82 protein-coding genes (1 of these 82 only partly in view) are annotated in these 83,941 nt (G+C 38.1%); 41 read left to right on the top strand and 41 right to left on the bottom strand.

Annotation, left to right across the window (positions count from 1 at the left end):
* Positions 1-168, top strand: the 3' end of a protein-coding gene (locus EHQ47_RS17990) for a PH domain-containing protein (RefSeq protein ID WP_135747209.1). The gene continues 258 nt to the left of window position 1, outside the view; the window shows 168 of its 426 coding nt (coding positions 259-426); its start codon lies off the left edge, out of view; the stop codon is at positions 166-168.
* A 298-nt stretch (positions 169-466) separates the two neighbouring features.
* Positions 467-601 (top strand): type II toxin-antitoxin system HicA family toxin, encoded by a 135-nt coding sequence (locus EHQ47_RS17995; RefSeq protein ID WP_244290407.1) that lies wholly within the window; start codon positions 467-469, stop codon positions 599-601.
* A gap of 3 nt (positions 602-604) precedes the next feature.
* Here EHQ47_RS17995 and EHQ47_RS18000 read toward each other — a convergent pair whose 3' ends face one another.
* The 5 genes from EHQ47_RS18000 to trxA form a co-directional block, all read right to left on the bottom strand.
* Positions 605-1,282 (bottom strand): M15 family metallopeptidase, encoded by a 678-nt coding sequence (locus tag EHQ47_RS18000; RefSeq protein WP_135747211.1) that lies wholly within the window; start codon positions 1,280-1,282, stop codon positions 605-607.
* A 346-nt stretch (positions 1,283-1,628) separates the two neighbouring features.
* Positions 1,629-2,501, bottom strand: a complete 873-nt coding sequence (locus EHQ47_RS18005; RefSeq protein ID WP_135749934.1) for a VanW family protein — start codon at positions 2,499-2,501, stop codon at positions 1,629-1,631.
* Positions 2,491-3,849, bottom strand: a complete 1,359-nt coding sequence (locus tag EHQ47_RS18010; RefSeq protein WP_135748169.1) for a hypothetical protein — start codon at positions 3,847-3,849, stop codon at positions 2,491-2,493. Before EHQ47_RS18010 ends, EHQ47_RS18005 begins: the two co-directional genes overlap by 11 nt.
* 6 nt (positions 3,850-3,855) lie before the next feature.
* The gene (locus tag EHQ47_RS18015) at positions 3,856-5,148 is read right to left on the bottom strand and encodes a discoidin domain-containing protein (RefSeq protein ID WP_135777746.1); all 1,293 of its coding nucleotides are present in this window, start codon (positions 5,146-5,148) and stop codon (positions 3,856-3,858) included.
* 71 nt (positions 5,149-5,219) lie between these two features.
* Entirely contained in the window at positions 5,220-5,534 is a 315-nt protein-coding gene (gene trxA, locus EHQ47_RS18020; protein WP_135695237.1) for a thioredoxin, read from the bottom strand.
* A gap of 197 nt (positions 5,535-5,731) precedes the next feature.
* On the opposite strand from trxA, the gene EHQ47_RS18025 reads away from it, so the two are divergent.
* Entirely contained in the window at positions 5,732-6,298 is a 567-nt protein-coding gene (locus tag EHQ47_RS18025; RefSeq protein ID WP_135747762.1) for a Crp/Fnr family transcriptional regulator, read from the top strand.
* Here EHQ47_RS18025 and EHQ47_RS18030 read toward each other — a convergent pair.
* Together EHQ47_RS18030 and EHQ47_RS18035 are read right to left on the bottom strand one after the other, a co-directional pair.
* On the bottom strand, positions 6,267-7,181 hold the full coding sequence (locus EHQ47_RS18030) for a type 1 glutamine amidotransferase domain-containing protein (RefSeq protein WP_135747763.1): 915 nt from the start codon (positions 7,179-7,181) through the stop codon (positions 6,267-6,269). The genes EHQ47_RS18025 and EHQ47_RS18030 overlap by 32 nt on opposite strands.
* Before the next feature lie 179 nt (positions 7,182-7,360).
* On the bottom strand, positions 7,361-8,392 hold the full coding sequence (locus tag EHQ47_RS18035; RefSeq protein WP_135777747.1) for an MBL fold metallo-hydrolase: 1,032 nt from the start codon (positions 8,390-8,392) through the stop codon (positions 7,361-7,363).
* 283 nt (positions 8,393-8,675) lie between these two features.
* Between EHQ47_RS18035 and EHQ47_RS18040 the strand changes: the two genes are divergently transcribed.
* The gene (locus EHQ47_RS18040) at positions 8,676-9,728 is read left to right on the top strand and encodes an SDR family oxidoreductase (RefSeq protein WP_135777748.1); all 1,053 of its coding nucleotides are present in this window, start codon (positions 8,676-8,678) and stop codon (positions 9,726-9,728) included.
* 199 nt (positions 9,729-9,927) lie between these two features.
* Positions 9,928-10,527, top strand: a complete 600-nt coding sequence (locus tag EHQ47_RS18050) for a DUF4269 domain-containing protein (protein ID WP_135777750.1) — start codon at positions 9,928-9,930, stop codon at positions 10,525-10,527.
* Here EHQ47_RS18050 and EHQ47_RS18055 read toward each other — a convergent pair.
* Positions 10,509-11,114, bottom strand: coding sequence for an alpha-ketoglutarate-dependent dioxygenase AlkB family protein (locus tag EHQ47_RS18055; protein ID WP_135747768.1), 606 nt, complete (start codon positions 11,112-11,114; stop codon positions 10,509-10,511). The genes EHQ47_RS18050 and EHQ47_RS18055 overlap by 19 nt on opposite strands.
* Before the next feature lie 148 nt (positions 11,115-11,262).
* On the opposite strand from EHQ47_RS18055, the gene EHQ47_RS18060 reads away from it, so the two are divergent.
* The 3 genes from EHQ47_RS18060 to EHQ47_RS18070 all read left to right on the top strand — a co-directional run bounded on the left by EHQ47_RS18060 (position 11,263) and on the right by EHQ47_RS18070 (position 13,290).
* On the top strand, positions 11,263-11,499 hold the full coding sequence (locus tag EHQ47_RS18060) for a hypothetical protein (protein ID WP_135634064.1): 237 nt from the start codon (positions 11,263-11,265) through the stop codon (positions 11,497-11,499).
* Positions 11,499-12,641, top strand: a complete 1,143-nt coding sequence (locus tag EHQ47_RS18065; protein ID WP_135777751.1) for a suppressor of fused domain protein — start codon at positions 11,499-11,501, stop codon at positions 12,639-12,641. The genes EHQ47_RS18060 and EHQ47_RS18065 overlap by 1 nt, the downstream gene beginning before the upstream one ends.
* A gap of 67 nt (positions 12,642-12,708) precedes the next feature.
* Positions 12,709-13,290 carry a hypothetical protein gene (locus EHQ47_RS18070; protein ID WP_004786087.1) on the top strand — a complete coding sequence of 194 codons (582 nt, stop codon included), beginning with the start codon at positions 12,709-12,711 and terminating at the stop codon, positions 13,288-13,290.
* Positions 13,291-13,624: 334 nt separating this feature from the next.
* Here EHQ47_RS18070 and EHQ47_RS18075 read toward each other — a convergent pair whose 3' ends face one another.
* On the bottom strand, positions 13,625-14,644 hold the full coding sequence (locus tag EHQ47_RS18075) for a synaptic vesicle VAT-1 family membrane protein (RefSeq protein ID WP_135777752.1): 1,020 nt from the start codon (positions 14,642-14,644) through the stop codon (positions 13,625-13,627).
* A 47-nt stretch (positions 14,645-14,691) separates the two neighbouring features.
* Here EHQ47_RS18075 and gcvT point away from each other — a divergent pair, with 47 nt between their 5' ends.
* Genes gcvT through EHQ47_RS18095 form a run of 4 tightly spaced genes read left to right on the top strand, consistent with a single transcriptional unit; the run spans position 14,692 to position 19,543 of the window.
* Complete coding sequence (gene gcvT, locus EHQ47_RS18080; RefSeq protein ID WP_135777753.1) at positions 14,692-15,834, top strand: glycine cleavage system aminomethyltransferase GcvT; 1,143 nt, start codon at positions 14,692-14,694, stop codon at positions 15,832-15,834.
* Positions 15,835-15,862: 28 nt separating this feature from the next.
* On the top strand, positions 15,863-16,255 hold the full coding sequence (gene gcvH, locus EHQ47_RS18085) for a glycine cleavage system protein GcvH (protein ID WP_135747772.1): 393 nt from the start codon (positions 15,863-15,865) through the stop codon (positions 16,253-16,255).
* Positions 16,256-16,271: 16 nt separating this feature from the next.
* Positions 16,272-19,184, top strand: coding sequence for an aminomethyl-transferring glycine dehydrogenase (gcvP, locus tag EHQ47_RS18090; RefSeq protein WP_135777754.1), 2,913 nt, complete (start codon positions 16,272-16,274; stop codon positions 19,182-19,184).
* 23 nt (positions 19,185-19,207) lie between these two features.
* A complete protein-coding gene (locus EHQ47_RS18095) occupies positions 19,208-19,543 on the top strand; it encodes a (2Fe-2S) ferredoxin domain-containing protein (RefSeq protein ID WP_135777755.1) in 336 nt (111 codons plus the stop codon).
* A 100-nt stretch (positions 19,544-19,643) separates the two neighbouring features.
* Here the strand turns inward: EHQ47_RS18095 and EHQ47_RS18100 are convergent, their stop codons facing one another.
* The gene (locus EHQ47_RS18100) at positions 19,644-20,258 is read right to left on the bottom strand and encodes a hypothetical protein (RefSeq protein ID WP_135777756.1); all 615 of its coding nucleotides are present in this window, start codon (positions 20,256-20,258) and stop codon (positions 19,644-19,646) included.
* Positions 20,259-20,935: 677 nt separating this feature from the next.
* Between EHQ47_RS18100 and EHQ47_RS18105 the strand changes: the two genes are divergently transcribed.
* A complete protein-coding gene (locus EHQ47_RS18105; RefSeq protein WP_135747311.1) occupies positions 20,936-21,715 on the top strand; it encodes a c-type cytochrome in 780 nt (259 codons plus the stop codon).
* 24 nt (positions 21,716-21,739) lie between these two features.
* Here the strand turns inward: EHQ47_RS18105 and EHQ47_RS18110 are convergent, their stop codons facing one another.
* From EHQ47_RS18110 to EHQ47_RS18130, 5 genes are all read right to left on the bottom strand, one after another.
* Positions 21,740-24,190 (bottom strand): C1 family peptidase, encoded by a 2,451-nt coding sequence (locus EHQ47_RS18110; protein WP_135777757.1) that lies wholly within the window; start codon positions 24,188-24,190, stop codon positions 21,740-21,742.
* Positions 24,187-24,786 carry a permease gene (locus EHQ47_RS18115; protein WP_244290401.1) on the bottom strand — a complete coding sequence of 200 codons (600 nt, stop codon included), beginning with the start codon at positions 24,784-24,786 and terminating at the stop codon, positions 24,187-24,189. Before EHQ47_RS18115 ends, EHQ47_RS18110 begins: the two co-directional genes overlap by 4 nt.
* A 101-nt stretch (positions 24,787-24,887) precedes the next feature.
* On the bottom strand, positions 24,888-26,588 hold the full coding sequence (locus EHQ47_RS18120) for a hypothetical protein (RefSeq protein ID WP_135777758.1): 1,701 nt from the start codon (positions 26,586-26,588) through the stop codon (positions 24,888-24,890).
* Between the two features lie 38 nt (positions 26,589-26,626).
* The gene (locus EHQ47_RS18125) at positions 26,627-30,001 is read right to left on the bottom strand and encodes a methylmalonyl-CoA mutase family protein (protein WP_135747305.1); all 3,375 of its coding nucleotides are present in this window, start codon (positions 29,999-30,001) and stop codon (positions 26,627-26,629) included.
* Between the two features lie 103 nt (positions 30,002-30,104).
* Positions 30,105-30,926 carry a lysophospholipid acyltransferase family protein gene (locus EHQ47_RS18130; RefSeq protein ID WP_208727464.1) on the bottom strand — a complete coding sequence of 274 codons (822 nt, stop codon included), beginning with the start codon at positions 30,924-30,926 and terminating at the stop codon, positions 30,105-30,107.
* A gap of 71 nt (positions 30,927-30,997) precedes the next feature.
* On the opposite strand from EHQ47_RS18130, the gene EHQ47_RS18135 reads away from it, so the two are divergent.
* Both EHQ47_RS18135 and EHQ47_RS18140 read left to right on the top strand, forming a co-directional pair.
* Positions 30,998-32,008, top strand: a complete 1,011-nt coding sequence (locus EHQ47_RS18135; protein ID WP_244290402.1) for a phosphatase PAP2 family protein — start codon at positions 30,998-31,000, stop codon at positions 32,006-32,008.
* Positions 32,009-32,011: 3 nt separating this feature from the next.
* Positions 32,012-33,289, top strand: a complete 1,278-nt coding sequence (locus EHQ47_RS18140) for an oligosaccharide flippase family protein (RefSeq protein WP_135777761.1) — start codon at positions 32,012-32,014, stop codon at positions 33,287-33,289.
* Here the strand turns inward: EHQ47_RS18140 and EHQ47_RS18145 are convergent.
* Complete coding sequence (locus EHQ47_RS18145) at positions 33,267-33,893, bottom strand: hypothetical protein (RefSeq protein WP_135747301.1); 627 nt, start codon at positions 33,891-33,893, stop codon at positions 33,267-33,269. The genes EHQ47_RS18140 and EHQ47_RS18145 overlap by 23 nt on opposite strands.
* A gap of 82 nt (positions 33,894-33,975) precedes the next feature.
* Between EHQ47_RS18145 and EHQ47_RS18150 the strand changes: the two genes are divergently transcribed.
* On the top strand, positions 33,976-35,322 hold the full coding sequence (locus tag EHQ47_RS18150; protein WP_135777780.1) for a hypothetical protein: 1,347 nt from the start codon (positions 33,976-33,978) through the stop codon (positions 35,320-35,322).
* Here the strand turns inward: EHQ47_RS18150 and EHQ47_RS18155 are convergent.
* From EHQ47_RS18155 to EHQ47_RS18170, 4 genes are all read right to left on the bottom strand, one after another.
* Positions 35,319-36,215 (bottom strand): ATP-binding response regulator, encoded by an 897-nt coding sequence (locus tag EHQ47_RS18155; protein WP_135747300.1) that lies wholly within the window; start codon positions 36,213-36,215, stop codon positions 35,319-35,321. The two genes, EHQ47_RS18150 and EHQ47_RS18155, sit on opposite strands and share 4 nt — an antisense overlap.
* Before the next feature lie 63 nt (positions 36,216-36,278).
* Positions 36,279-37,643, bottom strand: coding sequence for a PDZ domain-containing protein (locus EHQ47_RS18160; RefSeq protein ID WP_135777762.1), 1,365 nt, complete (start codon positions 37,641-37,643; stop codon positions 36,279-36,281).
* Positions 37,630-39,087 carry a S1C family serine protease gene (locus EHQ47_RS18165; protein ID WP_135747298.1) on the bottom strand — a complete coding sequence of 486 codons (1,458 nt, stop codon included), beginning with the start codon at positions 39,085-39,087 and terminating at the stop codon, positions 37,630-37,632. The genes EHQ47_RS18160 and EHQ47_RS18165 overlap by 14 nt, the downstream gene beginning before the upstream one ends.
* A complete protein-coding gene (locus tag EHQ47_RS18170) occupies positions 39,080-39,937 on the bottom strand; it encodes an LIC11113 family protein (RefSeq protein WP_244290405.1) in 858 nt (285 codons plus the stop codon). Before EHQ47_RS18170 ends, EHQ47_RS18165 begins: the two co-directional genes overlap by 8 nt.
* A gap of 184 nt (positions 39,938-40,121) precedes the next feature.
* Between EHQ47_RS18170 and EHQ47_RS18175 the strand changes: the two genes are divergently transcribed.
* Genes EHQ47_RS18175 through EHQ47_RS18185 form a run of 3 tightly spaced genes read left to right on the top strand, consistent with a single transcriptional unit; the run spans position 40,122 to position 44,112 of the window.
* Complete coding sequence (locus EHQ47_RS18175) at positions 40,122-40,970, top strand: sulfurtransferase (protein WP_135747297.1); 849 nt, start codon at positions 40,122-40,124, stop codon at positions 40,968-40,970.
* Positions 40,971-41,029: 59 nt separating this feature from the next.
* Complete coding sequence (locus tag EHQ47_RS18180; RefSeq protein ID WP_135747296.1) at positions 41,030-43,264, top strand: alpha-glucosidase; 2,235 nt, start codon at positions 41,030-41,032, stop codon at positions 43,262-43,264.
* Positions 43,265-43,284: 20 nt separating this feature from the next.
* Entirely contained in the window at positions 43,285-44,112 is an 828-nt protein-coding gene (locus EHQ47_RS18185; RefSeq protein WP_135747295.1) for a metallophosphoesterase, read from the top strand.
* Between the two features lie 10 nt (positions 44,113-44,122).
* Here the strand turns inward: EHQ47_RS18185 and EHQ47_RS18190 are convergent, their stop codons facing one another.
* Genes EHQ47_RS18190 through flgN form a run of 7 tightly spaced genes read right to left on the bottom strand, consistent with a single transcriptional unit; the run spans position 44,123 to position 49,722 of the window.
* The gene (locus EHQ47_RS18190) at positions 44,123-44,527 is read right to left on the bottom strand and encodes an OsmC family protein (RefSeq protein WP_135747294.1); all 405 of its coding nucleotides are present in this window, start codon (positions 44,525-44,527) and stop codon (positions 44,123-44,125) included.
* Positions 44,524-45,198, bottom strand: coding sequence for a lysophospholipid acyltransferase family protein (locus EHQ47_RS18195; RefSeq protein WP_135747293.1), 675 nt, complete (start codon positions 45,196-45,198; stop codon positions 44,524-44,526). The genes EHQ47_RS18190 and EHQ47_RS18195 overlap by 4 nt, the downstream gene beginning before the upstream one ends.
* Before the next feature lie 60 nt (positions 45,199-45,258).
* Positions 45,259-45,498, bottom strand: a complete 240-nt coding sequence (gene csrA / locus EHQ47_RS18200) for a carbon storage regulator CsrA (protein ID WP_012390131.1) — start codon at positions 45,496-45,498, stop codon at positions 45,259-45,261.
* Positions 45,499-45,501: 3 nt separating this feature from the next.
* Positions 45,502-45,963 (bottom strand): flagellar assembly protein FliW, encoded by a 462-nt coding sequence (gene fliW, locus EHQ47_RS18205; RefSeq protein WP_208727465.1) that lies wholly within the window; start codon positions 45,961-45,963, stop codon positions 45,502-45,504.
* Positions 45,964-46,015: 52 nt separating this feature from the next.
* On the bottom strand, positions 46,016-47,281 hold the full coding sequence (locus tag EHQ47_RS18210) for a flagellar hook-associated protein 3 (RefSeq protein ID WP_231292547.1): 1,266 nt from the start codon (positions 47,279-47,281) through the stop codon (positions 46,016-46,018).
* A gap of 5 nt (positions 47,282-47,286) precedes the next feature.
* On the bottom strand, positions 47,287-49,200 hold the full coding sequence (gene flgK / locus EHQ47_RS18215) for a flagellar hook-associated protein FlgK (RefSeq protein WP_135747291.1): 1,914 nt from the start codon (positions 49,198-49,200) through the stop codon (positions 47,287-47,289).
* Positions 49,201-49,209: 9 nt separating this feature from the next.
* Positions 49,210-49,722 carry a flagellar export chaperone FlgN gene (gene flgN / locus EHQ47_RS18220; RefSeq protein ID WP_135747290.1) on the bottom strand — a complete coding sequence of 171 codons (513 nt, stop codon included), beginning with the start codon at positions 49,720-49,722 and terminating at the stop codon, positions 49,210-49,212.
* A gap of 86 nt (positions 49,723-49,808) precedes the next feature.
* Here flgN and EHQ47_RS18225 point away from each other — a divergent pair, with 86 nt between their 5' ends.
* Positions 49,809-49,985 (top strand): DUF1289 domain-containing protein, encoded by a 177-nt coding sequence (locus EHQ47_RS18225; protein ID WP_135695299.1) that lies wholly within the window; start codon positions 49,809-49,811, stop codon positions 49,983-49,985.
* A 5-nt stretch (positions 49,986-49,990) separates the two neighbouring features.
* Here EHQ47_RS18225 and EHQ47_RS18230 read toward each other — a convergent pair whose 3' ends face one another.
* Positions 49,991-50,278, bottom strand: a complete 288-nt coding sequence (locus tag EHQ47_RS18230; RefSeq protein WP_004784148.1) for an LIC10235 family protein — start codon at positions 50,276-50,278, stop codon at positions 49,991-49,993.
* A 214-nt stretch (positions 50,279-50,492) separates the two neighbouring features.
* On the opposite strand from EHQ47_RS18230, the gene EHQ47_RS18235 reads away from it, so the two are divergent.
* Both EHQ47_RS18235 and EHQ47_RS18240 read left to right on the top strand, forming a co-directional pair.
* Positions 50,493-50,828 (top strand): Mpo1-like protein, encoded by a 336-nt coding sequence (locus EHQ47_RS18235; RefSeq protein ID WP_135695301.1) that lies wholly within the window; start codon positions 50,493-50,495, stop codon positions 50,826-50,828.
* Between the two features lies 1 nt (position 50,829).
* The gene (locus EHQ47_RS18240; RefSeq protein WP_135747289.1) at positions 50,830-51,420 is read left to right on the top strand and encodes a hypothetical protein; all 591 of its coding nucleotides are present in this window, start codon (positions 50,830-50,832) and stop codon (positions 51,418-51,420) included.
* Here EHQ47_RS18240 and aat read toward each other — a convergent pair.
* Both aat and EHQ47_RS18250 read right to left on the bottom strand, forming a co-directional pair.
* Positions 51,398-52,063 (bottom strand): leucyl/phenylalanyl-tRNA--protein transferase, encoded by a 666-nt coding sequence (gene aat, locus EHQ47_RS18245; protein WP_135747288.1) that lies wholly within the window; start codon positions 52,061-52,063, stop codon positions 51,398-51,400. The two genes, EHQ47_RS18240 and aat, sit on opposite strands and share 23 nt — an antisense overlap.
* Complete coding sequence (locus tag EHQ47_RS18250) at positions 52,060-52,791, bottom strand: hypothetical protein (protein ID WP_135777764.1); 732 nt, start codon at positions 52,789-52,791, stop codon at positions 52,060-52,062. Before EHQ47_RS18250 ends, aat begins: the two co-directional genes overlap by 4 nt.
* Positions 52,792-52,803: 12 nt before the next feature.
* On the opposite strand from EHQ47_RS18250, the gene EHQ47_RS18255 reads away from it, so the two are divergent.
* From EHQ47_RS18255 to EHQ47_RS18315, 13 genes are all read left to right on the top strand, one after another.
* Positions 52,804-53,976 (top strand): PDC sensor domain-containing protein, encoded by a 1,173-nt coding sequence (locus EHQ47_RS18255; RefSeq protein ID WP_135777765.1) that lies wholly within the window; start codon positions 52,804-52,806, stop codon positions 53,974-53,976.
* Complete coding sequence (locus EHQ47_RS18260; RefSeq protein WP_135695312.1) at positions 53,973-54,347, top strand: hypothetical protein; 375 nt, start codon at positions 53,973-53,975, stop codon at positions 54,345-54,347. Before EHQ47_RS18255 ends, EHQ47_RS18260 begins: the two co-directional genes overlap by 4 nt.
* Before the next feature lie 80 nt (positions 54,348-54,427).
* Positions 54,428-54,916, top strand: a complete 489-nt coding sequence (locus tag EHQ47_RS18265) for an RNA polymerase sigma factor (protein ID WP_279638209.1) — start codon at positions 54,428-54,430, stop codon at positions 54,914-54,916.
* The gene (locus EHQ47_RS18270) at positions 54,900-55,259 is read left to right on the top strand and encodes a hypothetical protein (protein ID WP_135777766.1); all 360 of its coding nucleotides are present in this window, start codon (positions 54,900-54,902) and stop codon (positions 55,257-55,259) included. The genes EHQ47_RS18265 and EHQ47_RS18270 overlap by 17 nt, the downstream gene beginning before the upstream one ends.
* A 7-nt stretch (positions 55,260-55,266) precedes the next feature.
* Positions 55,267-55,647, top strand: coding sequence for a hypothetical protein (locus EHQ47_RS18275; RefSeq protein ID WP_135747283.1), 381 nt, complete (start codon positions 55,267-55,269; stop codon positions 55,645-55,647).
* A gap of 71 nt (positions 55,648-55,718) precedes the next feature.
* Positions 55,719-56,393: a response regulator gene (locus EHQ47_RS18280; RefSeq protein WP_135747282.1), complete on the top strand. Its 675-nt coding sequence runs from the start codon at positions 55,719-55,721 to the stop codon at positions 56,391-56,393.
* Positions 56,386-57,750, top strand: a complete 1,365-nt coding sequence (locus EHQ47_RS18285; RefSeq protein ID WP_135695322.1) for a HAMP domain-containing sensor histidine kinase — start codon at positions 56,386-56,388, stop codon at positions 57,748-57,750. Before EHQ47_RS18280 ends, EHQ47_RS18285 begins: the two co-directional genes overlap by 8 nt.
* A gap of 52 nt (positions 57,751-57,802) precedes the next feature.
* Entirely contained in the window at positions 57,803-58,957 is a 1,155-nt protein-coding gene (argJ, locus tag EHQ47_RS18290) for a bifunctional glutamate N-acetyltransferase/amino-acid acetyltransferase ArgJ (protein WP_135777767.1), read from the top strand.
* On the top strand, positions 58,954-60,222 hold the full coding sequence (locus EHQ47_RS18295; RefSeq protein ID WP_135777768.1) for a hypothetical protein: 1,269 nt from the start codon (positions 58,954-58,956) through the stop codon (positions 60,220-60,222). The genes argJ and EHQ47_RS18295 overlap by 4 nt, the downstream gene beginning before the upstream one ends.
* Entirely contained in the window at positions 60,219-62,588 is a 2,370-nt protein-coding gene (locus tag EHQ47_RS18300) for a PP2C family protein-serine/threonine phosphatase (RefSeq protein ID WP_135777769.1), read from the top strand. Before EHQ47_RS18295 ends, EHQ47_RS18300 begins: the two co-directional genes overlap by 4 nt.
* An 18-nt stretch (positions 62,589-62,606) precedes the next feature.
* Positions 62,607-63,485, top strand: a complete 879-nt coding sequence (locus tag EHQ47_RS18305; RefSeq protein WP_244290406.1) for a M50 family metallopeptidase — start codon at positions 62,607-62,609, stop codon at positions 63,483-63,485.
* Between the two features lie 57 nt (positions 63,486-63,542).
* Positions 63,543-64,475, top strand: coding sequence for a UDP-glucuronic acid decarboxylase family protein (locus EHQ47_RS18310; RefSeq protein WP_135777770.1), 933 nt, complete (start codon positions 63,543-63,545; stop codon positions 64,473-64,475).
* Position 64,476: 1 nt separating this feature from the next.
* Positions 64,477-65,604, top strand: coding sequence for a Re/Si-specific NAD(P)(+) transhydrogenase subunit alpha (locus tag EHQ47_RS18315; protein ID WP_135777771.1), 1,128 nt, complete (start codon positions 64,477-64,479; stop codon positions 65,602-65,604).
* A gap of 63 nt (positions 65,605-65,667) precedes the next feature.
* Here EHQ47_RS18315 and EHQ47_RS18320 read toward each other — a convergent pair whose 3' ends face one another.
* The 5 genes from EHQ47_RS18320 to EHQ47_RS18340 are packed head-to-tail and all read right to left on the bottom strand — an operon-like array spanning position 65,668 to position 71,583.
* The gene (locus EHQ47_RS18320) at positions 65,668-66,576 is read right to left on the bottom strand and encodes a lysophospholipid acyltransferase family protein (RefSeq protein ID WP_135777772.1); all 909 of its coding nucleotides are present in this window, start codon (positions 66,574-66,576) and stop codon (positions 65,668-65,670) included.
* Positions 66,573-67,106 carry a phosphatase PAP2 family protein gene (locus tag EHQ47_RS18325; RefSeq protein WP_135695338.1) on the bottom strand — a complete coding sequence of 178 codons (534 nt, stop codon included), beginning with the start codon at positions 67,104-67,106 and terminating at the stop codon, positions 66,573-66,575. The genes EHQ47_RS18320 and EHQ47_RS18325 overlap by 4 nt, the downstream gene beginning before the upstream one ends.
* Positions 67,103-68,416, bottom strand: coding sequence for a histidine--tRNA ligase (gene hisS / locus EHQ47_RS18330; RefSeq protein WP_135748925.1), 1,314 nt, complete (start codon positions 68,414-68,416; stop codon positions 67,103-67,105). The genes EHQ47_RS18325 and hisS overlap by 4 nt, the downstream gene beginning before the upstream one ends.
* Before the next feature lie 27 nt (positions 68,417-68,443).
* The gene (locus tag EHQ47_RS18335) at positions 68,444-69,568 is read right to left on the bottom strand and encodes a DUF1577 domain-containing protein (RefSeq protein ID WP_135748924.1); all 1,125 of its coding nucleotides are present in this window, start codon (positions 69,566-69,568) and stop codon (positions 68,444-68,446) included.
* A 2-nt stretch (positions 69,569-69,570) separates the two neighbouring features.
* Positions 69,571-71,583 carry an OmpA family protein gene (locus EHQ47_RS18340; protein ID WP_135777773.1) on the bottom strand — a complete coding sequence of 671 codons (2,013 nt, stop codon included), beginning with the start codon at positions 71,581-71,583 and terminating at the stop codon, positions 69,571-69,573.
* A 94-nt stretch (positions 71,584-71,677) separates the two neighbouring features.
* On the opposite strand from EHQ47_RS18340, the gene folP reads away from it, so the two are divergent.
* The gene (folP, locus tag EHQ47_RS18345) at positions 71,678-72,493 is read left to right on the top strand and encodes a dihydropteroate synthase (RefSeq protein WP_135777774.1); all 816 of its coding nucleotides are present in this window, start codon (positions 71,678-71,680) and stop codon (positions 72,491-72,493) included.
* Between the two features lie 31 nt (positions 72,494-72,524).
* Here the strand turns inward: folP and EHQ47_RS18350 are convergent, their stop codons facing one another.
* Together EHQ47_RS18350 and EHQ47_RS18355 are read right to left on the bottom strand one after the other, a co-directional pair.
* Positions 72,525-73,448 (bottom strand): tetratricopeptide repeat protein, encoded by a 924-nt coding sequence (locus EHQ47_RS18350; protein WP_135777775.1) that lies wholly within the window; start codon positions 73,446-73,448, stop codon positions 72,525-72,527.
* A 1-nt stretch (position 73,449) separates the two neighbouring features.
* Positions 73,450-74,355, bottom strand: a complete 906-nt coding sequence (locus EHQ47_RS18355; RefSeq protein ID WP_135777776.1) for a tetratricopeptide repeat protein — start codon at positions 74,353-74,355, stop codon at positions 73,450-73,452.
* 108 nt (positions 74,356-74,463) lie between these two features.
* On the opposite strand from EHQ47_RS18355, the gene mpl36 reads away from it, so the two are divergent.
* Together mpl36 and EHQ47_RS18365 are read left to right on the top strand one after the other, a co-directional pair.
* Positions 74,464-75,348: an RlpA family plasminogen-binding lipoprotein MPL36 gene (gene mpl36 / locus EHQ47_RS18360; protein ID WP_135748919.1), complete on the top strand. Its 885-nt coding sequence runs from the start codon at positions 74,464-74,466 to the stop codon at positions 75,346-75,348.
* Between the two features lie 124 nt (positions 75,349-75,472).
* The gene (locus EHQ47_RS18365; protein ID WP_135777777.1) at positions 75,473-78,700 is read left to right on the top strand and encodes a SpoIIE family protein phosphatase; all 3,228 of its coding nucleotides are present in this window, start codon (positions 75,473-75,475) and stop codon (positions 78,698-78,700) included.
* Here the strand turns inward: EHQ47_RS18365 and EHQ47_RS18370 are convergent.
* On the bottom strand, positions 78,693-80,129 hold the full coding sequence (locus EHQ47_RS18370) for a methyl-accepting chemotaxis protein (RefSeq protein ID WP_135748917.1): 1,437 nt from the start codon (positions 80,127-80,129) through the stop codon (positions 78,693-78,695). The genes EHQ47_RS18365 and EHQ47_RS18370 overlap by 8 nt on opposite strands.
* A 139-nt stretch (positions 80,130-80,268) precedes the next feature.
* Here EHQ47_RS18370 and EHQ47_RS18375 point away from each other — a divergent pair, with 139 nt between their 5' ends.
* On the top strand, positions 80,269-80,793 hold the full coding sequence (locus EHQ47_RS18375) for a DUF2147 domain-containing protein (protein WP_004785397.1): 525 nt from the start codon (positions 80,269-80,271) through the stop codon (positions 80,791-80,793).
* A 76-nt stretch (positions 80,794-80,869) separates the two neighbouring features.
* On the opposite strand, the gene dcd is transcribed toward EHQ47_RS18375, so the two are convergent.
* Together dcd and EHQ47_RS18385 are read right to left on the bottom strand one after the other, a co-directional pair.
* Positions 80,870-81,394 (bottom strand): dCTP deaminase, encoded by a 525-nt coding sequence (gene dcd / locus EHQ47_RS18380; RefSeq protein WP_135695358.1) that lies wholly within the window; start codon positions 81,392-81,394, stop codon positions 80,870-80,872.
* Between the two features lie 3 nt (positions 81,395-81,397).
* Positions 81,398-82,171: an enoyl-CoA hydratase-related protein gene (locus EHQ47_RS18385; protein WP_135748916.1), complete on the bottom strand. Its 774-nt coding sequence runs from the start codon at positions 82,169-82,171 to the stop codon at positions 81,398-81,400.
* Positions 82,172-82,240: 69 nt separating this feature from the next.
* On the opposite strand from EHQ47_RS18385, the gene EHQ47_RS18390 reads away from it, so the two are divergent.
* Positions 82,241-82,933 carry an LIC10067 family putative lipoprotein gene (locus EHQ47_RS18390; protein WP_135748915.1) on the top strand — a complete coding sequence of 231 codons (693 nt, stop codon included), beginning with the start codon at positions 82,241-82,243 and terminating at the stop codon, positions 82,931-82,933.
* Positions 82,934-83,083: 150 nt separating this feature from the next.
* Here EHQ47_RS18390 and EHQ47_RS18395 read toward each other — a convergent pair whose 3' ends face one another.
* Complete coding sequence (locus EHQ47_RS18395; protein ID WP_004784589.1) at positions 83,084-83,434, bottom strand: VOC family protein; 351 nt, start codon at positions 83,432-83,434, stop codon at positions 83,084-83,086.
* Positions 83,435-83,533: 99 nt separating this feature from the next.
* On the opposite strand from EHQ47_RS18395, the gene EHQ47_RS18400 reads away from it, so the two are divergent.
* Positions 83,534-83,941, top strand: a 408-nt coding sequence (locus EHQ47_RS18400; RefSeq protein ID WP_135769622.1) for a hypothetical protein, incomplete at its 3' end; no start/stop codon positions are given.

The raw sequence follows: 83,941 nt of genomic DNA on the forward strand, positions 1-83,941 counted from the left end.
TTTGACCACCATCCATTAGAGTTTTCGGCCATCAAAAAAATATCCACCAAACTCGGTTGGTTCTTTGGTCAAATCCAATGGGAGTTAGAAGGAAACAGGATCAAAATGTTTCAAATAGGAAAAAAGGATTATCAATTCTTTCTACCTTGTTTGAAGAATTTTTTATAGAATTCGATCAGAAATCTAAATTCGCATAACTAAAACATTGCGATAAATAACTTTAATCATTAATCATCAGCGAAAACTACTTCCCCCAAAATATTAATTTTGCCTATTTCTTTGGGCGCCTCGAATCACATAACAAACGAATATTTTATCTTGTAACGACCGCGCTTTTCGTTCCAATCCTTCGGATTTCCACTCCAATCGCTGGCGCAGGAATGGTGTCTAAGTTTGCTCAAATGTTAAGGACCAAGATCAAAAATTTCAACCTACTGAGTAGATGCAAAAAAAGGTTAGAGAAATCATGGGAGTCCTTTTTCAAGATGGATGGTATGTTTTTTCTCAAAAAGGAAGCCACAGGCAACTGAAACACCTGGAGAAAATAGGACGTGTCACTGTACCAAATCCCAAAACAAATGTTATCGGGGTAGAAATCTAACCCCTACTCCAATTCCTCAAAAGGAATGTCCAAAACTTCAAACCCAAAACAGTCCAAAAAATCATAATGCCACCATTCGGTTTTGTTCACACGAAATCCATATTTACTGAGTACTTGAATCAACGTGGTTCGGTTTTTTAAAATCTCTGGATCGGAAACTGGTGCTTCAGCCCAAGCTTCTTTTCGAAAGGAATCATATTCCGTTGGCATCGGAAGTTCCCGTTTTGTTTTTGTATCCACCAAAGTTAAGTCAATCGCACAACCTTTGTTATGTCTTGATCCGTTTTTTGGTGAAGCCACATACCTTGTATCTCCGACAATTTCAAAAAATTTGACTGTTGCTCTGTATGGCCTGTATGCATCAAAAATTTTAATCGAGTATCCAAGTTGTGAAAATTCAAGGTTGGCTTTTCTTAGTGCTTCTGCTACTGGTTTTCTAGCAAAGGCTTTGGCTTCCTTATAGATAACTTGTTTGGTAAAATTATCCGGAGTTGCGTATTTGATATCCAAAAGGATTTCTGGAATTATTTTTTCTAAGTTTAGAAGTTCTTTGTTTGGAGTGTTTTGAATCGAAAGTTCATAACCCTTGCGACCCAAAACATTGAGTTTGTTTTGACTTGGTTGAGAAACCAAAGATAAAAAAGGAAATCCCAAACAAAAAGCTAATATGATTAATTTCATTCATTTTCCCCTATTTCAGTTTCTAACTTTCGCATAACGAATCCTAACTCTAAAAATTACCTTGGCAATGTTGCATTTTTTAATTAAAAATATGTTGTTCCAGAACATTTAGCGCCCCTTTCAAAAACACAGTTGTTCCGTTGTAAGTCACAATTCATATAAGTTATACTATTGTTAATGCAGGACTGATAAACGAAAACATCACAAACGATTATAGTGATAGCAGGGTTACAAAAATTTTCTCTCTCTTTCGTTTCTTTGGATTTTCCAAATATTTCTTCTTTTTCACTTTGGCAATTTAGAAAAAGAAAAATCATTATTAATAATATATACCTTAGGTTTATTTTCATTTAAAACTTGTTCCCTTTGATTCCAAAAGGGGTTCATACATCATCCAAGCCGTGTTTTCTGTAACCAACTCATCTTTCAAAATTTCTTTTTTATCTTTAGAAATCTTTTTTCTCCGAATCACATTCCTTCGTGTATATCCACCCCAAGGTTCTGCATGAAAGCCATGATAAGACTCATACACTTTGTAAAAAAAAGGAAAATCCCAGTCGGAAAGCCATTCCCCTTTTAACAAGTCATCCTCAATCCAAAGATGCAAAACAAAGTGTTGATTGGTTGTATTTTTGATTTGTAGATCAATATAATTATAAGACAAAGTGGCCCCTGATCCAAAGGGAAGAGTTCTTTCTGAATCGGGAAAAATATCAAAACTATGGCGCCATCTCTCTTTTACTTCTAGTGGACTGTGCAAAGTCATCCAATAGATTAGGTTGGCCATTTGGCATAGTCCACCACCCGTTCGTTCGATAAAACTTCCGTTGCGCAATTGCATTCCAGGCAAATACCCTTTTTTTTTGGTTGGTTTGCCCACCAAATACCAAAACGAAAATACTTGGTTGGGTGCCAGGAGAATTCCATCTAACTTTGAAATGGCGATATTTAGATTTACCCTTTTATTCTCTTGGAGATACATAGGTACATCTTTCAGTTTGCGGTAAATGGGAGACGAATGTTTAAAAATAGAAACGGGAAAACGTTTCTGAATTTCCTGAAGTGAAATTTTTTTCGTAGCAAAAGACTTTCGTTCCAAAAACCAAACCCAGTAACGTTTCCACTGGAAATAAATTTTTCCAAAAAACAAACGTAAGGTTCCGCGATGCACTTTCTCATTCATCCCAAGGATCGGTTTTTTTCTGAATCTAAAGCCCATTGGAGTGTTTTCTCTTAATAAAATCGGGTCGTTCTTTGTAAGGATTTTTCCAAGAGTTGGCAATGGATAGAAGTTTCGAATTTCTTTTTTCCAACCATGTCCGGTAACGTTTCCAGTCCTTTTCTAAAACGAGTTGATATTCACCCAAAGGTTGGATGGAGGAAAAAAATGGGATTTTGTTTTCGTCTTTACTAGCGAGTAAATTCTCATATCGAATTCCATATACAGCTCGATAAATTTCTGTACCTTGGGGTAATTCAGAAATTGCTTTTGTATCTGGCTCGAAAGAAAGACAATCTTTACGAAACTGAAAATGATAGTATTCACAAAAACCGTGGTGTGCAATAAGCAAACCATTGTTTGGTACTGAAGCCATTGATTCTCCCGGAATCCACATCTGTTCATAGGAATATCGAAATGAAGTTGGATTTGTAAACATGGTAAAAATCCAAAGTCCGGTACTGACCGTCCAAACCAAAATCTGAAATACATTCCACTGAATAAAAATTTGAGTGAGAAGAATCAAACTCAAAAGAATTCGGTATTGTATATCAGCAAAGTGGAAGATCGGAAGTATAAGTAAAAACCCAAAAAAGGCGAAAGCCCTTCGCATTTTTTTAAACCTGAGTTCTGATCTTCCAAATACCAAAAAACCCCAGTCCCAAAGAATCCCAAGACCAGCTAATGCAAACGCTGCGGACAAAGGAAACATTGCTTTATCACTATAAAACCTTCCACTTGGATCTTCGGGGAGAAAAAAAGGAAGAAGGCAAACAAAACAAAAAAACACTGGATAGAATTTTTCTGGAATCTGGTATAAAACAAGAACACCCAAACCAAGAAGAGCCACCATAGGATGAAACCAAAAAGCAAATATAAAAAACAGCCCAGAGGAAAACCATCGCCGTCGGAATCGAAACAATGAAGAAGAAGGAAAAGAAAATGAAGGTTTTAGCGATGTCGATAATGATGTTGTTGCGAATAATGATGAGATTGTTCTGATAGGAAAAGAGAATCCAAAACTAAGAATCAAAAAACCCAAGGCCCAACTTTGTTTGGGATATAAAAAACCCAAAACAAAAACCAAAATACTCGGGATAAAATTGATTCTTTGGTATGGGATTTCGATTACAGAAAAAATCAAATACCTGGCGAAAAAGAGAGAAGTGATAAGCCAAACAGATGTTAGTATCTGGAAAAATAATAGAGTTTCATCGCTAACCCCGAATATCCGAAACAAAAAAGCAACAATATGGAATACAGGTGAATTGTCTGGTGAATGCAATTTCCCCGATTCTAAAAGGGAAATTGCTTGGACACCGTACCAATAAATATCCTTGCCGAACAATTGGATTTAATCTGCGATTTGGACTTTTTTGCCAATCATCTGCAATCCTCTTGCCGACTTTTTAACTGTGAGTGTATCACCAAAGATAACTGTCGATTTTTCTTCTGTGGTTTCTGCATAAGGACTATTGGAATCTAAACTTTGTGTGACAACCTTATGGTCCCGTCCAAAAATTTTGATTTTAGCTTCCGTAGGTGAAGCATCAAGTAATACCCAATTTCCATCTAATACTCGTTTTTCGGACACATTATCTTTCCAAATCACAAAAGAACCATTAGAACGAAATACATAATCCAAACGACCGTCCGATACATCCCCAAAAACTGCTTTGTTCACAAATCCAGAAAGGATGGTATTTTTAGTTTTCGAAAGAACTGACTTTTTAAACTCATCCGCATTTTTATCAACGACGGTGAATCGTTTTCCTTTTTCACCAAGTAAGATAATTTCGGCAATGACTGTGTCTTTCCAGGTTTTTCCGGGGCGAACTTTTTGGATTTCAAACTTGAACTTTTTCCCCGAAAGTGGTTTTGGAAAAAAAATCCTTTGCCCCCCTTGTTTGTCTGCCACTTTGATCACAAACGAATCGCTGTCATTGGAAACTAACAATTCAGTCACAGAACCATTTTTGTGAAATAAGGCATCTAATCGCTGGTAACCGTTAAAAATTTCTATTCCGGATAAATCTATTTCATCCTCTAATTCAATCTGAAACGACTCACCTTCTCCATTTTCTTTTGCACCTTCCACCCAAGCAAAATCGATACTTCCATCAAACAAACTATAGGCGGGATAATTCGGAAGTGTGCTACTAGCAGTAACTTGGCCCGTAATCGGTTCAGGATACAATACATCTAATTTTTTTCCATTTTGGAAAAAGGAAACAGTTTTGATTCCATTGCCAGAGTCTGGTAATAAGTAAATGACATGAACCCCGTTTGATCTTATTTTTTGGGGAGTTTCTTTCGTGCAGTCAAAATTTGTCGCATAACTGCCGTCCTTATAAAAGGCAACATATCCTTTTTTTTCTTGGCATTCGATAGAAATTTCATTAAAAAAAGCGCGGCCGTCTGTTTTTCCAGATTGGTTCCATTTGGCACCATTGGAGAAAAAAATCGTGATTCCATCGAGGCTAGATTCTGGTTTCCAATGTTTGCCAGAGATGAATACATTGATAGGGCTTGTGCCATCAGCAGAAGATGCGGCTTGGATTCTTTCTATAACAATGGAATTTTCAATCGGACTATTTTTACAAAATAGAACAAGAAAAACCAAAAGTGTTAGGATTATTTTTTTCAAAGGTTGTACCTCGGCAGATACAAAGAATCCAAAACGCTTTCGGCTTAGACAAGTAAAAAATTGACCTGATCTTAGATCATTCCGCCAAATACTTTTTTGATTTCCTCACTTCGCATAGCGCCTGAAATGCGATGAATCTCTTTTCCATTTTTGAACAAAATCATTGTAGGGATTCCCGTGATACCATATCTTCCCGCAATGTCTTGTTTTTCATCCGTGTTGATTTTGATCACCGAAACTTTCCCCTTCCAGTCTTTTGCCAATTTTTCCAATTCTGGAGCAACCATTTGACATGGACCACACCATGGAGCCCAAAAATCCACAAGGATCGGTTTGTCATGTGTTTGTACCAACTCTTCAAAACTTTTAGGTAAATTTTCCGACATAAATTTCACTCCTATGGTTTAGACGCATATACCCTACCAGGTATACAGGAATTGTTGAAATTTTTTACTTAACCCTGACTATTTTTAGAATTGAATCGAAGAACTTTGGAGTCCATTTTTGTATTCTTACAAAAATACTAAATATAAAGAATCAGTAGACAGACTCTTAAAAACAACGATCTTAAAACTCAGATCCAATGAAAGTTGTCTTACCCAAACCCGTAGGTTCTGAAGAAATCCGTCAGTTTTTTATGACTCACGGTAAACCAATCAAACTAAAGAAAAAAGAATATTATGCTAAAAAGGGAATTCCTTTATTTAGCGTTGGTTTGGTTGTAAGCGGTGGATTCAAACTCATTTATAAAAATGGAAAAAAGGAATGGATCAAATCCTTTATCTTCGAAGATGGAATTCTAGGAAGTTTACCAAGTGTCTTGGAAAACCAACCCATTCCCTATTCCATCATTGCAATTGAACCTAGTGAAGTGATTGTATTAACGACAAACGAATTCAAATCCAAAATGGAAAAAGAAAATGGTTATCAAAATTTTCTCATCCAATTCCTTTCGAAATTGTATTTAAAAAAGGAAGAACGTGTTGCCGATTTTTTACTCCTTGAACCTGAAAAAAGATACAAAAAGTTCATTCAGGAATATTCTCATGTTTTGGATCGAATTTCCCAAATAGACCAAGCTGCCTATTTGGGAATTACAAACGTAGCACTCAGTCGGATCAAAAAGAGAATTTTTTTAAAGAATCCTTAAGTGCATCTAAATACAGTTTGGTGAACTCTTCTCCCGAGAAGGGATTTTGTGAAGTAACTAAGTTTCTATCTCTTGTGGCATAGCCACTTGCCGGAAAAATAGAAGATTCATATATCATTCCGCGTTCTTTTAATAAATCCGAAATTTTTCTAACTTTAGGTTTTCCTTTCATCACAAATGTTTCGATAAACCATTCTTCTATTTTTGTAACAGAATTCACACGATAACCCTGGAACAAAAATCCTTCTCCCTTAGAATCGGAAGGAAGTGTGAGTAACAAAGCCGGTGCATGGCAAACGAGACCAATCGTTTTTTCCTGTTCTTGAAATCTTGAAAGTAAAATGGGAAGATTTGTATCATACAACAAGTCAGTCATCAGTCCCTGTCCTCCAGGAATGAGTAACCCGATATAACTTTGATAGTTTTTAATGGCTATTTCGAGTGTCATTGGGTTTTGGAAAGAAGAGAGTGAAGTTAAAAAACGAATGGCTTCTTCTTTTTCTTCTGTAGAGTTCCAATATTTATCTTTTAAACTTTCTGGATCAAGTGTAACCTTTTTGCCATTTGGTGTGGCAAACTCCAAATCAAAACCGGATTGGTTCAAATGAATGGCAGGATGGGCGAGTTCGTTTATAAAAACTCCTGTAGGGTGTTTTTGATTTTCATCTAACAAAAGTGTATTTGCAGCACTCATCACAATTAAAACTTTTGGTTTTGGTTCTGACTTTGCAAAAAGAGAAAATTGAAATGCTACCATAAAAATCATCAATACCATTGGCATTCGGATCATTTCAAAAAACGTAAAACGACTGGGTTGGTTTCGTTTTAAAATCTGGTAAGAGGAAAGTAAAAAATAGTTTTGGTTTGAAATTGGATTCGGCATGGGTATGACTCTCAAAAGTTAGATTTGGTGAGTCCACTACCTAAATGACAGGGACTCATCTAATAGAGATCAAAAATGAATAATTTATTTTTAACTTAAGTTAAAAACTTACAAAATAAGATCTCGCAAACAATCAGATGTACGATGTTTTGAATCAAATAAGGAATCAACTTTTGTATCTAAAACAGATCGATGGTTTCAAAACCTTGTAAAAGCTTAACTTCTATTTTTTCTTTTTCTGTTCTTTTTAAAATCGATTTCATATTGGCATCAAAATCATCACCCAACTGAAGATTGGGTTCCAGTGGTTCCGAGAGTGGTTTGAAAAAATTATCCCAATGTATGGGAATCATCAGTTTAGGTTTTAGCGTTTGGACATTTTGTTTGTAAAACTCATCTTGGAATAAAACCGGTTGCAAAGAAAGTTGAGCGATCCCTAAAAATAAAATATCTGCTTGTAACTTATCCAAGGCTCCTTCTACAAAGTTTGTACTACTTTTGATGAATATTTTATTTTTCCCATGTTGGATGAAAAAATCAAAAGTTCCACCTTCAATATAATCAAAAGCTTTTACAGGTTGGACGAGAGGAGTTTCAATGTTTGGATGGTTTGGATCTGTTGCATTTGTTTTTCCAAAAATACGGAAAGGTGGAGTGTGTTTGGATTCTAATACGGTAACTGTAAACTTTCCGATGGCGATTGGTTTTCCTGTGACAAACTTTTGCATTTGATCAGTCGGTAACCCAGCTCCAGTTCCTACATTGAGAGTAGAGGAAGAACCGAATAATTTAGCTTTTGTTAGTTTTGCGACAAGTGGTGCATCCATGACGTGATCATAATGAGAATGACAGACAAAAATGGCACCAAGTCGATTGATCTTTGCTCTTTCGATGACAGACAAAACAGTCTTAGGATCAGATTCAATTTTGGAAAAGGCAGTTTTCCATAAGGATGGTCTAGAAAAAAATCCATCGGTTAAAATTTGAGTTTCACCATCATCTAACAGAATTGAGGAGGTTCCTAAGAACGTGGCACGGACTTTTCCTTTTGGAATGGGATTTGTTTTACTGTCATGAGGAAAGTAAGAATCATAATGGTTTAGATTTCCAGAAGGACGAAAGACACAATGTGAAGAAAAAAGAATGAGTGATACAAAAAATGGGAATAAAAAAAATCTTTGGGGATGAAATGAATTGGTTCGGTCTAGCATAACCACCAAAATGAAAAACTAAAAAATCATTATGGCAAACCATTTCTAGTTTTGAACACGATTGGATCGCAAACGAGAGGGATTTGGAGGACTTGGTCTCTGGTGGGCACAAAGTGCACATCCAGAGACGGGAGCGAACGCGGACTCCGGAAAAGCCCGGGCCCACAGGGCCTCGCCCAAAAAAGAACAAAAGAAAATGAAGTGTTCTTGGTTCGATAAAATTTGGATTTGGATTCGCTGGATTTGTTTGCGATAGAGATCGGAACTTAGTCTAAAATTCAATATGAAATCGATCAACCCAGAATTGCCAATCGTTGTTACAGGAGGATCGGGATACATCGCATCTTGGATCGTCAAATATTTGTTAGAAGATGGGAAACAAGTGAGAGCAACAGTTCGAAGTTTGAAAGACACTTCGAAAATTGAACATCTGTTAGAGTTAAAAGAAAAGTTTAAAGACAAACTAAGTTTGTTTGAAGCAGATCTTATGGTAGATGGAAGTTTTGACAAATCGATTGAAGGTGTCGAACTTGTAATCCATACAGCCTCTCCATTTTTTGTTGCAGGTGTTAAAAATGCACAAAAACAATTGATTGATCCTGCTTTACAAGGTACAAAAAATGTTCTGGAATCTTGTAATCGTATTTCATCTGTTAAGCGAGTTGTTTTAACATCAAGTGTTGCTTCCATTTTTGGCGACAATATTGATTCGTTACAAGTTCCGAACCAAACTTTTACTGAAGAACATTGGAATACAACAAGTAACCTCACTCACCAACCATATGCTTATTCTAAAACTTTGGCCGAAAAAGAAGCTTGGGAAATTCAAAAAAAACAAACACGTTGGGATTTAGTTGTAATCAATCCATCTTTTGTAATGGGACCTTCTCTTTCTAAACGTTTGGATGGAACCAGTGTTGAGTTTATGAAAAATATGTTGAAAGGTGTTTTTCGCACAGGTGTTCCCGATACAAAAATGGGATTTGTTGATGTGAGAGATGTTGCAAAGGCACATATTTTAGCAGGTTTTACTCCTAATGCGAAAGGAAGGCATATTACGTCAGCAGAAGTAATGCCTATGTTAGGTGTTGCAAAAATCATCAAAGAAAACTTTGGAAACAAATATTCTCTTCCTACGGGAAATCTTCCGAAGGCTCTTGTTTATGTGATTGGTCCTTTTTTTGGATTATCTTGGGGTTATACAAAAAATAATATTGGCCAACCGTTAAACTTAAATAATGAGTATAGCAAAATTGATTTAGGAATCACCTATCGCCCGTTAAAAGATACTTTTATCGACCACGTAAACCAAATGGAAAGTTCAGGATTGTTATAAGTTTTTTTTCGTGATTTGTTTGTATGGAGTAGGGTTTGGTGAAACTACGAAGTTTTCTTAAGATTTTTTGGTGAGATTGAATTCCCAAGAGACAAGAGTTTGAATTTATGGTAGGAGTTGGGCCGTGAATCAACTCCCACAAGCCCGCCTCCACCACCCATTCAGGGTGGGGGCCGAGACCGAGTGCACGAGACATAATATGCAAGCCCTGTTTTCCAATCCCTTCCAACAATTTGAATTTCTCCAATCGGGAACACCCAAACAACAGGAACTTGCCAGGGATTTAGAAGATTGGAAAATTCTAAAATCCTTACATGGTTTCAAACCTACTTTGGCCGGAACCATCCCTTTGGATATTGATACCGATTCCAGTGATGTGGATATCTTAGTAAAATTCAATATCCCTGCTCATTTACAAAAGATTTGTTATGCTAAGTTTCGCAATTTATCAAATTATAGTTTTTCTGAAAAAACAATCGCACTCCGAGCCACTTTGATTTGTCGATTTGAAACAAAAAAGTTCCGTTATGAAATTTTTGGACAATCGGTGGAACCAACTGATCAGTATGCTTGGATTCATATGATGGTGGAAAATCGATTTTTAACTTTGGCAGATCCAACATTCCGAGAAGAAATACGTAGTTTAAAAAAACAAGGGATCAAAACAGAACCAGCGTTTTGTAAAGTATTGGATTTAAAAGGTGATCCTTATAAAACACTTGTCCAATGGAATCAAAAATCGGACGAAGAGTTTCGAGACTTACTCTTACAAAGAGGATATCAAATCATTCCAAATTGACGAAAGGTTAAATTGATCCTTGGTCGTTTGACCTTCATCGCTTTGGGAAGGGAATGTAACCAATGCCTTTGAATCACATCTTTCATCAAAAGTAAACTTCCATGTTCCAATGACAACTCTACTTGTTCATTGGTTTTTTTATGTTTAAAACGAAAGAGCCGTTCGGCTCCCAGACTGACAGAAGCTATCGTAGAGTTAGGACGTAACGAAGTTTCATCATCACTATGCCAAGCCATTCCTTCATTCCCATCATGGTATAAGTTTAAAAGACAAGAATTGAATTTTTCATGAGAAGCCAATTCCACTTTGGCTTTTAATTCGATGAGTTCCGGCGACCAAGGAAGGGCAGTTTTTGCGGTTCCTGAATAACGATAAGAAAAACCTTTTTCTGCATACCAAGCCACACTCCGTTTGGTAGTAATGTGTTTTCCATAGAGAATGGCCTCGTCCGGTTTCCAAACAATCCCTTCCATAAGAGAAAGATAAACCCGATCGGATTCATCCGTGGGGAGAAAATGCGGGATATAGAGTAAAACCCCGTCATAAGGTAAAAGATTTTCCGATTCAGATTTGTGAAACAAGTGCATGGATTTCGAAATGGATTGCCTGAAAAAAGTAAGTCACTGTAATTTTTCACCCACTTGCCAAAGAAATCCAATGAAAATCGACACCGGCTGTCGAAACAGTCTAAAATTTTAGTTGGTTTCCCTCCGAGACCAAAGAATCTATACACGTATGACCCCAACTCGCACGATCCAATCTTTCATCGACGCAAAAAAGGAAAACCATTCTCCTTCGGAAGAAGTCTGGAACTCACTCAAAAGTTATAGGAAGTGGAATGAACCAGAACTCATCGGTCTAAGAAATGCCTCTGGATATTATCCAGATATTTATTTTGAAGAAGGAATGGATGAAACCATATCCAAATTACTAGCAAAATTTAAAGAGAGAGTTGTTCCGCATAAATTTTAATGAATCCCATTACCCCAAAAGTTTTATACCAAGAAGCAAATCCTTACGGTTCTTTTACTGCCTTTTTAGAAGATGATGGAAGAACCATTTACCTTTACTTACAATCACATAACAACCCTGAGTGGCCCATGAAAACACTTTGGGTGCGGAATTTAATTGATGCACCTGAGGCTCGTGTGGATGAAGATTTTGATGCGGGCCTTGCTCCAGTATTGACCAAATCAGAAATTACAGATCCCAATGCACAAAGTTCACTCACGGAAGACCAAATCCATTTCATTTGGTCAGAAGAAGGTGATGGTGTTGCTTTGTTTGTAGAAGAAGAACTACAAGCGTATCTTCCTTCTTGGTCAGGGATCAAAGGGATTCATGGATATGCGAAGTTTGCAAAAGAAGAAGCTCCTACTGCTTCTCCTCTCGGTGATCCAGAAAATGGAGTGATTGCTGAACGAGTGAGGACCAATCGAAAATTTTGGGAATCTGTTGCAAAAAAAGATCATTGGAAGAAAGCACAAAAACTACGATTGGATTTTTTAGAATCAAAACTTGGAAAACATGAAAAGTATTGGTCTGCTGATGGAGGAAAGTATCCTTCTCTAGGAATCGCATCATTTTTACCCAAAGAATTTCCTGGGATCAAAATCTTTTCCACGATTGGGATGAGTGTACAAAACCAACCTTCTATCGAACTCTATCATAAAGATTATGAAAACTTTTCTCGTATCGAACTTGTTTTTGCCATCCAACTTTTAAAAGACTCAGAAGATAAATCAGAAACTTGGATCCAACATGTCCTGGGTGAGATGGTAAAGTTTCCTTGGAACACAGGAATTTGGTTTGGTCATTCTCATACCATTCAAAATCCAAGAAAAGATCCCGACCAACTTTATCTAGACTTCAACTGGTTCGTTCTACGCAACGTCACAGACGAAATAGAACAAGGCTCTAATGAATCTCTACCAAACCTACATGGACTCATTACTGAGAATGGAAAACGCGCTAATTTTCTCTTATTAACTCCCATTGCAACTGAAGAACGAATTTGTTTTATGCGAGAAGGTTCTGCAAAATTTTGGGAAACCTGGAAGAAAGAAGGTTATAGTTTCTTTCACGACAGCGAACGAAGGATGTTAGAATTCTAATTTTCTAGATCTTTATTGTAAAAAAATCCGATTCAAACTCTAAAATCTGTCCGTTACTTTAAATGATATGGCAGAGACGTATACAAAGTACTTCAATTTAGAGTTTGAACCCTTTTCTTTAGAACGAATCCTCGAAGAAAAACAAGATTCTTCCGGATTTTTCCTCTCTACCGTATTCCAAAAGCGGTTTTCGGAAGAAGTGAACCTCAAACGCCACGAAGACCAGAAACTTTGGATTCAAACAAAGAATTTGCGCTATGTTGTTTTAGATGGGATTCAGAAAATTTCTGATGAAAATGGACGATTGGAACCAACCAATATCCTCTACTTACTTGTATTTTTTGATTTTAATTCCATCACAGAGTATGGTTTCGAAGATGTTTGCAATGTGCTGATGAAACGTTATGACCTCCCTTCTCTTATCTTAAAAATGCCAGATACAGACCATTTAGAGATCTGGGGTAAGGATCATTCACGCAAAAGTTATAAAAATGTTGTGCATCCGAACATTGAATCACTGATGAAAGCTCTCTTTGATTCGATCAATAAGAAGGATCATTTTCAATTCATTGGTATGGAAAGAAGCAATTCGGATAAAAAATCGGGATTTTTGATGAGTCGGAGGGGTTTTACGAGGGCAATTGCCTAGATTTTTATAGAATCTACACCCTATAAATGAAAAAACCCGCAGGTCTTGCGGGTTTACACAAATCTTACTTCGATATATCAAAGTAAGAATTAAATCTAAGTTATTTCTTAGATTTTTTCTTTGCAGCTTTTTTCTTAGCGGCTTTCTTTTTTGCGGCTTTCTTTTTAGCAACCATTGTGATCGTCCTTATCTTTTGATTTCAAACCACGGCTGTCCTTGGCAAACAGAGAGTGAATTGATACGACATAATTAAATCATATCATTTTAAATGTAAAGAAATTTTATTTTTTGCATGAATTTTTATTCAAAATAAAAAAACAGACTAATACACATTCTACGGAACTTTGATAACGATCTTACCAATTGTTTGTCCTGATTGAAATGTACGGAGTGCATCGTGTATCGAATCAAAGCTAAACTCATGCCCAATGGTTTGTTTTGGTAGTGATAACATCATTAAATCGGAAAAATGTTTTCGAAGTTCATCAATTTCATTCCACAACCATATTAAATTGAATCCCATCACCGATTTATTGTCTGAAATCATGGATAATGGATCAATTTTTGGTCTTCTGAGGTAAGAATAGGCGATCGAAAACCAATTTCGGAATGAATGTGATGGTGTGAAGTTCGCACTACCATAGGTAATAAGCCTTCCCATTGGTGCTAAGAGATCATAACTGTCCTGAAAATAACGACCACCTAAACATTCTAAAACGATTTTTAATGGCTGATCTGATAATATTTTCTGCATCTCTTGTTTAAAATTAGGAGATCTAATGAGAAAATAATCATAACCAACCTCTTTTAAGATCGAAAACTTAACGGAATCACCTACAAGACCGATGGTGATTGCTTTTTTTTTCTTTGCAATGTGACCTGCCATGATCCCAACACCACCAGCTGCACTATGAATCAGAACATGATCACCTTCTTTCACTTGTCCTAATGGAACCAGTGCATAGTATGCAGTGAGTGCTTGTACAGCGAATGCTGCTCCATCTTGCATTGACCAATCTTTTGGAAGTGCAAAAACAGTTTTTTCAGAAATGTTCAGATGAGTTGTGTATGCACCAAACCGAGTCACACCAAACACGGAGTCACCGACTTCAAAATTCTTCACTTTTTCGCCTATTTTCACGATTTTTCCAGCAAATTCCAAACCGGGGATGAAACTTCCTTTGGGTGTTGCTGAATACAAACCATAAATCGAAAAAACATCAGCGAAGTTAAGTCCAATGGCTTTTACTTCAATGGTCACTTCATCACCTTCGGGTGGCCTTAAAGGTTCGTTTTTACGATGAAGGTTGTCGATAGATCCGGTTTTTTCGATGCGATAGACTTCTCTTAACATAATATCTTAAAAAAAATTCAATTCCATAACGATGAAACCATTTTTCAATGGTTTTAGAGTCTGATCGAGAGAAAGCCGTGGAACTAAAACAAACACCTTTACACACAATTCATAAAGAAATGGGAGCCAAGATGGTTCCTTTTGGCGGATGGGACATGCCTGTGCAATATACAGGAATCATCCAAGAACATTTGGCCACAAGATCGGCTGCGGGACTCTTTGATGTATCCCATATGGGTGAAATTTTTGTCACCGGAAATGAAACAGATGTTCTATCTTTCTTAGAATCAGTCACTTGCAACACCATCTCAGGGATGAAAGCAGGCCAAGTGCAATACAATGCAGTGGTAAATGAAGCTGGTGGGCTTGTGGATGATATCACTGTTTATAAATTCAGTGAATCAAAGTATATGATTTGTTCTAATGCTTCCAACTATCCTGCAGTAACAAAACATTTAGAAACATATAAAAAAGGGAACGTTACTGTTGTTGATGATAGCAAAAACTGGCATCAAATTGCATTACAAGGCCCAAAAGCAGATGAAATTTTTTCTAAGTACCTTGGTAAGGACTTAAGTTCCATCCTTTATTATCATTTTGAAGAAATGAATTGGAAAGGAGAAACCATCATCGTATCACGCACTGGTTATACGGGAGAAGATGGATTTGAAATTTATACTTCAAATGAACTTGGTGTCACTCTCTGGAAAGAATTATTAGAAATTGGTAAAGAATTTGGTTTGGTTCCCGTAGGTCTTGGCGCACGTGACACTCTAAGACTGGAAGCAAAATACCCACTATACGGTCATGAACTGAATGCAGAATGGACCCCTGTAGAATCAGGAATCAACTTTATTGTCAAAGAAAAACTATCCCCTTACTTAGGATATACTCGAATCATGGCTGACAAAAAGAACGGCCCCAAACGGAAAGTTGTGGGGATTCGCCTGATGGAACCGGGGGTTTTACGAGAAAATTTCCCCATTTTCTCTAGTGAAGGGAAAGAAATTGGCAAATCTACCTCAGGAACTCACTCACCTAGCCGGAAAGAATCCCTAGGACTTGCCATTCTCGACACTGAATTCGCAAAAAACCAGATGGAAGTATTTGTGGAGATTCGTGGACAAAAGAAATTGGCTAAAGTGGAGACTGGTGCTTTCATCCAAGGCAGTGTTCGAAACAATCGCTAACCGAAAGTAAAAAAGAAGAGGAAAAATCATGGCAGATACACAAGCAAAAGACGGATATTATTATACGGAAAAACATGAATGGGTCAGAGTCGAAGGTGACGTAGCTCTCATCGGAATCACTGACTTTGCACAAAATGCACTAGGTGATATTGTATTTATCGACCTTCCGAAACCTGGAAAACAAATCAAAGCAAAAGACAGTCTTGGAACCATTGAATCTGTAAAGGCAGCCGAAGATTTATATTCACCAATTTCTGGTGAAGTTGTGGAAACAAATGCAAGTCTTGGTTCCAATCCAGCAGCAGTAAATGCCGAACCTTTTGATACTTGGATGGTAAAATTAAAAAACATCCAAACATCCGAACTCGGAAATCTTTTATCCGCAGCACAATACAAAGAATACGTATCTAAATTAGATTAATAGGAGTTTTTCTAAAGTGAGTTCCCAAAAGCCTACATCACCTCTCCAATCCCCTTACGAAGAAACATTAGAACCAAGTGATACCTTCCTCCGTCGCCATGTCGGTGTGACAGAAGAAACGGTTTCTTCGATGCTTAACACTATCGGTTATAAGGCTTTGGATGATCTCATTAATGATGCGGTTCCGGCAAACATTCGTTTAAAGAAGGAACTCAACTTACCAAATCCGATTGGCGAATATGCTCTCCAAAGAGAACTAAAGAAAATTGTTTCTAAAAACAAAATCTACAGATCTTATTTGGGACTTGGTTATTACTCTTGTATCACACCTGCCGTAATCCAAAGAAATATTTTGGAAAACCCAGGTTGGTATACGGCGTACACTCCGTACCAAGCTGAAATTGCACAAGGACGTATGGAAGCTCTCATCAACTTCCAAACCATGATCACTGATTTAACAGGGATGGAAATTGCCAATGCTTCTCTTCTGGATGAAGGAACAGCGGCAGCAGAAGCAATGAATATGCTTTTCTCTTTAAAAGAGGATTCACAAGGAAAATCATTCTTTGTATCACAATCAGTTCATCCACAAACTTTAGATGTGATCCGCACTCGTGCGATTCCACTGGGAATCAATATTGTTGTCGGATCTTTTAAAAAGATGGTTCCTTCCAATGATTTTTTTGGAGCGATTGTACAATACCCATCCACCGATGGAACTATTTTTGACTTTAGTGAATTTATCGAAAGCCTACACAAAGTAGGAGCCAAAACCGTTGTAGCTGCAGATCTTTTAGCACTTACGATTTTAAAAGCACCTGGTGAAATGAATGCAGATGTGGTTGTAGGTACCACTCAACGATTTGGATTGCCACTTGGATTTGGTGGACCACATGCGGGTTACTTTGCGACCAAAGAAGAATACAAACGAAACATGCCAGGTCGCCTCATCGGTGTTTCCAAAGACTCTCAAGGAAAACCTGGTTACCGCCTAAGCCTCCAAACACGAGAACAACACATTCGTCGCGACAAAGCAACATCTAACATTTGTACAGCGCAAGTATTACTCGCAGTATTATCTTCGATGTATGCTGTTTACCATGGCCCAAAAGGTTTAAAACAAATTGCATCGCGAGTCCACCGAATGACAACCATCCTTGCCACTGGACTTGAAAAACTCGGATACAAAATCATTTCCAATCCATACTTTGATACCATTCGTGTGGAACTCTCTAAAATTTCCTCTGCAGAGATCATTCATTATGCAGAAGAAAGAGAAATCAATATCAGACAGGTTTCTGGTCATGTGGTCAGTATCTCATTAGATGAAACTACGAATCTAAAAGACATCAAAGATCTTTTAGAAATTTTTAATGAAAACAAGTCGTTACATTTCCAATTGGAAGACTTAACCTCAAAAGAAGAATGGAAAATACCTGAACTATTAGAGAGAAAGTCAACCTACCTTACCCATCCTGTCTTCAATAGTTTCCATACAGAAACTGAAATGCTCAGATATATCCGTAGATTGGAATCCAAAGATTTATCACTCACCACTTCAATGATTGCACTTGGGTCTTGCACCATGAAACTCAATGCATCGACAGAAATGTATCCTGTGACTTGGCCTGAACTATCCAATATCCATCCTTTTGTTCCTGAAAATCAAACCGAAGGGTATAGAACTCTTTTTAGCCAATTAGAAAAATGGCTTTGTGAAATCACAGGTTTTGCCGAGGTATCGCTCCAACCTAACGCTGGTTCACAAGGAGAATATGCAGGTTTACTTGCCATTCGCAATTTCCACCAAAGTCGTAACGATATGCATAGAGACATTTGTCTCATTCCTATCTCGGCACATGGAACCAATCCCGCATCCGCAGTGATGGCAGGATTCAAAGTGGTTCCCGTGAATTGTGATTCCAATGGAAACATTGATGTGGAAGACCTAAAGAAAAAAGCACTCGAATATAAAAACAGCTTAGGTGCCCTTATGGTAACCTATCCATCCACTCATGGTGTGTTCGAAGCCTCCATCAAAGAAATTTGCCAAACAATTCATGACCATGGTGGGCAAGTGTATATGGATGGAGCCAATATGAATGCACAAGTTGGTCTCACAAGACCTGCTGATATTGGTGCCGACGTTTGCCATTTAAACCTTCATAAAACTTTTTGTATCCCTCACGGTGGTGGTGGGCCAGGTGTTGGACCTATCGGTGTTGCCGAACACTTAGCACCTTTTCTACCTGGGCATAGCCTTGTTGAAAATGGATCGAATAACAGCCAGTGGGCGGTCTCTGCTGCTCCTTGGGGATCGGCATCTATCATTGTGATCTCTTGGGCATACATTGCTATGCTTGGATTTGAAGGATTACAATTTGCAACAAAGATTGCCATTCTCAATGCAAACTATATCGCTAAAAAATTAGAATCTTCATTTCCAGTTTTATATCGCGGAAACAAGGGCCTTGTGGCTCACGAATGTATTTTGGACATGCGTGGATTCAAAAAAACAAGTGCGGTGGAAGTAGAAGACATCGCCAAACGTCTGATCGACTATGGGTTTCATTCACCAACCATGTCTTTTCCAGTTCCCGGTACGCTTATGGTCGAACCTACTGAATCGGAATCCAAAGAAGAACTCGATAGATTCATTGATTCTATGTTGGCCATTGCAGGAGAAATTAAAGACATTGAGTCGGGAGTTCTTTCTAAAGAAGACAACCCTCTTAAAAATTCTCCTCACACGGCAGATATGGTCATCAGCGATTCCTGGAACCATACGTATCCAAGAGAACGAGCGGCATACCCATTACCGTGGTTACGCACACGTAAATTCTGGCCAAGTGTCGGTCGGGTGGACAATGTGTATGGAGATCGTAATTTAGTTTGTTCTTGTATACCGATGGAAGATTACGCCGTTTAGGAAATTAAGGAACAGAACAACCTATGTTTTACGAAAAACATATTTTTGTTTGCGAAAACCAAAGGGCACCCGGCGAACGGGTGTCTTGTGGAAACCAAGGCTCCATCGAATTACTAAAACTTCTCAAACAAAAAGCGGCCAAAGCGGGAATCGAATATAAGTTCCGAGTCCAAAAATCTGGCTGTTTGGATCGTTGTGAACTTGGACCTATCCAAGTTTCTTACCCGGAAGGCAAGTGGTTTGCTATGAAAACCGAAGCCGATGTGGAAACAATTTTAGAATTTTATCTCAAAACCAACCAACCAGAAAAATACAATCACCTAATTGTTGCAGACGATGCTGTATCGAAAGAGAAATAGGATAAATAGATTCTGGTTTAGGATTATTTTATCTTATTTTTACTGAACAAAATCAATTTCCATTCCTACAACAAAATGGAAATTGATTTTCTGTTTATAATCATTCCGTTGGATAAAGTTTATCTCTATAGATATCATTCACAAAATTATCTGGAACATTTTGATTTGTAATATAATTCAATCTCCTGAATGGCATTACAAATAGAAGTAATCCTTGTCTAACTTCAATGACATCGTTTTCATATGTATATCTCTTAATTTCTTTTCCCTGATTGAATGCAACGAATTCAGTTTTTCCGCTTATCTCTCCGAAAACGGGAAACATTGTACCAGAAAGGACAAAGAGAGTGGAAGTCAGATAGAGAGAAACATTTGATTGCACTCTACTAGTTACTTCAATTTTGACTAAATTTTTACTTTTAATTTTACTTATATCATCAAGACCATCAACAAAAACAGTAAATCTGTTTATACAATTACAACCAGCAATGATATTTGTAAATGCTTGTTTATTCGCCTGATGAACTGCATAACTAACTTCCGAACGTTCATTAAATGCATTGTAGTGGTTATAATATAGTATGAAATCTACGTTCGCAATTTTTTTATCAATTTTTGCAGGATTATACGCAGGGTAGTCATTTTTTAAGTAAGTAATACACTGACTAAAAAAACTCACAAGAAAGACTAAAGCAATAATTTTGAAAAAATTCATTTCGTACCTTTGGTTTTTTTAATTAAAAAGACTAACAAAAATAAGAAGAGTCAAGACCTAAATTCAGAAATTCCAGAGTATTCCAATGATCGGACTTGATTACTCAAAATTTTTTCCCTCTCAAATCTAACGAGGCTTAAGAAAGAACATTTAACTTGTGTAAGCAAACGTAAGGGAGAGGGATTATCTGCTGATGCAAACTGATTTTCTATTGTTAAGTGAATTTTGAAATTCATTAATAGGAACTATCCTTACTAAATATTCATTTATATTAGAAATTCAGGAAAAATATTGAATATAACTCGATCAACAATTTGTTTCTAAACCATTAAACTATTTAAAAAGGAAAAAAAAATCCTTTTCCAAACTATGAACTTTCCCTAAAAAATTTTTATCAACAAGGAGATTGATTCGCAAGAATCGAGACTTTGTGATAAAAGGAATGCATTGGGAGGCGGGTCTAGTTCCCCACCCTCAATCGGGCGGGGATACATATATCCAATCTGTACCACTACCCCCAAAAACCCTACCAATTACCCTTGACCAAAAACATCTCCCCTAGTCTCTTTGCTCCACCTATGAAAAAAATATCGCGTATCCTCACGATCACCTTTCTATCCTTAGTGGGCATCCTTCTAGTGTTAGTCACGACGATTTATGCATTGAGTTCTTCTCGTATGAACAAAACGTACGCAGTGAAGTTTATTCCCATTCCCAAATTTTCCAAATCCGTTGACATCGTTGAAGGAAAACGCCTCTACCAATCCAGAGGTTGCGGGGACTGCCATGACGTTGATGGAAGTGGAAAAACCTTCATAGAGAATCCCGCCATCGGAACTCTCTCTGGATCTAACCTAACAGCCGGTAAAGGAGGAATCTTATCTGATAGAACTGATGAAGAACTTGCAATTGCGATTCGCCACGGTGTTGGAAAAAATGGAAGGGCATTAATCTTTATGCCTTCTACTGACTTCCAAGGTATGACCAATGAAGATGTTGGAAAGTTAATCTCATTTTTGCGTTCTTTGCCTGGGATCGATAAAGTCCAAGGAGAACTCAAACCTGGACCGTTAGGCAGATTTTTATTTTTAATTGGGGAGATTCCGGTTTTTGTATCAGCTGAAATCATTAATCATGAAATCACTCACCTGACAAACATTACACCTTCTGTTTCCATAGAGTATGGAAAGTATGTTGCATCAACTTGTACAGGCTGCCACGGATTTAGTTTAAAAGGTGGGCCCATCCAAGGAGCACCACCAGAGTGGCCACCTGCCCAGAATATTAGCAAAAGCGGGATCAACCATTATACGGAAGCAAACTTTATCAAAACCATCAGAACTGGAAAACGTCCCGATGGTTCAGAAATGAAATTTCCAATGCCTTGGAAAAGTTTAGGCCAACTAACAGATACTGAACTCAAAGCACTATGGATGTATTTACAAACGATTGAATAGTGTATCAAACTTGTTGATATAAGATCACTTCTCTTTGGTAAAACTCAGTTCTAAACCGTTTTCAAAGTCTTTGACTGATTGGAACTGAGCCAAAGAGTTTCCCTCCAAAGATTTTGAAATTTCAAACAAAAATCCATTTGCCTTTAGAGTTTGACTTCCAGGAATCCAAGTTCCTGTGAACTGACGAACGTCCTTATCATTTAACTTTAATTTAGCGATAAAATCTTGTCCATTCCCTGTGATTTCGATTCCAACCACTTGGGGGCCAGATTTTGGATTCCAATACATGGAAGACCAAGTGCCGACAAAGGAAGAAGGTAATTCTTCTAAGGAAATTGTCCTTTTTTTCACTTGGGCTTTGGGCTCATTCCAAAACACAGAAACATAATTAGAATCTTTTGATTCAGATCCGAATTCTGATTTGGAACGAACTGAGTATAAAAATAAATCACCAGAGTTTCCCGGAAAAGTTTCGCTATAAGAATTCTTTTTACCTTCTACGGAGGATACAAATTCAAGTTTTCCAACCTTTCCTGTCCCTTTCAAGTGTTTACGATAAATATAATATTCGAAACTATCTTTTACAGAATCCCACTTTAATGTAACAACGTTATCTTTACCAACCGAATTGGAAGTTAATTGTTTTGGAGGATTGAGAGTCGCACCACCTGCTCTTTTCATTAGGTTAGGATCGGTTTTTCCAATGACAACTTCACTTGGCTCTGCATAACCAAAATCATTTGCAGAAATGATTGTATATAAATATTGGTCTCCATTTTGAATCGATTGGTCAGTGTCTGTATATGTTGTTCCTGAGATTTCAAACTGACCGGAAGGTTCTGCTCTTTCATCAAATCTATATAAATAATAAATTTTGGCTCCTGGCGCCGCATTCCAGGTTAAAATAATTTTATTTGAAAAATCACCATTTGTTGCTGTCAAATGAGACACTTGATTGGGTAATGAAGTTTGATCTGCAACATCAACCACTGCTGTCTCACTCCAATCCCCAGATGTTTTGGATTGGACGAGAGCACTCACACGATAAAAATTTGATTCACCAATTTTGGGTGACGAATCGATGAAGTTAGAAGTTTTGCTTGTCCCAATATTTTTCCATTTTAAAGATGAATCTGCTCGCGCGATTGTATAACCACTTGCCCCATCCAATTCAGACCAACTTAATTCTACATTTGGCAAAGATCCACTTACATAAACCAGACCAGATAGACCAACAACTTGCCCTAAACTCCCATTTGGATTTGTTTCTGCAAAAGTAAAACCTTCCACTACCGAGGAAACTTCCGAAACTTCTTCTGCACCTATTGAAATGATTCTATACGCATAAGTAGAATTAGGTGAAACTGTCAAATCAGTAAAACTTGGTTTATCAGAATAAGCAAGATCGTAAAATTCAGATTCATCTTTTCTTTGAATTAAATAAGCAACCGCTAGATCTTGATTTTTCCATGTTAAAATGATTTTTGAATCAAATTCTCCTTTTGAAACTTTGATTTCGTTCGGTGGAAGAATCGGTTTCTTTGTTGGAACCGTATTTAGGTTTGGTGTACTTTGTGTTGCAGGTTCATCTATGATTGCATAAGTTTCTTGCCCAACTTTGGCAAGCATAGAATAAGAAACCCAACCAAATCCTTTATCACCCCAATTAGTTCCCCAAGAATTTTGTAATTTAAACGCACCTTTCTTTCCAGACTTGGATTTTTTTTGATCATCATAGCCGACTATCGTCATGGCGTGTCCACCGTAACTCTGTCCTCCATTTTCATCATAAATAGCGGAACCTTTTAATTTATAGAAAGCGTCATCAATGATCATTCCAACCATCACAACATTCTTGCCAGCTAATACTCGTTTAATTTCATCTGGATTTTTAAAGTTAAGCCTGGAGAAGGATTTAATTTTATATTTTAGTGCTTCCTGTTTTGAAGACTGTGAAGGTTGGGTGAGGTAATCTTTATCAGAATAAGGCATACTACTCCAAGGAGCGACACCACTAGTCTTTAAAAATTCCATTGTTTTATAATAATATAAACCTTTGTCTTCTCCACCATTCTGTTGGTTGTAAATAAAAGCTGGTGAAAAAACAAAATTTCCTTTCCCACCAACAAATGGTGGATCGTATTCGGAAGTCTGTCCTTTGTTTTTTAATAGATATGATTTGATTGCGTAACCTGTTGCCCATGCCACACAACTATTTTGCCTTCCTTGGTTTCCCACAGGAGGCATCTGTGAAGATAAATCGGTGGATTTTGGTAATTCTTCAAAGGAATTAAAATCTCTTTTGAGAGGAATACTATCTTGGATTTCCTTAGAACTAGGAATGTATCCACAAGAAAAAGTTCCTGGTTTGCATCCGGGAGAACGAACACTACTGGGATCAAACTCTTCTGCAAAGATTGCAGTTGTGATTACAAGGCAAAGCCCTATCATTTTCCAATTTTGTTTTAGATTCATGGTTTCATCCTTTCAATAATTTGTATGATACTATTTTTTTCTTTCCAATCGGGAAGGTTGCGCTCTTCCAATTGATAATAAAACTTTGATTTGGTGGAGCCAAAAACAAATGATACGTAGTTATAACTGACACCTGTCATTTGTTCCTTGGGAACATCTTCCATCGGTAGTTGGTAAATTTTGTACCGAAACAGTGAATCCATCCATTTCCGATATGATTGCGGCGAAATTTCCTTTGATTCATTTAAAACCAATTTCCCTTTCTCTACCACTCGACGACTTAGAATGACTTTATTCTCTTTTGTTACTAATTGAAATTGTTTTGCAAATCGAAACTCAGGTGAGACAGCACCAGAACTTTCTTCCCAAATTAGTTCCATTGGTTTCCAAAGTCCTTTTTGGTTTTTAAGCTGCAAAGATTCCGTTTTGTTACCTTTTGATTTTGGCTTAGTTTTTATTTTTGATTTATCCTTTCGTTCTGAAAATGAAACTTTGGACTGAATTCGATCTGCTTTTTCGTTTGGTTCTGCAATCGTTTTCTCACCAGTCAAAATAAGAAAAACTAAGACCAGAAATATATTTACAAAAAAATTCAAAGTGGATCGATCCCATCTTGTTTTCAAAAGAAAACAAGACTTTTTTGATGATAAAACAGTGTTCGAAAGTTTAAAAAAATGAGCCTCTGTAAGATCAAAAATTAGCTACTGCCAATTTCTGCTTTTAACCATTTTTTCTCACCGATTGACTTCTTCATATTTTCAATGAGTGCGACAGTAATGTTCGTATTGAGTTTTACCATATCGGGATCTTGTGCAAAAACAATCATTTCATCGATAAGATAATCAATTAAATTCTCAATCGACTTTCTCCCTGAAGGATCCGTTGCCATCGCCACCGTTGCTTGTGAAATTGTAGAATAAATCGTTAAACTAATTTGTTTGGTAAGATTCGCTTGCATCTCTTTAGGTAATAGCGAAATAGGTTTCATATTCGCAGAAACTCGCTCCGAAATTTCGGTTACCAAATTTTGGATTAACGCTTGTAAATTGGGATTCTGTGCCGACTTGGCAATATTTTTAATCGCTACTTTTTTTAGTTCATCGCGGTTTTGATCAATCGCATTAACAAGTTGGTCGAGTGAGTTCCCAGACTTCACTTCATTTTGAGTTTCTGTAAGGATCTGAATCGTAACAATATCAGAAATCTCTTCTTTGATGATATTGGAATAATATCGCAATGTTTTACTAATCAAATCGTTTCCTAAAATACGAGTGAACTGATTGGTTTGTAACATCAGATAAATTTTATAAACCCGAACCAAACGGAAAAAACGGAATGTTGCGAGGGGAATGAGTCCCAATACATCATACCAATGATAAATGGGATACAAAAACCAAGCAATATAAGTTCTATTTTTAATCGCTAAAAGCCAACTTAGAATAAATTCAGCCAAAAAGAAAAATAAAAACGGAGCATCTAACAGTAAATAGTTGTTGACTGGACTTCCATCCGATGCGATGGCTCGGTAGTAGTTCAAAGCAAAATACTCTCTAAAATGAGAATTAAAAAAATCAATTTTTTGTTCGAGAGACCTGTTTTGGTCTCTCCAAAACCAAGCAAACGCTACAACCGTGGATGGAATACGATCTCTGTTTAAAACAGGATCCAGTTCTTGTCTTAATTTGATATCGCGGGCTTTTGTTTTGTGAGTTTGGTATTCATTTTTGATAGTAGTTTGAATTTCGGTTAAAAATTTCGTTTGCCCAGACATAGCAAAAGGATTGGTTTCTACAATCTCTAACATCCGTTTGTCCATCTTTTGAAAAATGGATAAAATTTCTTTAGATTCATTTGTTTCAACACTCAAACGATTGATAAAAGCATATTTTTCAGAAAGTTCACCAAGAGTTGTGATTTCATCTGTTTCTTCTAAAACGCTAAAAAAGTCGTTTAACTGAACCAAAGTCTCTTCCACTTTTTTTCTGCGGACTTGGACATCTTCAATTTGAATGGCCGACTCAAAGTTAGCATACAAGGAATCAAACTTTTCATTTGATACTTGCGATTTTAAAGATGTTAGAGTTTTATAAATTTCTTCTCTTGTGATTTTTCTTTGGTTTTCTCGAAAATCATCATCACGTAGTTGGGTTAAATATTTTAAATCATCCACCAAATCAGTGTAAGCGGTGGTGGTTCTGTGAGCTTCAATTCCTAAAATTGGTTTGTCATAAAGTTCCAAAATTTCCGGAAACTTATGAAAGTAAAACGGCCGTAAACTTAAATAACTTAGATCAAAAATGATAAGTGCTAAGTTCCCAAGGACAACAAAAACCATTGTTATGTCCCAGAGTAATGGAATTCCTAGTTTGTGTTTTTTGATCAAATCCCAAGAAATCATAAATTCACCAAGGGTAGGTGTACTACCCTTTCCTTTGTTTACATGTTGCGGCGGTACTGACCTCCCACTTCATACAAAGCATGAGAGATTTGCCCTAAGGACGCCACTTTCACTGTTTCCAGTAACTCTTGAAAGATATTTTCTTTCGCACGAGCCACTTGTTTTAATTTTGTAATGGCAATCTCTGTTTTGCCTTCATTTCGTTTTTGAAACGCCTTCAAATTTCCAATTTGTTGCTGTTTCTCCTCATCTGTCGAACGAATCACTTCACCTGGGATGACGGTTGGCGATCCATTTCGATTGAGAAATGTATTCACACCAATGATTGGATATTCACCTGTATGTTTTAAGGTTTCATAATGGAGGGACTCTTCTTGGATTTTATTCCTTTGATACATCCTCTCCATCGCACCAAGCACCCCACCCCTTTCTGTGAGTCTGTTGAATTCGGTTAAGATCGCTTCTTCTACAAGGTTCGTTAGTTCTTCAATGATAAAGGCACCCTGTAACGGATTTTCATTTTTGGCAAGGCCAAGTTCCCGATTGATGATGAGCTGGATGGCAACGGCTCTTCGCACCGATTCTTCTGTTGGAGTTGTGATGGCTTCATCATAAGCATTGGTATGAAGCGAATTACAATTGTCATAAATTGCATATAACGCTTGTAATGTGGTTCGTATATCATTAAAGTCAATTTCTTGAGAGTGTAAAGACCTACCCGATGTTTGGATATGATACTTTAACATTTGGGAACGTTCATTCGCACGATACTTGAATTTCATGGCTTTGGCCCAAATCCTACGCGCCACACGTCCAATTACCGAATACTCAGGATCAATCCCATTGGAAAAAAAGAAGGAAAGGTTAGGTGCAAATTCGTTGATGTCCATCCCTCGGCTTAGGTAGTATTCTACATAAGTAAATCCATTGGCTAACGTAAAAGCAACTTGGGTGATAGGATTGGCACCTGCCTCTGCGATATGGTATCCACTAATTGAAACAGAATAAAAATTCCGAACTGCATTTTGGATGAAATGGTGTTGGATGTCTCCCATCATCTTTAAGGCAAATTCTGTAGAGAAAATACACGTATTCTGAGCTTGGTCTTCTTTTAAGATGTCTGCTTGTACTGTCCCTCGCACTTGAGAAAGGGCTTCTTTTTTAAGTTTAGCATACACATCTTTAGGTAAAACTTCATCACCCGTCACACCAAGGAGCATTAACCCCAAACCATCGTTAGTTTCTGGGAGTTGTCCCCCAAAACTCGGAACCACTTGTCCTTTGGCCGCATAGATTTTTTGAATTTGGGATTTAACTTCTTCTGTTTTGCCTTCGGAACGAATGTATTTTTCACAAGCTTGGTCAATGGCTGCGTTTAGAAAAAAAGCAAGAACCATTGGTGCAGGTCCATTAATGGTCATAGATACAGAAGTGGAAGGATCACAAAGATCAAAACCGGAATACAGTTTTTTGGCATCATCCAGAGTGGCAACATTCACGCCAGAATTTCCAATCTTTCCATAAATATCAGGACGAATGTCTGGATCTTCCCCGTATAATGTCACTGAGTCAAAAGCAGTTGACAGACGTTTGGCGGGCATTCCCGAACTCAAATAATGAAAACGACGATTCGTTCTTTCGGGTCCACCTTCTCCTGCAAACATACGAGTTGGGTCTTCCCCACTTCGTTTGTAAGGATACACCCCCGCCGTATAAGGGAAAAAACCTGGAAAGTTTTCTTGGTAAGACCAATGTAAAATATCACCCCAATCCACAAAACGAGGAGTGGCAATTTTTGGAATTTTTAAGTGACTTAAGGATACAGTATAGTTATCAACTTTGATTTCTTTTCCACGAACAAAATAAGAATATTGTTCCTTACGAAACGATTCTATTTTTTCCGACCATGTATCCAAAATGTTTCGTGAATCAAGTGACAAAGAATCCCATAACAATTGGTATTCGGATTCTAAGTCAGTTGTTGGTTTTCCTTTTTTGGATAAAACAGAAATGGCACCTTTCAGTTGGTAGGCGGATCTTGCGATTTCTGCTTCTTTCGAAATCCAATCAGCATTTCGATCAATTTCTTCTTTGATTTCTGTGAGATACCTTACACGATCAGGCGGAAGCACAACGGAGGCTTCGTTTCCTTTTTGATTTTTGGAACTGTTTGTTTTCCAATCTAATTGACACTTTTCAATGACAACTCCAATCAAATGGGCATAAAGTTCATCCGTTCCTGCATCTTGGAACTGCGATGCAATGGTTCCATACACGGGCATCACATCGACTGGATCATTGAATAAATTACGAGACCTTTGGTATTGTTTTTTAACATCACGAAGGGCATCAAGGGCCCCACGTTTGTCAAATTTGTTGATGGAAATCACATCTGCATAATCGATCATATCGATTTTTTCTAATTGTGTAGCGGCACCATATTCTGGTGTCATCACGTATAACGAAACATCGGCAACTTCTGTAATTTCGGAATCACTTTGTCCAATCCCTGCAGTTTCAACAATGATAAGATCATACCCAGCAGACTTTAAAATTTGAATGGCACCTTTCACACTGCGATTGAGGGCAATGTTCGCTTCTCTCGTCGCAAACGATCTCATATACACTCTTTCGTTAAAGATGGAATTCATTCGAATCCGGTCTCCAAGAAGAGCACCGCCTGTTTTTCGTTTGGATGGATCCACAGAAAGAATCGCTATGGTTTGGTTAGGAAAATCATGTAAATACCGACGAACGAGTTCATCAGTTAAAGAAGATTTACCGGCACCACCAGTTCCTGTGATCCCAAGTACCGGAATGTTTTTTTTCGGTGGAGGAAATTCTAAATTGATGGAATAATTTGTTTTTTCTTGTAAAAGCGAAAATTCCATCTGGGTGATGGCTTGTCCCAGTGCTAAATAATTTTTCTTTTGGATTTGTGACGCCAAATCTCCGTTAAACGAAAGTGGAGTAGGAAAATCAGATTGTTTGACCACATCATTGATCATCCCTTGCAAACCAAGGGTCCTCCCTTCATCAGGAGAATAAATATGAGCCACACCGTATTTATGTAAAACTTCAATTTCAGTTGGAAGGATGGTTCCACCTCCGCCACCAAACACGCGAATATGACCTGCTCCTTCTTTTTTCAGAAGATCAATCATGTATTGGAAATATTCCACATGACCACCTTGGTAACTGGTGATAGCAATTCCTTGTACATCTTCTTGGATGGCACATTGGACAATCTCTTGTACACTTCGATTGTGGCCCAAGTGGATCACTTCCACCCCACTTTGTTGCAAAATCCTCCGCATGATATTGATGGAGGCATCGTGGCCATCAAAGAGGGAAGCCGCCGTCACAAAGCGAATTTTGTTTTGGGGGGTGTAAGTTAGGATTTCGGTGGTCATAGAGAACAACGTTCTAAAAGGATTGTTATGGATTCAATAGCAAAATGCGACAGGAATGACATAGCTTTGGAAACTATGTCATAATTTTCCCGAAAGGTCGAGACTAAAGTATGGATTCCGCCTGTTTCATCAGCTCCCGCACACGATTTTCCAAAATTTCTGTCAGCTCTTTGGCCGCTTTTTTCTCAGGACCCGTTGGGAACTCAGAAGGAAGAATGGGTTTTCCAATCTGGTAGCGAATTTTCGTTTTAAAAGCATCACCTGTGAGGAAAGCCTTCGGTTTCGACATGTTGGTTGCCCCAACGATTCCAGATGGGATGATGGGAACTCCCGCACGGATGGCAAGTTTTGCCGCCATCGCCCGAAAGGATTGTAATTCCCCTGTTTCCGAACGAGAACCTTCTGGGTAGATGGAAAGAAGTTCGCCTTCCTTCATCAGATCCACCATATAGGTTTCTAGTTTTTCATAATAATCCATGGCGGCCCGTTTGTCCATTTCTGAATCTTTTGCGGCATTGCGAATGATGGGCATACTCCCCCAATTGATCAGGTTTTTTTTCACCACACTGCCAAGAGAATTCACCAAAACCTCGATGACTGGTTTGGTGAGGCTCAAAGGCGGGTAATGGAAAGGAGAGTTTTTGTGGTTGATAATGGCCATAATCTCTTCCTGCGGGTGGAAAAGTTCATATTTACCCAAATAGACAATCTTTCGGTCGGCAAAGGCGCCTTGGACCGGAATGTCCAAATAATCGGTATGGTTGGAGATGATGAGAGCCCCACCGGATTCGGGTATATTTTCGGATCCTGCCACTTTGACATCGTAAATGAGCTCCAGGAGGTTACGGAGGATGGTTTTGGGAACTTCCCGGGGAATGACAAAGAGACTTTCTAAAATATCAGCGGGGTTTTGGTTAGAATCCATAGAAACATCACATATTTCAAAATAAAACTTTATGAAATCAAGTTGGATTTTCATCTTAGATGGAAATTCCTATGAAAGAACTCCTCCTAACACAGAGCTCCCTTTGGTTTTCCTCCGTTCCCCTGGATTCTCTCCATGTTTGGGATCAGAACCTCGGCGGGATCTTCCTGCTCATTTCTACCATCTGCCATTTTCTGGGAGGGAGTAGTTTTTTTCTCGGCCTTATCTCCTTTGTTTACATCTACTATCGGCCAAAACTTGCCTTTGAACTTTCTCTGGGATTACTCACATCCGCAGTGATGGTTTCCATTTTAAAATTTTACCTAGAAAGTCCAAGGCCCTTTCCCTATCCGGAAGCCTTTGATGAAAAAGCATTTGGTTTGCCTTCTGGTCATGTTTACTCTGCCGTTGTCGTCTGGGGATTGTTAGCTTATCGAATTCCCAAACTTTGGTTTCGAATTCTTTCTTTTTTTATCATTCTATTTATGCCTTTTTCAAGAATGTATCTCAAAGTACATTATTTAGGAGATGTGAGTTTAGGTTTTGGATTAGGTGTTTTCCATTTACTCATCATTTTATTTTTACTCGATCGATTTTATAAAAAAGATTCCATTCCGGCCTTCCTACATACAAAGAACTATCGTACACTCAGCCTACTTGGGATTGTCATCACTTTATCTCCAATCTCTTTGGACTCTCCGTTTCTTTCTGTAGAACATCACCATAGTTTGTCGGGAGTGTTAATGGCAAGCGGTGCCCTTGGCGGTTTTTGGCTTGGAATTTTATTTTATCCAAGACTTAGCAAATCAGAGTTTTTAGATTGGTCCCTTCCTAAATGGGATTTCACTTTTGGAACTAAAAATTTTAATAATTTCTGGATTACGGTTTTTGTTCGTTTGTTAGTACTTGCGATTGTGATCTTATTGCTCTACGTTGTCCCTGGAATTTTGATCAAAAAAACCATTTGGAAGGACGATTTGTTTTTAAGATATATTCGTTATTTAGTTGTTGGATTTGCTTTGGTGTTTTTTGTTCCCTTGGTTCTGCAAAAAATCCAAAAAGGAAAGTTTTTGCAAAACTAGTACATGCAAAAAATAAAAAAAATATTTCAACTTTTAAAAGTAGAGTTATTAAAAGAAGGAGTTCTCAAAAACTCTTTCTTTGTTAGTAGCTCCAAAGCTTTATCCGCCATCACCAATTTGGTGTTTATGATTTATTCCGTAAATTTGTTAAGCAAAGCGGAAAACGGAAAACTCCAATACTTTTTAGGATTTTTGCCGGTGGTTCTGGCAGTTGCAGAATTTGGTCTTCCGAATGCATTGATCAAATACATATCCCCAATGGCGGAGAAAAAAGAAAATCCAGGTGCCATTCTAAGTGCATCATTAAGAATTAAATTTTATTCTTTTTTATTTTTATCTATTGTTTGTTTGGTGGCCTACCTAACGAGTGATGAAAATTTCTTCGTTTTGTTACTTTTGTTATTTGGTGGGATCATCATCTCATTTATTTCCTACTTCGAAAGTTTATTTGTTTCTTACAGGAAATACAAATCTCTTTCTCTCTGGAATCCACTTCCAAACGTAGTTCGACTTCTATTGTTAATCTATTTATCTGAATCAAGTATCCATCCTCTCACATATATGGATATTCTCGCTATTTTTTGTATTGCTCCTATTTTTGTTTTATTTTTGTTCTTTTTCTTTTTTGGTAAAGAAGAGATTTCTTTTACCGCAGAAGCTTCTAAAGTCAGAACCAATGAAAAAAAACTTTTACTATTTAATCTTTGGGCTTTTGCTGCCTCAATTTTTGCAATCCTTTCGGATCGTTTGGAAATTTTCTTTTTAAACCAATTCCACCCACCAGAAATTGTTGCCGACTACGGAACCGCATTGCAACTGTTTAGTGGATTTATCATTATCCTTGCTACGTTCAACTCCATCATTTTTCCAAAATTGGCAAGGCTTGCTGAAACAGAAGAATTTCCCAATGTTCTAAAAAAATCTGTGTTTTTGGGTGGGATGATTGCGATTGTCTTATCACCTGGAATTTTACTAGCAGAACCCATCTTAACATTGTTATTCGGAACAAAATATACAAACTCGATTTCTGTATTTAAAATTTTATATCCGAATTTTTTGCTTCAATTAGTGTTTGCCCCTTTAGGAACTGCACTCTTTGCTTTGGGATTGCCTAGACTACTCGCAGGGCTTGCATTACTTCGTTTGTTATTCGGTGCCATCTTCGATTATTGGATCATTCCCGACTGGGGTGCCAATGGAGCCGCTATATCACTTTTTCTTGGTCAAATTGTATCTTGGTTATTATTAACCGGTTACTTTATGGCTTATTTTCGGAAGTAACAAACTCATACATTTTTTTATAATTAGTTTCTAACAATTCCCATTCATTTGGAGAAGTATTACCTTCATATATTTTTAAATAAGATTCTTTGACCGATTTTCCGGCAGCCAAAGATTCTTTTAATTTTAAAATTACCATCTTCAATTGGATTGAATCGTTTTGGACGTCATAATCCCGATTGATTTTTGTTCCAGAGGACATTTCAAATTCTCGAACAAACATTTCAGACAAACCCAAAATTCCATATCCATACAATGGATTTGTTCGAAATTCCGATCTTGTTTTTGCCCATGCCAATAAAAACAAAGATGAATTTGGTTTATATCCACCTAATAATGTTCCATCGGGGAATTGTAATTTTTGTGAAAATCGAACAATGGCTCGTGAAAGTTCTTTTCTTCTGCGGACCGAAAAATTTGTTTTTTCTGCTTCTGTCAAATATACGTAAATGACTGCTTCTTCTTTGCTATGGTCTGTCTTCTCAAAAAACCGGCTCAAATCATGAGAAAAACGAGTGTCAGCTTCTCCATATGAAAAAATAACCAACAGAAGAGGGAAAATGAGAAGAAATCCATGTCTGTATTTCAAAAGTATTTTCTTCATCCCTACAAGTATCGGGATAGTTTCCTTTCTCTTTCTTTCTTTTTTTTCAGGTCTTTCTGCAGAGTCTTACTCTGACTCGGTAATGGATGACGACCGTGCCAACCGCCATTTTGGACGAGTGGTAGTTAAAGAAAGATCCCAAACGATTCCAACAAGACCAGAGGTGAAGGGATTTGGTTTCCAAACAGAACTCATTGCCGGTGGTAAGTTCCAATCTCAAAAGGGAGGACTGGATTCAGAAAAGGCAAATCGTTATGACTCACAAGGAATCCTCACAACTCCTAGTTTATTTTATTTTGTGAACCAAGGTTGGAGTTTGGCAGTCCTTATTGCGCCGAGAGTCGGTCTTTCCGAAGGAAGGATCGTCGATAAAGAAGTGAGGACAATTTATGATGCCGAAATCACAGCCCTCGCCTCAAAAGAAATTTCAGGTATCCAAGTGGCCTTGGAAGCGGGTCGTGGGTTCAATCGATTGGACCGGTTTGGTTTCTTTTTTGTGGGAATGGCAAATTATGGATCGGTTTCCCTCTCACATTCCTCTGGTCTTCGCATAACAGGAATTCGCCTAAATGCAAAACCCGAATGGGAAAATTGGTTTGGACCTCCCTGGGCCGGTTACCGTAGGGAAATTTATGGTGGCCTTCTCAGTTCTGAAAAGGCTTTGTTTTGGGAAGAGTTTCGTTTTTTTCATTATGTACTTTCTGATCCCAACCATAATACCAATGGGCAAATTCTTTCGGGCCAAAGAGTTTCTAGTCGTTACTCTTACAGTGGAATGGAGTTCCAATCGAAAAAATTTTGGGAAACTTGGGCGTTGGATTTGGTGGGCATTCGGCTTCTTGGCGAGTCAAAATCTTCCTCTACTCCTTGGTCAGAAAAACAAATTGCAACGAATTCTTATTTAGGATATTTATCTCTTCACTCCCAAGGTGAAAAATTTAGTTTTGCTTTGGCCGGCCTTGTTACCAAAAAAGATACAAAAGAACGATTAGACTCAAATAGCGATGGTTATGCGTCCAATTTTGCGGAACCAAGAGTCCTTGGTGGATATTCTTCATTTTTATTATACCAATCTTTGGACTTAGTAAACCCATCGCAGTTTCGAGATGTTCCCTCAAAAGAAAATCCCAACTTTGAAAACAAAGGAAATCGAATTTATGGAATCCAAATGGGTATGGATTGGAATACTTTTTTTCGCACTGATTTATTTTTGAATCGATCCGACTCTGCCTTAGGCAAAGGCAGTGAAGTCATAGGGAAACTAAGTTTTTTATCTAACGAATATGGAAAATTATTTGCTCAAGTCAGTGCTTCGTATACGATGATGGACCCTCGCCAAACTCGCGTCCTCATCACAGAACCATTCACAGAAGAAATGCCTAAAAAAGAATACTTACGGTTTTATGTTTCTCTTGGGGTCCAATTTTAACTGGGTTGCATCAGTTTGTACCAAGTTTTGAAAAACCGAACTTCGTTACCCTTTTCATTATAAACAATAGAATCAATATTCATCTTAGCAAGAAAGATTCCCCTTCCACTGACTAAGTTAGCAGCAGGGTTAACAACAGGATTGGGAATTTGACTGACAGCAAATCCATTTCCTTCATCACGAATGACAATAGTGATTCCAACATCATCCATAGATATTTCTACGAAGACAAAAGAATTGTTTTCTGCACAACGAGAATCTACTAACTTAAAATAATCTTCATTGGCTTCTAAACATTCTTGTTTTTCTGCATAACTCACACCAGCCACACCGTGTTCAATAGCATTTGCCAAAAGTTCATACAACACAATTTTAATGGATATTAAATCTTCTTGAGTGGCTAACGGTGAATTTAAAATCTGTTTTACGATGAATGCAATGTAAGAATTTAATTTTTTAATTTGTGGGCGAAGTTTGATTCTACAGTCATCACTAAACTGAATGATTTCACCACTATTAAAGAGTAGACTTAAATCAATGTCTGCGTTTTCAAATTTTTTGATCCGAGAACGAAGAGCTTCCATTCGGAACGGTTTCAGAAAAAAATCAACCGCTCCCATTCTAAATACATCGATGGCAATTTGAATGTCACTATCGCCAGTAATCACCAAAAAAGGAGTTTGGTTTCCGTCTGCCCTCAGTTTCTGAATGAATTGGATTCCATTTAATTTTGGTAAGCTGATATCAGAAATGATAAGATCAAATGTATTTTGATTAGAGATCGCAAGAGCCTCTTGTCCGTCGGAAGCAAGAGTGACATTAAATTCATCTTTGAAGTATTCCCAGAACAATTCGCGGATTGTATCTTCGTCATCAACAAAAAGGATTTTCATAGAATGGAGTCTTAGAGTAAAGGGAACTCCAATCTATAACAATTGTAAATCTATTTTTAAGTTTTAGTCTTCTAAGTTGTAGGCACGGCCCAATTTATAAGTCAGTTGTAACTCTTGTTGGAGATCCAAAATTTCCCTACGTGTAAAAAAAGCGATCTTTCCACCGGATAGCTCAAACGCATAGTAGGTGGTCTCTTCCGACTGAAGAAGGGTTTTTAATTGGCTAAGGGAAGTGACCCGTGTTCCGTTTACCTTCTCTAGTACCAAATCCTGAAATTCTTGGTATCCTAGGTTCCCTTCTAGGGGAAAAACACGACTTAAGATCACGATCTTTTCACGAACAGGGTGCACTTTTTTTTGGTAGTAGTCAGAAAGATAAACTAGTTTTTTTTCCGACTTAACTCGGTATTCAGAACCAAATTCCTTCAAATATGCATTTGTAAGTTCCGTAAAGAAAAATCCACCTACAATCAAATATAGGGGTTTTCGTTTTTTGGCTTCTTCTGGAATTAAAAAATCATTTGAGTCGTATGCCCGCAAATCATAACTTACGTTCTGATTCTGAAAATTTCTATGAAGTTTTAGCTGCACACTTTCGCCTAACTCTCGCAATGCTCCACTTGGTTTACGCAATATCAAATCATAAACTTTGTCCGTACGATCCCAATCATCAATTTTAGAAAGAGGAATTGAATTGACTTCTGTGATCAAATCACCAGGAAACAGATTGTAAGCAGGTCCAACACCGGGGATCACTTCCGTTACTAAAAGAGGATTTGTATTATTTTTAGAATAATACTCACGTTCCGACGGAGTCAAATTGACATCAAAGACCAAACCTGGATGGGGAAAGGGTTTTCCTTCTGTCCTGTAAAATGTTTCTACATATTCTGTTGGAATCAAATATTCCCCGATGGTTACTCCGCATAACACTTGATTTTTGAAGAAAAAGTCAGATTCTTCTGAAGTTTTTTTCTCGAGGAGTAATACCTTGATTGGTGTTTTTGAAAACGGAAGGAATACATAACGAGACTTACCCGTTGGGCAATGTTTAGTTGCTGATTTGGAATCCAAAACTACTGATTTAGGGAGTTTGGGAATCTCTTTTGTTTCCAAAAGAATAAATCCTGTTTCTTCATCATAAGATTTGATCCCTAGTTTGGGAACAGAATAATCAAAAGATTCAAATTCAGCAAATACTGGATTTTGTTTGGGTAGAGTGACTCCAAAAAAAAGTCCTTTTCCAATATAAAGCAAATTCAACTTTCTGGAATAAGGTTCACCTACAAGCCAAGGATTTTGGTGGCTCGTTTTTTGGAATGTAATCTTGGATTCGATCACACGTTTGTCTGCAAACTCTTCGGCGCCAACTGGAAGTAAGGTGGCAAAAACCGAAACAATTACAAAAATATATTTAAAATTCTTCATAATTTGCACCATATCTTTTTTTCACACGTTGGTTCATTTGGTAAATAGACTCCGGCCTAAGAACAATGGGCAAATCCATACCTCGAAACCTAAGGACTATAAATCCTTTTTTGCCTTCTTTCCAAATAGTTTTAAATTCATTTAAATCTTTAGGTACTTTTCCGTTAATCGACTCAACAACTTTATATTTATACTTTTTATACTTTGAAGTTTCAGGATCATTGAATGTATAACTCAGCACAATATCCCGAGTTGTATACCTGTACAACAGATCTTGAATGAAATAACTATAGTGGTATTTTAGAGAACTATCCAAGTCTCCATCTTCTGAATGGAAAAAGGACCTTGTGATCGGCTGGAAAACAAATCCTGCCTGTAAAAAATAATCTTCTGTAGAATCACGATACAAATCCAAGGCATAGTTTTTTTGCAGATTCACTTCCGCATCATAACGTTTTCCTGCTCTGTAATAACTAACCGCCACTTTGGAATTTAACTGTTTGTTTTCGATCCAATCGATGATAAATTCCTTTTTATTGGACTCAGTAATTTCTCCATCATTCGAAAGAGGTAGATTATCCACTGCAAAAACAAAATCCTTTTCTTTTAAGACTTTTGAAAACGTAGAAGAAGGATAAATTCGGTTCACAAAAATACCTGATTGATTGGCTGGAACCTTCATTGCTTGTTTTAAACTTTTTGGATTTCCATTTTGAAAAGTGAATCCAATGTTAGGAAACCCATCATACTTTCCGTCATTTATATCTTCTAAAAAGTGACGTATGATATCATTTGATATCAGATAAGCAATCCCTTGTTCTAAAGTACTAATTTGAAATACAAGACCAACCACTTTCCCATTTTGAACGGCAGGGCCCCCAGAATTTCCTGGTTGGATATTCGCATTGATTTTTAAAACATTTCGATAGTCTAACCCGGAGTAGGTGTATCGATTTTTTTCAAAACGAAGGATAGATCCTTTTTCGACTGATAAACTATCATTTCCATTTGGAAAACCTAAAAGTAATACATCCGATCCTAAATTTGGGATCCCTTCTAAAAAAGAAAGTGTTGTGGTTTGTTCTGAAAAATCTGGATCATTTACTTGTAATAAAGCCAAATCACAATCATAACCGATATATTTAACATCCGCTAAATATTCTTTTTTAGTAAAACTACTTTTGACAAGAATTCGTTTCGCATCACGAACCACATGTGCATTTGTCAAAATGGTTTGATTTGGCAAAACAAGGCCCGATCCAAATCCAGTGTACAAATTCTTTTTCATCCATGGTTGTGTTTTGTTTTCTGTATTAAACCCCTCATTACGAATGAGAACCACTGAACGGAATATAGAATCCACTGCAGGTTCGGGATCTACTTGAGCCCAAAGCGAATGACTCATAAGAAAAAAGATAAAACTGAATTTTAATAATCTATTCATAATACAAAACGATTTTCTCCCAAAAGGTTTGAGTTTCTGTGATCTTTTTTAAGACAGCAGTTCCTAAAACGTGATCACCAGGTTTTGGATCTTTCCAAATCGTATTTGAGGAAACCAAATCACCGGATGCTGTTGATGGCACACGGATCAAACTATAAGCTGAATCACGAATGCATGTGATACGAAAGACAAAGGAAACGGTTTGGTCCCAATAAAAACTTTGGTCCTTTTCAATAAACTCCAATGGACAAGAAGAATCAAAAAACACTTCAATATTGGAAGGAACTTCCTTTCTTCTTTTTGGATTTTGGGATATGGATTTAAAATAAAATAAATTCGGATTTTGAATGGGTTTGTATGAGCCCGTGGTTGGTTTGTTTTCTGTGACAACAGGAATTTGTTTTTTTGAAGGATAATCCAAATCGGTATCATCCGTATTCAATCGGGCTTGAGTTTTTGTTTCACCTACGACAAGACCGGTTTCAATTTCTAAATACTGTTTTTTCCCGATATGATGGATGGCTCTCAATTGAAATTTCCCAACTTCCATTTTCCTTTTTTGATTGGAACGGAATTGGATGAGAAGAGGTTCCGAATCAGTTTGACAACTAAATCGAAAGTACGTGACAGATGAAATGCGAGAGGCAGGTTCTATATGGCAAGTTTCATCCTCCATCAAAAAACTTTGATGCAAACGAATCTGTTTTTTGATTTGAGCGGATGGTTTTTTTTCCTTCCATGATTCCACTTCCATCTTTAGCGAATGCAACGATGGGTAAATCTTTGTGCGGTCCGCAAAAACAACTCCTGTTGCCAAAAGAAACAAAATCAATCCAAAGTATATGTGCATCTGCCTAATCATGAAATACCGATTGTACAAATTATCGGCTGGTTCCCCCGCTAGAATCAACTGGCATCCCATTGATTTCTTTTCTCATTATGTCTCAAACCAGAGATGAACTTTTTTTTTGGTTTTCAGACTTTCAAAAATTCGAGGGGTGGAAAAGTAATGTAAGAAATAGGAGAATACTTTTTTGAACTGGAACTTTCTAAAAACCGAAATAGAACCTGGTGACTTCCTCATCGATTGTCGTTCACAATCAGCGTATGAAGAGGAAACTTTGGAAGGTGCCTACTACTATCCATTTATCAAAAAAGCATTCGGATCTGATCCAGAATCCCAAAAGAAATTGTACGGACCGATGGTCGCAGTCGTACAAGAATTTCAAAAATCAAAAAAAACACGAATCATTGTTTTCGATGAAGGAATGGGAATGTTTTCCACTCGGATGGTGTATTTACTCCGTGGGATGGGAATCAAAGACGCTTATGTTCTTGGCCAAAAATGGCCTGTCACAGGAAAAAAATCCAAAGGTGAGTTCAAAATTGAACCTCCCATTGCAGACAAAGTAAAACCCATCGAAGGTGTCGTAGACAAAGCCTTTATGGAACGTAATCTTACCAAACTCCAAATCTTTGATGCAAGGACCATGGAGGAATACGAAGGACGATTGCCACGACTTACGGCTCCAGAAGAAGGAACTCTTTGTGGTCGTTTGCCAGGCGCTTTTTTATGGGATTGGAGAAATTTATATGATGGGGATGCAAATCTCATCGAACGTTCTCTTTTCAAAAAACGCCTCAATGGATTTCCTTTTATGCCAGAACGACCCACTGTGATTTATGATTACAATGGTGCTCGCTCTTGTTTACTTGCGCTTATGCTCCGTGAAGCAGGTTACATTGATGTCACTACCTACCAAGGTTCTTGGTTTGAATGGAGAAAATCAAGCCTACCCAAACAAGCGGTCGCAGTATTCGGTGTCAAACAAGGAGCGGCCGCAGCACCACGTGTGGGCGGATTAGATCGCAAGAAAGTTTAAAAAAGAATTTACGAATCCTCAATCCATCGATCCACTAATCTCTGCTCCTGGAGGGGTCGATGGTATTTCGTTTTATTTCCCTATCTCTATCACTGTTCTTTTTGGAATGTGCTTCCCGCATCGTTTCGAATCTTCCGATTCCAGAAGAATCTTATTCTCTCACACAAAAAGTACAATGGATTCAATCGACAAATGAATTCACCTTAAGAAACCAATCTCTTTCAAAAGACTTTATTAAACTATCCCTCGAAGAACCATTTCTTTTGTCCTTCACTAAGGATACCATCTCCAAATACCGAATGGCTTCGTTCCAATTCAAAGAAAGTTTACAAAAATCTTGCAACAAACAATCAGTAGACGATATCAAAAAAGAACCGGGGAAAATTACCATCAAAGGGAAGTTAACTGGAAAAGATTGTTCCACCGATTACCAGCTCATTTTCCAAACCAAATCAGATACGGAGGTAGAATTTAAAATCACTCTTTCTGATCCGTCCTTAAATAGAATCCACCTACATTATGTTTCTCAACCTGAAGAAAAAATCTTTGGGTTAGGGGAACAGTTTACCTATGATGAACTCAAAGGAAAAACTCCCTTTTTATTTACAGAAGAACAAGGTGTGGGTCGTGGTGACCAACCAATCACAACTGGTGCCAATCTTATGGCCGGTGCCGGCGGAAACGCATACACAACTTACGCACCCATCCCTCACTACATCACTTCGGAGAACCGCTCCTTATTTTTTGAAAACAGCGGTTATGCGAATTTTGACTTCAGCGATTCAAAAAAAACTAAAGTGGAGTTTTGGGATTTCCAATCTGAAAAATCACTGTCCGGAACCATTTGGATCGGAACATCTAGCAAAGCCCTGATCGAAGCTTATACCAAAAAAACAGGTAGATTCCCAAAACTTCCCGATTGGGCTTACGGCACTTGGCTTGGTGTCCAAGGAGGATCTGAAAAAGTTTCTGCCATCGTCAAACAAGCAAAGGATGCCGGAAATCCTGTCACAGCCCTTTGGATCCAAGATTGGTGTGGGCGTCGTGTGACTAATTTCGGAGACCAACTCAAATGGCGTTGGTATGCCGATGATACTTTGTATCCTGACTTTAAAAAATTTGTGAAATCAATGAATGACCAAAACGTACAGGTGTTAGGTTACATTAATTCCTTCCTGGCTGATACAGATCCTAAAAAACCGGGAGATGATTTTACAAACCCACTCTTAACAGAAGCGAAAACAAAAGGTTATTTGGTAAAAAATACCAAAGGAGAAGACTATCTCATCCAAACGGTTGGTTTTCCCGCTTACCTCATTGACCTAACCAACCCAGCCGCTGTTCGTTGGACCAAAGACCTAATCAAAAAAAATATGATTGGAATGGGTCTTTCTGGTTGGATGGCTGATTTTGGAGAGTGGTTGCCTTATGATGCAAAATTATATTCTGGAATCGACGCCAAAATTTATCACAACCGTTATCCGGTAGATTGGGCAAGGATCAATCGGGAAGCCATAAGAGAAGCAGGGATGGAAGGAAAGATTGTTTTCTTCACACGTGCCGGATACAGTTATTCCAACGCCCACTCCACTCTCTTTTGGGAAGGAGACCAGATGGTGAGTTTCGGAACCAATGACGGCCTTCCCTCTTCGATTGTTGGGCTCACAAGTTCCGGGATCAGCGGTTATGCATTAAATCATAGCGATATTGGTGGATACACCACAATTTCCAATCCACTCCGAAACTACCATAGGTCCAAAGAACTTCTTTTACGATGGGCTGAAGCTTCTGCCTTTACACCGGTTTTTAGAACCCACGAAGGAAATAAACCTCTCAAAAACTGGCAGGTATATACCTATACCAAACCAGATGGAACCAAATCCCTCGGTGATGAAGATACAGTAACTCTTTTTGCAAAAATTGCAAGAATCCATTTTGCTCTTAAGCCATATATCCAAAGTTTGGTGGAAGAAGCATCCATCACGGGAATCCCTGTTGTCCGTCACAATTATTTGGTAGAACCGGAAGATAAAAATTTGTTAAAATACAAATACCAGTTTTTTTTAGGAGATGATCTTCTTGTGGCTCCAGTTGTGGAAAGTGGAGAAATTGTTCAGGAAGTTTACCTTCCTCGCGGCAGATGGTTACACCTTTGGACAGGAACCACTTATGATGGTTATAGAAAGGTTCAAGTCCCAGCTCCGATCGGAAAACCTCCCGCTTTCATTCGAGTAGGTGGAAAATCAGAAGGCCTCATTCGTTCTTCCATAAATTCCATTCGCAATAAAGATTAAGTAACAAAAGAGATACCCAAATGAAATTTGCACTGATCGGTGACATCCACGGATATTGGAACCAGAAAGATATCGAATACTTCAATGCTTCGGATTACGATTGTTTGTTCTTTACGGGAGATCTACGTGGAAACCCAAAACTCGGAAAACTTTCATTCCAAGGTCTTACCAAACGTGCATATATGATTCCCGGAAATTGGGATGGAATGAGTTTAACTGCTATCATTGGGGAAGTAATCCATTCGAAAGTCCTCATCCATTCAGGTCAAATTGGCCAAAACCGTAGGATGCGCAATCTTTCGGAACTCGTAAAACCCATTTCCTTACTTGGTTATAGTTCCTTAGTATTGTCGAAGGAATTGGATTTAAGTCTTATCGTGGGTCGTCCTCATGCGATGGGTGGAGGTCTTAGTTTTCAACCCTATCTAACAAAAGCCTATATGGTTTCCAATATGGAAACTTCGATTCAAAAGTACAAACGTCTGATCGATGGGACCAAAGAAAAAAATTTATTCTTTCTTTCGCATAACGGGCCTTTTGGGTTAGGTGAGTCCAAAAATTCCATCTATGGGGCTGAGTTTAAAAAAGAAGGTGGGGACTGGGGGGATTCGGATCTTACAGAAGCCATTGATTATGCCAAATCCATTGGGAAAAAAGTACCATTGGTTCTCTCCGGTCATATGCACCATTCAATCAGCAAAAAAAGAGAACGAGAGACTCACGAATACACAGGTGGAACCTTCTATGTGAATGGTGCCAAGGTCCCAAGGATACGAGAAGGAAAACATTTCCATACCAAAATTGAGTGGGATGGTGGTTCTGCCACCGTGATCCCACTTTGGGTATAGCGACCATTCACTAACCCAGAGTGGTTTCTATTTCAATTTTTCCAGAAAGAATTTTATGAACTGGGCAAGCATTGGCAACGGAAAGTAATCTTTCTCGTTGTTCTGTGCTTAGATTTCCAGAAAGAACTACAACTCTTGTAAATTTATGATCTTCTGCCGATCGTTTATCGATTGTTACATGAACTTCCACAGCATCCAAAGGATATTCTTTTCGATCCGCATACATTCTGATCGTAATGGAGGTGCAGGCACCCAAAGAGGAAGCTAGTAATTCCGTAGGCATTGGCCCTAGATCCGTTCCTTCTTTATCTTTTGGTTCATCGGCTATCCAATTATGTTTTCCAGCTGAGATTTTTGTTTCATACTTTGTTTTGGCAGTGGATACCACCACCTTGTCTTCGAACACTGCTGTCATTTGGATTCTCCTTTAAAAATACGCTCAGCTTCCAAAATCGCACGATTGCGGTTGTTTAACATAGCCTCTTCCACTTTTAGACGCATCTGTTCAAACTCTTCTTCATTCAATTCGCGAGGAACTGAAATGGGTTCCCCATAAGAAACAACAAAGGTAGTGAAGGGTTTCGGAACTCTATGTTTGTCCCAAGCTCTTTCCAAAATCCATTGTCTACTGCATTCATAATGAAACGGAACGATAGGAACTTGAGTTACCTGCGCTGCAGCAATGATTCCTGGTTGGACAATCAAAGCGGGACCACGTGGGCCATCCGGTGTAAAGGCAGCAGGTAGACCTTTTTTCAGATGTTGGATCACAGCCTTTAATGCCTTCGACCCACCTTTCGAACTACTACCCCGAACACTTGTGTTTCCAAACCTGTGAACGACTTGGTTGATATAATCTCCGTCTTTCGATTCAGAAATCAAAACGGCAACATTTTTTCCTCTGTGCAGATATGGAGAGTACAAAACGTTCGTATGCCAAATCGAATAGATAAAAGGTTTTTTGTTTTTGAATAATTCTTCGTATTGTTCGTTTGTCAAAAAACGAAACCTGGAAGTAAAGCCAATCAAACGTTGGAACCAGACTACAATGAGCGGCAACAACCAGACTAAAAATCTACGTTTCAAATCTAAAATGTCTCCCTGGAGTTTGGCTCCAGAGAAACGTAAATCGAAGGAAAGATCAAGTTAAGTTTTCTTTTTGAACAAATCGCCGAGTTTGCCCAAATCTTCTGGTTTGATATTGGTTCCGGCAGCTTTTTTGTTTTCTTCCTGAATTTCTTTATACACTTCTGCACGATGGACAGAAACATTTTTAGGAGCTTTGACACCAATCTTAACTTGGTCACCTTTGATATCGACAATCACAATCTCGATATCATCACCGATCATAATGGACTGGTTGCTCCTCCTTGCAAGAACTAACACGAGTTATACCTTTTCGGAAGACATCTCTTCCATAGATTCAATGATGTTTTTTCGAATGGGATGATTTTCATCTCGAGAAATACATTGTTTGCCCTTTCCTTCTTTCCCATTTAGAATGATCGGGCCTTGTAAGTTTGCCGTCATTCCTTTTGGGTTGTCATGAGGAATGGTAACAATTAGAAAAATAAGACCTTCTTTCCAAGAAACAAGTCCAATATCATGAAGTTCTTCATCTGAAATAGCAGGTTTATAATCATTCATAAACAGTTCTGGTTGGATGACAATAAATGCAAGTCCCGATTCTTTCGTGGATTGTAACCATTTAAAAGGACTTTCAGGACTTTCTTCAATGAGAGCATACTCATCAAATTCATCAAATCCAAGTAAACCTTGTGGGAATTTTAGGATTTGTTTTGCGTCCACTTGGATGGTTCCGAAAGGTTTTGTGTGAATCGTTACCGACATTCTAGTTCCTGTACTTTCTTTTCTTTCTAATATGACCGTCATTTAGTTTCCGTTACCGAAGGAAATCCATAAGAGTTGGTTTGATAATTTTAGAACCAACATTTAACGCATAACTATGAATTGTTTCCAACCACTTCATATTCATGATTGTCTCTGGAAAATCGATTCCTTCATTTTTAGCAAGAAGTTCTGTCATATACATTTTGTCATAAGAGACTCGTTCTTCATGTTGTTCCAAACGATTCATACGAGCACCAATGGTCGACCGGTGGCGAAGGATGTTTTCCAAAGCCAAATCTAAATCACCTAAATCCCTACCACCAATTCGTTCTTGGTCTTTTTGGATCAAGTCATTTCGAAGTTGGATGAGAACATCAAATACCGAAAGCCCAGTAACAGTTGCCGACTTAGAGAAGTTATTCGGTGGTTCGCTCGCACTCGGTTCAATGAGTCCAATATCACGGAGTACTGTTCCTCCATCCACATCCTCTAACCAAATTTGGTGAGGTGCTGTAGAAGAAATGGAAATATTATCTTGGGCCAGTTTACTTGCTTTGACTTCGAGTGGAGAGTTATTGATTTTATCAATCACATCATCAATGGTATCACCCACAGAGATATGAATTTCCACTCCATCAATTTTAAACTTTTGGTCGGATGTGGCTTGGTAAGCAGAGTTATCTACTTTGGAAGTGACACTGACGTTCGTTCCCCAAAATACTTTGTTACCAGGAATGGTAATCGGAATGTATTCGCCTTTTTCGATTTCACGGAGTTGTTCTCCGATATCACCGCGATACTCTACACCCACGTATTGGTTTTTGAGTTCGAGGCCTTGCAGACCTTTAATTTTCGATTCAATTGGTTCAAAGGGAGGTCTTTCGATCACATGACCACCAAACAAAGGTTGTCCGGTCGCATCACGAGCATTGGCAAGATCCACAATCGCACGTAAGTGTTGGTCGATTTCTTTACCAATCGCCACTTCCAATTCAAAACCCTTGTCCCCTTGGTAAATTCCGTTTCCGGCCTGAACCGTAAGAACACGAGCCCTTTGGAAAATTTCTCCCATTTTATCTAGGACACCATCGATCTGTTGTAACCTTTGGTATCCATCCCCAATATTTTCTTCGTATTGGGAAAGTTCATTGAGGCGGGATCGAAAATACATTTGGTTTGTGGCCGCACCCGGATCATCCGAAGGTTTACGGATTTTTAATCCAGTCCCCAGTTGGGTTTGGGTTTCGTCCATAGCCACTTGGTGGCGATTTAAGTTCCGCACCAAGGAATTGTTTTGCATCATGTTAGTAATTCTGATCATGATTATACACCTAACCTATTGATGACGAGATCCAACATCTCATTGAGTGTTGAAATCATTCTTGCGGAAGCATTATAAGATTGTTGGAACTGCACCATATTGGCCATCTCCTCATCCAAGTTTACACCCATCACCGACTGACGCATGTTTTCTAGTTCCACCATCAGTTCATTTTGAGTGGTATACTCTTGTTTTGCTTCTCTTGCTTCCGTTCCAAGTCTTGAGATGAGTGAGTTATAAAAATCATCCGTTGTTTTGGAATAATCAAACATCACTGGTTTTTCACGGAGGGCCGCAGCAATGAGAAGGGCATTGGATCCGTCTTTTTGACCGTTAGGTGAATTGTAATCACCCGATCCATTTACGTCCTTACCGCGAGCTGCCGCAATGTTTGCCGGGTTGTTTCTGACATCTTCTGACATTTTAAAGAAAGAAGAAGGATGATACATTGGAGTCAGAGTGATGTCCTGCGCATTCGCTTGGAATTTATTGATCTCACCCACTTTTCTGTAATCAAAAGATCCAGCAACACCTGTCGCTGTTAGGATTCCTGTAAGACCCACAAGAAGTTCCCCGGAGTCTTCCAAGTGGCGGATCATAAAGTTTTCTTTTTTATCGAGTGGGTTCGTGGTTGCTTTTAGCGCCAACTGGTTGTCATGCGACATGTAAGCCACAACACCTGTTTCCGAACGATTGATTCGTTTGATGACTGCATTCAAAGTATCATCTTTGGAGTAAGGAACTAAAATCTCAGTTTCCCCACCAGGACTTGCTTTCAAAAAACGCATAGTTCCGGAAATTCCAATCGGACGATCCGCATCAAGAGAAGTGCGACCAGTCACACGAAACACTGCCGTTTTATCGTTTAATCCATCGCCATCGGTATCAATTTCACCAAAGGTATTGGTCGCAAGAGCACGGCTTTCAAAAAAGTTAAGATTGGTTTTTCCATTCAAACCAAATCCATCTTTATGGATTTCGTTGATCACATCCATCGCATTGATGGCAAGGGCATCCACGGCATTGATTTTTTCGACAAGGATTCGATCCCTGATTTCGTATAGAGCTTGGATGCTTCCCTTACGAAGTAAAACCGTATCACCAGTCTCAGACCATTTTAAATCCAAAAGGCCATCGTTATTTGGATTTCCCACCAAATCGATTTTATGAACCTTTTGTCCTTGGACAAGGATCTGTTGGCCAATAAAAACCATGAGTTCATCTTCATCACTGCGACCAATGGTAATGTCTGCCATCCCCGCTAGTTCTTGCAAAAGTTCATCCCTTCTGTCCAAAAGGTCATTGGGATTATCACCTAATGCTTGTGATTTTGTGATTTTTTCGTTCAGAGATTTGATATTCTCTGCCACTGTATTCAAATGATTGACTTTGGATTCGATCTCACGATTGGATTGGTCACGTAAGAGGGAAAGTTTGCGATACACATCTTCCATTCTTGAACCAAGGGCTTCCGCTTTTTCTTGGACCACGGCTCTATGGGCTGTTTCTTCTGGATAGTTCGAAAGATCTTCCCAAGAAGACCAAAACTGATCCATCATGGAACGAAGTGTCGTTCCTGTTGGTTCATTAAAAACAGTTTCTACTTGGTATAAATAATCATTCTTTTTCCCCCAATATTCTTTGAGAGAAGAAGAATCAATGATACGATCATCAATGAAATTATCGCGAACTCTTTCGATTTCGGAAACTTTTACCCCTTGTCCAATTTGTCCCGGAACCTCTGCTCGGTTGAAAGCGGGTTCATAAAGAGGATCCATACTATTCATTACCACTCGTTGGCGAGCATAATGTTTGTTATCCGCATTGGATATGTTATGACCTGTGGTTTGGATCGCTTGTTGGTGGACCGAAAGTCCTCGTTTTCCTATTTCAATTCCTTGGAATGTTGATCCCATACGATTCTCCTAGGCAGTCGCGTTCAAAATGATCGCGCCCTTTTGGCCCTGCCCACGCCTTGTCGGTTGTTTGTGTGAGGTATAAACTTTTTCTCTGGATAACTCTTGCAAAGAATCAACAGTTGTTTGTAAAAATTCTTTTCTGGTTCTTAAGAGTTTATCATTGGTGATGATCGCATCTTTCAGATCGGCCACAACTTTCTTTAATTCTAATGCAAAGGTTTTGAGTTTAAAATTGGATTCACGATCCATTTGATTTAAAAAATTTGTGAGTGTGATGGAAGATTCGTCTTTTGTGAATTTTTCCTTTTCATACACATCTTCGATGGTCTTCATCCGAATTCGTTCCAATTCAGAGGCTTCTACCATAATATGATAACTATCTTTGACAAGGGACTCGAGAGTTTTTCCGTCCGCAGAATGGATGGACGCTCTTTTTTTGCCTTCCAATTCCAGAAGGCGCTTGTAACAGTCTATTTCATTAGTAAATAAACTTCTAAGTGATTCTACCCAATCCAACATGCGAATTCCTTTTCCCTTATGGGAAGGATCGACGGATTCCCAAACTAGCTTAGGAAAATTTATAAAAATTTACTATTTTCAGGCCTATGTCACTAAAATCGCCTTGTACCAAAGTCTGTATGATGGACCCAGATTCAGGGCTCTGTGCAGGCTGCTTTCGAACCATTGAAGAAATTGGGAATTGGTCTAGGATGACCGAGGAAGAAAGAGAAAAAGTTTGGAGTGAGCTCCCGCAAAGAAAGGCGGGAGGCTCTCTCAAATGAATTGGTTATTTAGAACCTTTATCAATCTTATTGCGGTGTTCTTCACACAATCTATAGAGTTGATCTGTAGATGGATTCTTCTTAGTGACTTTTTTTCCGCATACAATACACATCCCTTGGGCTCTTCTTCTTTTGTATAACAATTGAACTCGTTCGGCACCGGAAAGATTGTATTTACTGATTTGAAGGCGAACCCCTTTTACCAAATAACTACCGATGGCAGATTCATCACCTTTTTTCAATTCGGCAAAAATCTTACTCAGCTCATCCGGTTTAATCGATTTTGGTTTCATACATTCTCCTGCTTTCTTTGTAAAATTAACTCTCTGTTAGATTCTAAATGTTAATGCACATTAGGCAGTACCCACTAACGTGCAACACAATTTTAAAATCATATCCGAATTATCGAATATAGCCGAAAAAACTAGGGATAAACTCTAAGATTAGAATCATTTTTGTCTTGGCAAAGATCAATTATTGATTATGATCAAGTGCAAGGAGTCATGTATGGAAAAGAAATACAAAACACTCAAAGATTTTTTCCCCTTTTACTTAGAGGAACATAGCCATCCCTTCAATCGAGCTCTTCATTTTGTTGGATCAAGTCTAGCATTAGGATGTATCCTTGGTTTTTTATCTACAGGTAAGTTCTATATCTTAGCATACGCTCTTGTTAGTGGGTATTTCTTTGCATGGATCGGACATTTTTTTGTCGAAAAAAACCGACCGGCGACCTTTACCTATCCATTTTATTCTTTTATCTCTGATTGGATCATGTATTTCAAAATGCTAACGGGTCGCATTGATGTTGAATTTGCCAAAATTAAGTCAAATAAAGGCTAAGATGAAACTTGTTCTCAACTTGCTTGTAACTGTTGTTTTGTTTATTGGTTGCCACCCGAAAGATATTTCCAAACAAGAGATCACTTCTCTTCGGGATGGGAACCACGAAAGTCTTTCTGTTTTTTCAAATTTAGTTTTGCCAAAAATTTTAGGACAAGAATTCAAACGATTCGAAACAGAAACAGACAAAGACCAAAAACACGAAGTACAAATCGTCTATGGAAGTAATTCAGCACTCACTTTCAATGATGCTTCGGAATACAGAAAGACAAACACAGAATACCATAGTTTGGTTCTCCTTCGCATTGGTTATGCATTGGCCCTCCACCAGTTCCATAGACTTTCGTTAAGTCTTTCCAAACCTTTTTTCATCCAGGGAGAAAACAATCCTGATGCCGAAATCCAAGAAGCGGAAATTTTTAGAACCACCACTTCCAAAGCGGATTTAGATCTTTTTTGGGAAAATCACCCCAATTTTGATCCCTATCGTGCACCAAAGTTAGGTGAAAAAGAATGGGAAACTGTGACAGGAGAGATTCAAAAATTATGGAACGTGGAATTGGATGAATTTAGTCGTGTGAAGTTGGAATGATCCAAGGATGAGCGTCACCTAACGCTCGCTCCAAACGATCTAAATAAGATAGTTTGGGAATTTCATAGGCACCCAATTGCCAAGTCACATGATTGAGTTGTTGGGTGTCAAAAAGTTCAAATTGGGACTGATTTAATTTTTCGAACAAATGAAAGAGGCCGACCTTTCCAGCGTCGGACTCAAACGAAAACATACTTTCCCCGGCAAAAAACTTACCGATTGCAACCCCATAGACTCCACCCACCAAAACATTCTCAACATTCCATACTTCTACCGAATGTGCCCAACCCAACCTATGTAGTTCCGCATAACCTTCGATAAAGCCTGGAGTAATCCAAGTATTATCTTTTTCTCTGTAAGAACAACCTTGCATCACAATCGAAAAGGCTTCGTTATAACTGATACGAAACTTTTTTTGTTTTACTTTTCTCTGAACAGTTTTGGAAAAATGAACTCTTTTTAAATCAAAAATAGCACGAGGATCAAGGCAATACCAACGAACCGGATCTTCTGACCATGGGAAAATTCCATGTTTATATGCATATAACAAACGCTCAACGGAAAAATCCCCGCCCACAGCGACTAAATCTTCCTTCCAAGTCCTGGGGTTTTTAAAGAATTGTTCAAAACTCCTTTGTGTCAAGGTTCCAATACTTCCTTGGGATAATCATAAACGATTTTTACTTTTAAACTTTTCCCATTTTCATCATTGATATTGGAAAGTCCTTCAAATTGTAAAATCCGCCTGGTCCTGACATCATAAACCAAAAGAAAGGGTTTCACAACCTGTTTCAAAATAAAATTATCAATTTCCAATCGTAGATACAATGCAGGTCTTCCCTTCCACTCTCCATCTCGAATTTTTTCAACGGCGAATTTATAATCATCCAACTGGATCGGTGCTAGGAAATGAAAGGACATCCTTTCCCCTTTTGATAGTGGTTCCCAATTGTTTCTTACAAAATAATCAAAACCGCCATCCATCACGGCAGGAGACTTGGGCGTATAGGTTCTTTCGGAAAGTGGATCTTCTTTTTTTCGTTTGGAAAATAAACGAACGGACTTTCCTTTTACGTCAGCACCTTCCGTATAACCATCGCGAAAGTCTTCTGTTTTAAAAGTTGGTACTTCTGAATTTTTATCGAATTCGATATGTTTGGTGCCAAAAACTTTTCCTTCTGCATCTTTGTATTGGATGTCTGAATAGATATGCTTTCCATTATTATAATATTCTTTATGATTGTCTGAATATATATACTTCCCAGTACCCAAATCGTATGCTTTCCCGAAGTATTGGTATTTTGGTTTTTCCGCCCATAAAGGCAAAAAAGATGGAAAAACTATGGCAAAAAATAGGATTTTACGTATCATACTGCTTAGACCATGAAAAAATACAGACTGACTGACCAAAGGACAGTTTTGGGGATCATTTCCAAACTCACAACGACTGTTCTCCAAGATAAGGATACCAAACAAAAGTTCACTCTCCAAAATCCAATGGCCGTCAATGATATCCTAAAATCGGTTCATATAACCATTTCAACCACAGAACCAATCCTAGTGAAACCAAAGTCACTCGTTTGTGTTCTCAAAGAAAATCGAGTCGAACTCCGGGTCAAACCAGTCAATCCCTACCAAGATGATTTGCTCCAAGTTTACGAAATCCTCATCGAACCTCTGGAACGATCTGCCAAACGAGCGACCATCGAAGACATTTCAGCCTATGAATTGAAGATGGCACAAACTGCTGATTTGGGAACTGTGATTTCCATTTATGGGAAAACTTCAATCATCAACCAAACATTGAATCAATGGCAAATCCATTTGGAACAAATCCTGACAAACAATGGTTACTTTATTAAAAAAATTCAAATTGGTTTTTATTATGCTGCTGATACCCAACTGATGGAAGCACTTGCGAACTCCAAAGCACCATATTACGTACGTGATGCAAATAAACGAATCTTTTATACGGAAAGAGGTTTTTTTAGCCCTAAAAAACTAAGCGAAATTTATATACGTTCCTATTTAGATTCACTTCTATTAAACAATATAAAATCCACTTTGATTTTTCCGTTTTTTTCTAATGGAAAAGTATTACTTGGGTATTTTGAAATCTTAAGCAATCTACCAGATTTGGGAAATTCAGCACTCCAATCAAATCTGGAAGGCCCTGAAGGTATTGGTCCTTTACTAAGTTTTTTAGACCAAAAAGCGGAAGAATTTGTTTTTCAATTGGAATTTGCCTATGCCAAAGATTGGGAAACCATCATTCGCACAACACCCGTTAGAGATATTAGCCAAGACGGCCGCGGAATCGGTTTAACCTTACCTACAGAAACCAACCTCGAAAATCGAATATTAGGTTCTCCTGTTTCGTTTCAGATGGTCATCAATTCTTCACCTTATACTTTTTTTGGAAGCCTTAGGAGTCTAAAAAAGGGAGAGTCTAATACAACAAATATTGGATTACAAATTTTCCAATGTGACAAACCAGAAGGGATGTCTTTACTCAGTACTTACGCATCGAATTTAATTGGAGAGGCTGTTTCGTGACTCCAGAACAATATGAAACGATTGTCAGTTTATTAACAGAAATTCAAAAAACCGGTGGATCCGATCCTTACCGTTTGGTTTTGTATTTAGTACCCAATGTAGGGATCATCTTCGGTACCACACTTTTGTTTTTTTTGTTTCAGTGGTGGCACAAACAAAAGATGGCACTCATTCAATCTGGGCAATACAAACCCTGGAGTTTTGACATCAGATTGTATTCCTTTTTCCTAGGTCTTTTGTTGACATTCACTGGTTTTGCCTTATCGTTTGTATTTATACTCGTCTTAGGAAGTTCTATGGCGATGTTAGGAGGGTTAATCCCATTCGCAATTGGACTCGGTCTCTTGACCTTCTACAAAATGTATCGGTAGAGCCTGTACAAAGAATCTGCAATGAGGAAGATTGGAATTCTGTCCAATCGGTCCTAAGAGGAGATGTGTCTCAATTCGAAGTGCTGATGAAGCGCTACCAAGGAATGGTATTTTCCCAAGCCAAAAAAGCCTTCCTCACCAACGAAGAAGCCGAAGATTTTACCCAAGAAGTTTTTTTACAAACCTATGAGTCACTCAGTAAGTTCCGAGGTGAATCACAATTTTCCACTTGGTTGTTTCAAATCGCCAGGTTCCGCCTAACAAAAGTTTACAAAAAGAAAAAACTACCTCTTGTTGACTGGCAAGAGGACATCTCTTTTGTTGCTGATGAAAAGGGAACATCTGTTGTTGAAATTTTAGATAAAGAAGAAACAAGTCATAATCTTCGATCGCTGATTTCCAAATTACCAAAATCATACCAAATGCCGATTCTCTTACATTACTTTGAAAACAAACCTCTCAAAGAAATTGCATCCGACTTAAATATAAAACTTGGTACAATCAAAAGCCATATCTCCCGAGGAAAGGACCTTTTAAGGAAATGGTGGTCACATGAAATCGAAGTCTAACGCCCCATCCAAGAACACGGTCAACGTATTTCGCCACCCTGATCCCATGTTAAAACATTCGGAAGCGCCTCCTGTGATCCGCTTGCGAGTGTTAGGGCAAATTTTACCTCTCAAGTTTTTATTTTCATCTGTCGGACTTTCGATTTTGTTATTTATGATTCCGATGGGAACGATGTTTTTATCAGTGCTTTTCGAAGAAAACACGGGATTACTTTTGCCCATTTTGATTAGTTCCAGTTTGTTTTTCTGTTTTTACTCTCTGGTACTTGGCTTTTTACTCCTCAACACAAGAATTCCTTTTCTGAATGAATGGAAAGAGAAACTTGGATTTGAAGAGGTCTAGAATATTCGTGAAAGGTCTATTTGTTCTCCCATTTCTCTGTTTTGCCATGTCCCTTTCTGCCGAGGCTTTGCCTTCTGCCGAAGAATTTTTAAAAATGGAATTAGATAAGGCACTTCCTCTCATCGAATCCCTTTCAAAAGAAGATTCCAAAGTTCTTGTATCTGAGCTCAGAACAGAAATCAAAAAGTCCTATCCTAAGGCTGACCATTTTTATTTCCTCATCTCCCACTTGGAAGAAATCCAAGCCATCGAAAAAGAACAAGCCCGTCTTCGGTCCCTGCTTTGGGTCTACGGGCTCGCCTTCTTTTTGTTTTTTGGTTTCCTGGGGTTTTTGCTACTCAGGCAACGCCAGGCCATCCGAGACATCAACCAAATGCTCGGCAAATAGATAGATATCGTTTCTTTGTAATCATTTTGTATTCTTTTTGTAATGAATCCCTGTTACGTTTGGATTAATTCATGAAAATACTAATTGTAGATGACGAAGAAGACATTGCAGGACTCATCCAATTCCATTTAGAGGAAGAAGGATTCCAGACCGAAGTTTGTCATAATGGGATGGAAGTCCTCCCACGTTTAGAAAAACACTTACCCGATGGAATCATCTTAGATTTAATGTTACCGGGAATCGGTGGGATGGATCTTTGCAAACGTATCAAAGAAAAATACCCTCACATTCCTATTCTAATGGTAACAGCAAAAACTGGGGAAACCGATGTGGTTCTTGGCCTTGAATTAGGTGCCGATGATTACATTCGCAAACCATTTAATATCCGAGAACTGGTTGCTCGCGTTAGAACCGTTACACGAAGAACTTCGGAACCTGGCCAAGAAGTCCAAGGAACCATTTCCACGGGAAAAATCCAAATCAATCCAACGGCACACAAAGTGTTTGTAGAAGGCACTGAGATTGACCTTACTTTAATCGAATTCAAACTCTTACAATTGTTTGCTGGAAATCCGGGAGTTGCTTTTTCAAGAGACAAACTTCTAGATCGAATTTGGGGAAAAGATGTTTTTGTTACAGACAGGACTGTTGATGTAAATATCAAACGGCTTCGGGACAAATTACTTTCTGAAAAAGAAAGATTAGAAACCATTCGCGGGGTCGGTTACCGATTCCGAGATGCGTAGTTTTTTTTCTACATTACTTTTACTCAACTGGGGTCTCTTACTTGTTTTACTGACCCTGGCCTTGGGTGTGTTTTATATTTACGATTTAGTTGTACCCGCTGTACGCCCACTCATCCTATTTGGTTTTGTTTTAATTTCTATTTTCGGTACGTTTTATATTTCCACAAACATTGCGATGCGAATCACAGATCCGCTTGCAACTGTTGAGAAAAAAACCAAAGAAATCAATGCAGGAGATTTTGGTGTTGAACTTTCTTCACCAGACATTCGAGAACTTGCAACACTGACTTCTTCCATTAATGAAATGGCAAGACGACTCAAAGTCCAATTTTTGGATCTAACAGTTGAAAAAGAAAAGTTTAATTATTTATTACAAAACTTAAAGGAAGGTGTCTTTGCCATTGATCGAAATGAAAAATTTTTATTTTTAAATCGTAATATTTCAGACACCTTAATTCAAAAAAACTCCCAATTTAAAGACTACGTTCCTGCCATCAAAAATAAGGAACTCCTTAGTTTCATTAAAGATAAAATCCATCATGGAGTTGAAGGAAAAACAGAGTTCCAAGATGGACTTCATTTCTATACAGCTCGTATTTATCCCATCAAATCTGATTCCATGATCCAACTTTATATTGGTGTACTCTCAGACATCACGGAAGATAGGCAAAACCAACTCATCCGAGAACAATTTTTCCAAAATGCTTCTCACGAATTAAAAACTCCCATAACATCGATTAAAGGTTATGCAGAAACTCTGGAATATAAATTAAAACTTCCACAAGATTCGAATGAACGAAAATTTTTAGACGCCATTCTCAGAAATACAGACCGACTCATACGGATTGTAGAAGATATGTTAACAGTTTCCAGATTGGAAAATCATAAAACAGTTTTAAACCTGACCGAGTTTTCTCTGTTTGATTTGGTAAAAAATGTATCCGATTCCTTGGGTGTGATTTACTCCCAGAAAAAACAAAATTTAGTTTTAAACATCCCTTCCGATTTTCGTGTGAAAGCAGACCGGCTTCTACTCGAAGACCTTTTGGTGAATCTAATTTCTAACGCCTCAGCTTATAGCCCTGAAGGATCCAGTGTCATTGTCAGGACATCTTCTACAGCTGACAAAAACCAAATCCAAGTGGTGGACCAGGGAATTGGCATCTCCGCAGAAGACGCTGAACGAATCTTCGAACGGTTTTTCCGCGTGGATACCAACCGTTCCAGAAAAGAAGGTGGAACGGGGCTTGGACTTTCCATCGTAAAACACATCGCAAGACTCCATTCAGGAGAAGTATCCGTTTCTCAGAACCCCGAAGGCGGATCTATTTTCACCTTTGAATTCCCCAAAAAATAGATTCTCGTAAGAGAAATCACCGGATAGAATATTGGTATCCGGTAGGTTATTTATGAAGTTTCCATTGGGATTTTATTCCTTCGGCAAAAACATAGGGATCAAAGACACAAGTTTAGATTTTGCAGTTATTTATTCAGAAAATCGATGTAAGGCGGCAGCCGTATTCACAAGGAATAATTTTCCTGGAGCACCCATTTACGTGGGCCGTGACCATATCAAAGATGGGTATTTACAAGCCATTGTCATCAATTCGAAAAATTCGAATGTGGCAACCGGAGAACAAGGAATCCAAAACTCGTACCAAATTTGTACGGAACTTGGTAAATCTTTAGGTATACCAACAGAAGACATCCTCCCCTCCTCCACAGGAGTGATTGGAGTTCCTCTCCCAATTGAAAAAATACTTAACGCTTGTTCTACAGCAAAAGCAGATTTAAAACCAGGGAATTTGGAAGAGGTGGCAGAAGCTATCATGACAACTGACACTCGTAAAAAAATCTCTTATCGTACGATCACAAACCAAGCAGGTGAAGGTGTTATGTTTGGAATTGCCAAAGGGGCTGGAATGATTGAGCCAAACATGGCAACCATGTTGTCTTATATCCTTTGTGATTATCTTCCTGAATCAGGGGATCTACAAACAATCTTAAAACGAGTGGTGGATGTGACTTATAATTGTGTCACAATTGATTCGGATACTTCTACAAGTGATACAGTAGTACTAATGTGTTCTGGAGTTCTTGGGACCATCGCCGATGATGTTTTCGAATCTCATTTAAGAGAAATTGCCACTGACCTTTCCAAAATGATTGCCCGTGATGGGGAAGGAGCTTCCAAACTCATTGAACTCACAGTTTCTCATGGAAGAGATGATTTACAAGTGACAAAAATTGGAAAATCCATTCTTAATTCTCCTCTTGTGAAAACTGCCATTTACGGAGGAGATCCCAATTGGGGAAGATTCGTAATGGCCATCGGCAAGGTGTTTGATGAACCAATTCCTTATGATTCATTAGAAATTCAATTAGGAGGAATCTCTGTTAAAGGTGCAGACAATAACACCAAAACAAAGTTAGCCGAATATCTAAAATCAAATGAAGAAATTCATATTTCTGTAATTCTAAATACTGGATCTTTTCAAAAAACTTTTTGGAGTTGTGATTTTACCGAAGGATATATCCAGGAAAACGCATATTACACAACATGAATTCCAATAAATTCAAAAGTGCATTTAAATATTTTTTACCTTCAAGTTATCAATTAAAACTTTCGGTAACTAATATCTTTACTCGTACTTTATTTATTTTTTTAGTATATGTTTCTTATTTCCTAATTTTATCGCAGATTCCAGAACAGATGTCTTATCATTTGGAACTTGCTTTGTTATTAACAAGTGCCTTTGCTCTGATTTTATATTTGCCCATCATCGAAAGGCTCACACGTTATATTCGGACTCGATTTTTATCAGAGTATCTGACAGAAGATGCAGAATCCTACCGGCAGGCCATCAAACGATTTAACTTTGATGCATTGATCAAAAACGTTTTTCCCGATATGGTGAAAATCACAGGAAGTCATTCGGGAACAATGGCAGTTCTCACACACAATGGAACTTTTGCTTTCCACTCTTACTTCCGTGGCCGCCAAAAAAAATTAAGTCCGACAAAAGACATCACAGTCAAAACAAGTTTTCAATCTTTTTTACTAAGCAAACGAAATGGGGCATCTGTTGCAGAAACCTATTCGCATGAAAACATAAACAATGACTTTATGGAACTTCATGCGAACTATATTTATCCATTTATCTTCCGAGAGAAACTATTTGGTTTTATTGCGGTTTCTAACATTCCAAATGCGGATGCGACTCACAGTTTGTCACTTCTCGCAGGTCAATCTGCCCTAACCATTCACAATCACATTCTTTCCTATCATATTTCAGAAAACAAAAAGTATCAAAAGGAAGCTGCTTATGCGGTGCGTGTACAAAACCTTTTGGAAACAGGGACAATCCCACAGCTACTGGGTTGGAAAATCACTGCCTTTAAAAGAACGAGTAGAAACTTAATTGAGTTTTTCCAAGTAGAGGATGGAAGTTGGTTTTTTGTCATTCTAAACGCAGGGAAATCTTACCAACACATCGGTATCATACTTTCTTATATTTTAGGTGTGGTTTATTCTCAATCAAGACTTCGCATCTTAAAAGGATTTTCTGATATAAAATCTTTAATTCAATCCACCTTTCAAAAGTTAGACTGGAAAGAAAACTACGAAATGATCATAGGAAAAATTGGATATTCTGAACTTTATATAGTTCAAGAAGGAAAACAATTTCGCATAACAAGAAATTCTGAAGAAGTTGTGGCGAGTATGGGTTGGAAAAATATGATCAATATGGATAAAGGGCCTATCATCATCCTACAACGAGGGGAACCTGTACTCAAATTTAGTTTTGAAGAGCCAGAAATCAAATGAGAGAACTTGCCATCACCATACTTTCTTCTCTTTTGTTTTTTTTGATTCTCCTATTTTCATTTATTGGGTTTCAGAATAACGCCAAAAGACTTCCTTTTTTTCATTATCCATCCGGCCTCATTGTCAATATTGGGGAAGAGAATCATACCCACTGGGGAAACTCTGTGCTCCAAGAAGATTTGGAAAAATTTGCATCCATTTCCGATTTCTCAAATATTGACTCCTTTCCCTTACATATCAAAGACCATAAAGGTGAAATTTACGAAGAAAATTTCAAACTAACCACGATTCGTAAAACAGATGTTCTTGGAGTCTTTTTCTCAGATTTATTTTTGGCCTTTTTTAGTTTAGCCATCGCCGTTTATTTTTATTACTCCACAAGAGATGCTTTGATCTTTGGTTTTTTCTTTAATTTTGGTCTGATCATTCTTTCCAATGTTTTTGTATTAACATTTAATAACTCGATTTTCCTATTTGTGTTAACTTTATATTTAGGAAGTTTTTTACAATACCATTTGATCTATAGGCTTCGCGGAAAAGAGATCAATTCAAAATGGCTTTTGCCTCAAGTGTTAATTTCTTTTATTATGGCAATGATCGCATCACAAGAAAAATACGATATGTTGCTTATCGAAAGAGTGGTTTTAGTGGCTCATGCTATCACCGTTTTATTTGGCTCAATCAATATTATTGCAAATGTTTACGATATCATCAAATCAAAACCACAAGAAGAAGCGCTGATCAAAAGAATTGTTTTGGTTTTTTCAATTCTTCTTTATGTAGCTCTTCCTATTAGTATTCTTTTTTTTGATGGGTACCCTTGGTTTTTTGTTCATAGATCTCTTTTTATCGTTACCTATCTTTTGTTTATTCTTTCTTTTTTTTACGGAACGTATCGTTACACCTTTGTCCCTTCATTGGTAATTTTTACTCCCAGTATTGTCACTTTGATCCTAGTTTCTATCATTTTAGGAACATATATTGGCTCTATATTTATTTTGGATTATATTCTTCCCATTCGATACCTAAAAGATCGATGGGTATTCAACCTTATTTATCTTTTTTTAGTAACTGCGTATTTGATTCCACTCAAACTACGAGTGAAAGAATTATTTGATTATTGGTTTTTTGAACAAAATCCAAAACTCAGCGAAGGGATTAATAAAATCACCGCACTTTTATCTTCTCCACTTTCGATGCGAAAAACAATCCTCACCATCAATCGAACGGTAAAAGAAACCGTGAACGTTTCTAATATCATAATCTTGATTCCAGGAGATCAATTCGCAAGTACCGATTTAAAAAATATAAATTTCGTACGAATTTCTCCTCAATCGGAAATATGGAATTATTTCAAAAGTACAGATCGAGTCACTGTTACTTCCCATCTCGAATATGGAATTGGATTACGTGAAACCTTGTATAACTTTCTAAAAGGATTAAATGTTCAATTAGCATTTCCAGCTTACGATTCTTCTTCTAACAAAAAGAACATCCAAGCAATGATTCTCATTGGAGAAAAATTAGATAAAAAGTATTTTTCAATTGGAGAGCTTAAATTCATCAATGAAGTTGTAAAAATTTCAGGAATGTTACTCGAAAACTATAGTTTGTTAGAAGATGAAATTCAAAAACGTAAAATTGTCAGAGACATTCAAACTGCGTCCATCGTTGACAACACACTTCGACTTATTTTGCCAAGCGAAGTCAAAGGGATTGATTATGGTTATATTTCCAAACCAGCCGTAGGAATTTCTGGAGATTATTTAGACATCATCCCTGTATCACAAACAAAAATGATCGTTTTATTAGGTGACGTTGCAGGACATGGACTCGGCACGGGATTTTTAGTCAGTGCTATCAAAGGTATAGTGAGAGAACAACTTAGAAATGGTACTTCCCTCGAAGGATTATTTCGTGAAATCAATTCGTTTTTTCGAGCACGTTACAAAGGAAATGAGTTTATGACTCTCCTCGGTGGAATTTTTGACTCTAAGGAAAATATATTTAAATATGTAAATGCAGGTCACCTTTCGTTAATCGAAATGCGAGCTGATGGACAAATTAAATTACACTCCAAAACTCAAAGAGTATTAGGAATTTTAGAAACCGATTACCATGCCCAAGAACTCAAATTACTTCCCGGAACAAAACTTTTCCTTTATTCGGACGGAATCACAGAAGCCTTCAGCGAAAGAGACGAAATTTTTGGTGAAGAGACTTTAATTGAATTTTTGCATTTCAATGCGCAAAAAACCGTAAAAGAAATTCCGACATTATTGGAAACCAAGATGACAAATTTTCGTGGGAACCGCGAACAATCGGATGATATTACATTTATTGGTCTTTCTTTTACGCCCAACTAGCCGATATTCAAATCGATGATGGCAGAAAAACCGGTTAAGTTTGTCATTTTTCTTTCTTTGATTTTGAGTTTAGTCGCGTTTTGGGACCACCAATTCACTTCTTATCTCAAAGAATTTGTCGTACTCATTCATGAAATTTGTCATGCCACGGCAGCTTTATTTAGCGGTGGAGTAGTCAAAGGAATCGCCCTCCATGGAAATGAAGGTGGGGAAACAATTGCAGTGCCTGCTTCCTTTCGTGGTTCTTTTATCCTCGTTGTTTCTGCCGGCTACATCGGTTCCTCACTTGTCGGTGCCTTTTTGCTGCGTTTGGGTTTTCAAGGACGTCATGCTCGCCAAACAATGATTTTGTTAGGTTTGTTTTTGATTTCTGTCAGTGTATTATATTCCAAATTAGGGGAACTTGCATACCTCACAGGAATCTTTTGGGGCGTGGGAATTCTTGTCACAGGGATGTTAGGTGAAACAATTTCCATCCTATCCTTAGTTTTTTTAGGTACAAGTATCTCTCTCTATTCTTTGTATGATCTCTCTGACTTTGCAGAAAGACTGACAGAAACAGATGCGGGAATCCTTGCTTTCTGGATGGCCGGCCTTGGCCCGGAAGATCTACAAAATCAGGAAGTTCCGACAGTTGTTGTGGTTCTCGGGTATATGATCGCCACCCTTTGGTCTCTTCTCAGCATCGGGATCATATTTATGTCCCTCCGAAGTTCTCTCAGCCACGAAGAATCACATGATTTTCCACCGATGGAAGAAAGTTTTGAACGTTTCCCAGGAGATCTTTCTCCAGAAGCAAAACTCTGGTTGGAAAAACGAGGGGTCGATCCGGAAAGTGGAATCGTTTTGCCCCCCAATTTGTTCCAAGACTTCCCTCCCAAAGACAACAGTCCCTAGGCCTTCACGCAAATTTTCATTTGCCGAGGACACAGACTTCATAAATATAGAATCTCAATGGCAAAAAGAATCCTTATCACAGGTGGAGCCGGATTCATCGGTTCCCATCTTGCAGAAACACTTCTGAATGAAGGGAACCAAATCATCGTGTTGGACAATTTCCATACCGGACGAAAGGAAAATCTAACACACCTTTTGGCAAATCCGAATTTTGAGCTAGTCCGCCATGATATCACGGACCCCATCAAGTTAGAAGTAGACGAGATTTACAATATGGCTTGTCCTGCTTCTCCCGTACATTACCAAAGTAATCCCATCAAAACCATCAAAACAAATGTTTTAGGAATGATGAATATGCTTGGTCTTGCCAAACGAGTGAAAGCAAGAATCTTACAAGCCAGTACATCCGAAGTTTATGGAAATCCACTAGAACACCCTCAAACAGAATCCTATTGGGGAAATGTAAATACCATTGGAATCCGAAGTTGTTATGATGAAGGAAAACGTGTAGCCGAAACTTTATGTTTTGATTACCACCGCCAACATGGAGTAGACATTCGGGTGATCCGAATTTTTAATACCTATGGCCCAAGAATGATCCCAGATGATGGTCGTGTCGTGAGCAATTTCATTGTACAAGCGTTACGTGGCGAAGATATTACTATTTACGGTGATGGAAGCCAAACTCGTTCGTTTTGTTACGTGGATGATTTAGTTCGCGGAATCATTAAAATGATGAACACAGAAAATTTCATTGGACCAGTGAACTTAGGAAACGAAGGGGAATTTACGGTTAAGGAATTAGCTGAATTAGTCATCAAAGAGACAGGAAGTAAATCAAAAATCATTTATCTTCCACTCCCTCAAGATGATCCAACCCGAAGAAAACCAAACTTAAGTTTAGCGAAAGAGAAATTGAATTATTCAACAACCGTCCCTTTAGTGGAAGGCGTAAAAAAAACCATCGAATATTTTAGCAAAAGAGTATAAAATGAAAATAGGCGTAATCAAAGAACCATCTTATGAAAACCGAGTGGCAATCACTCCGGATGTAGTTGACCCACTTAAAAAGTTAGGTTTCAGTGTTTCCGTTGAAACAACTGCAGGGGACAATGCTTTTTTCTCCGACCAAGATTATAAAGATGTTGGCGCAACTGTAGAATCAAGAGATACAATCCTATCTGGATCAGACATTGTTGTTTCAATCCATACATTGGATGAGGCCAGTGCCAAAAAAATTGGAAAAGATAAAATCTATATTGCAACACTCTCTCCACTTGCTTTCCCTAAAAAAGTAAAAGAAATTGCAAATGCGTCTTTCAAAATTTTCTCGATGGACACCATCCCGCGAATCACTCGTGCGCAATCAATGGATGTTCTTAGTAGTCAGGCAACAGTTTCTGGTTACAAAGCAGTTTTACTTGCTGCTTCCAACTATAGCCGTTTTTTCCCAATGTTAACGACTGCTGCAGGAACCATCACTCCCGCAAGAGTTCTGATTCTCGGAGCAGGTGTTGCGGGACTCCAAGCCATTGCTACTTCTCGCCGACTAGGAGCAGTGGTGGATGTATTTGATACAAGACCAGAAGTGAAAGAACAGTGTATGTCACTTGGTGCAAAATTTGTGGAAGTAGAAGGAGCAGCCGATGCTTCGAATACTGGTGGTTATGCGGTGGAACAATCAGAGGATTACCAACGTCGCCAAAAAGAAGCCATTGCAAAGTATGCTGAGAAAGCAGATATCATTATCACAACAGCTCTCATTCCAGGGAGAAAAGCTCCTCTACTCATCACAAAAGATATGGTAGATAAAATGAGACAAGGTTCTGTGATTGTCGACTTAGCCGCTGTAAATGGTGGTAACTGTGAAGTAACTGAAAACGATAAAACAATTGTTTATAAAGGCGTTACAGTCATTGGAAATTCCAACCTTCAAAGTACACAACCAATGGACGCAAGTAAAATGTATGCGAAGAACATGGTGAACTTCCTAAAACTTTTTGTGAATAAAGAAAAACAATTCAACATCAACTTAGAAGACGAAATCATCAATGCATGTATGATTGCTGAAAATGGGGTGATTCGTCACAAACCGACACTTGCACTTCTCGGAGAATAACTCCGAGAGATTTGAGATTGTAGGAAAGATTAGACTTTTACTTTTAGGATTCTAATCTTTCCATTACTGGTTGTTTTCGATGGTTTGCGGTTGGGTTCTCCAACGACGGTGCACCCAAAAGTACTGCTCCGGAAACAACTTCACTTCTTCTTCCAAAGTTTTTGTCCAAAGTTCGGTATAATGCCGAATCACATCGTCTTTGGAAGGGTAGAGTTTTTTATCGACAAAACCCAAATCCTTAACTCGAACAATTACTTTTCCACCTTCACCAGCTAACACAGAATAGTATAACATTTTTGCACCGGTTAAGTAAGCCATCAGTGCGGGACCAACAAAAGTAGAAGCTTGTCTGTTCATAAAAGGAACAAAGATTCCTGCCTTACCGGCATTTTGGTCGGCACCAAAGCCAATCCAATAGCCTTGTTTGAGAAGTTTAATCACTTGTGTGGATTCTTGCACTGGGACAAGGACTACCCCATTTTTAGAACGCATTCGACGAAGTAACTGGTCAACAAAGGGATTTCTAACTTTTTTGTAAATTCCCCCGCCCTTCATTCTGATTCCTAAAAACTGCACTAAAATTTCCCAAGTACCAAAGTGACCTGAAATCAAAATCACTCCTACTCCTTGTTTTTTAGTTTCTTCTTCAATTTGTAAACTTTCAGAATCGATAACTAAGTTTTCGTCCAACCACTTTCTTGTCATCCGAGGCGCCCAAAGTGTATGTGCAAGAAGGATACCCAAATGACGATAATGAGCCTTTACTAAATTTTGGATTTGTTCTTCTGTATAAGCCGGAAAGGCAAAACGTATGTTATCGGCAGCAACCTTTCTATGTTTTTTATCAAGAGGATAAATAAGTTTGGTTAAAAATATTCCATACGCCAAACACCATTTATACGGAAGAACTTTAAATGGAAAATAAAACAAATAAACAATTAAAAACGAAATGAAATATCCAATATGTTTCATAAAGTTACAAAATAAGGCCAAAGATAATAGTGAACTAAAACTGCCAAGAGTCCAATTCCAAAACCAATGATCCACCCTCCCACGATATCACTCACAAAATGATGTAGGGTTAAAAGTCTACCTACACCTGCAAACAAACTGAAGAAAAAGAAATAAGGGGTTTCGTGAAATGCAAAAACCAATATAGTCGATACCACAATGGAATTGGCACTATGAGCCGAGGGAAAAGAATGTTTCATATCTGGATTGGAATCCACTTTTCCCATAACACTGACTAGGGGACGTTTTCTAGCGAAATATTTTTTTAAAACAAGAACCAAACGATCTGTAAGATACGTAAATACTAATACAAATGGTAAACTTATATACGTTGGTTTGTATAGTTCACTTAAAAACATAAGTGGCAACAAAACAAGAGCAAACATTTCTCCACGGTTGACACGAGACAATATCCAACTCATACGTGGATGGTGGAGATTTTTCTGAATCCAAGTCGAAAATTTTAAATCAATGGCAGAAATCAAATTCATTTAGAAAGCTCTTCTTTTATCTTTTGAAGCGCTTCAGCAAAAGAGGAAGTCCATTGGTTCCTTGTAGCCATATCTTTTAATGTGACTGTACCCGCTTTGATTTCGTCTTCGCCTCGAAGTAAAATCCAACGGTACCCTTTTTTTTCTGCATAGGAAAGTTGTTTTCCCATTTTTTGAGAAAGTAAAGACACTTCGACAGCAATCTTTTCTTTTCGAAGTTCCCGTGCGAAGTTATGATTTTCTGCAAAAGAAGATTCATCTAAAAGAGGAATATAAACAGTGGAATCATTGGCAAAATTCGGTAACAAATCATGTGCAGTCAAAAAATTCTGAAGAGTTACATCACCCAAACCAAATCCTATTCCCGACAGCTCTTCATTAGAAAATAATCCAATTAAGTTGTCATATCTTCCACCACCGTATAACGAACGTTTATTCTGTGGAGATGTATCAAAAATTTCAAAAATAAAACCCGTATAATAATCAAAACCTCTTACCACCGAAGGATCGAAATATACAATATCATCTAATCCAATGGTTTTTAAGTCCTCAAACAAAGTTTGAATTATGTTTCTTGTTTCTTCTTTGATTCCAGGAATTTGACCAAGCGTTGCAGTAGTGGCAGCAAGAAACAAGTTTATCTTTGAAACTGCGGTTGGATCATTCGGAATTGTTTTCGAAACAAGAGCTACGTATTCATCTTCCGTAATTTTATTTTTTTTATCTAAAATTTTGGAAACTTCATGAGCCTGATTTGGGCTCACCTTCAAACCGTCTAACAAAAATTCGTCGAGGAGTGATCTATGAGAAATTGTTACTTTAAAACTATTTCTTTTGGCACCAAACGCAAAAAGAATATCACATGCTAAGGATAAAATTTCTAACTCAGCTCTCTGGCTTGTCACGCCAAACATGTCCACATTCAATTGCCAATGTTCCCTGAGACGACCATGGCCTGGCTGTTCGTATCTCCATAAATTTGGAATAGAAAACCAGCGAATGGGACGAGGAAGGTCTCTCAGTTTTTTTGCCACCATTCTCGCAACAGTCGGTGTCATTTCAGGTCGGATCGCAACCTCACGATCCCCCTTATCAATAAAATTATAAATCTGTTTTCCTACAATTTCTTCCCCGGTTTTGGCTCTATACAAATCCAAGGATTCCACCATGGGGCCATCGTATTCTTCATAACCGTAGGATCTGGCGACATCTTTCATCACCGAAAATAAATAGTTTCGAAGGCGCATATCTTCAGGATAAAAATCCCGAGTGCCCTTATAGTTTTCTGTTGTTAGTTTTTGTTCTTTCAATTTTGGCCCCTATTGAACCTGCGAAGTTTAGCCAAAAAAATCAATGAGACTATGGTAAATCTCTTTGGCTTTTTTATCTCCGCTGACACCTGTGATCCGTCCACCCAATCGATAAAAATCATTCACCTCTTCTAAGTGGCGTAACTCTAATGCCATTCGAATGGGTGCCTGTAATTTAAAATTGATATCCAGGGTAAATGTTGGTTTCACTTTCAGTGCTTTGATAATTTCCATATCATTAACTTCCAGGGCGACTCCACCTCTGGAAACGTTGAGTACGTTTTGTTTTACATCAAGAATATGGGTATTTGAGTCCATGATTCTTTCTTGAAACGTACGTTCAACCTCTTTAAACAAATCCAAAACTTCACCAGGGATTCCCGGTCTTTCTGTTTCGAGGGAAAGATATGCAAAAAAATGCATATCTTTCATTTGTATGAATAGAGGATAATAAATAAAAGAACCGATTTTTTTCTTTTTGTATTCTTGGACTTTGTCATCCAATAAAAATTCGTCTTCAAATGTTTTTTTAGGATCAAATACATCTGGAGAAGGAAATGATTCAAAATTTTCCGTATCCAAAATAAAAATTGGTTTTTTATGTTCTTTCATCAAATCAATTTCATCACTGTGAATTGATACGGAAAGAAAAACAACTTTTGACTGCGGATAATTCTTTAGAACCGTTCTTTGGATGTCCGAAAGAATTACCTGAGAACTAACGCCGGTTAGTTTTGAAAAATCAATATTAGTTTTTGCAACTAAAAAGTTTGAAGCAACAACGTTCCCTCGAACCTTTTCATTTCTAGGATCTTGTCTTGTTGCATAGGTTTGTCTACGATCTATAATTTTACCAAGAAGTAAGTTATCTTTTTGGTTGATCAGTTCATAATCCACTTCGACGTGAAAACTAGGTGTTGCTTGAACTGTAAAAATTGTTTCGATGAGTTCAGGGATTGTCTCCAATTCCCAAATGTGCGCTCCATCAGGACGTTCTCCTTTGAACCGGACCCGGATGGGAGTGTCGTATCCTTTTAGAAACAATCCATTTCCACCCATCATTTGTTTGAAAAATTCAGGTAAAGTTTGCACCGCCTCTAACGGGAGGTATTCTCTATCTTGGTCGAAATGAATTTTTATACGGTTGATCATAACTAGTCTATTTTTTTGAAATTCACACGCCTATTTCGTGAACGTCCCTCTTCCGTTTCGTTTTCTGAGATTGGCTGCGAATAATGGTAAGCTTGTACCTTCATTCGTTCCTTTGGAACACCTTTCAATCTCAAATACTGATACACAGAAAGAGCTCTATCTTCACTCAAACTGATATTGTATTCCTTATTCCCTATATTATCAGTATGTCCACCAATTTCAACTTTTTCATTCTTATGTTGGATGAGGAAGTCAGCAAAAAGATCCAATTTTTTCTTATCTTCATCGCTCAATGTTCGTTCGTTGAACGGGAAATAAATAATTGTATTGTACAAACTGTCAAAGTCATTTAAATTTCTGAGGTAAAGGACAGTTTCTTTCCCTTCCATAGTTAGAATTTTATCTTTTGCAAATAAGAAGGTTTCTTCTTTAAATCCTTTTGCTCTCACCAAAATCTCAAAATCCATCGTAGGAGATTTTTCTAATTCGAAACGACTGTCTTTAGATTCTAAAGATTTTCCTTTTCGAGTGAGATCATCGAAATAATGACAAATCGCATTGGGAATGACTAGGTCGGTTTTTTTGTCTTTCACCACAAACCGAATCCCTTGGATGGTTTTATCAGGCCGTTCGTCTTTGGTAGGACGAATGGGTTGTAAGATGATCTGAGAATATTGTTCTTTGTCCTTTCCTACATTTCCCCTTAAATCCAAAAGCAGTTCTGTCGGATGGAATCCTGGTGAAGAAACTTCCACACGATAAAGTTTTCCGGTTTTGATAGTCGTTCTAAAATTCTCTGCATCGGCAAGAGAAAGATCTCCTCCAATTCGTTTGGAAGTAATCACTTGAATGGGTCTTATATCATCATAAATTTTTAATGTGGAATCAAGACCGATCATAATCGCTTCGGAACCATCTAAAACAAGACCACGAAAAACAAATTCATAAGTACGGCGTAGATCTTCGGGAACCATTGTCCTGTAGATATCAAACTGGCCTTCACCACCAGGGCGGTTCGAAGAAAAATAAAACCATAAATCATCAAAGGTAACTGAGATTCCTTCGTTATCACTCTCTTCCCAAAGACTGTAAGTAGAATAATCAGCAGGAGTATCAAATGGAAATCCCGTGGATTCGCCTGACAACTGTACCTTGGTATTAAATGGAGATCCTAATAAAACTGGAGTCTCAAAACTATTTTGTGATTCATTGTATTCACTATAATAAAAACTAAACTTACGATTCTTATCATCTCGATTAGAACTAAAATATAATCTCAACCCATCCCAATGAAAGTTAGGACTAATTTCATCATCCTTGGAGTTAATCGACATACCAACAGAAATTGGTTTTTGCCAAACTCCGTCTCTACATTTGATCTTTGGTTTGTCCGGATTAATTTCCTTTGACTGGGTAATCGGTTCTCGTTTGGAGATCCAAAGATCAAAACCTCCCATTCCTCCTGGTCGATTGGAGGAAAAGACCATTGAACAACCATCAGGCGAAATCGCAGGCATTTTATCTTCAAAATGAGAGTTGATTTCGCTAACATGAATCGGAATCGACCAGAGACCAGTCCTTGGATTAATTTTGGTATAATAAATATTTAAACCATCATATCCTTCCCGATTCTTTTTTGGATCTGCCTGAGTTTTATCCCGAACAGAAGTAAAATAAAGTTCGTAAGGTTTTTCCTCTTCATCGAAAAGGATCGAAAACATCCCTTCAAAATTTGTTGTGTTCAGTTCTCGAAAATTCTTTGGAGGAGACCAAACCGGTAATTTCATCCGGTCAGGAAAACTTAAGTTCTCTGAAATCCAAATATCCATTCCACCCTCACCTCCGGGTCGGTTGGATTGAAAAACAAGATACCTTCCCGTAGGAGAAATGATGGGGTTGTACTCTACATTTTGGGTATTGAGTGGCTGGTAGAACCTTACATCCTTCACCTTCGGTAAAGGCTGCGCCAGGATTGGGAGTGCCGAAATGATTAAGGAAATAAGGAATTTTTTCATCTGCCGTCTCTCCTATGTATCGACCAAATGGAAATTTCTGCCAAGGGAAAAATAAGGCTTTTAGGGGTGAGTTTACCGATAAACCTTTTCATTCATGGTCGAAATCTTCGGAATCTTAAACATTACCACAGACTCCTTTAGCGATGGGGGGAAATTTTTAAACCCTGATGATGCGATCAACCAAGGGAACAAACTCCTTCAAGAAGGGGCCGATTGGCTGGATGTATCAGGCCAATCATCAAACATCAATGCGAATTTAGTCTCTGAAGAAGAGGAATGGAAACGAGTGGAACCTGTCATTAGATATTTTGTTCCCAAAGGTGTTCGAATCAGCCTAGACAGTTTTCGTCCTGAGGTACAAAGAAAGGGAATTGAGGCAGGAGTACGTTGTCTTAATGATATCACTGGATTTACCTATGATGGTGATCGCAGTTTTTTTAGTTCTTATATTAAAAAATACCCAGAGCTCATATTCATCATCATGCATTCGCATAACAAAAATATTGCGAAATTTAAATCAGATTTAAGTCCAGAAATTGTAATCAAAAAGATCCAAGTTTTTTTTAGGGACCGTCGCTCCGAACTGATATCAATGGGGATTCCAGAAACCGCCCTACTTTATGATCCAGGTATGGGTTTTTTTCTAAGTGAAAATCCAATGGTTTCTTTTCGAGTTTTACAAGAATTAGAAATTCTTAAATTGGAATTCCCTCAACTTATGTTAGGTGTATCAAGGAAATCGTTTTTAGGAAACATACTCGGAAATTTGCCGACAGCAGATAGAGAATTTGTTACCTTAGCCTGCGAACTTCATCTATTAAAAAATAAAATTCCTTTTATTAGGACGCATAACGTACTCAAATTGAGACAGGCGGAAAAAATTTGGAATTTATGTCAAGCAAATGAGTGATTTCCTAACAAGTCAAGATTGATTATGATTGTTAACTTCTACCCGAACGAACAGCCTTTCTGATATCTTTTCCCTCTTTAGAGAGAGTTGGGAAAAAAACTGATTCAGGAACAGAGTAGCCCTTTTCAACCGCCTTACGATAGTAAGGCAAAAGATTGTCCCATTTGGGATTGTCCTTCAATACAAATAAGGTATCACGCCAAACTTCTAAAAAACTAATTTGAGTTTTTTCGCTAGCTGTTGCTGATTCTGCCCATTTCAGGGCTTCTTCATAACGCCCTAATTCATAATTTGCTTTGGTAAAATAAAAATGGAATTCCTTATTTTTTTTAGCAGCCACTTCCAAAGACTTTGCGTAATCGAGCAAACTATACCAATTATTTTTTTGTACTTGAATATCTGCCATTCCATACAAGGCGTTCTCATGAAATGGAACTACTTCTAAAATTTGATTAAAATAACCTTCCGCATAAGAATAGTTACCTGTTTGCAAATAGTAATTTGCCAACTCTTCATAGGAATACAATTCCCATCCTTTCACTCGAGAAAGTGCATCCAATAAGACCACTCGTTCATCCGTTCGCAATCGAAGGTCCAATTCTTTTAAAATATTGGTATATGTGACTGAAGAGCGCGATGGGGCTTCTTTTGCAATTTTTTGTTTCAGGGTTTCGTATTCATCCAACAAAAAATAAAACCTTAGTCGGTTCAAGTGGACAATAATTTCATTCGGATTGGTTTGAATGCATTTATCCCAAACAACTTCTGCTTGGTCCAACTGAATGGTTTTTGACAATCGGATACCTTCTGCATTGCATTCGGCGGCAGCAGAACCCGAAAGTTCCAAAAACAAAGTATCGGATTCTAATTCATCTTGTTTTGCTATGGGATAACGACATCCCCATAAAATCAAAGTATGACAAAGGAGTAGAATGTAAAAAATGCAAAATCTCAATCTAAGGTAACCTATCTGGTTCTGTCTTTTCCCTCATCTTTTGAGCAAATACTAAATATTGCATCGCTTTTTCAGGGTTTCCATTGAAAAGATACAACAAACTCAAATCCAAAGCTTCCTGTGCATCTGGAGGAGAGAACTCTTCTGGGTTCTCTTTCGAAAGTTCCAGTTTGGTTTGAAATTCCTTTAACTTCAATTTTGCTTTGGATTGGATTCGAACTAAACTTTCGTGAACCACTTCATCTTCTTCCTTCCAAGCAGCTTGCAAACTTTCATTAAAATTTGTGAATCCCACATCCTCTTTTACCATAGTTGAAAGCAAAGTAGCAGATGCTTTATAATTTCCCTGTTTTGCAAGAATTTCTGATTGGATGATTTTTAACTGAGCATTTCCCGGATACAAAATCAAATAACGTTCAATCATCTTTAAACTTTCTGGAAAACGATTCCTTTCGTAATAAAACATCGCAAGCCCTCCTAAAGCTGATTTATGGTTTGGTTCGATTTTAATTACATTATTTAGATATACTTCGGTTTTCTCATCATTGCCTAACTTCTGATAGGCTTGAGCGAGTAATAGATGCGCTGAAATAAACTTTTTTTCAAAGGTTAATGTTTGTTTCAGAAAACTAATCGCCTTTTCTGTTTCTTCATGTTTATAAAGTGAAACAGCCAAGTTATAACAATTTTTAACGTTTGCATGGAGTTTATAAGCTTTTGAAAACAAAGGAATGGCTTCTGCGTGTTTTCCTTGTTTTGCATAAACCACACCCAAATTTTGCAATGCCAAATGGTAATTGGGATCTTTTTCGAGCAAAAGTTTGTATTGTGATTCGGCACGATCCCATTCCCCGTTTCGTTCCAAACGGACGGCCTCATTGAATAAAGCTTGGATTTCTTGTGCCATACAGACCGATTATCGTTTCAGAAACGATTCTCCCCTTAGAAATTTTATCATGCGAATGGAAAAACCTTCCGAAAGGTACACACAAGAGTCCAGAGGAAGGGGAAAGTTATGCAAAGACTCATACTTTTATCCATAGTATTGTGGCTAGTGTCCTGCAGTTCAGCAGATGCCACCCGTAGAGATTATAGTGCATCCGGGGATCCGGAGGATATTTTTTTTGAACGTTCTGGGAAGTCAAAACCAGCAAGTAACACGAAGTCAGATGACCCAGTGGCTCGTTCTATCATTGACGATTTAGATTCCAATGCAAAAACAACAGCACCTACCGGTTTAGCGACCATCCCAACAAAAAAACCAACAACACAATTTGATGAAGTTGGTTTATCTTCTTGGTATGGACAAAAATTCCAAGGTCGCCCTACTGCGAGTGGTGAACCTTTTGACCGCATGAAAATGACAGGCGCACATAGAACACTTCCCATTGGGAGCGTTGTCAAAATCCAAAACTTAGAAAACAACAAAGAAGCTGTAGTTCGGATCAATGACCGCGGACCATTTGTTGATGAACGAATTGTGGATGTATCTGAAAAAACAGCGGAGATCCTCGAATTTAAGGACAAAGGTGTTACCAAAGTTGGGATCAAAGTTCTTAAAAAAGGGGAAGAGGATCTTGCGGATGATTTAGATGACGCAGACCTTCTAGACGATGCTCCTGCAAAACCAGAAAAATTGACTCCGGTAAAACCAGGTGCAGTGAAACCAATTGCGGCCGGCAAAGGATTCACTGTGCAAGTGGGAGTGTTTCAAGAAAAGGAACGAGCTCTAAAATACCAAGAAAACATGAAATCTGAATACAACCAATCTGTGTTCGTCACTCCCCGAGATGGAAAGTTCGTCGTTCAAGTGGGTGATTTTGCTGACCGCGCAAAAGCAGAATCTCTCAAATCAAAATTAAAATACGATGGGATTGATTGTTTTATCGCCAATCGTTAGTTTTGACCCTTCCCTCCGAGCAAACGGCTGTCTTGCTGATTTGCTCGGGACGGTAGGAAAATGAATTGATTTCGCATTTCTTGCCTGTTACGATTTCGTATTAAATTAGCAACTAGAAGACCCTATGAGTGAAAGCATAATATCCGTTGACCACATACTAACAAATTATTACACATTCGGTAGTTTAATTGTCACTGTCCTCCTTGCGGTCTTGACTACATTCTTTTTCTCTCTAAAAGACAGAACGGTCGCAACCAAACATATGGGGCTCGCATGTTTGTTTTTATGCTTGTTCCAATTCGGATACCTATTAGGGGCTTTTTACTACCATCCCATTGCTTCCTACCACCGTTGGATCACCGGCGGGTTCATTATTTTTGGAATCATTCACTTTGGTCAGTTTTTCTTCCGTTTCCCTGATAACGAAGACAGCAGAACTGCCAATATCATCCAAGTTAGTCTCTACGCAGTAGCCATTGTTGTTGTGCTTTGGTTTTTAGTTACTGTTTCTCAAGGAGAAAGGAAATACCATTTCACCGCTCATCACTGGGATTTTAACTCTGAAGGTGCAAGTAGACTCTTGAGTTTGTTCATTGCTGGTTTTTCATTTATCAACTTTATTGTCTTACCGGGTTACCGTTTATTCCATGTGACTAAGGAAAAACGAGGAACACTTAGCGTAATGTTAATGGCAGCTTTAATTGCGGGAGTTGTTCCAAATATAACAAACGTTATGAGTCGTGATGGAGCAATGGAACGATCCACCTACCTCACAGCTCTAGTGCTGTTATTTACTTTTACATTTTTTATCATTACCATTTCCTTCATTAACAACAGTAGCGAAAGAACTACTTTTATGGTTAAAATTGTAGGAATTTCATTTGTGACAATCCTACTCATCATGCAGGCTTTCAGTTACTTAGTAGACCAGGAAAAAGAAACCTCCTTTGATAATACGGCAATTCAAAAAGCCCTTCGTGTGGCTGAAGGTGGCGAGCGGTCCAAGGATATTTTATTTGTCATTGAGTCTGATTCATCAGGACAAAGTCTAAAAAAAGCTTACCTACCTTCCTCTGTTAATTTAGATTTACCATTAGTACAAGCTGACCTTTATAATACCGCTTTGTACGATGAAGTGGTCAGTATTTCCGAGAAGGACTACAGAAATTCTCTCAAAGCAAGTTTAACAAAAACACCTTATTACTTTGAAGGTTATAAAAATGCAATCATCCAATTTTTGGAAGAAAATCCCGATTCGGAAGGTGCAGAATTAAAAGCTGAAGTTTCTAAACTAATCGAAAAACTAAATAAAAGAACCTTTATTAATACCAACAAACTTGGTGATATTCTACCTGATCAGTTTTGTGAAGAAGGTGTCAAATACGTTGAAAAAGTAAAAAACGTAGACACGTTCCGTGATGCCATTCTCAAACATGTAAACGATTGTAAATGGGATGGTAAAGAAATATCAGGGGCAGACCTCCGCGTGGAAATGTTGAAGTTCTTCCGATATTTCAAACCAGATTTAACAAGACACTATCGAAAAGATTTAGATGGTGTTTCGCATTACATTGCTTACATGACCTATGATGCGAAAAATAAAATCAATAGAGAAGTTGGTTTTAACTATCGTGACTATCGTGCTTACATGCACAAATCAGCAAAACTCGAACTAGTCATTCTTGCAATTGTGATGTTTGTTTTGTTGGTTGTGTTTCCACTGTTTTTCCGTTCTGCACTTGTGAATCCGCTGTATGCCCTACTCGCAGGGGTTGAAAAAGTAAACCAAGGAAATTTAGAAGTAGAAGTTCCGATTAAGGTAAATGATGAGATCGGATATTTGGCCGAATCATTCAACGGAATGGTTTCTTCCATTCGAGATGCAAGACGTGAACTGCAAGACTACGCTGAAAATCTAGAAGAAAAAGTAAAAGAACGTACGAAAGAACTTCAAGAAAAAATGGATGAGATCCATCGATTGAAAGTACAACAAGATGGTGATTACTTCCTCACTTCCCTACTAGCAAAACCATTATTTTTTAATGCAAATAAATCAGATAACATCCGTTGTGACTTCTTTGTTCACCAAAAGAAAACTTTTGAATTCCGAAATAAAACCGGAGATCTCGGTGGTGATATTTGTATCACAGGAAACTTAAAATTAGGAAAACCTGACGATTTCCATCGTTATACCATGGTGATGAACGGTGATGCAATGGGAAAATCCATGCAGGGTGCCGGTGGTTCCTTGGTTATGGGTGTGGTTATGAATTCCATTATGGCACGTTCTGCAGGTAACAAAAGAATCCTCAATCGAACGCCGGAAGAATGGCTCACCGATGTTTACGAAGAAGTAAATGCTGTATTCAAGTCCTTTAGTGGAACAATGGTAATCTCTGCCACTGTCATGTTGATTGATGATGAATCAGGAAAAATCTGGTATTTTAACGCAGAACACCCTTACAGCATTCTTTATCGAGATGGAAAAGCAAGTTTCATCGAAGATGAATTGAAACTTCGTAAACTTGGATTGGATTCTGAATATCCATTCGAAGTACAAACATTCCAACTTCTGCCTGGTGACCAATTGATCCTTGGTTCCGATGGGCGTGATGATATTGACTTAACACCAGAAGAAGATGTAAGGACTATCAACGAAGACGAAACAATGGTTCTGCGATTTGTAGAACAAGCAGATGGTGATATCTATGAAGTTGAAAAATTAGTCAAAAAAGCTGGTGATGTCACAGATGATATCTCCATGCTCAGTGTCGTTTTTAAGAGCGAAAAGACTCCAGTTCATCATGCTCCGGAAAAGGATGATCTTTCCCACCAACCTGTTGATGACTTTTTTGACACGCCAGGTGATGATTGGGACGAAGCACTCACAACCTCAGGTGCATTCGAAGAAGGAAAAATTCTCTACCAAAATGGTGAGATTGAAAGAGCCATTACCGTCATGAAAAAAGCCTTCCTAGGTGATCCAACCAACCAAAAACTAAATAAGTTTTTAGGTCTTGTGAGTTACAAAGGAAAGGAATACGATATTGCAGCAAAAGTTCTCACTGAATTCCTAAAAGAAAATGAAGGGTCAGGTGAATATTGGTATTACTTAGCAATGTCCGAAAAAAAACTCGGAAACTACGAAAGTGCACTAAAAGCAGCACAAGAGGCATTAAAACACGATCCGGAAAATTTCCAAAATCTAATTAACCTTGCTGATGTTAGTCGATTGCTCGGAAATGTTGATCGAGCCGTTACTTATGTAACTCGGGCTCAATCCATTGATCCAACAAATAAAAACGTCCTCAAACTTTCAAAGTTACTAGAAAAAGCGACTAGCCTCAATTAATTGAGGTTAGTCCCTGATCTTCCATCGTTTTGATTTCTAAATACTGAATATAGGAATCAAATATTTTACTGAGTTCAATAAAGTGTTCTTGTAACCTAGATCTTTCCTGTTTAACTTTCAACGTATCATTTTGAACAATCGCTTCTTTGATATGGATGGCGCAAGAATGCAATTCACGATGAGGAATTTCCAACTGATCATGGATGGCTTTTTGTTTTGCATCCAAAACTGAACTTTGATAATACCACAATCCCATTTTACAAAGCATATGGTTTAACTGAGGAAATAGATTTACATTTCCAGTTGCAATTGCTTGGTCAACTGCCTGTACCCAATGGATATGATCTAATCTCCTTTGGAATATAAATTCCAATAACCAAACCGAATTTTGATTTGTAATCAATTTTACAGTATTTTCAATTTTTGCAAATATCGCTTCAAAATCAGTTTTTGTTCGAACACTATGATCTGAAAGTACATGAACTTGGTTGGATATACTTGTAGAATCATTGGCAATATTTTGAGAAGCTACCCCAACTTCACGAAGTTTAAATTCCAAATCATGAAATTGAGTGATCAAAATTTGAATTTCACTTAAATTTGTTTTTGATTCTTTTCTATTAGAGACAACGGAAGATTCAATGGCTTGGATTTTTTCAATGATTTCAATGAGAACGGAAGTTCTGGTTTTTGAATTTTCTTGGAATTCCAAAAATCGAGATCTAATATGTTGAGCAGATTCTTGGATTGTTTTGACTGCAACTTTGGTATTTTCGGCTAACTTGGAAACCCCATCCGCTACCACGGAAAAACCTCTTCCTTCTTCACCTGCACGGGCCGCTTCAATGGACGCATTGAGTGCCAGTAGATTTGTACGATCCGAAATTTCTTTTACCAATTGGATATTTTCGTTAATTTTTTGAAGATCGTTATATAAAAGTTGAATTTCGACCTCATTTTTTTGGTTTTCAACTTTCACCCATAACGATTGTTTAGCGATCGTTTCAATTTCTTTTGTTGTTTTTTCTAAACTATCAACTAATTCAATATTTCTTTGTCCCGTTGCATCAAAGGTTTTTAGTGTTTCTGAAATTTGAAATGAAACAGAATGAATCACTGCATCTAATTCTTCCGCACTGCTTGCTAGATTGGCTGAAATATCACTAAAATGCGAAAGCCCCGATACAAATTGGGACTGTAAATGTTCAATGTTTTTAAGGTTAGTTGAAGTTCCGAGAATAGAAACAGCAATTTCATCGGCAGAGGATGTAATCAAACCTCTTAATTTTCGTTGTAATTCTAAAAGATCTACAATCTCAGAATCATTCGATTTCTCAATGGAACTGTTTCGAATGATATGTTCACGGATCGATTTACGATTCCGTATTAAAAACTCTTTTGTAGAGTCGTTTGATCTAAAATGAAACATAATACTTTTATCTTTTTATCGGCATTGTTTCTATATACTATTTTCCTGAATTGTCACAGAGTTTTTCTAAAAACCAGCTTGCCAGAGATAAAATTTCTGTCAGAATAAGCGAATCCAATTTTATAGAATAAGGATCTTTATGAATCAAAAACTTGTTTTAAGTGTATGGACGGCAATTCTCTTCGCCGGAAGTTCTCTACTAGCCCAAGAAGCAGACGTAGCCGTAGGCCGGTATTTACCCCCTGAAAAAGACTCAGTCATTGAAATTTTCAAATGCGGTGATAAATACTGTGGTAAAACGGTTTGTATCAAAGACAACGCCTACCCTGAAAAAGAAAAAGATAAAGGTGTTCCAGGCACTCCCTACCTCGATCACAACAATGAAGATCCAAAACTTAGAAACCGTCCCAACTTAGGTATGGTATTTATTACTGGATTTGACTATGTAGGAGAAGGTGTTTATAAAAACGGAAAGATTTACAACCCACGTGATGGAAAAACCTACTGTGGAAAATTCACTTCTCTCGAAGGTGGAAATCGATTGGATCTAAAGGGAACCCTATGTTCCATTACCTTTATCGGAAAAACAAACAACTGGGTGAAACTTGGTGGTGTGAATCTCGATGACCCTAAATGGGACTGTACGTTCAAAGCTAAAAAATAATTGTAATCATGAAGTACCTGTCCTCCTTATTGGGAGGCAGGTTCTCATTATAATGTTTCTAAAAAACTTTTAGATCTTATTTCTTTTCAAAGTCTTTATACAATAAGGAAGGTTGGATGCCTTGGTTGGCTTGGTATTTTCCTGATTTGTATTCGCTAATTTCCCCTTCCACTGTATGATAAAAAATCTGACAGATTTGGACACCTGCATACACACGGAGAGGATGAGTCACTTGGATTTCTAAAGTCCAAAATCCCTTAAACCCAACATCCCCAAAACCAGCAGTGATATGGACGAACATTCCAAGTCTTCCAATAGAAGAACGACCTTCTAACATCGGCACTAGGTTATGTGTCTCCGTAAATTCGATGGTCCTACCTAAATACAACTTTCCCGGTTCTAATAATAATCCATCTTCTGGTATTTTTAAATTTTGGACTGGATTTGGTTTTTTCATATCCAAAGGAAATTCTGAATATACCAAAAGATCTTCATGTAATCGTAAATTATATGAATTTGGATTCAATAAGTTAGGATCATAAGGTTCGATTTTTATATCGTTACCTAGTCTTTTTAAAATTTCTTTTCCGGTTAAAATCACGGATCATTCTCCCTTAAAATTCGGTTTTCTTTTTTCAGCAAACGCCTGTAAGGCTTCTAATCGATCTTTTGTTCCGATCGTTTCAAAATAACATAATCTTTCCCACTCTAAGGCCGATTTCATAGGCAATTCCAACCCACCGCGTATAGCTTTTTTGGCAGCAGAAACGGCAATAGGTGCAGATTCCGATATCTCCCTTGCCAACGCAAGAGAAGATTCCCGTAAATGATCAGGTTCAAAAATTTGAGAAACCAAACCTCGCTCCTTAGCCTCTTTTCCAGTTAACTTTTTACCGGAAAAAATCCACTCCATCGCAATTGATTCTCCAACGATTCGAGAAAGTCTTTGTGTTCCCCCAGCCCCGGGGATGATTCCTAGTTTTGTTTCTGTAAGTCCCATTTGTGCAGACTCACTCGCATAACGAATATCACATGATAGAGCCAGTTCTAACCCACCACCAAATGCAAATCCATTGATAGCTGCGATGGTTGGTATGGATAGGTTTGATAATTCAGAAAAACACAGGTTGATGTCCGTTAAAAATTGTTTCACCTGCAATTCCGACATGGACTTTCGTTCTTTCAAATCCGCCCCGGAACAGAACGAATCTCCAGTACCAATGATGACAAGAGCACGTGCCTGACCCAGTTTAACTTCTTGGATTTTTTCTCTTAGATCTGCAAGAAGCTGCAAGGAAATGGCATTTTTTGCCTCTGGACGGCTGAGTTCTATCAATGCTACATAAGTATGGTGGGTTTGGAGTGTGACGGTGTTCATAGAATTTCCTCCGAATGAAAAAATAGAAATGAAATCGGTTTTGTTTTTCCGATAATGGAAGCAGCAGTCATGAGAAGGATTTTATACACAATCGGATTCTCACTAGTACTTGGAAACAGTTTTTCATGTAAAACTTCTTCCAACGAAGATCCTCTTGCCTCCCTTTTAACCTCTCCTCCTGTTGTATCTTCTGTGACTCCACAAATTGGAACTCCTGCCCAAAACAATCTGAATGCCACCTATGCGGCTACTGAAGTTGTGATTAAAGGCGAAAATTTTGGAATCGATCCTGTGATCCGATTTAATGATATTGTTGCGACGATCAGTCTCAATACAGGAACAGAATTATACACCCGAGTACCAGATGGGGCTTTTTCTGGTTTCATCACTGTATCTAAATCAGGTGGATCTTGTTTGCCAAATTCCAAAACAGGCGTTAATTGTGCTGGAATGGAATACTTTATCGACTGCTATACGGTCGCAAACAAACAATACGGTTCTGAAATCGAACTCAAACAAGGGCAGAGTTTGTCGATCGAATTTGATGGGCAAGAAACCAAAGCCTTCCATACAGATACCTTGTTATCCTCTAGAAACTTAACCATTGGATGTGAAAGTACGGTGACCGTTAGAGTTTTTGATCGGTCATGCCGGGCAACAGATTACGTCTTACAAAATGATCCGGTCATCCCATTTCCAGCAGGTGTGGCTACGCAATTCTTCCTTACTGCTCAATCAGCAACTTGTAGTTTGGCTCTTTAAATAAAGTAACAGTCCAGTCTAAGTTTTACAAACTGACGAGAAACAATTTTAACTTTTTTGAAATTGGTAAGAGGATAATTTTGATTCCCACCTCTCTTGGTTCGTTGCCGACCAAGAGATTCGCAGGTAGGAAGGATATCAGATTAAGATTTAGTTGGAGTAAAAGATCTCGATTAAGTTTTGGCTTGGATCTGCAAAAGTTAGACTCTCTCCAGAGTCCGTACCTTCCGGCCCTTTGATGATCTTAACATTCTTTTCTTCGAGTTCGCTGATGGCTTCCGTGAAATCGTCCACATCCATCACAAAACTTAAGAGAGGAAGAGACCTGTCAGAGACTTCGGCCTTCACCAATCGGATGCGAAAGGAATCCAGAGAAAGAATTGCCTCAGTAGCCTTCTTTGTCTCCACTTCGAAGTCAAAAATGTCCCTGTAAAAATCGATAGAGGTGTCGAGTTGGGAGACGGGGATACTGACGTGGCCAATGCCTTCTACAATGATCATAATGGAATTACACCTTCGTGAACTTTTCTGTCATCATGCTTGAAAAACCGGCTTTGTCGAGAAAAAAGCAATCTCCTCAAACAAACTCGAAACTAAAATTTGAATTCCAATTCCAACTTAGGAAAAAAGAATCAAAATATGAATGTATTTCGGATTTCAATCATCGTTTTAGCCATTTTTGCCCTTTCTTGCAAGGAAGAGGTCGTTCCTTTTGAAACCGCCCACCAAAACCTAGCGGCAAAACTCCTCGCTGAGAACCAAATCCTTCTCGAAGAGTATCTAAAAGACAATCCTAAGCCAAATTGGAAAATATTTTCAGAAACCCTGGATGCGCTGGTTGCCAGTGGACATCCAAAATTAAAGTCTTGGGGAGAAAATCTACGCCCACACCTACCAGCGCCAGGTGCCGATTTAGATTCTAGTTATGAAAAAATTTCTAAAATTCAAGAAATATTGATCCAAATCAAAACGGAAGTTCCAAACCAATCTCAGTACAATCGTTTTTAC

This window comes from Leptospira bourretii (genome assembly GCF_004770145.1).
Lineage (GTDB): Bacteria > Spirochaetota > Leptospiria > Leptospirales > Leptospiraceae > Leptospira_A > Leptospira_A bourretii.

Bases quoted from the DNA above. Each gene is read 5' to 3' on its own strand.
- EHQ47_RS18140 (WP_135777761.1), top strand. From the start codon at position 32,012: ATGCAAAAAATAAAAAAAATATTTCAACTTTTAAAAGTAGAGTTATTA.
- EHQ47_RS18100 (WP_135777756.1), bottom strand. From the start codon at position 20,258: ATGAATTTTTTCAAAATTATTGCTTTAGTCTTTCTTGTGAGTTTTTTT.
- EHQ47_RS18250 (WP_135777764.1), bottom strand. From the start codon at position 52,791: ATGATACGTAAAATCCTATTTTTTGCCATAGTTTTTCCATCTTTTTTG.
- EHQ47_RS18000 (WP_135747211.1), bottom strand. From the start codon at position 1,282: ATGAAATTAATCATATTAGCTTTTTGTTTGGGATTTCCTTTTTTATCT.
- EHQ47_RS18395 (WP_004784589.1), bottom strand. From the start codon at position 83,434: ATGATCATTGTAGAAGGCATTGGCCACGTCAGTATCCCCGTCTCCCAA.
- EHQ47_RS18335 (WP_135748924.1), bottom strand. From the start codon at position 69,568: ATGATCAACCGTATAAAAATTCATTTCGACCAAGATAGAGAATACCTC.
- EHQ47_RS18340 (WP_135777773.1), bottom strand. From the start codon at position 71,583: ATGAAAAAATTCCTTATTTCCTTAATCATTTCGGCACTCCCAATCCTG.
- EHQ47_RS18280 (WP_135747282.1), top strand. From the start codon at position 55,719: ATGAAAATACTAATTGTAGATGACGAAGAAGACATTGCAGGACTCATC.
- EHQ47_RS18025 (WP_135747762.1), top strand. From the start codon at position 5,732: ATGAAAGTTGTCTTACCCAAACCCGTAGGTTCTGAAGAAATCCGTCAG.
- EHQ47_RS18230 (WP_004784148.1), bottom strand. From the start codon at position 50,278: ATGAAACCAAAATCGATTAAACCGGATGAGCTGAGTAAGATTTTTGCC.
- EHQ47_RS18105 (WP_135747311.1), top strand. From the start codon at position 20,936: ATGAACAAAACGTACGCAGTGAAGTTTATTCCCATTCCCAAATTTTCC.
- EHQ47_RS18135 (WP_244290402.1), top strand. From the start codon at position 30,998: ATGAAAGAACTCCTCCTAACACAGAGCTCCCTTTGGTTTTCCTCCGTT.
- EHQ47_RS18255 (WP_135777765.1), top strand. From the start codon at position 52,804: ATGAAAAAATACAGACTGACTGACCAAAGGACAGTTTTGGGGATCATT.
- EHQ47_RS18305 (WP_244290406.1), top strand. From the start codon at position 62,607: ATGGCAGAAAAACCGGTTAAGTTTGTCATTTTTCTTTCTTTGATTTTG.
- EHQ47_RS18185 (WP_135747295.1), top strand. From the start codon at position 43,285: ATGAAATTTGCACTGATCGGTGACATCCACGGATATTGGAACCAGAAA.
- EHQ47_RS18130 (WP_208727464.1), bottom strand. From the start codon at position 30,926: ATGGATTCTAACCAAAACCCCGCTGATATTTTAGAAAGTCTCTTTGTC.
- argJ (WP_135777767.1), top strand. From the start codon at position 57,803: ATGAAGTTTCCATTGGGATTTTATTCCTTCGGCAAAAACATAGGGATC.
- EHQ47_RS18095 (WP_135777755.1), top strand. From the start codon at position 19,208: ATGTTTTACGAAAAACATATTTTTGTTTGCGAAAACCAAAGGGCACCC.
- EHQ47_RS18225 (WP_135695299.1), top strand. From the start codon at position 49,809: ATGTCACTAAAATCGCCTTGTACCAAAGTCTGTATGATGGACCCAGAT.
- EHQ47_RS18315 (WP_135777771.1), top strand. From the start codon at position 64,477: ATGAAAATAGGCGTAATCAAAGAACCATCTTATGAAAACCGAGTGGCA.
- EHQ47_RS18165 (WP_135747298.1), bottom strand. From the start codon at position 39,087: ATGAATAGATTATTAAAATTCAGTTTTATCTTTTTTCTTATGAGTCAT.
- folP (WP_135777774.1), top strand. From the start codon at position 71,678: ATGGTCGAAATCTTCGGAATCTTAAACATTACCACAGACTCCTTTAGC.
- mpl36 (WP_135748919.1), top strand. From the start codon at position 74,464: ATGCAAAGACTCATACTTTTATCCATAGTATTGTGGCTAGTGTCCTGC.
- EHQ47_RS18035 (WP_135777747.1), bottom strand. From the start codon at position 8,392: ATGCTAGACCGAACCAATTCATTTCATCCCCAAAGATTTTTTTTATTC.
- EHQ47_RS18235 (WP_135695301.1), top strand. From the start codon at position 50,493: ATGGAAAAGAAATACAAAACACTCAAAGATTTTTTCCCCTTTTACTTA.
- EHQ47_RS18285 (WP_135695322.1), top strand. From the start codon at position 56,386: ATGCGTAGTTTTTTTTCTACATTACTTTTACTCAACTGGGGTCTCTTA.
- gcvT (WP_135777753.1), top strand. From the start codon at position 14,692: ATGGTTTTAGAGTCTGATCGAGAGAAAGCCGTGGAACTAAAACAAACA.
- EHQ47_RS18150 (WP_135777780.1), top strand. From the start codon at position 33,976: ATGGATGACGACCGTGCCAACCGCCATTTTGGACGAGTGGTAGTTAAA.
- EHQ47_RS18005 (WP_135749934.1), bottom strand. From the start codon at position 2,501: ATGGGCTTTAGATTCAGAAAAAAACCGATCCTTGGGATGAATGAGAAA.
- EHQ47_RS18070 (WP_004786087.1), top strand. From the start codon at position 12,709: ATGGCAGAGACGTATACAAAGTACTTCAATTTAGAGTTTGAACCCTTT.
- EHQ47_RS18125 (WP_135747305.1), bottom strand. From the start codon at position 30,001: ATGACCACCGAAATCCTAACTTACACCCCCCAAAACAAAATTCGCTTT.
- trxA (WP_135695237.1), bottom strand. From the start codon at position 5,534: ATGTCGGAAAATTTACCTAAAAGTTTTGAAGAGTTGGTACAAACACAT.
- EHQ47_RS18075 (WP_135777752.1), bottom strand. From the start codon at position 14,644: ATGTTAAGAGAAGTCTATCGCATCGAAAAAACCGGATCTATCGACAAC.
- EHQ47_RS18320 (WP_135777772.1), bottom strand. From the start codon at position 66,576: ATGAAACATATTGGATATTTCATTTCGTTTTTAATTGTTTATTTGTTT.
- EHQ47_RS18050 (WP_135777750.1), top strand. From the start codon at position 9,928: ATGCAAGCCCTGTTTTCCAATCCCTTCCAACAATTTGAATTTCTCCAA.
- EHQ47_RS18030 (WP_135747763.1), bottom strand. From the start codon at position 7,181: ATGCCGAATCCAATTTCAAACCAAAACTATTTTTTACTTTCCTCTTAC.
- EHQ47_RS18300 (WP_135777769.1), top strand. From the start codon at position 60,219: ATGAGAGAACTTGCCATCACCATACTTTCTTCTCTTTTGTTTTTTTTG.
- EHQ47_RS18120 (WP_135777758.1), bottom strand. From the start codon at position 26,588: ATGATTTCTTGGGATTTGATCAAAAAACACAAACTAGGAATTCCATTA.
- EHQ47_RS18155 (WP_135747300.1), bottom strand. From the start codon at position 36,215: ATGAAAATCCTTTTTGTTGATGACGAAGATACAATCCGCGAATTGTTC.
- gcvH (WP_135747772.1), top strand. From the start codon at position 15,863: ATGGCAGATACACAAGCAAAAGACGGATATTATTATACGGAAAAACAT.
- fliW (WP_208727465.1), bottom strand. From the start codon at position 45,963: ATGTCGGTAACGATTCACACAAAACCTTTCGGAACCATCCAAGTGGAC.
- EHQ47_RS18295 (WP_135777768.1), top strand. From the start codon at position 58,954: ATGAATTCCAATAAATTCAAAAGTGCATTTAAATATTTTTTACCTTCA.
- EHQ47_RS18355 (WP_135777776.1), bottom strand. From the start codon at position 74,355: ATGGCACAAGAAATCCAAGCTTTATTCAATGAGGCCGTCCGTTTGGAA.
- EHQ47_RS18270 (WP_135777766.1), top strand. From the start codon at position 54,900: ATGAAATCGAAGTCTAACGCCCCATCCAAGAACACGGTCAACGTATTT.
- EHQ47_RS18110 (WP_135777757.1), bottom strand. From the start codon at position 24,190: ATGAATCTAAAACAAAATTGGAAAATGATAGGGCTTTGCCTTGTAATC.
- EHQ47_RS18055 (WP_135747768.1), bottom strand. From the start codon at position 11,114: ATGCACTTGTTTCACAAATCTGAATCGGAAAATCTTTTACCTTATGAC.
- EHQ47_RS18325 (WP_135695338.1), bottom strand. From the start codon at position 67,106: ATGAATTTGATTTCTGCCATTGATTTAAAATTTTCGACTTGGATTCAG.
- EHQ47_RS18385 (WP_135748916.1), bottom strand. From the start codon at position 82,171: ATGAACACCGTCACACTCCAAACCCACCATACTTATGTAGCATTGATA.
- EHQ47_RS18065 (WP_135777751.1), top strand. From the start codon at position 11,499: ATGAATCCCATTACCCCAAAAGTTTTATACCAAGAAGCAAATCCTTAC.
- EHQ47_RS18190 (WP_135747294.1), bottom strand. From the start codon at position 44,527: ATGACAGCAGTGTTCGAAGACAAGGTGGTGGTATCCACTGCCAAAACA.
- flgK (WP_135747291.1), bottom strand. From the start codon at position 49,200: ATGGGATCAACATTCCAAGGAATTGAAATAGGAAAACGAGGACTTTCG.
- EHQ47_RS18145 (WP_135747301.1), bottom strand. From the start codon at position 33,893: ATGAAGAAAATACTTTTGAAATACAGACATGGATTTCTTCTCATTTTC.
- EHQ47_RS18365 (WP_135777777.1), top strand. From the start codon at position 75,473: ATGAGTGAAAGCATAATATCCGTTGACCACATACTAACAAATTATTAC.
- EHQ47_RS18240 (WP_135747289.1), top strand. From the start codon at position 50,830: ATGAAACTTGTTCTCAACTTGCTTGTAACTGTTGTTTTGTTTATTGGT.
- flgN (WP_135747290.1), bottom strand. From the start codon at position 49,722: ATGTTGGATTGGGTAGAATCACTTAGAAGTTTATTTACTAATGAAATA.
- EHQ47_RS18310 (WP_135777770.1), top strand. From the start codon at position 63,543: ATGGCAAAAAGAATCCTTATCACAGGTGGAGCCGGATTCATCGGTTCC.
- EHQ47_RS18060 (WP_135634064.1), top strand. From the start codon at position 11,263: ATGACCCCAACTCGCACGATCCAATCTTTCATCGACGCAAAAAAGGAA.
- EHQ47_RS18040 (WP_135777748.1), top strand. From the start codon at position 8,676: ATGAAATCGATCAACCCAGAATTGCCAATCGTTGTTACAGGAGGATCG.
- EHQ47_RS18370 (WP_135748917.1), bottom strand. From the start codon at position 80,129: ATGTTTCATTTTAGATCAAACGACTCTACAAAAGAGTTTTTAATACGG.
- EHQ47_RS18390 (WP_135748915.1), top strand. From the start codon at position 82,241: ATGAGAAGGATTTTATACACAATCGGATTCTCACTAGTACTTGGAAAC.
- EHQ47_RS17995 (WP_244290407.1), top strand. From the start codon at position 467: ATGGGAGTCCTTTTTCAAGATGGATGGTATGTTTTTTCTCAAAAAGGA.
- EHQ47_RS18375 (WP_004785397.1), top strand. From the start codon at position 80,269: ATGAATCAAAAACTTGTTTTAAGTGTATGGACGGCAATTCTCTTCGCC.
- EHQ47_RS18180 (WP_135747296.1), top strand. From the start codon at position 41,030: ATGGTATTTCGTTTTATTTCCCTATCTCTATCACTGTTCTTTTTGGAA.
- EHQ47_RS18170 (WP_244290405.1), bottom strand. From the start codon at position 39,937: ATGCACATATACTTTGGATTGATTTTGTTTCTTTTGGCAACAGGAGTT.
- EHQ47_RS18160 (WP_135777762.1), bottom strand. From the start codon at position 37,643: ATGAAGAATTTTAAATATATTTTTGTAATTGTTTCGGTTTTTGCCACC.